The sequence below is a fragment of the Larkinella sp. C7 genome, from assembly GCF_006149005.1.
Lineage (GTDB): Bacteria > Bacteroidota > Bacteroidia > Cytophagales > Spirosomataceae > Larkinella.
In genome coordinates this window covers 1-82,689 of sequence record NZ_VBSL01000022.1, presented here as the reverse complement: position 1 = coordinate 82,689, position 82,689 = coordinate 1, and the positions used below count along the sequence as shown (strand labels likewise).

General features: G+C 52.0%; 69 protein-coding genes and 1 tRNA gene. 33 read left to right on the top strand and 37 right to left on the bottom strand.

All coding sequences use genetic code 11. The annotated features are described in order from the left end of the window. Together FH871_RS29630 and FH871_RS29625 are read left to right on the top strand one after the other, a co-directional pair. Nucleotides 1-204 (top strand): hypothetical protein (locus tag FH871_RS29630; RefSeq protein ID WP_138994968.1); only part of this gene is annotated, 204 nt, incomplete at its 5' end. 111 nt (nt 205-315) lie between these two features. Beyond that, nucleotides 316-389: transfer RNA gene (locus FH871_RS29625), tRNA-Pro, on the top strand. Between the two features lie 46 nt (nt 390-435). Here FH871_RS29625 and FH871_RS29620 read toward each other — a convergent pair. From FH871_RS29620 to FH871_RS29580, 9 genes are all read right to left on the bottom strand, one after another. Next, nucleotides 436-969, bottom strand: coding sequence for a DUF4199 domain-containing protein (locus tag FH871_RS29620; RefSeq protein WP_138994967.1), 534 nt, complete (start codon nt 967-969; stop codon nt 436-438). Between the two features lie 116 nt (nt 970-1,085). Beyond that, nucleotides 1,086-1,517 carry a response regulator transcription factor gene (locus FH871_RS34085; protein WP_305036591.1) on the bottom strand — a complete coding sequence of 144 codons (432 nt, stop codon included), beginning with the start codon at nt 1,515-1,517 and terminating at the stop codon, nt 1,086-1,088. 77 nt (nt 1,518-1,594) lie between these two features. Then, nucleotides 1,595-2,983, bottom strand: coding sequence for an enolase C-terminal domain-like protein (locus FH871_RS29610; RefSeq protein ID WP_138994965.1), 1,389 nt, complete (start codon nt 2,981-2,983; stop codon nt 1,595-1,597). 103 nt (nt 2,984-3,086) lie between these two features. After that, on the bottom strand, nt 3,087-3,959 hold the full coding sequence (locus FH871_RS29605) for a sugar phosphate isomerase/epimerase (protein WP_138994964.1): 873 nt from the start codon (nt 3,957-3,959) through the stop codon (nt 3,087-3,089). A 45-nt stretch (nt 3,960-4,004) separates the two neighbouring features. Further along, nucleotides 4,005-4,787 (bottom strand): SDR family NAD(P)-dependent oxidoreductase, encoded by a 783-nt coding sequence (locus tag FH871_RS29600; RefSeq protein ID WP_138994963.1) that lies wholly within the window; start codon nt 4,785-4,787, stop codon nt 4,005-4,007. Between the two features lie 24 nt (nt 4,788-4,811). Next, nucleotides 4,812-6,905 carry an alpha-glucuronidase family glycosyl hydrolase gene (locus FH871_RS29595; RefSeq protein ID WP_138994962.1) on the bottom strand — a complete coding sequence of 698 codons (2,094 nt, stop codon included), beginning with the start codon at nt 6,903-6,905 and terminating at the stop codon, nt 4,812-4,814. 98 nt (nt 6,906-7,003) lie between these two features. Continuing rightward, the gene (gene uxuA, locus FH871_RS29590; protein ID WP_138994961.1) at nt 7,004-8,215 is read right to left on the bottom strand and encodes a mannonate dehydratase; all 1,212 of its coding nucleotides are present in this window, start codon (nt 8,213-8,215) and stop codon (nt 7,004-7,006) included. Nucleotides 8,216-8,315: 100 nt separating this feature from the next. After that, complete coding sequence (locus FH871_RS29585) at nt 8,316-9,584, bottom strand: mandelate racemase/muconate lactonizing enzyme family protein (RefSeq protein ID WP_138994960.1); 1,269 nt, start codon at nt 9,582-9,584, stop codon at nt 8,316-8,318. A 103-nt stretch (nt 9,585-9,687) separates the two neighbouring features. After that, entirely contained in the window at nt 9,688-10,638 is a 951-nt protein-coding gene (locus FH871_RS29580) for an RraA family protein (RefSeq protein ID WP_138994971.1), read from the bottom strand. A 306-nt stretch (nt 10,639-10,944) separates the two neighbouring features. Between FH871_RS29580 and FH871_RS29575 the strand changes: the two genes are divergently transcribed. The 23 genes from FH871_RS29575 to FH871_RS29460 all read left to right on the top strand — a co-directional run bounded on the left by FH871_RS29575 (nt 10,945) and on the right by FH871_RS29460 (nt 35,603). Continuing rightward, nucleotides 10,945-11,322: a hypothetical protein gene (locus tag FH871_RS29575; protein ID WP_138994959.1), complete on the top strand. Its 378-nt coding sequence runs from the start codon at nt 10,945-10,947 to the stop codon at nt 11,320-11,322. Between the two features lie 110 nt (nt 11,323-11,432). Continuing rightward, nucleotides 11,433-12,608 (top strand): MFS transporter, encoded by a 1,176-nt coding sequence (locus FH871_RS29570; RefSeq protein WP_138994958.1) that lies wholly within the window; start codon nt 11,433-11,435, stop codon nt 12,606-12,608. A 547-nt stretch (nt 12,609-13,155) separates the two neighbouring features. Next, entirely contained in the window at nt 13,156-13,989 is an 834-nt protein-coding gene (locus FH871_RS29565) for a MotA/TolQ/ExbB proton channel family protein (RefSeq protein ID WP_138994957.1), read from the top strand. 43 nt (nt 13,990-14,032) lie between these two features. Next, nucleotides 14,033-14,659 (top strand): biopolymer transporter ExbD, encoded by a 627-nt coding sequence (locus tag FH871_RS29560; RefSeq protein ID WP_138994956.1) that lies wholly within the window; start codon nt 14,033-14,035, stop codon nt 14,657-14,659. Nucleotides 14,660-14,707: 48 nt separating this feature from the next. Then, the gene (locus tag FH871_RS29555) at nt 14,708-15,238 is read left to right on the top strand and encodes a biopolymer transporter ExbD (protein WP_114404320.1); all 531 of its coding nucleotides are present in this window, start codon (nt 14,708-14,710) and stop codon (nt 15,236-15,238) included. A 41-nt stretch (nt 15,239-15,279) separates the two neighbouring features. Further along, on the top strand, nt 15,280-16,107 hold the full coding sequence (locus FH871_RS29550; RefSeq protein WP_138994955.1) for an energy transducer TonB: 828 nt from the start codon (nt 15,280-15,282) through the stop codon (nt 16,105-16,107). 217 nt (nt 16,108-16,324) lie between these two features. After that, nucleotides 16,325-17,257 carry a PstS family phosphate ABC transporter substrate-binding protein gene (locus tag FH871_RS29540; RefSeq protein WP_138994953.1) on the top strand — a complete coding sequence of 311 codons (933 nt, stop codon included), beginning with the start codon at nt 16,325-16,327 and terminating at the stop codon, nt 17,255-17,257. Between the two features lie 95 nt (nt 17,258-17,352). Further along, nucleotides 17,353-19,116 (top strand): tetratricopeptide repeat protein, encoded by a 1,764-nt coding sequence (locus tag FH871_RS29535; RefSeq protein ID WP_138994952.1) that lies wholly within the window; start codon nt 17,353-17,355, stop codon nt 19,114-19,116. Nucleotides 19,117-19,275: 159 nt separating this feature from the next. After that, entirely contained in the window at nt 19,276-19,866 is a 591-nt protein-coding gene (locus tag FH871_RS29530; RefSeq protein ID WP_114404316.1) for an adenylate kinase, read from the top strand. A gap of 29 nt (nt 19,867-19,895) precedes the next feature. After that, nucleotides 19,896-20,897 carry a GTPase ObgE gene (obgE, locus tag FH871_RS29525; RefSeq protein WP_138994951.1) on the top strand — a complete coding sequence of 334 codons (1,002 nt, stop codon included), beginning with the start codon at nt 19,896-19,898 and terminating at the stop codon, nt 20,895-20,897. Between the two features lie 102 nt (nt 20,898-20,999). After that, nucleotides 21,000-23,678, top strand: a complete 2,679-nt coding sequence (locus tag FH871_RS29520) for a sialate O-acetylesterase (protein WP_171062991.1) — start codon at nt 21,000-21,002, stop codon at nt 23,676-23,678. A 195-nt stretch (nt 23,679-23,873) separates the two neighbouring features. Next, the gene (locus tag FH871_RS29515) at nt 23,874-26,012 is read left to right on the top strand and encodes a sialate O-acetylesterase (RefSeq protein ID WP_138994949.1); all 2,139 of its coding nucleotides are present in this window, start codon (nt 23,874-23,876) and stop codon (nt 26,010-26,012) included. Between the two features lie 142 nt (nt 26,013-26,154). Beyond that, on the top strand, nt 26,155-26,526 hold the full coding sequence (locus FH871_RS29510) for an NADH-quinone oxidoreductase subunit A (RefSeq protein ID WP_114404312.1): 372 nt from the start codon (nt 26,155-26,157) through the stop codon (nt 26,524-26,526). Between the two features lie 56 nt (nt 26,527-26,582). Beyond that, nucleotides 26,583-27,128: an NADH-quinone oxidoreductase subunit B gene (locus tag FH871_RS29505; protein WP_114404311.1), complete on the top strand. Its 546-nt coding sequence runs from the start codon at nt 26,583-26,585 to the stop codon at nt 27,126-27,128. A 111-nt stretch (nt 27,129-27,239) separates the two neighbouring features. Continuing rightward, nucleotides 27,240-27,743, top strand: coding sequence for an NADH-quinone oxidoreductase subunit C (locus FH871_RS29500; RefSeq protein WP_138994948.1), 504 nt, complete (start codon nt 27,240-27,242; stop codon nt 27,741-27,743). An 86-nt stretch (nt 27,744-27,829) separates the two neighbouring features. Further along, nucleotides 27,830-29,077, top strand: coding sequence for an NADH dehydrogenase (quinone) subunit D (gene nuoD, locus FH871_RS29495; protein ID WP_229317704.1), 1,248 nt, complete (start codon nt 27,830-27,832; stop codon nt 29,075-29,077). A 67-nt stretch (nt 29,078-29,144) separates the two neighbouring features. After that, nucleotides 29,145-29,642 (top strand): NAD(P)H-dependent oxidoreductase subunit E, encoded by a 498-nt coding sequence (nuoE, locus tag FH871_RS29490; RefSeq protein ID WP_138994947.1) that lies wholly within the window; start codon nt 29,145-29,147, stop codon nt 29,640-29,642. A gap of 48 nt (nt 29,643-29,690) precedes the next feature. Beyond that, entirely contained in the window at nt 29,691-30,722 is a 1,032-nt protein-coding gene (locus FH871_RS29485) for a phytanoyl-CoA dioxygenase family protein (RefSeq protein WP_138994946.1), read from the top strand. A 49-nt stretch (nt 30,723-30,771) separates the two neighbouring features. Further along, nucleotides 30,772-32,112, top strand: coding sequence for an NADH-quinone oxidoreductase subunit NuoF (gene nuoF / locus FH871_RS29480; protein ID WP_138994945.1), 1,341 nt, complete (start codon nt 30,772-30,774; stop codon nt 32,110-32,112). Between the two features lie 69 nt (nt 32,113-32,181). After that, nucleotides 32,182-33,267: a 2Fe-2S iron-sulfur cluster-binding protein gene (locus FH871_RS29475; protein WP_138994944.1), complete on the top strand. Its 1,086-nt coding sequence runs from the start codon at nt 32,182-32,184 to the stop codon at nt 33,265-33,267. A 75-nt stretch (nt 33,268-33,342) separates the two neighbouring features. Beyond that, a complete protein-coding gene (gene nuoH, locus FH871_RS29470) occupies nt 33,343-34,494 on the top strand; it encodes an NADH-quinone oxidoreductase subunit NuoH (protein WP_114404302.1) in 1,152 nt (383 codons plus the stop codon). 16 nt (nt 34,495-34,510) lie between these two features. Further along, nucleotides 34,511-35,074 carry an NADH-quinone oxidoreductase subunit I gene (locus tag FH871_RS29465; RefSeq protein WP_114404301.1) on the top strand — a complete coding sequence of 188 codons (564 nt, stop codon included), beginning with the start codon at nt 34,511-34,513 and terminating at the stop codon, nt 35,072-35,074. Nucleotides 35,075-35,084: 10 nt separating this feature from the next. Further along, complete coding sequence (locus tag FH871_RS29460) at nt 35,085-35,603, top strand: NADH-quinone oxidoreductase subunit J (protein WP_138994943.1); 519 nt, start codon at nt 35,085-35,087, stop codon at nt 35,601-35,603. A gap of 77 nt (nt 35,604-35,680) precedes the next feature. Here the strand turns inward: FH871_RS29460 and FH871_RS29455 are convergent, their stop codons facing one another. The 14 genes from FH871_RS29455 to FH871_RS29390 form a co-directional block, all read right to left on the bottom strand. After that, the gene (locus FH871_RS29455) at nt 35,681-37,168 is read right to left on the bottom strand and encodes a capsule assembly Wzi family protein (RefSeq protein ID WP_138994942.1); all 1,488 of its coding nucleotides are present in this window, start codon (nt 37,166-37,168) and stop codon (nt 35,681-35,683) included. A 26-nt stretch (nt 37,169-37,194) separates the two neighbouring features. Then, nucleotides 37,195-38,532, bottom strand: a complete 1,338-nt coding sequence (locus FH871_RS29450; protein ID WP_229317702.1) for an exopolysaccharide biosynthesis polyprenyl glycosylphosphotransferase — start codon at nt 38,530-38,532, stop codon at nt 37,195-37,197. A 304-nt stretch (nt 38,533-38,836) separates the two neighbouring features. Continuing rightward, the gene (locus FH871_RS29445) at nt 38,837-39,967 is read right to left on the bottom strand and encodes a glycosyltransferase family 4 protein (protein ID WP_138994940.1); all 1,131 of its coding nucleotides are present in this window, start codon (nt 39,965-39,967) and stop codon (nt 38,837-38,839) included. A gap of 72 nt (nt 39,968-40,039) precedes the next feature. Then, nucleotides 40,040-41,119 carry a glycosyltransferase family 1 protein gene (locus tag FH871_RS29440; protein WP_138994939.1) on the bottom strand — a complete coding sequence of 360 codons (1,080 nt, stop codon included), beginning with the start codon at nt 41,117-41,119 and terminating at the stop codon, nt 40,040-40,042. Between the two features lie 27 nt (nt 41,120-41,146). Then, nucleotides 41,147-42,442: an O-antigen ligase gene (locus FH871_RS29435; RefSeq protein ID WP_138994938.1), complete on the bottom strand. Its 1,296-nt coding sequence runs from the start codon at nt 42,440-42,442 to the stop codon at nt 41,147-41,149. After that, on the bottom strand, nt 42,439-43,179 hold the full coding sequence (locus FH871_RS29430; RefSeq protein WP_138994937.1) for a glycosyltransferase family 2 protein: 741 nt from the start codon (nt 43,177-43,179) through the stop codon (nt 42,439-42,441). Before FH871_RS29430 ends, FH871_RS29435 begins: the two co-directional genes overlap by 4 nt. 51 nt (nt 43,180-43,230) lie before the next feature. Beyond that, complete coding sequence (locus FH871_RS29425; RefSeq protein ID WP_212768284.1) at nt 43,231-44,088, bottom strand: hypothetical protein; 858 nt, start codon at nt 44,086-44,088, stop codon at nt 43,231-43,233. 206 nt (nt 44,089-44,294) lie between these two features. Next, a complete protein-coding gene (locus FH871_RS29420; protein WP_138994935.1) occupies nt 44,295-45,398 on the bottom strand; it encodes a glycosyltransferase family 1 protein in 1,104 nt (367 codons plus the stop codon). A gap of 12 nt (nt 45,399-45,410) precedes the next feature. After that, nucleotides 45,411-46,397: a hypothetical protein gene (locus FH871_RS29415; RefSeq protein ID WP_138994934.1), complete on the bottom strand. Its 987-nt coding sequence runs from the start codon at nt 46,395-46,397 to the stop codon at nt 45,411-45,413. Nucleotides 46,398-46,565: 168 nt separating this feature from the next. Next, complete coding sequence (locus FH871_RS29410) at nt 46,566-47,483, bottom strand: hypothetical protein (RefSeq protein WP_138994933.1); 918 nt, start codon at nt 47,481-47,483, stop codon at nt 46,566-46,568. Nucleotides 47,484-47,712: 229 nt separating this feature from the next. Further along, nucleotides 47,713-49,056 (bottom strand): flippase, encoded by a 1,344-nt coding sequence (locus FH871_RS29405; protein ID WP_138994932.1) that lies wholly within the window; start codon nt 49,054-49,056, stop codon nt 47,713-47,715. Nucleotides 49,057-49,069: 13 nt separating this feature from the next. After that, nucleotides 49,070-50,047, bottom strand: coding sequence for a GDP-mannose 4,6-dehydratase (locus tag FH871_RS29400; protein ID WP_138994931.1), 978 nt, complete (start codon nt 50,045-50,047; stop codon nt 49,070-49,072). A 100-nt stretch (nt 50,048-50,147) separates the two neighbouring features. Further along, on the bottom strand, nt 50,148-51,260 hold the full coding sequence (locus tag FH871_RS29395) for a lipopolysaccharide biosynthesis protein (protein ID WP_138994930.1): 1,113 nt from the start codon (nt 51,258-51,260) through the stop codon (nt 50,148-50,150). Nucleotides 51,261-51,293: 33 nt separating this feature from the next. Then, a complete protein-coding gene (locus FH871_RS29390) occupies nt 51,294-53,714 on the bottom strand; it encodes an SLBB domain-containing protein (protein WP_138994929.1) in 2,421 nt (806 codons plus the stop codon). 156 nt (nt 53,715-53,870) lie between these two features. Here FH871_RS29390 and FH871_RS29385 point away from each other — a divergent pair, with 156 nt between their 5' ends. Together FH871_RS29385 and FH871_RS29380 are read left to right on the top strand one after the other, a co-directional pair. After that, nucleotides 53,871-54,380, top strand: coding sequence for a gamma carbonic anhydrase family protein (locus FH871_RS29385; RefSeq protein ID WP_138994928.1), 510 nt, complete (start codon nt 53,871-53,873; stop codon nt 54,378-54,380). 171 nt (nt 54,381-54,551) lie between these two features. Beyond that, nucleotides 54,552-55,052 carry a Fur family transcriptional regulator gene (locus tag FH871_RS29380; RefSeq protein ID WP_138994927.1) on the top strand — a complete coding sequence of 167 codons (501 nt, stop codon included), beginning with the start codon at nt 54,552-54,554 and terminating at the stop codon, nt 55,050-55,052. A gap of 18 nt (nt 55,053-55,070) precedes the next feature. On the opposite strand, the gene FH871_RS29375 is transcribed toward FH871_RS29380, so the two are convergent. Then, nucleotides 55,071-55,724 (bottom strand): DedA family protein, encoded by a 654-nt coding sequence (locus tag FH871_RS29375; protein WP_138994926.1) that lies wholly within the window; start codon nt 55,722-55,724, stop codon nt 55,071-55,073. Between the two features lie 104 nt (nt 55,725-55,828). Next, on the bottom strand, nt 55,829-57,712 hold the full coding sequence (locus tag FH871_RS29370) for an ABC-F family ATP-binding cassette domain-containing protein (protein WP_138994925.1): 1,884 nt from the start codon (nt 57,710-57,712) through the stop codon (nt 55,829-55,831). A gap of 235 nt (nt 57,713-57,947) precedes the next feature. Here FH871_RS29370 and FH871_RS29365 point away from each other — a divergent pair, with 235 nt between their 5' ends. From FH871_RS29365 to FH871_RS29355, 3 genes are all read left to right on the top strand, one after another. After that, entirely contained in the window at nt 57,948-58,943 is a 996-nt protein-coding gene (locus FH871_RS29365) for a formylglycine-generating enzyme family protein (RefSeq protein WP_138994924.1), read from the top strand. Between the two features lie 66 nt (nt 58,944-59,009). After that, nucleotides 59,010-60,350 carry a Gfo/Idh/MocA family protein gene (locus FH871_RS29360; protein ID WP_138994923.1) on the top strand — a complete coding sequence of 447 codons (1,341 nt, stop codon included), beginning with the start codon at nt 59,010-59,012 and terminating at the stop codon, nt 60,348-60,350. A gap of 99 nt (nt 60,351-60,449) precedes the next feature. Next, complete coding sequence (locus FH871_RS29355; RefSeq protein ID WP_138994922.1) at nt 60,450-61,436, top strand: FAD:protein FMN transferase; 987 nt, start codon at nt 60,450-60,452, stop codon at nt 61,434-61,436. Between the two features lie 184 nt (nt 61,437-61,620). Here FH871_RS29355 and FH871_RS29350 read toward each other — a convergent pair whose 3' ends face one another. From FH871_RS29350 to FH871_RS29295, 12 genes are all read right to left on the bottom strand, one after another. Next, complete coding sequence (locus FH871_RS29350; RefSeq protein ID WP_138994921.1) at nt 61,621-63,819, bottom strand: PepSY domain-containing protein; 2,199 nt, start codon at nt 63,817-63,819, stop codon at nt 61,621-61,623. 14 nt (nt 63,820-63,833) lie between these two features. Then, nucleotides 63,834-64,334, bottom strand: coding sequence for a DUF2271 domain-containing protein (locus tag FH871_RS29345; protein WP_138994920.1), 501 nt, complete (start codon nt 64,332-64,334; stop codon nt 63,834-63,836). Nucleotides 64,335-64,338: 4 nt separating this feature from the next. Next, nucleotides 64,339-65,811, bottom strand: coding sequence for an ankyrin repeat domain-containing protein (locus FH871_RS29340; protein ID WP_138994919.1), 1,473 nt, complete (start codon nt 65,809-65,811; stop codon nt 64,339-64,341). Nucleotides 65,812-65,982: 171 nt separating this feature from the next. Continuing rightward, entirely contained in the window at nt 65,983-66,303 is a 321-nt protein-coding gene (locus FH871_RS29335; RefSeq protein ID WP_255516989.1) for a SusD/RagB family nutrient-binding outer membrane lipoprotein, read from the bottom strand. Nucleotides 66,304-66,384: 81 nt separating this feature from the next. Continuing rightward, nucleotides 66,385-67,494, bottom strand: a complete 1,110-nt coding sequence (locus FH871_RS29330; protein ID WP_138994917.1) for a mechanosensitive ion channel family protein — start codon at nt 67,492-67,494, stop codon at nt 66,385-66,387. An 88-nt stretch (nt 67,495-67,582) separates the two neighbouring features. Next, nucleotides 67,583-68,176 (bottom strand): GNAT family N-acetyltransferase, encoded by a 594-nt coding sequence (locus FH871_RS29325; protein WP_138994916.1) that lies wholly within the window; start codon nt 68,174-68,176, stop codon nt 67,583-67,585. A gap of 12 nt (nt 68,177-68,188) precedes the next feature. Continuing rightward, nucleotides 68,189-68,590, bottom strand: coding sequence for a nuclear transport factor 2 family protein (locus tag FH871_RS29320; protein WP_138994915.1), 402 nt, complete (start codon nt 68,588-68,590; stop codon nt 68,189-68,191). A 39-nt stretch (nt 68,591-68,629) separates the two neighbouring features. Then, nucleotides 68,630-70,078 carry a DUF1501 domain-containing protein gene (locus tag FH871_RS29315; protein WP_138994914.1) on the bottom strand — a complete coding sequence of 483 codons (1,449 nt, stop codon included), beginning with the start codon at nt 70,076-70,078 and terminating at the stop codon, nt 68,630-68,632. Nucleotides 70,079-70,169: 91 nt separating this feature from the next. Then, nucleotides 70,170-73,631, bottom strand: a complete 3,462-nt coding sequence (locus tag FH871_RS29310) for a DUF1553 domain-containing protein (RefSeq protein ID WP_138994913.1) — start codon at nt 73,629-73,631, stop codon at nt 70,170-70,172. Nucleotides 73,632-73,765: 134 nt separating this feature from the next. Further along, nucleotides 73,766-75,292 (bottom strand): c-type cytochrome domain-containing protein, encoded by a 1,527-nt coding sequence (locus tag FH871_RS29305; RefSeq protein ID WP_138994912.1) that lies wholly within the window; start codon nt 75,290-75,292, stop codon nt 73,766-73,768. Between the two features lie 175 nt (nt 75,293-75,467). Continuing rightward, nucleotides 75,468-76,535 (bottom strand): 6-bladed beta-propeller, encoded by a 1,068-nt coding sequence (locus FH871_RS29300; protein ID WP_114404264.1) that lies wholly within the window; start codon nt 76,533-76,535, stop codon nt 75,468-75,470. Between the two features lie 40 nt (nt 76,536-76,575). After that, nucleotides 76,576-76,983 (bottom strand): contact-dependent growth inhibition system immunity protein, encoded by a 408-nt coding sequence (locus FH871_RS29295; protein ID WP_138994911.1) that lies wholly within the window; start codon nt 76,981-76,983, stop codon nt 76,576-76,578. A 199-nt stretch (nt 76,984-77,182) separates the two neighbouring features. Here FH871_RS29295 and FH871_RS29290 point away from each other — a divergent pair, with 199 nt between their 5' ends. From FH871_RS29290 to FH871_RS29280, 3 genes are read left to right on the top strand one after another with little or no spacing between them, the layout of a single operon-like run. Beyond that, complete coding sequence (locus FH871_RS29290) at nt 77,183-77,854, top strand: sigma-70 family RNA polymerase sigma factor (protein WP_138994910.1); 672 nt, start codon at nt 77,183-77,185, stop codon at nt 77,852-77,854. 57 nt (nt 77,855-77,911) lie between these two features. Continuing rightward, a complete protein-coding gene (locus FH871_RS29285; RefSeq protein WP_138994909.1) occupies nt 77,912-78,913 on the top strand; it encodes a FecR family protein in 1,002 nt (333 codons plus the stop codon). A 27-nt stretch (nt 78,914-78,940) separates the two neighbouring features. Beyond that, the gene (locus tag FH871_RS29280) at nt 78,941-82,480 is read left to right on the top strand and encodes a TonB-dependent receptor (RefSeq protein ID WP_229317691.1); all 3,540 of its coding nucleotides are present in this window, start codon (nt 78,941-78,943) and stop codon (nt 82,478-82,480) included. Nucleotides 82,481-82,689 lie beyond the last annotated feature (209 nt).

Below are 82,689 nucleotides of genomic sequence, written 5' to 3'. Positions count from 1 at the left end.
ACGCAGTGGACGCTCGATCCATTCCAGGAAATCGCCGACATCGATGCCGAAAATAATTCGTTCCCCCGGGTTTCGAAGCCGACGCGTTTTCAGCTTTACAAGCAGCAACGCAGTCCATTCGCGCCACAGGGTCCGAATCCGATGCAGCAACAGCAGCAGACGACGCAGCCACCCGCCCGGCAGGGAGGAGCGAATAAGAATTAACGCGGAATACTGAACAATGAGACGGCTCCGGGAGAATTTAGGGGTAAATCAAGATTCTTTCGGGGCGATTCATTGTTCATTATTCATTATTCATTAAGTTTGCACCCGATTCGGGATGTAGCACAGCCAGGTAGTGTACTTGCATGGGGTGCAAGGGGTCGTGGGTTCGAATCCCGCCATCCCGACTGGTGGGCCAAAAGGCAGTTAGAGCAATCTAACTGCCTTTTTTTGTTATGCGGCTTGCATGGGTTGATTCTTTCTTTTTAACAACAAAGCACAGATCAGTGAAATGATTAAACCAACTGGTAAAACTTCGAGATAAGTGAGTAAGATAACGCCAACCGGAGTCTTGTACATCTCTTTATAATCGCTGAATTCCGCTGCCTTTTTATCCAGTTCAAGCTGACTGGCCCCCTCAATTTTAGCTTGATTGACCGCATGGGCAATATATTTCTCCATGAAATCCGGAATGAAGAAATAATATTCGACCAACCAGCTAAGTACGTACATAGTTGAAGCAATCAAGGTAATATACAGCCCGATTTTAAACGCTTTTCCGAACGAAATAACCCGGTTGTTATAGTTGTCCCGGAAATTTTTTACGCCGACAAAAATGAGCGAGAAAGCAAGGATCATGGAGGCATAGCCCAGAACCATGTTGCCTTCATACTGATTGGTGGTGTAACACACTGCCGTGGAGACGGCCATCACGGAGGTGAGAATAATACCGGCAATCAGCCCGCTGACCAGTACGATCTTTTTCATGAAATGGAGTGTAGCGTTGGTTTGCACAAAATTGAGCAGACCGGAGAATTCCCCAGTCATTCTTTCGGGTGATTTTTCGGAGAATCCCGAAAAATCATGCTTTGGCAGGAGATGGATCAGGGAATCAGGCTGAGTCGCTTTGCTTTTTCAATGGCCTGAGTCCGGCGTTTAACCTCCAGTTTTTCAAGCACTTTCGATGAGTGGGTTTTAACGGTATTCAGGGAAACAAACAGGCGCGATGCAATTTCCTGATTACTCAGTCCCTCGGCGATCAATTGCAGTACTTCCAGTTCACGTTTACTCAAACCCACTTTGGTCCGTTCAGTTTCATTTACACTAAAATCGGGGGTATTTACATAAACGGATTTTTCGATAACGACGGTTTCTATTTTAGGATTAATTAATTTCAATGCCAGCCAGATTCCCAGGCCTGTAAATAAAATAGCAATCGCACCAATATAAATTTCAAACGTATGGTTAATAATTAACAATCGCATTTCGAGCCATTTTAAGAAAAACAGCAGCAACGCCAGCGAAACGCCATACAACAGGATGAGCTTATTTTGCTTTATAAAATTCACCATGAATCAAAGGAAAGTAGATCATCTCTGTCATTTACAGGCCTTTATTTATCGGCAAAAACCGCTTCATAATGTGCCGAAGGGTCGAAAATGCCCGCGCTTTGTTCGTAAAACGAAGCATCGGTGAGGTAAACGCCTTTTTGGGTCTGGGTCCAGGACGCTGCGGCTTTGGGGTGATAGCCCATCATGGTGTTCCAGTTTTTGTAATACTGGTGGCCGTTGGTTTCCTGCAAACCGACCGTCATGCCGGGGAAAGGCGGTAGCCGGGCCGCCACGGATTTGTTCCAGTCGACCAGAATCGGATTAACAGTCAGGTCAGCACAAAAGCAGGGAATCTTCTTTTCATACGCCAACTGCGTGATTTTCATCGTCATGCTGAGCGTTTTGGCAATGGCTTTCACGGCAATGGCCGAATAACCCTGCTCAATCCGGCGGGCGGCATCTTCCACCGTATGCGCACTTTCGTCGGCGGCAACCCGCACGCCCAGATCCCCGACAAACACGTCATTATTCTCCTCAAAGGGTTCTTCAATCACCGCAATCTGATCGAAAGCACCGATTTTTTTGGCGTGATCCAGAAACCGGAGCAGCGTTTCCTTCTTTTCGTAACGTCCGTTGGCATCGAAGTAATACGGTATTTTGCCGGTTTTGGTATAGGGCGTTTCGTAATGCCCGATGGCTTTGTGAACCGCCGTCAAAAAAGCAATGTCCTTCTCGATCATTTCCGACTGCGTTCCGGCCGACCCGGTTTTCAGCTTCATGATAAAATAACCTTCGTCGGCGGCTGTCTTGATCCGTTCGGCGGTGGTGCCCACGCTGAACGACGGAATGCTGGCGACCTTCGTATGCCGGTGTGACAAACCCGGTTTGTAGGCCGCCGGAATCATGTCGTCGAAGCGGGCCATCTTATTTTCCTGCGCGTACAAGAGCCAGGCCGCATTGTCGACACTAACCAAGGCATTCAGGGCGAAGGTTTTGCGCAAATCGGGGTTGCGGGTAATCTGTTTCCCATAGGACAGAACTTCGGGCAGAATGGTGTCCAGCAAATCGACGGGCGTGGTGAACGAAGTGCCTTTGATGAGTTGCAAAGCCCGCTCGGTCATCGCATACATCAGGGCGTTGCCGGCGCTTTCGGAGTGAGCGGCAAACACGCTGGAATCCGACCAAAGCACGCCCTGCGTTCCGAGGCCGATTTTGCGAATACCGGAATCCGATTCCAGCAGCGAGATCGCCTGCCAGCTATCCGTAATGGCACTTCCCTTGAACCGGTACGGATTCAGCGGCTCCCGCTCAAAATTAGAATTGACGTTCCGAATGCGAATCTTCGCCAGTGGTTTTTGGCCAGCCATCATGTCAGTAAGTTTCCTCGAAAAACCGGTCGTACCCACCGCCAGAAGCGATCCCGTATGACCCACAAATTCACGGCGATTCATATTTTCTGTCTACGGTTTTGATGGGAACGCGGATTGAACGGATCAAAACTGATTTTATCTGTGAAAATCCGTTGTATCCGTTCAATCCGCGTTCCCATCAAGATTAGGCTGTCATTTTCTCAAAAAGCTGCCGCTGCTCAATCAGGGAAGCGACTTTATCCGCCGGATTGGTGTGGCATTCGAGCAGAATCCAGCCTTTGTAATTCATTTTAGCGAACCAATCCAGTAATTGCTGATACGGATACGTCGGATCGTTGAACTCGCGGACGTGGACCGTGTCGCCGAACCGGTCTTTTACCAGATTGAAATTGTATTCCAGGCCTTTCCCGTTGAAATCCTGCTTGTTACTGTTCCAGCAAACCGTGGCGTTGCGGTTGGGCGCGTGGTCCATGATGGTTTTGATATTTGGTAATTCCTGGGTTTCGTTGCCGTGGACTTCCAGCCGGAGTTGTTGCCCCAAATCAGCCGCATACTTCGCCAGTTCGTTGAGCGACTCACCAATCTGAGCCAGTGTTTTTTCGGTCGGAACGTCTTTGTGCAGCGCGTTGGGTTTTACTTTGACCCCCGAACCGCCCACATCGGCACTGAGTCGAATAAACTCTTTGGTTCGCTCGATGGATTGGCGCAACTGGTTCTGGTCCGGATAGTCGTATTGCTGGTTTGTCCCCAAACCCACAATCTGAACCGGGCTGTCGGCGAATTTCTTTTTCACGTCCAGCCGTTCGGCGGCCGAGAGGTTCGGCATCACACCGTGAGCGTGTTCCACCCGCAATTCGGCCCCGGTAATGCCCGCCGTTGTGCAATTTTTGATCAGGGTCGGAACATCCCAGTCTTTCCCCCATAAATAAGTGACCATTCCGAGTTTCATCTTCGATTTTTTCCGGTCGGGCGAAGCGAAAGCGGTTCCCGGCAGCAAGGCGACGCCAGCAAACAGCGAAAGATCCTCGATAAAAGTTTTTCGGGTTATTTTTTTCATGGGAAAAGGAAGGGCGAAAGAGTGAATGAGCGAAAATGTCTTATGCTAGAACCCAATCGAATTGCCGCCATCGACGGGCAACGAGACACCCGTAATATAGCGGGCCGCATCGGACGACAGAAAAACGGCGGCATGTCCGATGTCTTCCGGTTTGCCAAAATGCCCCATTGGGGTCCGGCGCATGGCGCGGTCGCGCCGGTCGGGGTCACCACCCATCGCTTTTTTGCTCATTTCCGTTTCAATAAAGCCCGGCGCAATGGCATTGACCCGAACGTTGTGCGGTGAAAATTCCGACGCCAGCACTTTCACCATGCCCTCGACCCCTGATTTGGAAGCCGCATAGGCCGCCACACGGTCGATGCCGTAATAGGCCGCCATCGACGAAATCATCAGAATGGAACCGCTGCGCCGGGGCACCATGCGCCGGGCGCAGGCCCGGGTGAGCGCAAAAACCGCGCTCAGGTTGGTTTGAATAATGCGGTTGAACTCCTCATCCGTTACTTCCAACGCTGGTTTTTTCAGGTTGATGCCCGCATTGTTGACCAGAATATCGATGGGAGCGAGCGTGGTTTCAATCTGTTCGACCAACGCATCCAAAGCGGTTAGTTCGGATACGTCGTTGATGAAATAATGAGCGGTTTTGCCCAGTTTCTCAACGGCTTCCCGCAACGGTTCTTCCCGGCGTCCGGTGATAACGACTGTGGCGCCAGCCTGCACCATGCAGCGGGCCATGTCAAAACCGATACCGGTTCCTCCGCCCGTAATCAGGGCCAGTTTTCCTGCTAACGAAAATACACTTTGATTGGGTTGATTCTCTGTTGGCTGCACGTGATTATTCGTAGTTAAATGGCGTTACCGCAATTGATAAATATTCACTAATTCTTTGACGTCCTTCAGCGTCCGCTCCGGTTTTTTAAACGGCGCCGGAATGGGTTGTTTCGCAAATTCCTGGAGATACAACACCCAGGCATCGCGCCACCAGAGCGCTTCTTTCTGCTGGGTCGCCAGCCGCCCCGAAACACTGGCAAACGTCTCGGGATCGATGTCTTTTTTGACCGATGCCCACTGCTTTTGCATCCAGCCGACGGAATCTGCGCCGGTATAAAACCGGGTGCAAAGTTCATCCCAGAGCGACCGGCCGGTGCTTAATTTTTTTGTCCACGCAATGTGGTGAAACCAGAGCAGATAGGGGAGTGGGCAGGTTTCCGGATTATTCCACTGGCGTTGCACTTCAGGGCGGTATTGGGCCAAAGCGTTGCTGCCGGTTGCTGTCCGGTCGAAGCCCAGACCAACCGAATCGGCGCGGTGGTAATAAATTGCGGTCCAGTCGGGGCGCGAACTGCGGTTTTGCCAGGGTTCCGGCGCAAAGTGAACGCCCGTCCAGGGACGCGAGAGGCCCAGTGGCGTGTTGTAATTGACGTAAATCTCCCGCGACTTAAGCAGCAGATCCGTGACGGTTTTTACGGAAGTCGGTTCGGTTGTCAATGTCATCGTAACCCATTCATTCGCAAGAGCTTCTGCGGAAAGCGCGTGGTCCCAGGCCAGCCGTCCGAAGGCATACCAGTTGGCCTGCGCCAGCGGATGCCCCGTCCAGTTCCGGTCGGAGCCGGTATTGGCCACCCCGGCAATGGCGGTCATCTTATACTCATGGAGACTGCCGTCAATAACCTTCGCGACGGTTGAGCCTTTTCCGCTCACGTACGTATCCGAATCCAGACATTCCTTGAAAATCGGGGCTTCGTACACCAGATGGGTCGCAAAGCCGAGGTATTCCTGCGTAAGCTGAAATTCCATGCCCAGTGGTGTTTTGGGCATCATGCCAAAAATGGGAGAAAACGGCTCGCGGGGCTGGAAATCAATCGGCCCGTTTTTGACCTGAACAATCACGTTTTTCTCAAACTGGCCGTCCAGCGGCTTGAATTCGTCATAAGCCGCTTTGAAACGGTCGGCTTTCCCGTCGGCTTTGTAGACAAACGCCCGCCAGATCACAATGCCCTTGTGAGGAGCCAAAGCCTTGGCGAGCATGTTGGCCCCATCGGCGTGGTTTCGGCCATAATCCTGCGGGCCGGGTTGCCCTTCTGAGTTGGCCTTCACCAGAAAACCGCCAAAATCCGGGATGGATTTATAAATTTCATTCGCTTTATCGGCCCACCATTGGTTCACTTCGGGGTCAAGCGGGTCGGCGGTTCTTAAGCCCCCGATGGTTTTTGGGGCCGGAAAATAAACGGAGAGGTAAATCTTGATACCGTAGGGGCGAAAGACATTCGCCAGCGCGGCCACTTTCTGCAAATATTCGGCGGTCAGAAACCGGGAACTGGCATTCACGTTATTGACGACGGTTCCGTTGATGCCGATCGACGCGTTGGCACGGGCATACTCCTTGTAGCGCGGGTCGATGCGTTCGGGCAGTTCATACCATTTCCAGAGCGACTCCCCGGCGTAGCCCCGTTCGATGGAAGCATCCGTATTGTCCCAATGGTTGAGCATCCGATGCTGTATTTTCGGACTGCTGGTCAGCGACAGTTGGGCGATGGGCTGCCGGGTTTGCAGGTGACGCAGCAAGGCAAAAACGCCGTACAGAACCCCGGAGTCGGTTTTTCCGGTAATGGTGATGATATTCTGGCGGTTTAGAATTTGATACCCTTCTTCGTTAAGTTGCGGCTGGTTTGGGTTGACTGTCAGGATAATACCACCGGTTTTGCCTCCGGCACTGGAAACGATTGGTACGGTTTGTTCCAGTAATCCCTGCAAACCGTTTTGCAATTCTTCGGCGGCTGTTTTCAAAACCGGGCTGGTGCTGTTCAGAACGATAAACTGCGTGGAACGGGCGTAGGCAGCCCGTTTTCCGGCGTCTTTGATCGGGTCGTATTTCAGCCACAAGCGATAGCCGTCGTCGGCTCTGCAAAGCGTGGAGAATAGAAATAGGAATACTATTTTGTAATTCATGGTTTAAGAATTGTTTCACAGAGTTTATCAGAGAAAATTAGAGGTACGCAGAGGCTCCGATTACCTCTGATTTTCTCTGATAAACTCTGTGAAATAATTTAATTTTTATCCTTCAACGACCTCACAATCCCTAACTCCAATCCCCTCAATTCAGCAAGCCCCCGCAGTCGGCCAATCGCCGAATAACCGGGATAGGTTTTTTTGTGCAAATCGTCGAGCATCTGGTGGCCGTGGTCCGGGCGCATCGGAATCCCGGTTACGCCCACTTCGGTTTTTGCCCGCCGTTGTTGCTCCAGCACAATTTCTTTCACCACGGCATACATATCCACGTCGCCCGCCAGGTGGTCGGCTTCGTGAAAATTGCGTGGATTGTCTTCGCGTTTGGTCGTTCGGAGGTGAATAAAATGAATCCGGCTGCCAAACCGCCGGATCATGCCCGGCAGGTCGTTGTCCGGGCGAATTCCCAGCGAACCGGTGCAGAAGGTAATGCCGTTGGCCGTCACGTCGGAAGCCGCCATCAATTCCGCCAGATCGGCTTCGGTGCTCACGACGCGAGGCAGTCCCAGCAATGGTCTCGGCGGATCGTCGGGGTGAATGCACAGATTGATGCCGACCGATTCGGCGACCGGAGCCACTTCCCGGATAAAATAATAAAGATTTTCCCGCAATTCACGATCACCAATCGCAGCGTATTCGTCCAGCAAACCCTGAAACGTCGCCAGCGTAAATGCTTCTTCGGAGCCGGGCAAACCGAGCAGAACGATGTTACTCAATTCGGTGATTTGTTCCGGTGTCATTTGGGTAAATTTCGCCCGGGCGCTCTGAATCACGTCCACTTCGTAATCCGCTTCGGCACCCGATCGTTTCAGAATGCACAGGTCAAAAACCGCAAAATCTTCCCACACGAACCGCAACGCCCGCGAACCGTCGGGCATTTCGTAGTTCAAATTGGTGCGTGACCAATCCAGAACCGGCATGAAATTGTAGCAAACGGTATGGATACCGCAAGCAGCCAGGTTGTGCAGCGACTGTTTATAGGCATCGATATACCGTGCACGGGTGGGCCGGCCCTTTTTGATGTCTTCGTGAACCGGCAAACTTTCGACCACCGCCCAATGCAGGGACGAATACCGCCCGTTGTCGGCTTCGATAAGCTGTTTCCGTTTTTCAATTTCTTCCACCGGCCAGACATCGCCGACCGGAATCTGGTGCAAAGCCGTCACAATACCGCTGCAACCGGCCTGACGAATATCCATCAGCGAAACCGGGTCGTGCGGCCCGAACCACCGCATGGTTTGTAGCATTCCCATTCCTACACTATTGTTTGTTTTACGTTTAACACCGTAAAGGAGGCTAAAAATGACGAAATTTCAGCCTCTTTTACGGTGTTAAGGATGCGTTTTTCATGGATTACACAAAGAAAGGCACGTCTTTCGGAGCGTATTTTTTCATGCCCGCTTCGTTGATTTCCACGCCAATACCCGGTTTTTCGGATAGCGGAATAAAACCGTCTTTGACCATCGGCCCGTCGATGGTGACAATTTCCTTGAACATCGGATCTTCGTGGAAATAAATCTGCCATTCCAGAATCATGAAGTTCGGTACCGACGCGCAAACGTGGCTGGAAGCCATCGCGCCCAGATACGACGCCACCATGTGGGGCGCAAACGGCACGTAATACAGGTTGGCCAGGTTGGCAATGCGCTGACCTTCGCCCAGACCACCGGCTTTCTGCAAATCGGGCATAATGATGTCTACCGCGCCAATTTCCAGCATCCGCCGGAAACCGTGGGCCAGGTAATGGTTTTCACCCGCGCAAATGGGCGTGCTGGTCGATTCGGAAATGATCTTGTAGGCGTCGACGTTTTCGGCCGGAATCGGTTCTTCCAGAAACATCAGGTTCAGCGGTTCCATCATCTTGGCCACCCGTTTGCCCGTCGTCATGTCATACCGCCCATGCATATCGACGCAAATATCGATCTTGGGGCCAACGGCTTTTCGAACGGCGGCAATCTGGTTATACATCCGCTCCAGTTCGCCGGGGCTGGCCGTCCAGTTGTAGCGGTCGTATTTGTTGGGATCACCGGCTTCATCGATGTCGTATTTCACGGCGTTAAAGCCCATTTTAACGGCTTCGACGGCACTTTGGGCGAAGTTGTTTGTGCTTTTGTCCGTATCCCGGTAGGTTCCCGTATCGCAATAAACCCGGATTCGGTCCCGGTATTTACCGCCTAATAATTGGTAAACGGGCAGTCCGAGGGCTTTCCCGGCCAGATCCCACAGGGCGGTTTCGACGGCGGACAAAACCGCAATGAACATCCCGGCCTGAGCACCTTCAAAAAAACCGGACCGGCGGATGTCTTCAAACAGGCGGTTGACATTCAGCGGGCTTTTGCCCTTGATGCGCTCGGCCATCAGTTTCACCAGATGGTAGGTTCCGGGCGTGGCATCGACGCCTTCTCCGCAACCCCAGATGCCCTGGTTGGTGTGAATTTTGACAAACAGACTGTGTCCACCGCGAATAAAACCGCATTTGATGTCGGTGATTTTTAGATCCGAGGGTGCTGAGGACATCGGGGTTCGCTCGATGGCGGTTTCCAGGCCGTTGCCATAGCTGGCGGTGGCGGCAAACACACTGGCAATGGCACTTTTCGTCAGGAAAGATCTTCGTGAGGTCATGAGTTGAGGTGTGTAAGGAAAAGAGCTGTTTCGCGGAGTTGAGCGGAGGAAGGGAGCGTCAAGCGAAGTGTTTTTTCTCCGCTCAACTCCGCGAAACAACGCTTCACCACGTACGGGTTTTTAGATATTCCTGAATTTGTTCTTTCGGAACCGGCAATTCGCTCAGGTGGGCGTTGAGCCACTGGGAGAAATCCTTTTCGATCACATCCGACCAGCGGGTGTCGATCTGGCCGGGCGTGTATTTCTGTTCGCGCAGCCGCTGGTGGCCAAACATATCCCGCAAACGGACGATTTCAGACGTTTTTACGACTTTCTCGGCCAGGTGAGGAGGAATGAAACTCACGCCCCCGTCGCGGCCCAGCACGATGTCGCCGGGCATCACCATCACTTTGCCGATGCGCGTCGGGCGGTTAATGCCCACCAAAGTCGTGTTCAGCTCGCCGTCGGCGTTGTTGAGGTGATGGGAGGGGTGATAGCTGCGGAAGTAGGATGTAAAACCGCCGATTTCCTTCAGGCCGGCGATGTCGCGTACGGCCCCTTCGTAAACGATACCGTTACCGGTTTTGGCATAGATGGAATTGCCAAGGTTGTCGCCGATGGTCGGGCCGTCTTCATGCATGTCGAACTGATCGACCACGTACACGTCGCCTTTGACGAGCATATCGATGGGCCAGGAATTCTGGGATTTAACGCGGCCGTCTTTTTCGTGTCCTTTTTTATCGGTAACCCGCTGCACATCGGGTCGCCCGGGCATGAACGTGGCCGTGAGTGCGCGACCCACCAGCACGCTGTCGGGGTTGATGGTTTGCCAGCCACCGGCATATTGATACTTGTAGTTTTCGCCTTTCATGGTGGCCCAGGCTTCTTCGTGGGTCACCAGTTTCATGCGCTTCAGAATGGCGTCCGGCACTTTGGGCCGCCCATCGGGGAAGCGTTCCCCTTTCCATTCCGGGGTGAGAAAGATCAGTTCTTCGCGGGAGATTTGTTGCCCGAACGACACCGTCGCCAGTCCGAACAGAACGAGCGATGCGATTAATAGAGATACCCGTTTCATCATGAAATTCAAGAACAGCTAATTGGTTTGGGAATTAAAGGAAAGAAGGCGAATGGCAAAAACATCTACCCTTTAGCCCGGATTGAATTTGCCTGACACGGTATTCGGACACGGTTGTGCCAAAACCGTGTCCACGATGTCCGCAACCGAACAAATAGTGTCCGGCTTCGTACACCTTTCAACAGTACTGAAAATTTGTATGCTGATTATCAGGATGTTAATTTGTTGGCATGGCAATTGGCATACAATAATCAGAACAGTAACAACAACATAAATAGAAACAACAACAACAAATACGAACAAACCATGAAAGCATTATTTGGTACTTTGATCTGCACTGCGCTGTTGAGCGCCAACCTCGCAACGGCCACTCCGAACACGCCCAAAAATCGTTCGTTTGAAACGAGCACGTTTGTGACGAATCAAAACAAAATCTGGGTGGCCGTTGAAAAGTCCTCATCGACACCGGTAACGGTTGTCTTGCGTAACAAGGACAATGACGTTTTCTTCAAACGGTTTATTGGCAAAAACGAAAGCAAGTTTGCTGCAAAACTGGACGTCAGCGGTTTGGCGGACGGGCAGTATGAACTGGAGTTTATCTCTTCGGAGGGAAGTGTTAAAAAGACGGTCAACATTGGAAAACCCGCGGTGGTTGAGCCGACCCGGATGATTTCCATGAAATAAATGATTCTGTAGGATTAGTTTAGGTTAAGAAAGCGCAGGAAAGCTACTTCTGATTCGGAAGTAGCTTTTTTTTGGTTTATTGAAAACCGTAAATCTGATTAATTTTGCGGATGCAACAGCCGCGTACCATTTACACTCCTGCTTTTTTTCTTCTCTGCCTGAGTTCTTTCCTCTTCTTTGCCAGCTTCAATATGCTGATTCCCGAATTACCGGGTTATCTAACAGACCTGGGCGGGGCCGAATACAAAGGCTATATCATCAGTTTGTTTACCATAACCGCCGGATTATCAAGACCGTTCAGCGGGCGGTTGACCGACACCATCGGCCGGGTGCCGGTGATGGCTTTCGGGTCGCTGGTCTGTTTCGTGTGCGGTTTTTTGTACCCGTTGGTTCCGCTGGTCTGGTTCAACGGCGTGGCGGCTTTGCTGCTGCTGCGGCTGGTACACGGTTTTTCGACCGGATTCAAACCGACCGGCACCTCGGCTTACGTGGCCGACATTGTTCCTGATGCACGGCGGGGCGAAGCGATGGGCGTTTTAGGCTTAAGTGGCAGCATCGGCATGGCGTTCGGCCCGGCTTTGGGGAGTTGGCTGACGTCGCTTTTTGGCCTGAATGCCCTGTTTTATACGTCTTCGGCGCTGGCGCTACTTTCCATCATCATTTTAGTGAACATGAAGGAGACGCTGGCCAATCGTGTGCCGTTTCGCTGGCGTTTGTTACGAATTTCCCGTCGGGATGTGTTCGAGCCTGCGGTTTTTGCGCCATCGTTGGTCACTTTTCTCAACTCCTTCAGTTTTGGTGCGGTCATTACGCTGGCTCCCGACTTCAGCCAGGCATTGAATGTGGGCAATAAGGGATTATTTTTCACGGTTTTCACCATTTCTTCCCTGGCGATTCGCTTTCTGGCGGGTAAGATATCCGACGAGTACGGGCGTCGTCCGGTATTGTGCCTGGCTTCCCTGATCATCACGGCGGCTATGGTTTTACTGGCCCTTAGCACTTCTACCACGTCGTTTTTGCTCGCAGGCGTGGTGTTTGGCATTTCGATGGGCATGTATTCGCCAACAGCGCAGGCCTGGACCGTTGATCTTAGCCATGCGGAGAATCGGGGGCGGGCACTGGCAACCATGTACATTGCACTGGAGGCCGGTATCGGGCTGGGCGCTTATCTTTCGGCTTTTCTTTATGATAATAAAAACGATCGGTTCCCGCTGGCATTCTTCAGCATTGCCGTCTTTTCATCTGTTTCCTTTCTGTTTCTTTTGGGGAAACCGAAAAAAAAATAAACAATTTTTAAGGGCTCGCTACTGTGATTTTTGCAAAAAAAGCAGAATCAGAGACGAAAAAACGGATTTTATGCGGCTGGTCACCCGAACATAATTTTTCTGAACGATATTTTTAGTTGTATATTTGTAACCAGTTTAGGGCAATAACGTCCTGATTAATAGGTAGAAATCCCAAAAGGAGAGAGATCTTCACCAGTCAGGCAGATTTACCCGCATAAATCTTTCATTCACAAGGGTACAAACTGGCTTTTATATGCAAACAAATAATATTTCGTATAATGGCGTGAAAAAGAAATAGTTACTAATTTTTTTACAAATTTAATACTATGTTAAAAACTTGGAAAAATCTAAAAATCGTTGAATAAATTCCCGAATTAACAAAAAAATGACCTACCCATTTGTATAAATTCAGATAGAAAATTGATACTTTTGTAGTAGGCTTCGCGGAAAGTCTTCCGAAATTTTATTCTACCAAAACGTTTCAATTTGAAATTTTCGTTTTCTTTACACAAAAAACCAGTTTCAATTTAACCCTACAGTTAGTCTAATGAAAACACAATCTCCAACTCCAGCACCAGCTAAAGCAGCAGCTCCCAAGAAAAAGTCGAGCGGTCTGAACCCGGTGTTTGTCATTCCCATTTTGTTTGCCATCGCTTTGAGCACGTACATGTTTGTATTTGGCGATGCCAGTCACTTTCAAGGTGGAAATAACGAAAACCTACCGATCGACGGCGATTATTTTGGGATCATCTACAAAGGCGGTTCAATTGTACCAATTCTGTTTACCTGTTTCTTAATTGTGCTGGTTTTCTCAATTGAGCGTTTTATTACGATCGGTCGTGCCAATGGTTCCGGTTCAATCGACGAATTTGTTCGGAAAGTGAAGGGTCAGCTCGACCGCAATGAAGTTGAAGCCGCTATCAAAGAATGTGACCGTCAGAAAGGTTCAGTTGGAAACGTCGTTAAAACGGCGCTGGTAAAATACCAGCAACTCAGAACGGACACGGAACTGACCAAAGAGCAAAAACTGGTTGCACTTCAGAAAGAAGTTGAAGAAGCAACAACGCTTGAATTGCCGATGCTGGAGAAAAACCTGACCATCATTGCTACGCTGGCTTCTGTATCGACACTGGTTGCCCTGTTGGGTACGGTATTGGGTATGATCCGCGCCTTTAGCGAATTGGGATCAACGGGTCAGCCGGATACGGCCGCTTTGTCAACGGGTATTTCTGAAGCCCTTGTCAACACGGCGTTGGGTATCGGTACGGCCGCCATAGCGACGATCATGTACAGCTACTTTACGAGCCGCATTGATGAATTGACTTACAATATCGATGAAATCGGTTTGAGCATTCAGCAAAACTTTGCCGCACACAATTAATTGGGGTTCGGTACCGTTTTTACATCACAAAAAACAATAAACTATGCCTATCGTTAAGCCTAAACGGTCGAGACCTCACATGGACATGACGGCGATGTGTGATGTAGCATTCCTTCTTCTGACCTTCTTTATTTTGACGGCTCAGATTCGCGTACAGGAGGCTGCTGAAATCAATCCGCCGACCTCGATTTCCGGTATAAAAGTTCCCGATACGGATATCATGACGATTAGTCTGGACAAAGAGGGGAAAGTGTTCTTTGGTATCGATGGGCAACCCAATCGGATTGCCATGCTCGAAAACATTGGAGAAACCTACGGGATTTCGTTCTCCGATCGGGAAAAGAAAGCGTTCTCTCTGCTGCCAAACTTCGGGATTCCGGTCAACCAATTGAAGTCGTTTTTATCGCTGAAATCAGATCAGCAGGCGCAGGTAAAACAGCCGGGCGTTCCGGTCGATTCAACGGCCAGCCTGCAAACGAACCAGTTGTCGCAATGGGTATTCAATGCCCGGAAAGCGAATAACAAACTGCGTATCGCTGTAAAAGGGGATAACCTGGCAAAATTTCCGAACTTCAAGAACGTGTTAAGTTCCCTGCAATCGCAGAACATTAACAAGTTTAACCTGATTACCGGGACTGAAGCTCCGCCGGCCGGCTGGACAAATGATTAATTATTAACCACAAACTCACGCGATTCATCGCCTTAGATTCGTAACACAATGGCAGATATCGACGCTGGTGGGGGTGGTGGTGGTAAACATAAAGGTGGGAAAGTCCGCAGTAAAAAAGGGTCTACCCGGGTCGATATGACGCCGATGGTTGACTTGGGCTTTCTTCTCATTACGTTTTTCATTCTTGCCTCCACCTTAAGTAAACCGTCTTCGATGACACTAAACGTGCCAGACAAGACCGAGAAAGTTGAAACGGAGCCCATCAAGGCCTCCAAGGTAATGACGATTTTCCTGGGGAAAGAAAACCAGATCCATTACATTTTCGGAAAAGCGGCTAACGAAGACCCGGAATTGAAAACGGTTCAGTTTGGTCCCGAAATTCGGAATGCACTTCAGGAAAACAAGCAAAAAATCGGAGAGAAAGACTTCGTTGTGGTGATTAAGCCAACCGCAGAATCTACCTACAAAAACCTGGTGGACATGCTGGACGAGATGGCCATTACGAAGACAAAACGCTACGCATTGGTAGACCAGTTGACTCCCGATGAGAATAAGCTTATTGCCGACAAAATGAAGTAATGAACGGCTGATGAAGCCAACCCAATAATTATTTAATCGCCATGGCAGAAGTAACGACTAATCCTGCAACACTCGATGACATCGTGTTCGCAGATCGTAACAAGGCGTATGGTGCGTATGCATTACGGAAAGGCTATTCCACAACGGTGTATCGGGCCCTGATTATCGGGTCGGTACTGTTTCTGCTGGCAATGGCTACTCCTTCAATTATTTCTGTTTTGACTCCGAAAGAGGATGAGCAGGCGATGGTTGAAGTGGACCTGATGAAGCTACCACCTCCGCCGATTGACCCCAATGAGCCACCACCACCACCGCCACCACCGGTTGAATTGCCGAAGGTGAACACGGTGAAGTTTCTCCCTCCGGAAGTAAAGCCGGATGAAGAAGTTCCTGAAGAAACTCCTCCGCCAACCGTGGAAGAGTTGAAAGAAGCCGTTGCGGCTGAAAAAACGCAGGAAGGTGACCCCAACGCCGAAGAGGTGATTGTGGCTCCGGAAGAAACCGCCGGTCCAACCAAAGTGGAAGCTGCCGTTGAAGCGGCTCCCAAAGAAGACCAAATCTTTACCGTTGTTGAACAAAACCCGGAATTTCCGGGGGGGATGGCTGCGCTTGGCCAGTTTCTGGGCAAGAACATTCGCTACCCACCCGCAGCCTCCCGGGCTAACATCTCAGGCCGGGTGTTCGTGAGCTTTGTCGTTAACACCGACGGAAGTATTCAGGATGTCACGGTTCTGAAAGGACTCGGTTTTGGTACGGATGAAGAAGCCATGCGCGTTGTGAAGGCCATGCCAAAATGGAGACCCGGTAAACAGTCTGGTCGTCCGGTACGGGTGAAATACAACTTGCCGATCAACTTCCAGTTGGAGTAAGATTGCGAATGAAAGAAAAACCATCTGCCGATCTTTTCAGCCTGACTGTTACGGTGCTGATGGGATTGTTATACCTGGGAGGGGGCATCTACCTGATTGCCTCCTCCCAGTCTTTTGGACTGTTGCCCACCGGGATTTTTCGATATTTGTTGGCAGGCTTGCTAATCATTTATGGGCTGTTTAGAGCATACCGGGGCATACAACGTTGGCTTTAGTCATGAAGAATCTGATTACAATTGGAATAGGGCTTGCATTGACCGGACTGATTTCCTGCTCAAAACCTCCGCCGGATAACCCGAGCCACGGAACGATCAATGTCACGGCTGATGAATCGCTGGAGCCGATGGTAGAGTCCATCTATAAGGCCTATGAAGGCGTTTATCCGGGCGCAAAATTCAACGTCTCATTCAAACCCGAGCAGGAAGCTATAACGACGATGTTGCGGGACAGTGCCCGGCTGGTGTTTTCGACGCGGGAACTGAATGACAACGAGAAGTCCGTTTTTACGAAGGAGAAAATCAAATACAAATCGGAATTTATTGCCACAGACGGTATTGCGTTGATTGTTGGCCGGGAAAATCAGGATAGCCTGATTACGATGCCCGAGTTGAACGCTATTTTTCAGGGAAAGATTACCCGCTGGGAACAACTGAAGACAGGAAGCCAGAAAGGACCCATTGTACTGGTATTCGACAATAACAACTCCAGCAATCTGAACTTTGCCCTAAAGCAGTTTAACGTTTCTGATCTAAGCCGTATCAAAATTTTTACGGTAAAATCAAACAAACAGGTGATTGATTACGTTCGTAAGAATCCAACGGCATTGGGATTTATCGGCGTCAACTGGATTAGCGACGGCGATTCTCCTTTAGCAGCCGAGTTGTCAAAAAATCTGCGGGTAATGGGCGTATCGGAGAAGGCAAATCCGGGCTCAATCGACGATTTTTTCCAACCATTTCAAAAGAATTTAGGTTTAAAGTTATATCCCCTGCGTCGAAACGTATACGTGATCAGCCGCGAAGCACATGCGGGTTTAGGAGGTGGACTGGTCAATTATATTGTTCGGGATGTGGGCAGCTTACTGATCGAAAAAAGTGGTCTTTGGCCTGCCAAACCGTATATTCGGGAGGTATATTTGGAAAAGAAATGAAAAATTTTCTGTTTCTGACGCAATTGTATAATTTTGCATTTTGTTTTTTACTGTAGTAAACTATTTTTTCACCTATTTCTCAACCTGAAATTGGCATGAATTTCCAAAAGAAAGCTCTGTTGACAGTGGTAGCCGCCGGTTTGTTTGGCTCATTGCAAGCGGTTGCCCAAGACGCACAATCGGGAGTGAAGGATCTGGAAGCAGGCCGTTATACCAAGGCTCTCCAAACGTTTCAAAGTTTGGCAACCAGTGCTCCTTCTGCCGAAAACTTTTTCTATCTGGGATATGCTCAGTTGAAATCCGGTAATCCGGACGCGGCCAAACAAGCCTTCGAAAAAGGCGCGGCTGCCGATCCTAAAAACCAACTCAACAATGTGGGATTGGGTGCTGTGGCCCTGGCCAAGAAGGATCGCGCTACGGCGAAAAACCTGATTGATAATGCTCTGAAAGAAACCAAAAATAAGAATATCGATGTATTGCTGCGCGCTGGTGAAGCCTACACGATGTTCAAAGATGCCGGTATGAACGATCCGGCCGAGGCACTCCGGATTCTGGCAATTGCAGACGAGCGGGACAAGAAGAACGAAAACGCTGATATCGAAATGGCGTTAGGCGATGCGTACTCACTCAAGAATGACGGTGGTAATGCGGTTACGAAGTACGAAAACGCCTTGTCGATCCGGCCAAATGATGCGGAAGCCAAATATAAAATCGGGAATACCTTCCTGCGTGGGAAAAATTATGCGGAAGCGCAAAAATTCTACGCCCAGGCGATTGAAGCGGACCCTGAGTTTGCGCCTACGTACGAAGATCTAGCGGAAGCTTTTTTTGGCTCAAGAGCTTACAAAAATGCGTCCAAAAACATGGATCTGTACATTCAGAAGAGCCAAACTACGGATGTGGATAAACTGTTGCGCTCAGCTCAGTTCGACTTCCTGGCGGGTGATAACCTGAAAGCCATTCAAAAACTGGATCAGTTGAAAGGAAAAGTAAACAACCCGGTTATTCAACGGATTTACGGCTGGGCCTATTCAGGCTCAGGCAAGTATAATGAAGCAATCGAGTCGTTGAACACGTTTATCAAAACCGCCCCGGAAAAAGTCATTTATGATGATTACAAGTACCTGGGTCGGGCTTATGGGCAACTGGGAACACCGGAAGGCGATTCACTCTCTCTGGTGAACCTGGAAAAAGCAGCACCGCTGGATACAACGGAAAACCTGTATCGGGAAATCGGAAAAACATTGCAAGGGGCTAAAAAGTATGATGCTGCAGCGCTTGCCTGGCAGAAAGCCATTGCCCTGGATACAGGAAAAGCAACGACCAATGATTACTTCCAATTGGGGATGTCTAACTACCTGCTCGGAAGCCGGGTTGGGAGAGACAGTACCATGATGATGAACGGCGACACCGCTGCCATTCGGGAAGCGAAAGAAAAATATTACGCGGCTGCTGATTCGGCGTTCCTGAAAGTAAATCAGATTACACCTGATTGGTCACCCGGTTATTATTTCCGTGCTTCCGCGAATTATTTCAGTGATACCAAGGGCGCAATGGCCACCGGTGAGCCTGTACCGCTGTATGAAAAATACCTGGAGGTTTCCGATAAGGAAATCGCTGCCGATGCGGCAAAGAAAGAAGCAAACAAACGGTATATGATGACCGCCTATAAGTTTCTGTCATCGTACTACGCTAACAAAAACGATGCCGTTAAATCGAAGGAATATTTGACGAAAGCTGCTGAGCTTGATCCGAACGATAAGGATGTGCAAAATGCACTGAATCCGCCGGCACCGCAACCGGCTGCAAAACCAGCCGCCAAGCCCGCTGCCAAAAAGCCGGTGAAAGCTACGAAATAACCGGTACTGACGGATTATTGACAAAAAGAGGAACCCCTGAAACGGTTCCTCTTTTTGTTCGTAGACACCTATTGATAAATACTTCGGCCGGAAAATGCTGTTTTCCTGCCAACAATTGTAATTTTGTGCATAAACCTGCGTGTATCTTGCTATCACTCTATGCTTAACCTTGTACTATTTGGCCCGCCGGGTGCCGGAAAAGGCACACAAAGTGAAAAATTAATTGCCCAATATCAATTGGTGCATTTGTCAACCGGCGACCTGCTGCGCTCCGAAATACGGGGGGGCACGGAACTGGGCTTGCGAGCCAAGATGCTCATGGACCAGGGAATTCTGGTGCCCGATGAGGTCGTGATCGGTATGATTGAGAATAAGCTAAAAGAAAATCAGTCAGCGGCTGGCTTCATTTTTGATGGATTTCCACGAACAGTTCCCCAGGCGGAAGCGCTCGATGAACTGTTGGCCCAGCACAACACCCAGATCAAGGTCATGGTGGCCCTGGTGGTGGATGAAGACGAACTGACCAAACGGCTGCTGATTCGGGGGCAATCGTCGGGCCGTCCTGACGATCAGAACGAAGCATTGATCCATCGCAGGATTAAAGAGTACAATGATAAAACGGCACCTGTCGCCAGTTACTACGAGTCGCAAGGAAAGTTCAAAGCCATTGGTGGCATTGGGAATATTGAAGAAATATTTCAGGCCATCTGTGCCGAAATTGAAACGGTCACTGCGAATGTTCGCCAGTAAAATACAAGCGATAGGCCTAAAACAGTAGCATGGCTTCATCAAATTTTATAGATTACGTAAAAATAAACATTCGATCCGGTGCAGGTGGTGCGGGTTCCATGCACTTTCGGCGGGAAAAACACGTCGATAAAGGCGGACCTGATGGGGGCGATGGCGGTCGGGGTGGTCACATTATCCTGAAAGGAAGTTCGCAGCTTTGGACCCTGCTGCACCTGAAATATCAGAAACACATCAAGGCAAAACCCGGAAAAGGGGGCGAAGGAGGTCGGCGAACCGGAGCCGAAGGCGAAGACGTCATTATTGAGGTTCCGCTGGGAACCATAGCCCGTCACGCTGAAACCGGCGATCGAATGGCCGAAATTACGGAGGATGGCCAGCAAGTCATTCTCTTACCCGGTGGCCGGGGAGGTATGGGAAACACCCACTTTAAATCTGCAACCAAGCAGGCTCCCGACTATGCACAACCGGGCGAGCCGGGGCTTGAAGAATGGGTTATTCTAGAATTGAAACTGCTCGCTGATGTTGGGCTGGTTGGGTTTCCAAATGCGGGTAAATCAACGTTGCTGTCCGTCCTGTCGGCGGCTAAACCCGAAATTGCGGATTATCCCTTTACAACCCTTGTCCCCCAGTTAGGGGTCGTTGCTTACCGGGATTATAAATCGTTTGTCATGGCCGATGTGCCGGGAATTATTGAAGGTGCATCACAGGGAAAAGGCCTGGGGCTGCGTTTTCTGCGGCACATTGAACGGAACTCAATTCTGCTATTTCTGGTACCAGCAACCAGTGAGGACTGCGGAGCTGAATACGAGACTTTATTGAACGAATTGCGGCAGTATAATCCCGAATTGCTTGATAAACAGCGCCTGTTGGCAATCTCAAAAATAGATTTAATCGAGGAGATAGATTATAAGGCGATTTTGGATCGTTTACCGGCTGATATCCCGGCGGTTTTTGTTTCTTCCGTCCGTCAGCAGGGATTGACTGAACTAAAGGATCTGATTTGGAAAGCGTTGACGCAAACTGAAAACTAAGTGTAACCAACCCGACAAGCGACCATCGCGATTGACACAATCGGACGCTCAGCTATGAATAAAATCCGGATTTTTACAACGTTATTGAACTTCCTTTTCCTCTTGCTTCCTGCGTTGGCTTTGGCGCAGATTCAGATTACGTTTCCGAAATCCAGAATGGTTTTTCAGCGGAATGGCGGTAACGAAGCGAGTCTCTGGATTGGCGGTTATTATTCCCTGCCCTTTACCCGCATTCAGGTTCGGGTCGAACCGATGGATGGCGGCACCCTGGTCGACTGGACCACGATTCAGGAAAACCCGAAAGGGGGCGCTTTCTCCGGTTCAGTAACGGTAAAAGGCGGTTGGTATCGCCTGAAAGTCCGGGGTTTGCAGGGTGAGCAGTACATTGAAGGTGGTGGCGTTGAACGCATTGGCGTCGGGGAGGTATTTGTCGTTGCCGGTCAATCCAACGCGCAGGGCATTGATAATTACGGAGGTCCGGGAGCGAGCAACGACCGGGTGAGTTGTGTCAATTTTGGCTCCAGTATCGATCAGGTTCCGTTTGATCCCAATTTTCCCGATTTTTCGCATCTGGATGCGGGCAACCGCATTTTTCCGCGCGGATATTCCGCCTGGTGCTGGGGACGCCTGGGCGACCGCCTGGTGGCGCGTTTAGGCGTTCCGGTTTTATTCTTCAATGCGGGCTGGGGAGGGTCTTCTTCTAAAAACTGGCGTGAGAGCGCAGACGGTATTCAGACCACAGAAGAATATACCAACACCGAAAAATACCCCGTAGGACAACCGTACGGAAACCTTCGAACAGCCCTGAATTATTACGTTCAGACGCTGGGCGTCCGGGCCATCCTGTGGCACCAGGGTGAAGCAGATAATCAATTCAATCGCTCGTCGGACGACTATGCCGCGAACCTGACGAAAGTTATTCAGCGCAGTCGGGAGCATAGTGGGAAGGATATTTCCTGGCTGGTTTGCCGGGCTTCCTATTCCGATGCCAATGGCAGCGACGGAAGCATTTTGGCCGGACAGGATAAAACGATTCAGAGTGCCGGGAATGTGTTTGCAGGTCCCAATACCGATAATATTCAGATACCGCGCGGGGCGGGTGCGCGTCGTGACGGGGAGGGCGTCCACTTCTTCGACAACGGGTTAATCCAATTTGCTGAAGCCTGGGACGCCAGCATGAATGATAATTTTTTCCAAAATTCCAAACCTCAGTCACCAGCCGCCGGAGTGAGCATTTCGGTAGCGTGTGGAGCGGCTAATACCCTGGCACTGCGGGTGGAAGGGGGATTTAGCTCGATTAACTGGAGTTCAGGCGGAAGTTCCCAAAGTATAACCGTTGGCAGCGGCCAATATATGGCAACCGTCAAAGATGGACTGGGAAATACGCTTTTTTCGGCTCCCTACCAGGTCCCGAACCGCCCCACCATTACAACCAGCGGCCCAACGACGTTCTGCGAAGGGGGCAATCTCACCCTAACGTCCAGTTACGACAACACGGCCTGGAGTAACAACACCACCGGGAAAAATATTACGGTTTCGACTGCGGGGAACTACCGGGCCGTTTACCGGGATGTTGGCAATTGCGAATTTACTTCGGATGAAGTAGCCGTTAAAGTAAATCCGCTACCCGCTGCGCCAACGGCTACAAACCTGGGACAGGCCCGTTTTTGCGACCGGTTGTCCACTACCCTCCAATCGACGGATGCACTGGTGTACAACTGGAGTACCGGTGAGAAAACGAAACAGATCGAAATCCGGAGAGGAGGCAACTATTCCCTGACCGTTACCGACCAAAACGGCTGCACCTCCCGGGAATCGAACCAGATTGCCATTATTGTCGATCCCCTTCCCAGCCGCCCCACGGTATCGGCCGGTGGCCCGACAACATTTTGCGCGGATCAGAACGTAACCCTGACATCGACTGCCGAAGCAGGGTATGTCTGGGAAGGCGTGGCGAACCAGACCGCACGGAGTGTTACCATCAATCTCGCGGGTAATTACCTGGTCAGAACCCGCAATATTTATGGATGTCTCTCGGATCCGTCCAACACGGTTTCGATTCGGGTCAACCCATTGCCTGCACCGCCCACGCTGACCGCCGGCGGCTCCACCACCTTCTGTGATGGCGAGCGCGTGACCCTGACGGCCAGCGGAACGCTTAAAGCCTTCTGGAACGTCGGCGATTCGACCCAGAGCATCGTGGCTACCCAATCCAATACCTACACGGCCCGCGTCCGCGACGCGAATGGTTGCTTCTCTCCACCGTCGGCGGGGCTGATTGTCGATGTAAAACCCGTACCGACAGTCCCGATTCTGAAGCAAATCGGAACCTATACCCTGGAAGCCGCCGGAACCCGGCAGGGTGATTATTACCGGTGGGAGCGAGACAACGCGGTGGTTGAACCCCGGACCGCCATCATCAAGGCCAACCAGACCGGTTCCTACCGCGCCCGGGCTTTTCTGGCCTACGACAATGGGCTGGTGTGTGCATCCGATTTCTCCGCGCCCATTGCCTTTACGCTCATTATCGACAATGATGGATTGAGCATTTACCCGAACCCCAGCCCCACCAAGGAAATTACCATTGAAACACTGGAAGATATTACCAACGCGACGGTTACCTTAGCGACCCTCAGTGGACAGGTAGTATGGCAGGGAACCGTAGCCAGCTTTAACGAACGCAAGACCTGGAATTTGTCAACCGTTCCTTCGGGGCAGTATGTTCTGATGGTCCGTTCTTCCACTTTCAACGTGTCGAAACGCCTGTTGATTGGTTTATAGGAAGTTAATGCAAGAAACCGCCCCGTGAAATGCGTTTCACGGGGCGGTTTTGTTTTCCCGGAAAAAAGCCGAATCTTTGTTAGCAGACAACGGAAAAATAACGCCGTTCTCTTTCGTTTTGCCAGGTTGACTACACAAGAATCCGATAACTGACGATTAAGCGCGACTGCATTGAGAACGATTACTTGTTGACGAATGAAATCCACCGTATTTACCCGAGTGCTCGGCATGGCGGGATTTTTGCTTTTTTGGTACCCTGCCGTTGCCCAACTGAAAATAACCTATCCTTCGAGCCGCGCGGTTTTTCAGCGCGATCAGAGTGATAACAGTACGATTTACGTGGCCGGAACCTACGCCCAGCCGATTACGAAAGTGGAAGCCCGGCTGGTAAAAATGAACGACGGGCAAGGCATCGATACCGAATGGCAAACCCTTCAGACCAATCCGAAGGGCGGTATTTTTCAGGGGCCACTCAAAGGAAGGGGCGGCTGGTACCGACTGGAGGCCCGCGCCTGGCAAGGAAATACGCTGGTGGGGCAGGACAATGTCGTTCGGATCGGGATTGGCGAAGTGTTTATCATCACGGGGCAATCGAATGCCCAGGGCTTTCAGCAGCGGGGAGCCGAAGGCGCCACCGACGACCGGGTCAACTGCATCACCTACGATAATTCGGTCGCCAGTTCCCTCGAAAATCCGCCTTCTCCCAGCTTCCGGCAATTGGGTGCCGACGCCCTCGTGGGTCCACGGGGCCAGAGTGCATGGTGCTGGGGCCAGCTAGGTGATTTGATTTCCCGAAAATACAACGTCCCGGTTTTGTTTATCAATACCGCCTGGGCCGGCACCGCTATCCAGAACTGGATTGAGAGCTTCGACGGCGGGACGACGAAAAACGTGTATGTCGACCAGAATTTTCCCGCCGGAATGCCCTACGGAAATTTATTGATTTCGTTGCGGTATTTCAGTTCGCTCCAGGGCCTTCGGGCGGTTTTGTGGCAGCAGGGCGAGACGGATAATCACCTGCGGCTTCAGCAGGAGCAATACCGGCTTTGGATGCAGTTGCTGATCAATAAAACCAGAGCCGATACCCGGCGCTATCCCTCCTGGATGCTGGCCCGGTCGTCCTACAACCTGGGGCGTGTTGACCCCGGAATCATTGCCGCGCAGAATCAGGTGATTGGTACGTTCAACAACAACGTTTTTGCCGGTCCGGAAACCGACCGCATTCAGATCCCTCGTTTTGATGCCGTCAACAACGACGGTGGGACACACTTCGGTGGCGACGGCCTTCGTCAGTATGCCGAAGCCTGGTTTGCCAGCATGGACGAGCGGTTTTTTACCGGAGCCATCCCCTTGCTGCCGTTGCCGACTCCGGAACTGACCGTGGCCTGTGCCTCAACCAATCAGGGCATTAACCTGAGTTTACAGGCGGAAGTCCGGGACAAGGACAATACGCCATTCAAACTCACCAATGTAACCTGGAGCAACGGGCAGAAAGGAAGTACCCTGGCGGTTACGGCCCCCGGAACGTATTATGCTATTGCGAAGGACGATGGCGGGACCACCTTTATTTCTCCCTCGGTGACCATAGCCGCTCCGCTGGTGCCGGTCGCTCCGACCATCACCCAGTCGGGAACACAGCAGGCCTGCGCCGATTCGACGTTCACGTTTTCAACCGACAGTCCCGTTGCCAACAGCATTGTCTGGAGCACCAATGCCACGACCCGTCAACTGACCGTCGGAACGGCGGGTTCCTACACGGCCCGGGCTGTCAACCTCTATGGCTGTACCTCAGCGGTTTCCGCGCCCGCCAGCCTGATTATTCAGCCGAAGCAGGCCCCGCCCACCGTTGCGCAGCGGGGACCGTTCTCGTTGCAGGCTTTTCCGCCCCCCGGGGTTGCGGTAGCCCAGCGGCAGTATGACTGGAGAACCGGCGGGAACCTGGTTGGCGGGAATTCAGATATTATAAAAGTTACGCAGAACGGAGAATATTCGGCCCGTTCCAAAACTACCTTTACGGTTGGCAACAGTTCGCTGGTGTGTTATTCCCTCTATTCGAACAACGTCAGCTACATCGGTAACGATAATGCCAGTACCGGGATCATCGCTTTTCCCAACCCGTCGACCGACGGGATTGTCCGGCTGGAAATCAAAGAAAATATCACCAATGCGAACGTAACGGTCTCAACCCTAAGCGGTCAGGTGATTTATACCACCCTGGTGCCGGTTTTTGACAACCAACTGACCATCAATCTGTCAACGTATTCGCCAGGGAATTACATCATCCGGGTGAAAGCCGACGGCTACAAGGCCACCCGGCGGGTTTGGATCAAATAACCACCGGAGCCGAAACAAAGCGGGTCTTTCATTCCGGTGGAAGACCCGCTTTGTGTTGATAAATCCGCGCTTATGTGGTAAATTTGAAAGATAATTTCGTGTTTGAAATATCGTTAACTTGCGGTGCTTTCTGCAACCTCGTATGGACACAACCTATTTGCCTTCAGATTACCTGCCGATTTTTATCCAATTGGGATTGGCGCTGGGATTTATTGTTACCACGATGTTTGTCACGCACAACATCGGACCCAAGCGGAACAGCCAAAAAAAAGACGCTGCATTTGAGTGCGGTATCCCCTCCGAAGGCGACGCCCGGACCCCAATCTCTATCAAGTACTTCCTGATTGCCATTCTTTTTGTACTTTTTGATGTGGAAGTCATCTTTATGTATCCCTGGGCCGTCAATTTCAAAAGCCTGGGTATGGCGGGATTCCTGGAAATGATTCTCTTTATGGGATTACTGCTGTCGGGCTTCTATTACATCCTGAAAAAAGGTGTTTTGAAGTGGGAGTAAACTGAAATGCAGTATAAAATGTTAATTTGTTGTTATCAACAAACACTCAACACAGCATGGCAAGTGACATCAAGATAGCCGAAGCCCCCGCCAGTTACGAAGGCCCCGGTTTTCAGGCAACTTCATTTGATAAAATAATTGGTCTGGCCCGCGCGAATTCGCTGTGGCCTTTGCCGTTTGCAACCTCCTGTTGTGGCATCGAGTTTATGTCGACCATGGCATCCCGGTATGATATTGCCCGGTTCGGAGCCGAGCGCCCGAGTTTTTCGCCCCGTCAGGCCGACGTCTTGCTGGTGGCTGGAACGATTGCCAAGAAAATGGCCCCGGTTCTGAAGCAGGTGTATCTGCAAATGGCCGAGCCCCGCTGGGTCATCGCCATTGGTGCTTGTGCGTCGAGTGGCGGTATTTTTGACACCTACAGCGTTTTGCAGGGCATCGACCGCATCATTCCGGTTGATGTGTACGTGCCGGGCTGTCCACCGCGCCCGGAACAAATTCTGGACGGGTTGATGCAAGTACAGCAGTTATCGATCAACGAATCCCTGCGCCGGCGAAATTCACCGGAGTATCAACACCTGCTGGAATCGTATAATATTCAATGATCGAATGGTTAATAATGGCTGGATGGTTGAATGGTTACTCATTATTCAGATAACCATTCAACAATCCAACCATTGTCCACCATTGAACCAACGACAACTTGATCTTTTTTCATGACTAACGAAGAAGTTGCTAAAGACCTGATCCGCCAGTTTGGAGAAGACGTTTACGATTTTGATGATCCGTACGGCATGCTCACGTTGTCGACCACGCGGGAACAGATCATTCCCATGCTCCAGTATCTGAACACCCATCCGATTTATCAGATCAGTTTTCTGACAACTTTGTGCGGTATTCATTACCCGGACGATCCGAACCCGGAGCGCGAGTTTTGTGTCGTCTATCAACTTCACAGCCTGGTCAATAACTTCCGGATTCGCATCAAGGTCTTTCTGGCCGAAGCCGATCTGCACATTCCGACGGCCACGACGGTTTATCTGACTGCCAACTGGATGGAACGTGAAACCTACGATTTCTTCGGCGTCATTTTCGATGGTCATCCGAAACTGACCCGGATTCTGAACATGGAAGATATGGATTACTTTCCGATGCGGAAACAGTATCCGCTCGAAGATCCGACGCGGGAAGACAAGATTGATGCACTTTTTGGAAGATAAGGGTTGAATGACTCAATAAGGTTGAATGGTTAAAAATGATTCAAATAGCCATCTAACCATCTAGCATTCAATTAATTCAAAGTTTCATGAGCACTGTACTTGATATATCGAATAAAAACGCACCGGGCAACAATTTGCCGGCTAAACCCGAAGAATCGGTTCAGTACGTTAACGAGTTAACGACTCTGAACCTCGGTCCGACGCACCCGGCCACACACGGTATTTTCCAGAACATCCTGCAAATGGATGGCGAAAAAATCGTGTCGGGCGAGCAGACCATTGGCTACATTCACCGGGCGTTCGAAAAAATTGCCGAACGGCGGCCTTTCTACCAGATTACCACACTGACCGACCGGATGAACTACTGTTCGTCACCGATCAACAATTTTGGCTGGCACATGACGGTCGAAAAGTTGCTGGGCGTCACGGTGCCGAAGCGGGCGGAATACATTCGCGTGATTATGATGGAACTGGCCCGGATTGCCGATCACCTGATCTGTAACGGGATTCTGGGCGTGGATACGGGCGCCTTTACCGGTTTTCTGTACCTGTTCGAGGAACGCGAAAATATCTACGAAATCTACGAAGAAGTCTGCGGAGCGCGTCTGACCACCAATATGGGACGGATTGGCGGGATGGAACGCGATCTGTCATCGGAAGCCATTCGTAAAATCCGGGCGTTTATCAAGCGGTTTCCGCCGATCATGCGCGAGTTCGAGAAGCTGTTCAACCGCAACCGGATTTTCATGGACCGCATCATCGACGTGGGTGGGATTACGGCCGAACGTGCGCTGAACTACGGTTTTACCGGCCCCAACCTGCGGGCTGCCGGTGTCGACTACGACGTTCGGGTCATGAATCCGTATTCGTCATACCAGGATTTTGAATTTGATATTCCGGTTGGCAAGAGTGGCGACACCTACGACCGGTTTATGGTGCGAAACGAAGAAATCTGGCAGAGTCTGCGGATTGTGGAGCAGGCGCTTGAAAACCTGCCCGAAGGGCCGTATTTCGCCGATGCGCCGGAGTATTACCTGCCGCCGAAGAAGGAAGTATACCGGAACATGGAAGCCCTCATCTATCACTTTAAAATTGTGATGGGTGAAATCGATGCGCCGGTGGGCGAAGTCTACCATTCGGTTGAGGGCGGCAACGGTGAACTCGGTTTTTACCTGATCAGCGACGGCGGTCGGGCACCCTATCGCTTGCATTTCCGCCGGCCGTCGTTCATTTATTACCAGGCCTATCCGGAGATGTGTGTGGGAACGACCCTGTCGGATGCGATTGTCATTATGAGTAGCCTGAACGTGATTGCGGGCGAATTGGATTCGTGATAAATTTGAACCTGCTCCATTAACGTGGCAGGAAGTTTTTGAAGATGAATACCTGCTGTAAACCGATATGACGGAAACGCAAAACACCGTAGAATTTACCCCTGAGCGGCTGAAAATAGCGCAGGAAATGATTGACCGTTACCCGGCTGAACGCCAGAAATCGGCCTTGCTACCGCTCTTGCACCTGGCGCAGGAACAGTGGGGCTGGCTGAGTCCGGAAGTGATGGATTACGTCGGCCGGATGTTGTCCATTCAGGCGATCGAAGTGTATGAAGTCGCTACGTTCTACACCATGTTCCACCTGGATCCGGTGGGGAAACACGTCATCGAATACTGCCGGACGGGGCCTTGCTGCCTGATGGGCGGGGAAGAAATCTACGATTATCTGAAACAGAAGCTCGGTATTCAGGCGGGCGAGACCACCGCCGATCAGAAATTTACCCTGAAAGAAGTCGAATGTCTGGCAGCCTGTGGGATGGGACCGGTTTTTCAGATCCGGGAGCAATACTACATGAACCTGACGCGGGATAAAGTCGATGAAATCATTGCCGAATTGAGCCGGTAAAATACCAGTACACACATCAACCTCAAATTCAACGAAGAACGATTACGCATGGAAAGCAAATTGAAAGACAAGCTTCGTCGGTTGTACCGGATGGTTAAGTTCCGGATGAAAAATTCACCGCTTGATTTTGAGGAAGATACCCTGCCCTGGATTGACCGCTCCAATGCCGACATCGATGCTTTTGTCAAGAAATTTAAAACTCCGAAAGACTTTCCCTACGATTTAGCCAAACTGCTGCGCGACTGGCGAGATAACGGCTACGTCATTCTGGAAAAGGCCATACCGCCCCAGTGGCTCGACAATCTGTGGCAGGAAGTAGAAGAAGTGGTTGAAAACAACGAAAAGTATTCCGTCAAATCGTTGGTGTACCAGTTCAATGACGGCAAGGAAACGCCTGTTAAAGAGGTTCCCAAAGAAAAACTGAGAGGCATCGGATCCCGCTTGCTGGAATATCACAACAGCTCGATTGGGGCCAAAAAAGTGATGACGCATCCGCACCTGGCTACGTTTCTGGATGCGGTTTTCAATGAAAAGACGACGGTTTTTCAGAGCCTGATCTTTAAATACGGCAGTCAGCAGGGCACGCACCAGGATTATCCCTGGGTGCGCTCGAAGATTGCCAGCCACCTGGCGGCCGCCTGGATTCCACTCGAAGACGTCAGTCCCGACTCGGGTCCGCTGGTGTATTATCCCGGATCGCACCGCCTGCCGAAATTCGATTTTGGCACCGGAATCCTGTTTAGTGAACAGGACTCCTTTTATACGCCCGACGAATTTACGAATTACCTCAATAAGACGTGTGCGAAAAATGGCATTAAAGGCACCATCTTGCTCTTGAAAAAAGGGGATGTGCTGCTCTGGCACGGTGCGCTGGCACATGGCGGGAGCCGAATCAATAATCCCGCATTGACGCGGAAATCGTTCGTTTGTCATTATTCGACCCTGCGTTCGTATCCGAAACACCGCTTTGAAGCAGGGGAGAAATCCATCGCCCAACTTCACAACGGCATTACGATTTATGCAAACCCAACCAATCTGGCCGAAGAAGATGTGATGACGGCCGGAAAAGAATGGAACTAAATATCTGGAGAGTCACGGTTCGATTTTAATCTGTTTTTGAGATAAAGCTATGGGCAAAAAGATTCTGCTCGAACATATTAACGTTCCCGGCATCGAAACCTACGATGTATACCGGAAACAGGGCGGCTACACGGCGGTTGAGAAAGCCATCAAAACCATGAGCCCGGAGGGTGTTGTGGAAGAAGTGAAGAAAGCCGGCGTTCGCGGTCGGGGTGGTGCGGGTTTCCCGATGGGAATGAAGTGGAGCTTTCTGGCCAAGCCGGAAGGCGTACCCCGCTACCTGGTGTGCAACGCCGATGAATCGGAGCCGGGTACGTTCAAGGACCATTACCTGATGAAGAATATTCCTCACCTGCTCATCGAGGGCATGATCGTTTCCAGCTATGCTCTGGGCGCGAACAAGTCGTTCATTTATGTGCGGGGTGAGTTGATGTACGTGATTCGCATTCTCGAAAAAGCCATCGCCGAAGCAAAAGCGGCCGGTTTTCTGGGCAAAAATATTCTGGGTTCGGGTTATGATCTGGAACTGGTCGTTCATCCGGGCGGAGGAGCCTATATTTGTGGGGAAGAAACCGCCCTGCTGGAGTCGCTGGAAGGCAAACGGGGTAACCCGCGCAACAAACCGCCCTTTCCGGCCGTCAAAGGACTGTATCAGTGTCCGACGGTGGTCAACAACGTCGAATCCATTGCGACGGCATCCTGGATTATCAACAATGGCGGGGATGCTTACGCTGCCATCGGCATTGGCCGCAGCTCCGGAACCAAACTGATCTCGGCTTCCGGCCACATCAAAAAACCGGGGGTTTACGAAATCGAACTGGGCGTTCCGGTCGAAGAGTTTCTCTATTCCGACGAATGGTGTGGCGGCATTCGCGACGGCCATCATTTGAAAGCACTCGTGGCCGGTGGTTCGTCGGTACCGATTCTGCCCGCCAACCTGATTACCAAACTGGCCAATGGCGAACCGCGTCTGATGACCTACGAATCGCTGTCGGACGGCGGTTTTCAGACGGGTACGATGTTGGGCTCGGGCGGTTTTATCGTGTTTGACGAAACGGCCTGTATCGTTCGCAATACGTGGAATTTCTCCCGGTTCTACCACCACGAGTCCTGTGGGCAGTGTAGCCCGTGCCGCGAAGGAACCGGCTGGATGGAAAAAGTATTGCACCGGATCGAACACGGCCACGGCAGCATGCACGACATCGATCTGCTGGTTGATGTAGCCAAAAAAATTGAAGGAAATACCATTTGTCCCCTGGGCGATGCAGCCGCCTGGCCGGTAGCGAGTGCCATCCGCCATTTCCGCGACGAGTTCGAGTGGCACATCACGCATCCTGCCGAAGCCACGCAACCGGGCGCAGTGTTCAAGGGCGAAATGGCGCTGGTATAGTGAATAAACAGGTTTAATGATAAGGCTTTAAGGCTTTAGAGCTGATCGTAACTTACGAGCTATAGCTAAATGGAAGATATAAAACCGCAGTTAGTCAAAGTTACCATCGACGGAATCGAAGTCGAGGTAGAACCGGGAACGACGATTTTGCAGGCGGCCCGGAAAATCGGGGGCAATGTGGCTCCACCGGCCATGTGTTACTACCAGCCCCTGAAAGGCAGTGGCGGCAAGTGCCGGGCGTGTCTGGTGCGGGTAGCGGCTGGTTCGGCGAAAGATCCGCGCCCGATGCCCAAACTCGTCGCGTCGTGCATCACACCCGTGCAGGACGGCATGATCGTTGAAAACTCGACCAACGAGCAGGTGCTGACCACCCGGAAAGCCATCGTTGAGTTTCTGCTCATTAACCACCCGCTCGATTGCCCGGTTTGTGACCAGGCCGGCGAGTGTGATTTGCAGAACTTCGCTTTCAACCACGGCATGGCAACCACCCGCTACGAGGAAGAACGCCGGACGTTTGAAAAGCAGGACATTGGTCCTTACATCCAGTTGCACATGACGCGCTGCATTTTGTGCTACCGCTGTGTATATACCGCCGATCAGATCACGCAGAAACGCGTTCACGGCGTGTTGGGCCGGGGCGATGCGTCCGAAATCAGTACGTACATCGAGAAAGCCATTGATAATGATTTCTCCGGGAATGTCATCGACGTTTGCCCGGTGGGCGCGCTGACGGATAAAACCTACCGCTTCAAAAACCGGGTCTGGTTTACCAAACCGGTCGATGCCCACCGCGATTGTCCGACCTGTTCCGGCAAAACCACGGTTTGGTACCGGGGCGACGAAGTGATCCGGGTAACGGCCCGCAAAAATGAGTGGAACGAGGTCACCGAGTTCATTTGCAACACCTGCCGTTTCGAAAAAAAGAAAACCAGCGACTGGGTCATTGAAGGGCCGACGAAAATATCGCGCAGTTCGGTGATCTCGGCCAACAAATACCGGGGCGACCTGATCAAACCGGATTTCCAGCGGAAACTGGCCGCAGCGACATACACCCACGTCGACGACGAACGGGATACCTCGCAGTTGGGCATTCAGCAATTGACGCCGGAGCGGTTTGCCCCGGTTTTGCCCCACGCCAACGACCCTGAACCTTGAAATAGAGAAAAGACACCAGAGAGGATAGACTTTTAGGTCTCTTGTCTCACGTCTCACTTCTCATGTCTTAAACATATGGAACTGACTGAACTCATTATCAAAGGCATTCTCATCGTGGTTCTCTTCGGAGTGACCTTGCTGATTGCCATGTATTCGACCTGGGCGGAGCGCAAAGTAGCCGGTTTTATTCAGGATCGTTTTGGACCCAACCGGGCGGGACCGGGCGGTATTTTTCAACCGCTGGCCGATGCCGGCAAGATGTTTTTTAAGGAAGATTTTATTCCGTCACAGGCTAACAAATGGCTTTTCATTCTGGGTCCCTGTCTGGCTATTCTGACGGCTTTGATGTCGAGCGCGGTTATTCCATTTGGCGAAAGCATCCGCTATGAAGACTTGCTGATTCCGGTTCAGGGCGTCGAAATCAACATCGGAATCCTGTATGTGTTCGGCGTCGTATCGCTGGGCGTCTATGGGTTGATGGTGGGCGGCTGGGCCTCTAACAACAAGTTTTCGTTATTGGGTGCCATTCGGGCGGCTTCGCAGAACATCAGCTACGAAATCGGTTTTGGCCTGTCCATCATTGCCATTCTGATGATGACGGGATCGCTGTCGATTCGGGCCATTGTGGAACAACAGCACGGTTTTGCCTGGAACCTCTTCAACCAGCCACTGGGATTTATTATTTTCCTGACCTGTGCGTTTGCCGAGTGTAACCGGACGCCCTTCGATTTGCCGGAATGCGAAACGGAACTGGTGGGCGGTTATCACACCGAGTACAGTTCCATGAAACTGGGTTTCTACCTGTTTGCCGAATACATCAACATGTTCGTGTCGTCGGCCATCATTGCATCGCTCTATTTTGGCGGTTACAACTATCCCGGTATGGACTGGGTCCGCGAAACCCTGACCGGTTCGCTGGGTGCCGCAACCGGCCACAACCTGGCAACGCTCGTCGGAACCATCGTGCTGTTCGGCAAGATTTTCTTCTTCATTTTCTTCTTCATGTGGGTGCGCTGGACGTTGCCGCGTTTCCGCTACGATCAGTTGATGAACCTGGGCTGGAAAACCTTCATCCCGCTTTCCATTCTGAATGTCGTCGTAACCGGTTTCGGCTTGTTATATGATGTTAAATATGCCAGTTGGGCCATTGTCATCGTGATGGTGATCATGGCGATGGTATCGTCGGCCCGCGCCCCGAAACCCGCCGTTCAACCGCAGCGAACCTGATAACGCACTGATAGTTATGCAACTAACCAATCGATCTAAAGAGGTCAGCAACAAGGAAATGACGATGGCGGAGAAGATGTATCTTCCGGCAATCGTTCAGGGACTGGCCATTACGATAAAACACTTCTTTGCCAAGAAAGTGACCATTCCGTATCCGGAAGTGAAACGGTACTTAGGGCCGGTTTTTCGCGGACACCACATTCTGAAGCGCGACGAAGAGGGGCGGGAGCGTTGTACGGCCTGTGGGTTGTGCGCCGTGGCCTGTCCGGCCGAAGCCATCTCGATGGTGGCTGCCGAGCGTAAAAAAGGCGAAGAAAACCTGTACCGGGAAGAAAAGTACGCAGCGGTTTACGAAATCAACATGCTGCGCTGCATCTTCTGCGGGTTGTGTGAAGAAGCCTGCCCGAAACAGGCGGTTTATCTGCGCCACGACAAACTGGTGCCGATTTTCACCGAACGCGACCAGGTCGTTTATGGCAAGGAGGAACTGGTCGAGAAGATGAGCGACCGGTATATTCGCACCAACCCGGATGCGCAGGCAACTCCCACCGAACCGTCGTTCTCGCGATCTGTCTCGTAAAATTGAAAAAATGAAACCTACTGAAATTTTATTTTACGCCTTAACTGCCATCACCCTCCTGAGCGCATCGTTCGTGGTGACGGCCCGAAACCCTATTCACAGCGTTCTGGCGCTGATTCTGACGTTCTTCTGTCTGTCAGGGCATTACATCCTGCTGAACGCCCAGTTTCTGGCGGCCGTCAACATCATCGTCTATGCCGGTGCCATCATGGTTTTGTTTCTGTTCGTGATCATGTTCCTGAACATGAAAACAGAGGACGAAGAAGCCAAAACCACCATCACCAAACTGGCGGCCGTGGTCGTCGGTGGCGTGTTACTCGTCGTGATGGTGGCGGTATTTCGGGCCGCTTCGATGGCTACTTACAACCCATCGACCTACAGTGCAAAAGTGGGGCTGGTGGAAAACCTCGGCCTTGTGTTATACCGCGACTATCTGCTGCCGTTCGAACTGGCGTCGGTGCTGCTGCTGGTTGCCATGGTGGGGGCCGTAATGCTGGGAAAACGCGAACCGGGCGACCGGCACTTTTAGACCGGGATTCGCTAAAAAGGTTGAACAGGTTGTACTGGAAGCAGTGCAACCTGTTTTTATTTGGATGTATTCCGGAATTACCGCGATGAGATGATTTTCCGAATCCCGAGATAACCGCCCGCCGAGTCGTAGAGCAGTCCGCCGTAATCGTTCGCAAAAGACGCGTTAATCTGGAAGTCGCCCAAACCGCCCAGACTAACCGGAGCCATCAGGCTGAACAGCGTTGACCACTGCCGGGGATTGTTGTAATAGGGTTCGTTGTAAGTCCCGATGTTGCTGCTGTACGACAATTTGCCCAGCCATTCGACCCGGCCGATGGTGCCGGAGAGGCCAAAGTGCAGCAAGCTCACCCGGTTATTGCCAATGGCTCCGTTCGGCAGACCCGCCTGAACATCGCGTCCTGGTGTCATAAACGGGCTGCCAATGGTGCGGTTTCCATAAAGCCAGCCATCGACATACTGCGAGTGATTGAAGTAATTGTCGCGTCCCCGTTTGGCGGGGTTGTTGATCAGAAACGTGGCCCCCCCCTGATGCTTGGTATACAAAAACTCGAACAAGGCTTCGTGGATCGAAACAAACGCTTTTTCGGGTCGGGTATTCCTCAGCCGGATTCCGTTCAAACCGTCGCGGATGTTGGTCAGATAAAACAAAGAGCCGTCATCGTAGATGCTCTGGCGGTACATGAAAAGATTCAACGAGCCTAGATCTGCTTCCAGCGCCAGATCAACCGTGCCCAGGTGATTGCCGACCCGGTTTTCTTCGAAACTGGGCAGGGTCGTATCGATTTTGTTCGGATTGCGGTGGGAGGTAACCACGAACCAGTAGTTTTTCAAACTGCGGGGCAGATACCCGTTGTTCGTAAAATCCGGTGAGATCTGATCCGAATAGCCCGCCCACTGCACCTGGTGGTTGATCCCGGCGTATAGTTTCAGTTTGGAACCCGGTTTTCCCATGCGTCCGTATAGCACCTTCTGATGCAGATACGTGTTGCGGACAATCCGGTTGTTGTCGAACCAGCCGTGGTTGTAGAAGGCATAAATGGCGAGAAAATTTCTGGTCAGCGGAACGGGGACGAACCCCTGGGTTCCGATCTGAATCACCGGAATGGGCAGCGCATTGCCCGACCAGGCAAACGAGCCGGAGGTCAGCGTCGTATCCATCAGACCAACGACGTTCCGACGGCGACCGGCATAGAACTCGATGCGCCCGTAACGCGCTTTAACGTAGGCTTCCGGGAGCAGAATCTTCGTGTTACCGGCTACATTCGCCACCAGATCGACGCCGTAGCCCCAGTCGAATTTTTTCTGGCGAATAGTGCCGCTGTCGATAACCGGTTTTCCGTAATCGGACGAAATGCCGAGCCGGAAGGTAGCCGCGGGCGTGGTCGTGGGAACGATACCGAATTGGTTGGCCCGCAACCAGAACGGTGTGCGGTCACCCGAAGAGAGATAAGCGCCTGCCTGCAGATCATACCGCGTGGTCTTTGGGAAATAAGCCCGCTGACCCAAAACCGGATACAAGCAGCAGCAGGACAGGAGAAACACCAGCCCGGCTTTTACGTTCATAGATATAATAAGTGACCTCTACACGTTTACTTTCCTCTGCCCTGCACCATGACGCGGACAGTTTGGACAATGAGCCACACGTCGGTCGAGAGAGAAACATTTTGCAGATATTCAAGGTCGTACCACAGTCGCTGCACCATCTGCTCAACATTTTCGGCATAGCCGAATTTGATTTGTCCGATGGAGGTAATACCGGGTTTGACCATCAGCAAATACTTGTATTCCGGCGATTTCTCGACGATTTGATTAATAAAATACTGCCGCTCCGGGCGAGGCCCAACCACCGACATATCCCCTTTCAATACATTGTAAAACTGGGGGAATTCGTCGAGACGCGTTTTTCGCATAAACTGTCCCCAGGGGGTTATGCGGTTGTCGTTGTCGCCCGATGAAAGGGCGGGTCCGCCCCGTTCAGCATCGGGATACATGCTGCGAAATTTGTAAATCCGGAACGGTTTGCCCCACTTCCCAATCCGCTCCTGCGAATAAAAAGCGGGACCTTTCGAACTGAATTTGGTAATGAGTGCAATAATAAGGAAAAATGGCGCGCCAGCCGCGAGCACACTCGCCGAGAAGGCGATGTCGAAAGCCCGTTTGAATACGTTCACCTGTAAATCGTCCAGATAATGGGTCGACAGACTAATCACCGGCTGCACGTCGTGGTATTCGACCGTTACGCCTTTCGTGAGGAACCCTTTGAAGTCGACAATCAGCTTCACCTGGTAGCTGGCTTCCTCCGAAAAGTTCATAATATCACGTAACTGATCGGTTTCGATGTAGGGTAAACAGCAATAAACGCAGTCGATTTCGTTGCGGGTAATGAATTCTTTCAGATAACTATAATCCCCCCGGAGGGCGGTGGCATTATCGGCGTTCATTTTATCGAAATACCCGTAAAATTTGAACCCAATTTCCGGATACATCTGGTAGAACGTCTGAATGCTCCGGGAAAGCGGCCCGTAGCCAACCACCACAAACCGCCGGGTGTTGTAGCCCATCGCGCGGTAGACTTTCAGCAGAATAAGCACCACCGAGCGCCAGAGCGAACCGGCACACAGGAACAGGACATACGTCAGGGCCAGTTGCTCGCGGGAGTAATCGAAACCGCCCTTCGTAAATACCCAGAAAACCGATACCATGGCAATGTGAAGCCCGATCAGTTTGGCAAGACCTACCAGCAGATTCTGGATCGTAAACGTCAACCGGGAAAAGTTATAGGGCTTATTGAGCAATAAAATCAGAAACCAGGCTGCGTTGATAAACCAGAACAGGCTAACGTAGGGGGCATCGAAGAGAGACGCTGTGGAACCAAATTTAAGCCGGTAGGCAAGGGCAAAACAGATATCCAGAGAGATGATATCCATCGTTGCACTAAAGGGTCGCAGTAAAAAAGAAAACCGGTGTTTCATAAGCAATTCGTTTGGAACAGCCGCTGCACATGCAGATTATCATACTGCCAGACCGCTCCCTCGCCTGAATTCGTGACAAATGAAAGACACTTAGTATAAACAGAGAGTTTAAACACTAACTCTTTATTAACTCCAAGTTCATGTTATTTGTACGATTTTCGGCAAAAATTTATTGAAAAATGCGCTATTATTTATCCTAAGGACCCGTTGTTTTATTTATTCTTGCGATTATTCTATTTAATAATCAGATCGTTAAAGGCTACTGATCCGCCGAAAACCATTCGGTCGTTTTGCGGGTCACATAACGATCAAATTCCTGACGAAAGGTTTCCCGGCTAAACCGTTGCGCGTGCTGGTGAATGGCAACCGGATCGAACTGGTCGGCGCTTCGTTCAAACCGCTGCACACATTCGGTGAGTGAATCGACCTGTTGCCGGTCGAAAAACAGACCGGTTTTCTGATCCACCACCGACTCCAGTACGCCCCCTTTTCCGTAGGCCAGCACCGGCGTTCCACAAGCCTGGGCTTCCACGGGCGTAATCCCGAAATCTTCTTCGGCAGCAAACAGGAATGCTTTCGCTTTCTGCATATACGAAATCAGCACGGCGTCGGATTGATAGCCGACCAACTCAATGTTGGGCGTTGCCAGCCGTTTAATTTTTTCAAAGTCCGGGCCGTCGCCCACCACCACCAGGCGTTTGTCGGGCATGGTTGAAAATGCTTCTACAATCAAATTTATTTTTTTGTAGGGAACCATCCGCGAAGCCGTCAGGTAATAGTTTTCTTTCCGCGCACAGAGCGAAAATTTCCCGGTATCGACGGGCGGATAGATCACATCGGCATCGCGACCGTACACTTTCCGGATTCGGCGGGCAATATAGCGGGAGTTGGCGACAAAATAATCAACCCGTTGGGCCGATTGATAATCCCAGAGCCGAATGTAGTGCAAAATTAGTTTGGCCAGGGCCCCACTCACCCCGGTTTTGAGGCCGCTTTCGTTCAGGTATTGGTGGTACAAGTCCCAGGCATACCGCATGGGCGAGTGGCAATAGCAGATGTGAAGCTGGTTGGGGCCGGTCAACACGCCCTTCGCCACGGCATGGCTGCTCGACACCACCACGTCGTAGGCACTCAGATCGAACTGCTCGACGGCCAGCGGCATGAAGGGCAGGTAGGTCCGGTATTTTTTTTTCGCCCACGGCAGTTTCTGAATAAAACTCGTCGTAGCGGTTTTATTCAGAATCAGGGGCCGTTGCGAGTCGGGCAGAAAGTCGACCAGGGTAAACAGATCACTTTGCGGATAAAGCTGCAGGATTTGTTCGACCACGCTTTCGGAACCGGCAAACGTAACCAGCCATTCGTGAACCAGGGCGACTTTTTTATCAAGCATGATTTTGTTTTGTGATAAAAGAAATGAGACAAGAGATGAAAGGCTCCCGGAAACGAATCTCTTGTCTTTTCTCTAGCGTCTCTTGTCTACTTCCATAATGATTCCGGCCAGTTTTTCCGCGGATTGTTGCCAACTGAACCGTTCGACCCGCCCGCGCCCTTTCTCCACCAGCGTTTTGCGGAGCGATTCATCGCGGTACAGCTTCGTCAGCCCGTCGCGGATGCTGCCAATGTCGTAGGGATCGACGTATACGCTGGCGTCGCCACAGACTTCGGGCAGGCTCGTGGTGTCGGACACCAGCGTGGGGCAGCCACACGACATGGCTTCGAGTGGTGGAATGCCAAAGCCTTCAAAAAAAGACGGGTAGGCAAAAAACAAGGCGTGCTGATACAGATTGACCAGTTGCGCATCGCTGAGGTAACCCGTAAAAATAATGGACGGATCGTTCTGAATCATTTCTTTCAGCCCGTTATCGGCGAATACTTTGTGGGCCGCTCCGACAATCACCAGCTTCGTATCCGAAAATTTAGCTTCCTGAAACGCCCGAATCAGCCCTTTGAAGTTCTTGCGCGGGTCGAGCGACGAAACCGCCAGAATGTATTTTCCGTACGGATTTTCGCCTTTCACCGCAGGCGGATGCAGGAAAATATCCGAAATGCTGGGGTAAATAATGTCCAGTGACGAACGGGGAACCTGATAAAATTGATTCAGATCATTCAGAGAGTATTCGCTGATCGTCAGAACCTTGTGGGCTGACTTGACAATGCGGGGAACGGTAAAATTATAGAGTAGCGAGAATTTTTTCGAAAACCATTCCGGGTGACGATGAAAGGACAAATCCAGAACCGTGACAATCTTGTTGTCGTAAACGATGGGGGCAGTATTGCAGAGGTTCAGCAACAGCGGACTGCCCTGACTCTTGAGGTAGAGCGGCATTTCGATCTGCTCCCACAGATACCCTTTGCTGCGGCCGTAAACCGTAGCGCCTAAATCCTTCGCAATGTCTTCCTGGAGTATGTTATAAGGCGTTAAAAACGTAATGTCCGGCAGCAGATTCTTCAATCGCATTCCGAGTTCAATGCCAACCCGTTGCGTTCCTGTAACGGGCTGTGTGAGAAACCGGGCGTTGACAACAACTGATTTATGGTTCATAGAAGGCGTAAATGATCGGTCGTAAAATTAGATTGGGCTTTCCATACTACTAGTACTAACCACAGAGTTTCTCTTTTTAGTATCGAAATTTCGTTTCAGCATGTATAAACACAACGCAATCACCAGCGGCAGCGCGTTGGAGGGCGAGGTAATGCGGTGTTCGGTAAAGCTCATGACCGACAGGTTGAAATACGAAACCAGCAGAAACTTTTGCACGATGCTGTCTGCGCCTTTTTTCAGATACCGGTAAAGCGCGTGCCAGAACAGCAGGAAGATCGCCAGCCCGACCAGGCCCTGTTCCCCCAGAATGTGCAGATACGAGTGGTGAGCGTGCGCATCGTTGAAGGCCTTTTTAGGTTGGTCGTTAAGACTGACTACATACGGAAGACCCTTGTACCGCAACGGGACGTCGTTGACGGAACCAAAACCGGTTCCGATCAGGGGCGAATGCAGAAAGCAGTCGACGGCGCGGGGCCAGGTTTCGACGGCGCGGATGGCGATGTTGGCCGATTTGGTGCTGACTTCGCCGAACAGGGGCGAAATGTAGGTGCTGGCACCCGCTTCGCTCAGGTCGGCGTCGCGGACATACATCGTATAAAGCGGATAGGTATACGTCAAAACCGCACACTGGACGGCGACAATGGCGAAAAGCGCCAGCCGGATCAGGTAAGCCCGGTTGGTGCGGTCAAAAAAGTAAAAGGCAAAACCGGCAATCAAGCCCAGCAGCGAACCGCGTGACGTCGTGGCGATCAGAAAGACGAAGTTGATGAAGATCATCAGCAGCCATTTTCGCTTGCGTTCCTGCAAAAACAGCACGATGTTGAGCGACAGCACGATGCTGATGAAACCGCCCGCGCCGTTGGTGCTTTTGAAAAAACCGTGGAAGTAGGTTTCCGGATTGCCCCAGTCGGTGATGGCGGCAAAATTGGTGAGCACCAGATTCAGCCCGAACGCCACGCCGTTGACCAGGGTCGCAAAGATCAGAAACCGCTTGAAAAGGGAATCGACGGCGACATTGTACGAAAAAAAGGCGATCAGCAGCAGCGGCAGATACGATATGATGAAGTTCCCATCGTACCGGTAGAAACCGAAAGCGAGCAGCGACGGCGGATGGTAGATCAAAATGCCCGCCAGCGAAAACAAAAAATAGATGTACAGGTAATAAATGAACCGGGGAATGACGAAAACCGAATGCCTGAAAAACAGATAGGGCAAAACCGCCAGCGCCAGAATCGACGGCAACGGACTGATGAAAATCAGGTTAGTGACGGTTCCAAACAGGCCGATCAGCAGGGCGATATAGAACAGCGTCCTGATCCTCATGGGGTTCGGCTGGTGAGCCGTTTGGTGAATACTTTCAGTTTGTCTTTATAGAGCCAGGTCAGGTATTGACGGCGGCTCAGCAGGCCTTTTTCGTACCAGAGGTGCAGGTTTTCCCAAACCGCTTCGGCCCGGTGCGACGCTCCGCCCTGCCGGAAGTTACTAAGAACAGCGTTGAGGGGAATAAACGGGCGCTGGTTCGCGGCCAAACGCAGCATCAGTTCATAATCGCTCACATAGCGGTATTGCTCGCTAAACAACCCGTCGGTTTGGTAAAATGCAGCCGGCACAAAGCAGGTGGGATGTTCGATGTTGCCTTTGGGAAGCTGGCTGGCGTGCGTTTGGATCAGAAAGGCTTCCTGCTCGCCCAGGAACGTCCGCTGAATGCCGTGGTAAACGGCGGGGCCAAACTGTTGGTAAGCCTGCACGACCCGTTCAACGGCGTCGGTTTCATACCAGTCATCGCTGTTGATGATGCCGATCAGTTCGCCGGTGGCCCACCGGATGCCTTTGTTCATGGCGTTATAAATACCGCTGTCGGGTTCGGACACATACTTGATTCGGTCCGGAAACTGCCGGGCATACGGCTCGATGATCGCTACCGTCCGGTCGGTCGATTTTCCGTCGATCAAAATGTATTCAATGGGTGCATAGGTTTGATTGACAACCGATTGAATGGTTTGTTCGATGTGTTTTTGGCTATTGTAACAAACCGTAATAACGGAAACCAATGGCGGCATAGACAACTCCGGTGAAGGACGTGAAGGAAAGAAACACGCCCGTAAAGTTATTTAAAACGGTTCTACCGACTGGGTTCGGGTGTTGAAAACCGGCAACCCGCGAATCACGGCGATGCGCTCGTCACCCGTCGCATAGGTCAGATTACCGTCCGGGTCACGCCCTTCGCGAAACTTGGAATACACGTAACCCTCAGCGGCTGTGAGCGGTTTTAAAGACCCCAGTTGCGTACTTTTTACAAAATAGGCATTCACCCCGGTGCTGTTGCACCCCACAAACGCATAGCCCTTCTCGGTGGCCAGATCGCAAAGGGCAGCCAACGATGCTCCGAAATACAGGTAGCTAAAATGAGCCTTACTGCGTACAAAATCCGGTTGGTAAGGAACCGTAATGGCCCTTTCGGGACCAAAAAGGCTATTGTATTCCACCACAACAATGTCCGCATCCACCGCGTCGATGGCTTTCCAGACCCAGTAGTCATTGCCGTCGATGTCGATACTGAGCAGGCCCAAAGGTCCTTTAAAACCCGCGTCGGTTAGCAAAGAATTGATATTTTCGGCGGTGATAAAAGCCTGGTTGGCAATGAGATGGTGTTGCCAGAAAAAGGGATCAGACCGAATGTAGGCTATATTTTGGTCGCTACCGTCTAAAACCAGCCCGCTCCAGTTGTTATTGATCAACAAAAAGCGGGTATTCGATTCCACGTAGGTTTCCACGCCAAATTCTACAAAGCTGTGGGAACGGATGGAAGCCGCTTTGATCAGGTACTGGATGATGCCATCGTCTCCGTATTGGGAGAATACTTTAAATTCAGCATCCTGAATGGAATTGATTTCCCGGCTCTGCATCGAAAGGAGTTTTCCCATCAGGACGCGGTTTTCGTATACTTCGTGTCGCGTTTCCCGAAGCATCGCCGAAAAAAACTGAAATTTCTTTAGTATTTTCCCAAGGATCATAGCAGAGCGTAAGGTAGAAGCCGCTTCAAAAGAGAAGACTCCACGACCGGGGTCCTTCTTTTTACCGGTGTATAGTTCATTCAATCGAAGCCGCAAAGATAGGGAATTGCGGTTTGACTACCGGGCGGATCGGTCCGGACTCCTCTCGAAAGGGAAAAATATTATTGTAGAGACTGGTATAAATCAAGCGTTTCCCGAACGGTTCGGTCCCACGAGAACTGTTGCAACTGGAGATTTCCCTGCCGGGCGAGTTCAAGCCTTAAAGCCGGATTATTCAGGAAAAGTCCGATGGCGTGGTGGATGGAATCCCGGTTCTCGGGGTCGAAATAGAGCGCGGCTTCACCCGCCACTTCGGGGAGTGAGCTTCGGTTGCTGAGCAGGCAGGGGCATCCACAGGCAAACGCTTCCAGCACCGGAATGCCGAATCCTTCGTAGAGTGAAGGAAACACAAAACCCAGGGCCTGGCGGTATAACCGGCGCAGCGAAGCATCATCAATGGGTTGCTGTTCAACCAGGTCATGAAGGTTCAATTGCCGGATGACGGCTTCTTCTTCGGGAGAAAAAGGGCCGCCACCGGCACACATGACCCGGATTTGATGGGCGAGAAGCAAGGGCGCAACGGCCTGAATAAAGGGCAGGAAGTTCTTATACATACCCCGGTTTCCAACAAAGAGCAGATACGGCACTTCTGACACGGGTTCAGACTGGGTTTCATCCACAGAAACCGACGAACCGTGGTGAATGACCCGAACGCGTTCGGGTGGAATGTCATAATACGCCAGCAAGTCGCGTTTGGTATTTTCTGAAATGGCAATAATTGCCGTCGCATGATAAATAATTTCCTTCTTCCAAGTCATAACCTGATGATCGGCGGCCAATTCAGGAAAAACTGTGTGATATTTTTCGTGAATCAGGTCATGGACAGTAATGACAACCGGCCGCTTGCGGATGAATTTTAAGAAGTAAGGTTCGTAATAGGTGGCATGAAAAATGTCGTACGACCGGGTTCTCATTTCTACCTGATTGAATGCTTTGTTAATTTGGTAGAGGTAAGGCTGGGTTCTGGCAAAAGGCTGGCTAGGGAAAAAAGGCAGGGTGGGGAGACCTTTTTCTTTCAAATAAACATTGTTGGAAACCAATAATGACAAATGAGCCTGATGTTTGTTTCGGAATTGGTTGATGCCGGCAATCAATTCGCAGAAATACCGGGAAATGCCGCCGTAATTTTGCTGGGAAAAGGTTTGATGATCAAAGAAAATCTTCATGCAGGGATACTTTCAGGGAAGCAGGTGCTTCTTGAAAGTGGTTTTCATGTTTGTTAACCCGGTTCGCTTTTTAATATCCTCCACCCGCTGTTTGATGCGGGTTAGTTTCCGAAAATAGTGATGCAGCGAGTAGTCGGTGGCCTGACGGTTCTCAATGATAAACCGGGGATGAATGATTTCGTTTAGCGGGTAGACCGGTTTATTCGCAAACGTCTCATTGTTGACTTTGGTATGCGTAGCCTCTCCGCCAAAACCGATATTGGAAATAAGATTCTGATTGGGGTTGATACACATTCCATTATGAGTCCAGATGGCGTAACACCACTGGAAATCCCAGGTGTTGATCAGGCCATTGTAGGTGCCATCGAAGGAATCGTTCCAAAATTCCTGAACCTGGGGATCGGTGAAAATATCAGAGATGAGCTTTTGGCTTCTAAACTCCGGATAAGTCGACATCGTAACATCGTACTTTTCCCAGGCCCGACGCCAGCTTGCCCACCCCCAGACATGGCAAATTTTGGAATAAAAATAGGAGCCATCCCCATGCCATTGGCCATTCTGGAGGTTGGTTCCCCCAATGTGCATAATAGCGGTATTATTCAGGTGGTACCAGAGATTTTCGCGGCAAAAGGTAAAAAAGGTTGGATCGGGCAGACAATCATCCTCCAAAATAATGCCCATTTCTACCTGCCGGAAAAACCAGGTGATGGCCGTACTCACGGCGTGTTTGCAGCCTAGATTCTGTTCCTGCACCAATTGTTGAACCTGACAGGGCCAGTCGATTTCGTCCAGCAGGGCCTGGCATTGGGCCACTTGTTCTGCATCGGTGGGGTGGTCGGGGCGTGGTCCATCGATCGATACAAACAGTTCGCGGGGTTGAATTTCGCGAATACGTTCAAAAACCCGTCGGGCGTGATAAGGCCGGTTAAACAAAATAAAGAGAACTGGAATATCAAATTGAAGGGGCGCGTCGAACAGAGAGGCCTGAAGCGTTGTCACTGTATTTTGTTTATTTTGACGATATAAGGTACAAAATAAACGATAAACTGATCAAAAAGGTTATCGAGCGGCAATTTCTGAACAAGCCGTAAATTTCCCCAACCGTGATCAGCATTGACCCGGGCAAAAAGTGTAGAATTTCGCGCAATACAGCAACGGTATTTGGGTCTACTGTTTCAGACCAAGCCGTCTTTTCAGGCCTTCGGCTTTCAGGGTTACCCAGGTTGGTTTCTTAAAATATTGGTTATTTGAATATTCCGTTGCCGGAAGATTTTCAATCAGGAAACTGGGATGACGGATCTCGTTCAACGGTTCCAGAGGCACGTTTGCCAGTGAGCCACCGTCGTCCAGTGTATGGGTGGCGGCAGTACCAAACCCGATGTTGGAAACCAGATTCTGGTTGGGTGAAATGCAGAGGCCATTGTTGATCCAGATGGAATAACACCAGGGATAGGCCCAGCTGTTGATCTGACCCGCATGGACTCCGTCGAACGCTTCCGTCCAGTACGCCTGAACCTTGGGATCGGAAAAAAGGTCGGCGATGCGGTTTTGCTTGCGAAATCCCGGATAGGTCGACATGCTTCCGTCGTATTTTTCCCAGGCCCGTCGCCAACTCGCCCACCCCCAGACATGGCAAATTTTGGAATAAAAATAGGAACCATCCCCATGCCATTGGCCATTCTGGAGGTTGGTTCCCCCGATGTGCAGAATCGTGGCATTGTTGCGGTGGTAATGCAGGTTTTCGCGGCAAAAGGTAAAAAAACTGGGGTCGGGCAGGCAGTCATCTTCCAGAATGATCCCCATTTCCACCTGCTGAAAAAACCAGCTAATCGCGGTGCTAACGGCTTTTTTACAACCTAAATTCTGATCCTGGATGAGCCGGTGTACCGAGCAGGGCCAGTCAATGTTGTCTACCAAAGCCAGGCATTCGGCAACCCGCTCCGCATCCGTGGGGTGGTTGGGGCGGGGGCCGTCGATGGAAATAAACAATTCCCGGGGTTGAACCTGACGAATGCGTTCGAGTACCTGACGGGCCAGGTCGGGGCGATTAAACAGGAGGAACAGGATGGGAACGTCTAACGGCATCTTTTCGCTACATTTAAGGTGGTTATTGGAGGGGAGCGATGCTTTTCCCCCTAAAAACAACGCCAAGGGTAAAGGATTCGGTATGGAATTGGGGTATTTTTGGCAAAATGAATTCAGGGTCATCCGTAGAATCCATACTTCTGAAGACAGCATCTGGCGAAAAAACGTTGTCAGGGCTGACTTGAAAACCGCTTTTTGCGTACTGCATGGGCCGGAAGAACGGGCAGGCTTACCGGGAGCGCTGTAAAAAATCCTTCAGGAAAGTTAGCTTTACCACATCGACGAGTGCCGCAGACTGAGCGAAAAAAACCGGGCGGGCTTCCTTGATGAAATAGTTCATGAAGTAGGCCGACATCATCTGGGCGAGTAGGGTGGCAATGGAGGTGCCGATGGCACCATAGTGAGGAATCAGAATCAGATTTAACAGAATATTCACCGTCGCTCCGGCGATGGTCTTCAACAGCAGTAGGCGCTGTCGATCGTGCAGAATGAACCAATAGCTGCTGCCAACGCCAATAAAGACAAATACGGCCGACCAGATGTGAATAACCAGGATGTTGTCTACACCGGTATACTGCTGCCCATAGAGCAGGTCAACGAGAAAAGAGGACGAAAAGGTAATAAAGACAGCGATCAGGATGCTGATGGAAGCCAACAGGCTCAGAAGTTTTCGAAAAGCGCGCTGAAAGGCTTCCTCATTTTGGGTTTTCAGGGCAACAATGGTTGGGTAAAACGAGGAGGTGATGGCCGTAGCGATAAAATACCATACTTCCGACAAACGCAGGGCGGCACTAAACTTGCCTAATTCCAGGTCTGTAGCCAGTTCTTTCAGCATGAACTGGTCGGAACGCATGTAAACAAAAATGAAGAACTCCGAGATCATGAGCGGCCAGGATAACCGGAGCAACCGGATCGCCAGCACCCGGTTGAACCGCCATTGCAAAATATGCTGCCCTTCTTCCCGGTTATAAATGAAAATCAGAATCAGGGCCGAGAGGGTGGCTTCCACGAAGACGACCGAAGAAAACGCCAGTAAACTGAAGTCATTGGCCAGAAAATAAACCCGCAGCAGCGTCGACAAGGCAAAGGCAACGGATTTGGCAACAACCGACAGCCGGGATTTGACGCGCGACTGGAAATGCAGATCGATGACGTCTACGCTCTGGCAAACCAGCACCGAACTGGTGAACAGAACCATGGCCTGCAAAACCGGCTGATCGCTGTAGAGAAGGCGAATGGTAACCGCAATCACAAACAGGGAAACCGACCCGGCGATGAGCCGGAGAATGAAAGCCGTGCCGAGCAGTTGATTTTCGGCATATTCGCCTTTTCGTACAATTTCCGTAATCAGGATGTTCGCCAAACCCAGCCCCGCCAGCGACATCAGCACCGTTGGAAAAACATTGGCAAAGTTGAGCAGACCAAACTGGGAAGGCCCCAGATACCGCGCCGACCAAACGCCGACCAGCAAAGCGGTAGCCATCCGAAAAATGCGGTCGAAGAAAACCCAGCCGGCATTGGCAAACGCTTTGCGGGCAGTTGCACTCAGCTTTTGGGGGCTTAGTTCGATCATACCGGTTTGACAATCAGGAGACGGTCGGATGAAGGACACCGGTGAGTTGGGCTTCAACCATCAACCGGGCCACGTCCTCCATCTTGTGTTGGGCCTTCCAGCCGAAGTGCCAGAACGCTTTGGCGGGGTTCGCATTGCCTTCGGCCAGGTCGGTGGGGCGGAAAAACGAGGAGTCGATCTGAACGTGCTCTTCCCAATCCAGATTCACCTGTTCGAAAACGATTCGGATGAAATCTTTCAGTTTCCGGGTGTGTCCGGTCGCAATCACGTAGTCGTCGGGCTGGGGTTGTTGCAGCATCATCCACATGGCTTCCACATAATCGGGTGCCCAGCCCCAGTCGCGGGCAATGTCGATGTTTCCCAGCGTCAGTTTTTCGTTGCTGCCCTGCGCAATCCGGCAGGCGGCTGCCACGATTTTCCGGGTGACAAACCGTTCGGGGCGCAGGGGCGACTCGTGATTGAACAGAATCCCGGTGCTGGCATAGAGTTGGTAGGCTTCGCGGTAATTGGCGACCTGCCAGAAAGCCGCGGCTTTGGCCACGCCGTAGGGGCTGCGCGGGCGGAAAGGCGTCTCTTCGTCGGCTGCCAGGCGGCCCGTATCGCCGAACGACTCGCTCGATCCGGCATTGTATAACCGAATCGGGAGTTCACTAAACCGGATGGCTTCCAGCAAATTCAGCGTGCCGATGCTGATGCTTTCGAGGGTTTCGACGGGTTGTTCGAAGGATAGACCCACCGAACTTTGCCCGGCCAGGTTATAAACTTCGTCGGGCCGGACTTTCAGCAACGTCTGCAAAACGCTGCGGAAGTCATTGATATTGATTGACACCACCGACACCTGCGACCGGATGTTGAGCCGGATCAGGTTGTTGAACGACGACATCTGGGCATCACGTGAACCGCCGTAAACCTCATATCCTTTGGTCAGCAGCAAATGCGCCAGATAGGCTCCATCCTGCCCTGAAACCCCACAAATCAATGCTTTTTTCATACGAATATTCAGTTTGCGGGTTACGGTTTTCCGTTTACGGTTGCCGATGCATACGACTACAGGACGCGTTTACAACCGTAAACGGAAAACCGTAACCCGTTTATCCCAGGCGATTCATTGTATCCAAAACGGTCTTTCCCAGCATCCAGCCCAGGCCGATAACCGCGCCGGCCACTAAACCGGCCAACACAATCAACGTGCGCCGTGGGCCGTTGGGCCGTAGCGGTATGCGTGGAGGCTCCAGCATTTTGAAAACCGGTGTTTCTTCCTGCACCCGAATTTTGGCCTGTTCCAACTGCCGGGACAAATCGTTGTACACGGTTTGCGCCAGCAGAAATTCGGCTTGCAGCCGTTGCTCGCTGATCCGGGCCAAACCGCTGTAAAGGCTCCGGTTCCGGTCGCGGTAACTTTCCAGGTCATACTCCGCTGTCTGGTACCGGCGCCGGGATTGCTCGACCTGCTGGGTCAGAAATCGCTCCTGATTTTTGACTTTCTGCGTCCGGTAGCTGGTGATGTAGTGGGTCAGGTATTCAAGTGAAAACCGGGCGACAGTGGCCGCTACCACCGGGTCGGGCATGATTACTTCAATGGTTACGACGCCCGTCCGTCGTTCGTAGGTGGTTGTAATCCGGTTTGTTAGGAGGGCCGCCAGACCTTCCTGTTCGGGCGTAACCTGCAAGGCTTTGCTGTAGTTTTTAGGATCAGGCAACACCACCGGAGCCGGTTTTGAGTCGTCGGCGGTGGTTTGTTCCGTGTTTCCGGTTAGCCGTTGAAAAGCCGTTTCCTGCCTCTGCCGTTTCAGGTAAGTCTGCAGCGGCAGCACGGTTTTATAGGTTTTGGAATAAACCGGCTGTTTTAGAATCTGCAGGGCAAACGGAATGCTTTGAAGAACCTCCGGGTAGAGATCGGGCCGGATGCCATCACCGGCGGCATTGTCCATGCTGATGCCTGCCAGCCCGGCCAGCGATCCGAGATTGCCCATGCTGCCGGGGCTGCCTACCGACACTTCCGGCATGACGGTAACTTCGGCTTTGTAGTCGTCCGGTTTGGAAAAACCGTAGTATAGCCCTGCCAGCGCGCCCAGCACGGCAAAAGCCAACACAGCCAGGCGGCTGCGCTGTAAAAATTTCCAGAGGTCACCGGGGCGGATCCGGATGAGGTCATCATCGTCCATTTCTGACCCTGCTGATGGTTTGTGCGTTGTTACTGACATGAAGCGACGTACTAAACGTGGCGCTAAAGATGCTTAAAATAACCGAACCAGATTTACAATAACGGTGGTAAGGGTCACGGTCATTGTGCCAATGACCGAAATAAGTCCAATTCGTTCCCCCGCCGTTAGCCGTCGATCGTCGGTCAATGGCCCAAATGGCACGATAACGCGTGAGCCGGGTTCGATTTTGGGATATTTCCTGAAAAACAAAAACCGTTTGGTTCGGTCTTTCAGTCCGTTGGCGTAGATCACATACGCTCTTTTCTGCCGGGCATTGTCGGTATAGCCCCCGGCCTGCGTCACGTAATCCTTAAAATGAAAACCTTCCGTAAAACTAACCGTCGAAGGATTCAGAACGGCGCCCTGAATGCTGACGGTTTCGGGGCGTTTCGGAATAATCAGCGAATCACCGACTTCCAGGAGCAAGTTTCCCGATACGCCCGGATCTTCCAGAATGGCGCCCAGATCGGTCGCAATGGGAATGCCGCGCCGGGAAAACCGGGCTCCTGGCAGAAAAGCCCCCGCTTTCAGGCCACCCACGCGCCGGAGCACATCCGAAATCCGTTCGGAACGCGACTCGATGGCGTAATTCCCGGGGTGCATCACTTCGCCCAATACCGCTACATTCCGCTGAAGTTCGTAGCGGGGCGACGTTCGGACGTACACCACATCGAACGGCTTGAGCGGAAACCGCGCATCGGCGGGTTGAAGATTCAAGGAGCGATCGATCGAAAACTGAAAAACCTGAACGGTTTCGCCACCGGTCATTTTGGTGGTATCTTCCCGAATCCGCCGGGCAACTTCAATCCGGGTGGGTGTGGCACCTTCCTGAAAACCGCCCGATAACGCAATCAAATCGGTGACGGTCAGGTTGGTTACATACGGAATGGTGTCCGGCCGGTTCACGGCGCCCTCGATGCTGACGTAGTACGGCTCGCGCAAATCGCGGACCGAATAAATATGCACACTGTCCTGCCGGGCCAGCGGAATGTCTTCCGTTTCGTTCCGCATCAGCCGCCCGACATCGAACGGAATGGCTTCCAGGTCGGTGTTTTCGCGTTCACGGTACAAAACCGCCCGGTTCAGGAAAGCATCTTTCCGCAATCCTTCAGCCCGGCTGATGAGCGAGCGAACGGACGTGATTTCGTCGCCCAGCGCATAATCGCCCGGTCGCATCACGGCACCGGATATCTGAATCCGGTTTTCATACCGGTTCAGAATTTCACCAGTCGTGTATTTGTCGCCGGACTGCGGAATGAAGGTCGCAATCTGCTCCTGCGTGATGGTTGAGATTCGCAGTTCCCGGGGCGTGTTCCGGCGCAGGGTGATCGAAAAAGTATAAGCCCGGTCCGTAAAACCGCCCGCAAAACTCAGGACATTTTTGAGCGTTTCGCCGGGTTTTACTTCATAAATGGCCGGCCGTTTGACCTGCCCGACCATTTCAACGCGAACCCCGTAATCGTTGACCCGAATCACATCCTGATCCAGAAGCCGGATGTCATCTTTTTTATCGGCCCGCAAAAGGTAGTCGTACAGGTCGATGGTGCGAATGACGCGGTTGTTGCGAATCACCTGAATATCGCGGAAAGAGCCGGTTTCGGGGTTCGGGCCGCCCGCCAGATACAAGGCGTTGAAAGCCGTCGACAATGATGAAAGCGTGTAGGTTCCCGGCATGACGACTTCGCCTACCATCGTGACGCGGATGCTGCGGATGTTGCCCAGGGTTACGGAGGCATAGGTGCCGCTGTTGGGGCGGTTCAGACCCTGAAAAGCCTGCCGCAGCCGCCCCACAATCCGCTGTTCGGCCTGTTCGATGGTTAGGCCGCTGACAAAAATAGGCGCCAGGTTCAGCATCCGAACCGATCCTTCGGGGCTGACGCGCAGCCGGAAACTTTCGGTGGAATTTCCGTAAATTTCCACCACGAGTTCATCGTCGGGTCCTACCACGTAATTCCGGGGCGTGGCAATGCGGAGGTTCGGCTCAAAGGTGAGGGATGTTCCCTGAAACAAAGCTGCGCCAAAAATAGACGGTCGCCGGATGGTATCCCGTCGCAGCAGATTCAGGCTGTCGCCCAGCGCATACGGCCGTTGCGACAGTGTCCCCTGTTGGCTTCGGTTGGTGAGGGTATCGCCGGAAATCTGCCCGCTGCGATTTGATTGCTGGCGGATTTTGGCCATACGTTGCCGCATTTTGGCAATATCAGTCAGCGTATAACCCTGTGACATAGCCGCTTGCTCGATTTGCATTTCGGTGAGTCCGCTGCTTTGCGCCCGTTGATAAAATTCAATAATCTGCTCGTCGTTCAACTGATCGGCCCGCGAAGGTTGCTGGGCAAAACCGGCGGTGACAGCTACCAACAGGAAGAAGAAAGACAGCGCGGGCAGTTGTCGAAACAACAAAAACGGGGAGTCACGAAGTGTAAACCAGTATGATTGTGTTCTGCTACGGTTCATGCAGTGAGAAAAATCTGACCCACAAAGTTACGAATTGATTGATTCTCTGCCGCTTTTTATAGTCAATGGTCCAAAAGTGGCTTTTTATTAGAAAAAACCGCTATTTAGCCGAACTGTTTTCCGAAATAATAACCGAACAAATAGAATATATCCAAGATGGCTTTGATAAAATCTGTTCGCGGCATTCACCCAAAAGTGGGCGAAGAATGTTGGTTTGCCGATAACGCAACGATCGTTGGGGAAGTCGTGATGGGTCGAAATTGCACCGTCTGGTTCAACGCCGTGGTGCGGGGCGATGTGAACTCGATCACGATGGGGGATTATTGCAACGTTCAGGACGGGGCCGTTATTCACTGCACCTACCAGAAATTCAGGACCATCATTGGCAGTTACGTCTCCATTGCCCATAACGCCATTGTCCACGGTTGCACCATTGAAGATCAGGTTCTGATCGGCATGGGTGCTATTGTGATGGACGGGGCTGTGATCGGAACCGGTTCCATCGTTGCCGCCGGGGCCATTGTGACCCAAAACATGGTCGTGCCGCCGGGAACCGTTTACGCCGGTAATCCCGCCCGGTTTTTGAAAGCCGTTACGCCCGAATTGGGCGAGGTTTTTATGCGAACGGCCAACAATTACGTCATGTATGCCAAGTGGTATGAATAACTTGTAAAAGTCCTTTCTAAAAAGTATTGCATCGCATTGGTTGAGGCCGTATATTTGTTTGAAATTAGTCTAAATAAATCGCTTTTAGGATTATTTTAGATCCGAATTCAGCAGCCGTCTTCCCAACGTGCCTTGCTTTTTGATTTTGAAAGCCGTCATGGCCTTATTCTTATGGCGAACCTAACTCCATTGATTACGACAGCCCGAACAAAACTGGAAGAATATTTACTCATGAAAGGGCTGCGCCGGTCGTCAGAACGGTTTGCCATTCTGGAAGAGGTATATTCGCGCAATGACCACTTCGACGCCGAAGAGTTGTATCAGGCGATGAAGGAGCGGTCGTTTGCCGTTAGCCGGGCCACGGTATACAACACGCTGGATGTGCTGGTCGATTGCGGGCTGGTGAGCCGACACCAGTTTGGCGATGAGGACAATACGAAAAGCCGGTTTGAAAAATCACTCGGACGGCAGCAACATGCGCATCTGATTTGTGTCAACTGCCACCGTGTCATGGAATTTTGTGATCCGCGTTTGCAACTGATCAAAACCACGGTCGGCAATACGCTGCAATTTCAGGTCGAATCGCATTCACTGGTTTTTTACGGCGAATGTGCGGACGAAGTTTGCGTAGCCCGTACAAAAGCCGCAGCGGCCAATGCCAACGTAAACTAGCGGAAACGCCTGATTGGATTATTCGCTGACGGTTTCTTTTTCCTGCTTCATTTCTTTCCGGGCGTTGATGTAGCCTCGAATGACAGTGAAAGTGGTAACAGCCAGGAAGAAGATGATGATGTAGTGGACGTAATCGACGATCCAGGGGAATTTTTCGCCAAAATAATACCCGCCCCCCACCAGCGAGACCACCCAGATGGCCCCCCCGATAACATTGTAGAGCATGAAATACCGCATGTCCATTCGGATTAACCCCGAAAGAATGGGCGCAAACGTGCGGACAATGGGCAGAAACCGGGCCACAATCAGCGTCCGGCTGCCGTATTTCAGGAAATATTCGCGGGTGGTTTCAATGTATTTTTTCTTGAAAAACAGCGAATCCGGGCGGTTTTGCAGCCGATCACCGAAGTACCGCCCCGTGAGATACCCCACCAGCGACCCCACCACCGCGGCCCCGAAAATACAGAGCAGCAACAGCCACAGGGGGACAGCCAGAATTTTGGTGCCGGCAAAAACGCCCGACAGAAACAGCAGGTAATCGCCCGGCAGGAAAAAGCCGAAAAATACACCGTTTTCGATGAAGATAATGAGGGTAATCAATACCAGCCCGCCCGTCCGAATGATTTCCTCGGAATTGAGTAAGTATTGGAAAAATTCGGCGATCTGGTTCATGTTTTCAATGAGTGAATGGGTGAATGATAGAATGAGTGAATAGCTTCGCCAGTTGTTGCTTCCAGCGAAGCTATTCACTCATTCTATCATTCACCCATTCAAAATTATAGATAGTCCGCCAGCTCAAGCCAGCGGTCGGATTTTAGGGAAATTTCCTGTTCGATTTGCTCAATTTGCCGGGCCCAGGATGTCAGCTCTTCGTGACTTCCGGAACCGGTATTCAGTTGATCCAATAAACCGCTTTTTCGTTGTTCCAGTTCCTCAATTTCTTTTTCTAACGTTTCATATTCCCGCTGTTCTTTGAAAGACAGTTTTCGCTTGGTTTCCGTCACCGGCGCAACGGATTTACTTTCTGGAACTGAGACGGTTGGTGCAGTCTTTGGCTTGTCGGCGGTTTTCCGATCGGCGGGCTGACTGGCTTTCCGTTCGCGGTAATCGGTGTAATTTCCCGGAAAGTCGCTGATTTTACCGTTGCCTTCAAAAATAAAGGCGTGATCGATCAGCCGATCCATGAAATAACGGTCGTGGGATACGAGCAGTATGCAGCCGGGAAAATTCAGCAGAAATTCTTCCAGTACATTGAGCGTCGTGATGTCCAGGTCGTTGGTTGGCTCATCCAGAATCAGGAAGTTGGGGTTCTGCACCAGCACCAGCAACAACTGCAGCCGCCGTTTTTCACCGCCCGACAGTTTGTGGACGTAATCGTACTGTTTGTTGCGGTCGAACAGGAAATGCTGCAAAAACTGTGAAGCCGTCACGGTTTCGCCCGTTCCCAGTTTCATGACTTCGGCAACGTCCTGCACCACATCAATTACCCGCTGGTTGTCGGGCAAAACCAGATCCGATTGCGTGTAATAGCCAATTTTGACGGTTCCGCCGGTGCTGATGATGCCTGAATCGGGGCGGAGTTCGCCCGTAATCATGTTCAGCAGGGTGGTTTTACCCATTCCGTTCTTCCCGATGATGCCGATGCGGTCGTTCCGCCGGAAGGTATACGTAAAATGGTCGAGCAACACTTTTTCGCCAAAGCGTTTGCTGACGTTTTCCATTTCGATGATTTTGCTGCCCAGCCGCGCCGTACGAATGTTCAGCTCCAGTTGGTCGTTGCCCAGTTTGGTGTGCGCTTTGGCGTTCACCTCATCGAACGCATCGACCCGGTATTGCGCTTTGGTGCCGCGGGCTTTGGGTTGCCGGCGCATCCAGTCGAGTTCGCGCCGGAAAAGGTTTTTCGCCTTGTCGACCTCAGCCGCCAGAATCGCCTGCCGCTCGGCCTTTTTTTCCAGGTAATAGGCGTAATTGCCTTTGTAACTGAACAGCGTTTGCTGGTCGAGTTCGACAATCTGGTTGCAAACCCGGTCCAGAAAATACCGGTCGTGCGACACCAGCAGGAGCGTGGAGTTGTTGGTCGATAAAAAGTTTTCCAGCCACTCGATGGTTTCCAGATCGAGGTGGTTGGTCGGTTCATCCATGATCAGCAGATCCGGGGCTTCGATCAGCACCTGCGCCATCGCCACCCGTTTGCGTTGACCACCCGAGAGCGTTGAAACCCGCTGCGTCACATCGTGAATGCCCAATTGCCCCAGAATCTGCTTCAACTGCGTTTCATAATCCCAGGCCTGGAGTGTGTCCATTTGCTGCATGGCCCGGTCGAGTGCGTCGTGATTCTCGGACAGCAGGGCTTTTTCATACTGTTCAATCGCCAGCAAAGCCGGATTGTTGCCGGTTAAAACGACTTCCATCACGGTCAAATTATCATCCAGTTGGGGCTGCTGTTCCAGAAAACCGACGGTGATGTCTTTTCGGATGCTGACCAGTCCTTCGTCGGAAGGCATCAACCCGGCCAGAATGGATAATAAGGTAGATTTGCCCGTACCGTTGGCACCAACGATGGCGACTTTATCCCCCCGGCTCATTCCGAACGTTACATTGCGGAATAACCATTTGTCGCCGAAGGATTTGGAGAGATTTTCTGCTGATAGATAATTCATTGTCCGCAAAGATACGCATCCTGAACCGGATCGCCGAAGTAAACTACGCGATGGGAACGCGGATTAAACGGATTTTATCGGTACCAATCTGTTCAATCCGTTGCATCCGTGTTCCTGTCTCGTTTGATGATTGCATGAGACAAGCCGCTGTATGGTAGAATTTCCAATCTAAAAGTGGTAAATTTCCGCTCTGGTTTTCTTTATACATTTTAGAGCTTAATTCATTACCCCATTCATGCAAAAAATCATTGCTCTGTTCGGTGTCGCGTGTGTAATCTCAGCGAGCAGTCTGGCCCAGGTAACCGACGATGTAACCAAATCCTATACCCAACCCATTCCGGGCAGCACCCAGGTCTATGATCTGGTGGCGATTCCGGGCGGGGAATTTATGATGGGAAGTCCGGCGGCTGAAAAAGGCCGCAAACCCGATGAAGGGCCGCAGCACAAAGTGACGATCGAGCCGTTCTGGATGGGAAAGATGGAAGTGACCTGGGATCTGTTCGATCTGTTTGCTTTCAAAAACATGGAAAAAGAAATGGCAAACCGGACGCCCGGTTTCGACTTAGCTAAAACCGATGCCGCTACGCGACCAAGTCCACCGTACGTGGATATGTCGTTCGGAATGGGTCGGGAGGGGTATCCGGCCATCAACATGACGCAATATTCGGCCATTCATTTCTGTGCGTGGCTGTACGCCAAAACCGGCGTTTTCTATCGTCTGCCCACCGAAGCCGAGTGGGAATATGCCTGCCGCGCGGGCACCAAAACACCGTATTCGTTCGGTGCCGATGCCAAACAATTGGGCGAATACGCCTGGTTTACCGGCAACAGTGACGGTTCGTATAAGCAAGTTGGGAAGAAGAAACCGAATCCGTGGGGATTGCACGACATGCACGGCAACGTGATGGAGTGGACGCTCGACCAGTATTACCCGGATTATTACGCCAAAAAAGCGAAAGGCGAAGTGAAGGAGCCGTATGCCAAAGTGACGGAGCTTTATCCGAATGCCGTGCGGGGTGGCTCGTGGGACGATGATGCGCCCGTGTTGCGCTCAGCCGCCCGGACGCCGTCCAATGCCTCGTGGAAAATGCTCGACCCGCAGGCTCCCAAAAGCGAGTGGTGGCTGACGAGTGCGTCGTTTGTTGGTTTCCGGGTGGTTCGCCCGGCTAAAAAACCGTCAGAAGAAGAAATTAAGGCGTATTACAACCCGCCGTTGATTGAGGAGTATTGATTGCCAGTTGCTTGTAGAATACCTGTTAGTAGACGCTATTCATCTTATTTCTAAACCTTGTTCCTTATGTCAAACGAATCAAACCGCCGGGACGCCGGCCGCCGGGATTTTCTGAAACAATCCGGCCTGCTCACAGGCGGTGCCCTGTTGACTACATTGCCTTCTTTTGCATCTTCCTATGGCTTCCATAGCTCGGCCGATGATACCATCAAAGTGGCACTCATTGGCTGCGGTGGACGGGGAACCGGTGCTGCGCTTCAGGCCCTGAAGTCCAAGCAGAATGTAAAGATCGTGGCGATGGCCGACGCGTTCCGCGATCGGTTGGACGGCGCGTATAAAAGCCTGACTCAAAATCCAGAGCTGACCAAGCGGGTCGATGTTCCGGAAGAACGCAAGTTTGTCGGATTCGACGCGTATCAAAAAGCCATCCCCCTGGCGGATGTCGTGATTCTGGCAACTCCTCCGGGTTTCCGGCCGATGATGTTTGAGGAAGCTGTGAAGCAAAACAAACACATCTTCATGGAAAAACCGGTGGCCACCGATGCGCCGGGCGTTCGCCGGGTGCTGGCGGCTGCGGAAGAAGCCAAGAAGAAAAAACTGAACGTGGTGGTGGGTTTGCAACGCCATTACCAGCCGAATTATCGCGAGATGGTTAAACGCATCCACGACGGCGCACTGGGCGACATCATCGGTGGTTCGGTGTATTGGGTGAGCGGGGGCGTTTGGGTAAAACCGCGTCAGCCGAACCAGACCGAAATGGAGCACCAGATGCGGAACTGGTACTACTTCAACTGGCTCTGTGGGGATCACATCAACGAACAGCACATTCACAACATCGACGTCGCCAACTGGGTGAAAAGGGGCTATCCCGTATCTGCGCAGGGAACCGGTGGACGTCAGGTGCGTACCGGAAAAGAATACGGTGAAATTTTTGACCACCACATTGTCGATTACGTTTACGAAGATGGCACGCTGATCAACAGCCAGTGCCGCCACTACGAAGGTACGTTCAGCAAAGTGGACGAAGCGTTCCTGGGCACCAAAGGCCGGGTCGACTCCTTCGGGCGGCAAAGCATTTTGAAAGACCACAAAGGCGGTTCGATTTATACCCACAACGGCAAAGGCGACGGCGATCCGTACCAGATCGAACACGACGAATTGTTTGCGGCCATTGCCAAAAACGAATACAAATTCTGGGATGCCGAAAACGGCGCAAAAAGCACACTGACGGCCATCATGGGCCGGATGGCAACCTATTCGGGCAAAGTGGTGAAATGGGATGAGGCTTTGAATTCGAACATCAACCTGTTTCCCGAAAAACTGGCCTGGGATGCGAATCCGAAACTGTTACCCAACGCGGACGGTTTTTATCCGGTTGCCGTTCCGGGAAAAACGGTGGCCGTTTAGTTGCGCCAAGAAGTCTATCTGAATGCAAAAAGGGAGCCGACGGTTCCCTTTTTGCATTGAGAATAGTCAGGTCTGCGCGGGATTTCTGATTTTTGCGGTATGAAACAAGTCCTATTCCTCGTCTTCATTTTATCAGGATTCTGCGCTACAGCGCAGGTGCTGCGAAAACGGACCGTCAAATTAATGGGCAGCCGGTTTGACATCACGATTGTTGCCCAGGACTCCCTGTCGGCGGAACACAACATCGATGTGGTAATTGCCGAGGTGACGCGGATCGAGAACCTGATTTCGGACTGGAAAGCCGATTCTCAAATTTCGCAGGTCAATAAAAACGCTGGCATCGCGCCGGTTCGCGTGGACCCCGAAGTGTTTGCCCTGACCGAGCGCGCGCTTCGGTTTTCGAGAATAACGAAAGGCGCTTTCGACATTAGTTTTGCTGCGATGGACCGAATCTGGAAGTTTGACGGTTCGATGACGGCAATGCCCAGTCCGGAAGCGGTTAAGAAATCGGTGGAGAAGGTCGGCTATGAAAACATCGTGCTGGATCGGGCGCGGTCTACTATTTTTTTAAAACGGAAAGGCATGAAAATTGGCTTCGGTGCGCTGGGCGAGGGCTATGCCGCCGACCGCTGCCGCGACCTGATGCTGGCCAAAGGGATCAAAGCCGGCATTGTCAACGGTTCCGGGGACATGAGCACCTGGGGAAATCAGCCGGACGGCAGCGACTGGACCATCGGCATCACCAACCCGATCCGGAAAGATACGGTTTTCGCCATCGTGCCGCTGCGGCAGAGTGCCGTGGTGACCTCCGGAAGTTACGAAAAGTTCGTGGTGTTCAACGGCAAGCGGTATGCGCACATTATCAACCCCGTTACGGGCTATCCCGCTACGGGTGTGTGCAGCGTGACGGTTTTTGGCCCCAGTGCCGAAACCGCCAACGGATTCAGCACGTCGCTGATGGTGCTGGGAAAAGACGCGGGCCTGAAACTGATCAATCAGTATCCCGACTACCGCTGCATCCTGATCACCGATGACGGCCGGATTTTTTCTTCCCGAAATCTGGATGTGAAGGCATATCGGTTGTAGAGAGGTCGTCTATTGAGCAGATGAATCGTAAAACTGGCTGCTTAAATAGTTGTAGGACAAAGCACAGTGTTCGACAATCCGGCTTTCGTTATCGACCACGACCAAAACCGTCTCGCCTTTCCAACCGCCCTGGCTTAGTTAATTATATATACAATAAGACGTCCTATTTAGCGTTTCACTCCCTTCAATAACAGTCCATCAGAATCTGGCTGTGCGACTGGTAGAAGCTGACGCTTTTGCCCGTTTTCGTCTGGCAGATGGTTTCCAGCAAATTAATGACGTCTTTTTGCATCGAAAGGGAGCCGCAAATCATAATCACACCATTGGTAGCCAGAATATTACCAATAAAATCAGCATCGCGGGCGATCAGGTTGCTGACATACTGCTTTTCTCCTTCGCGCGAATATGCCAGATGAAGCTTCGTGAGTTTTTGCACCGACCGGTTTTTTTCCAGAAAATCCCGGTAAAGGTCGAACGAGGCACTTTGCCGAAAACCGGCGTACAAATGACAAGGCGTTCTCTGCTTATTCTGACTGATCATCCCCAGAAACGGCGCAATACCGGTGCCGTTGGCAATCATGACCACGACCGGGGCTTTTTCGGGAAAATGGAAATGATCGTTGCTGACAATCCGGGCGCGAACGGTCTCACCGGGCGTTAAGGCGTGTAAAAAGCCGGAACCCAGTCCGCCCGGTTGCAGCCGGACACTCAATTGAATCTCGTCGTCCAGAACCCCAATCGAATACAGCCGTTCGCGGTGGTCGTTGGCGGGATAAAGGGCCAGCAGATCACCCGACGCAACCCGCTGACTACGCTTGCTCCGTAAACGAATCAAAAACGTGCCGTCGGGCTGGGCGGTTTGGGTGTTGCTGGTGACGGTCAGCGTTTCAAGTTGGCGTGCCGGAGCCTGCAACAATTCTGCCGAAACCGGCATCGGCAGATTGGTTTGCTGCGACCAGGCTTCGGCCCACAAGCCAAACTCGGCCGGCGACTTGTCATTGACGGTATGAATATCGACCAGCGGAACGGCCCACGATTGCCGGGCCAGCAACTGATTCACTTCAAAGGCAAACTGGCAGAAATCGGGATAGGCGTGTGATCCAAAACCGAGAACCGAATAGCGAACGGGGTGCGGTTGCGGGTATTTTTCAACCCGTTTCATAAACCGGGTGGCATTGGTCGGCGCATCGCCCAGCCCGTAGGTGGCCGTCAACGCGATCAGGTAGTCGGCTTTCGGAAAAACCGTGTAGTTATTGAACTCGGTCAGAAACGATTTCTCCCCCTGCCTGAGTAACTGCTGGTGAATGGCCTGCGCAAACCGGAAGGTGCTGCCGTTCTCCGATCCGACCAGAATAATAAACCGGCTCTCGTCGGCTGAATAGTTGTTTTTTTTAACGCGGTTGGCCCGTCTTTTCCAGGTAATGGCAAAACCGGAATAGATGAAAAATAGGATATTTCCCGAAGCCACGGCCAGAATGACGGCCCAGATGGCGCTCGTCCGGCCGGTGTGCCAATCCAGGCTGAGGTTGGTGAGCAGGACGGCGGTCGGATACCGGTTTTCGCTCAGGAGGTCGCCGGTAATCTGGTTGACCGTTAGCTCCCGGTCTTTGAGTTTTAGCGTGTAGTAATCTTCGACGTCTTCCGAAAACGGGAATTCGAGGCTTTGCACGTCCGCCAGTCGGGTGTTCTGAAAAACCGCAAAGTCGGCTAGTTTTCGTTTGGGTGTTGCCTGGATAGCGTCGAAATCAATTTGGGGAGAAACTTTCTCTTCTCCGACCAGACCGAACCTGGCCAGGGAGAGGTAGGTTCCCGAAAGCGCAACGAGGAAGATCGGAATCAGCGACAGCCGCCCCAGCACGACGTGGTAATACTGGGCAAAATTGTCCCGGACAATCCGGGTAAAAAACCGCCTGACACCCCGTTGACGCTGAATAATCAGCATGGTGCCGGAAACCGTAATCAGCAGCAGCAAAAAGGCGGTCAACCCGATGAAAAACCGCCCGGCTTCGTGCAGGAACAACGACCGATGGAGGGCCGTAACCCACTGGAAAAACTCACTTTGCGGGCTGGGAATCCCCAGGATTTTACCCGTCTGCGGATCAACGAAAGCGGTCAGGCTTTTGCCGTCGGCATCGCTGCCTTTGATCTGGACAAACTGGTTGGCGTCGACGCTCAGCTCACTGATTTCAGCATAACTTTTTTTGAGCACCGGCAGCGTCTGTGCCAGCGTAAGTTCGCCAACGGCATCGACACGGTACGGCTGCATTTTCTGCGATACAGGTTCGAACGCCAGAATAATTCCCGTTACGGACGCCAGAGCCAGCAAAAGAAAAGAAGACACAGCCAACGCTAAGTGGCTGTATCTCCACACAGAAATGGTCATAAATCCGGCCGCTGTTAATTGGGGCTGTTGGGGCTAAAGCGAACGTAGCGAATGTAGCCCGTCCCCTCGCTTTTGGCGGAAAGGCCTTCCGTCGTGAGCGGAATTTCGAGATCTTTCGCGATATCCTGCTTGTCCTCCACGGAGCTGGCAAACCGCAGTTTGTAATCTTTGTTGAGCTTCGAATTTTCGATTTCCAGCACGATAACGCTGCGATCACCACCGGCCACCGACGCCCCGGTGATGGCACTGAGGTTCGGCGTTTTTTTGCCCAGCGCCCGGTACCATTCCTTGACATCCGGATACCATTTTTTATCGGAACCGAGCACATACAGGGTTTTTTCGTAAGCCCCTTTCCCGTTCATAAGCGAAACGGCGATGTATGCCTTTTCTCCCATGTAATTGGTCATCTGGATCATACACTTGTACTGGGTAGTCCCGGACTGAGCCACCGAAGCCGATGGCCGGGCGACTACCAGAACCAGCGCGAGCAAACCGATTTTAAGCAAATTGGGCATAACCTTATTTCAGAAAAGTAACGGAAACATTGCTTTTAGAGAGCGATTCATTTTCGCTGGCCAGATCAAAAGCGGTTTCTTTAAAATTGGTCGCAATGTCTTTTTTGGCACCGATGGACAGCAGGTATTTCAGCATGGCGTCATCTTTGGACACCATAGCGGCTTTGTGCAGGGCGGTGATGCCTTCCTTGTTTTTGCTGTTCACGTCGATTTGCAGCGCTTCCAGCCGTTTTACCAGCGGAAGGTCGTTTTTGGTAACCGCCAGGTGGTACAGCGTATTACCGTTCTGCTGCGGAGCTTTAACATCGAGCCCTTTGTCCTGAAGCAGTTTCAACTTTGCATCAAATTCTTCGGTTCGGGTTGCGTTGTAGGACTGCACCAGGTAAGCCAGCAGGTTATCACCGGTTTTGTCCGTTGCCTTGACATCGGCTCCTTTGCCCAACAGATAGTTCACCACTTCGGGCGAATTACCGCGTACGGCCATCGCCAGGGCTGTTACGCCTTTCTGGTTGCTCTGGTTGATGTTTTTTACCTTCGGCTGGAGCATTTCCAGTACGGCCAGATCCCGGTTGGCGGCAGCGGCATTCATGAATACCGTATTGCCTTCGTCGTCGGCCTGGTTGACATCGACACCTTTGGCCAGAAAATACTGAATGATTTCATTCTGTTTGGGCCGACGAACCAGCGCGTGCAGAACATTTTCACCGGCCTTGTTGGTCACGGTCGGTTTCAGGTTCAGGCTTTCCAGATACTGGAACACCTCAATGGGCGTAGCACCCCGGCGTCCGCCCTGGCTGGCCATGATCAAGGCGTTGTCGGTGGCCGGAACCCCGCGTTGCAGCAAGGCTTTCAGGATGTCGATATTGCCACCCCGGGCCGCATAACTAAAGGCGTTGTTGCCAGCCGCGTCCGTACTTTTCAGATCCAGGCCTTTCGAAACAAAATAGTCGGTGAGTTTGAGGTCCTTGTCGTTGGCAACCGCAATCAGCAAGGCGTTGGCACCGTCGTGGTTCAGGTCTTTCTTTAAATCGGCACCGTTCTGGAGGCACAGGTCATACACCCGTGTATTCGTCTGCCCGTTACCGGCCGCAAAATTCAACACCGTCATGCCGTGGCTGTCTTCCACGTTGGTTTTAGAGCCTTTCGCCAGCAGGTATTCCATCAGTTCCACATTGCCCCGACTGGCCGCCCAGTGCAGATAAATCCGGCTATCGTGGGTGATTTTGCTGACTTCGTTGCCGGGTTGCGACAACAGGTATTTGATGGTCTCGTTGGGAGCCTGGGCATTGATCGCCATCACAACGGGATCAAAACTGTTTGAATTGAACTGCGACGGGCTGTTTCCTTTTTCAATTTCTGCTTTCACCTGACTCACATCCGGTTTTCCCTGCCAGAACGACGGTTCCAATAGCACGTTTTTCTGGGCCTGCGCGGAGAGAACCGTGCCGAATAGAAGAGCGATCAGTAATTTTTTCATACGGATATACTGAAATAGAAATGCTGATACAATGCGCTCCGTTTTCCTGTAAAAAACCGAACGGAGTGCAAATTAATAAGATTCAGTCTAGATAAGAGCCGTTTACAGGTATTAAATTTGAAAGAGACTAAATAACCCAAGAGAAATTACGGTTAAAAGTCACGAAGCATTCTACGGATTCCACCACACTTTGTCTTTAATCATGGCGTCGCTGCCCTGTTGGGAAGCTTCGGCGTTGTGGGTTTGCCGTTCCGATTCGGGATACATCAGCCGCAGCGGGCGGGCCGTCGGCACGGGGGCATCCAGCGAATTCGGAATGGCGGGAATGCCCAACCGGCGGTAGTCGCTCCAGGCTTCGATGCTGCTGATGCTGTTCAGGGAGAGCCATTTTTGCGTGACAATAGCCTCGATTTTGTGGGTTGCCTGATCGAGGTTGACAGTCGGTTGAACATTGTAAGCGGCAAATTCACTGGCACCTACTTCATCCACCAGATAGTGAAGGCTTTCTTTCTGATTGACTTTTTTGAATATGATCCCACCCTGTTGTTTGAATGTTTCTAGAATGACCGGCCATCAGATGGATGGGGCCGTTTCGGTAAACTGAAACCGGGTTTGGGGCAGGCTTTCGGGGTACGCATCCCGCAGAAAAGCAATGATATTTTCCCGCAGAAAACACCGCAGATCGAAGCTTTCCGGGGCGTTGCGCGAGGAGGTCAGGATGCGGATGACGACGCAGGTCGGTTGGGTGTCGGTCACCTGAACCACACAAACTTCCCGGTCCCATAACGGATTGTTTTCAACCAGTTCTTTCGCCTTCTCCCGAATGCGATCGACCGGGACATTATAATCCAGATACAGCAGAACCGTTCCCAATACCGACGCGTTCGACCGGGTCCAGTTCTGGAACGGTTTTTCGATGAAATAGGTAATGGGCAGAATGAGCCGACGGCGGTCCCAAACCCGCACCACCACGTTTGTCAGGTTGATTTCTTCAATCCGGCCCCATTCATTTTCCACCACCACGGCGTCTTCGACCCGAATCTGTTGCGTGAAGGCAATCTGAATACCGGCCAGCAGGTTGGCGATGGTGCGTTGGGCGGCAAAACCAATGACGACCGACGCGATCCCGGCAGAAGTCAGGAAACTTAACCCGATTTTTCGCCCGCCATTGAACGACAGCAGTAACACGGAAAAACCAACGGCAATGATCAGAATGGAGACAAGTTGCCGGACAAAAACAATCTGGGTCACGAACTTCCGCTGGTGCAGATTCACATCGCTGGCCGTGTCATACCGGCGGATAATGAGCCGCTCCAGGACTTTCAAAAGCTGCACCACCAGCCAGGTGGTGGTGATGACAAAGGCAACTTCGGCGGCTTTGGAGGCATACGGAAACCGCTGAAACGAACGCTCCTGAATGTTGGTGATGATCAGGAAAAACAGGGAAGGCACGAAAAAATAAAAGGCATTCCGGACGTACTGACGCAGAAAACCCAACGCTTCGACATGGCGACGGCGGAGAATCATCCGGATCGTTTGCGCCACAATCATATTGACCAGCAACCCGGCCCCAACGGCCACGGCCAACAAAAGCCAGCCGGAAATTTTCCGGTTGTGCCGCAGCCAGCGATCGATCTCCGTGCCGATCTGACTAAAATTATCCCAAAAATCCGTCCAGTTCATGGTATACTAATCGAGGAGTTACCTATAAAAGAAGCCAGAGATAGAAATTGTTGCCCGGTTTTGGGAAAGATTTTTCAGCAGCGTGCCCTTACAACGCCCGCATCCAGTACACCATCCGTTTGGGTGTCGAAATCACTTCGCCAAGGTCGGGCCAGGCGAGGCTGCTCCGCAAAGACGGTTCTTTGTGATACCCTCTTTTGAGCCAGAACGCATCATTAGGCCGGTAATCGAGCGGTTTGGCGGGATGGTTTTCTTCGCGTTCAACGGAACAGAAGCAGGTTGTTTTGAACGTGCCAAAACGGCGGGCGTGGGCTTCCCGTTCGTCGAAAAACCGGTGGCCCAACCCCTGCCCCCGATAGGCCGGGAGCAAAATGCTTTCACCGAAATAAAAGATCGCATCCAGTTCAAAACCAGCCTGTTCGAAAGGAAACCGGATGTCGGCGGTCTCGTCCCGCAACGGGATGCAGGTAGTGGCTCCGACCATTTTTGATCCGTCGTATACGGCAAACAGAAAGGACCGCTCCGCTTGTGCGTAGATTTTCAGGTAGTCTTTTTCGTACGCGATCGTGCCTTCGTAGAGATACGGGTAGTCACGAAAAACCGCAATCCGCAAAGCCGCCAGATCATCAAAAACCGATTCGATTTCCGGTCCTTTTTGCGTCAGAAAAGAAAGCGATTGCATGCGATGCGGTTTTTAGTGTGAAACCGCTTGAATCCACTGAGGCAGGTTGTAATAGGTCGTTACACGGGTTATTTTTTCGTCAGACACTTCCAGAAAAGCCGCTGCCGGAACGACGTAGGTCTGGTTGGTGGCCGGGGGCAAACCGTCTTCGGCCTTTTTATAAATGCCGTTCACTACAAATTCAACGGCAACGCGGTTATTGGTCGGTTCGGTGAAGAAAACCAGATCGGTCAATTTTTCATCGTACGATTCGTCCATGTGATGAACAAAGTCGGTGAATTTTTCCAGACCAATGCGCGCTCCGCCCTGATTGGGTTCGTGCCGGATGTCGGGGTGGACCAGCGCCAGCATGCCGTTCCAGTCTTTTTGATTGAAGCAATCGTAATAAGTTTTGACAACGTCGAGAGCGGTCATTGATTCGAATGGGTTTGTTTGGCGCAAAGATAGGAAGGATTACGCCAAAACCGGCTTTACTACTTTTCCGTGCACATCCGTCAGTCGATACCGCCGTCCCTGGTGTTTGAAAATCAGCTTCTCGTGATCGACGCCCATCAGGTGCAGAATCGTGGCCTGAAAGTCGTGGACGTGGACGGGATCTTTGACTACGTTATACCCAAACTCGTCGGTTTCGCCATACACCATACCTTTTTGCACGCCCGCACCGGCCATCCAGACCGTGAAGCAACGCGGGTGGTGATCGCGACCGTAATTTTCTTTCGACAGCTTGCCCTGCGAGTAATTGGTGCGGCCAAACTCACCGCCCCAGATCACGAGCGTGTCGTCGAGCAGTCCGCGCTGTTTCAGATCCATGATCAAAGCCGCCGACGGTTGATCGACGCTTTTCGTCTGAATCTTGATGTCGTTCGGTAAATTCCCGTGCTGATCCCAGCCCTGGTGATACAACTGCACGAACTTGACGTCTTTCTCGATCAGCTTCCGGGCCAGCAGGCAATTGGCGGCAAACGTTCCCGGTTTGCGGGAATCGGGGCCATACAGGTCAAAGATATAATCCGGTTCTTTCGAAATGTCGAGGGTTTCGGGCACCGACGTCTGCATCCGGTACGCCATTTCGTACTGCGCCATCCGGTTGTTGATTTCCGGGTCCAGCACCTGTTTGTATTGTTCCTGATGCAGTTTTCCCAAATAATCCAGCATCCGCCGACGACTGGTTTTGTCGATGCCCGGCGGGTTGTTGAGGTAATACACCGGGTCGGGGCCGGAGCGGAAAACCACGCCCTGGTGCACCGAAGGCAGAAAACCGTTGCTCCACAGCTTGGCATACAAGGGCTGATCGCCATCGCGCCCTTTTGAGAGCAGTACGACAAAGGCCGGTAAATTCTGGTTGTCGGAACCCAGCCCGTAACTGGCCCAGGAACCAAATGAAGGCCGTCCGGCCTGCTGCGAACCGGTTTGGAAAAACGTCACCGCCGGATCGTGGTTGATGGCTTCGGTATTCATCGAACGAATAAAGCACAAATCATCCGTAATCCGGGAGGTATAGGGCAGCAACTCACTGACCCACATCTGGCTGTGGCCATGTTTAGCAAACTTGAACTTGGAAGCTGCCAGCGGAAACCGGCTTTGTCCGGAAGTCATTCCCGTCAGGCGTTGGCCTTTCCGGATGGATTCGGGCAAATCCTGGCCCCACATGGTTTCCAGTTTGGGTTTGTAATCGAACAAATCCAACTGCGAGGGCGCTCCGCTCTGAAACAGATAAATCACCCGCTTCACTTTGGGCGAAAAGTGCGGTTTTCCCGGCGCGCGGTTTTCTTCGCTGCCAGCCAACCCTTTCGTCGGATTGAGCAGGGATGCCAGGGCAATGGCTCCCAAACCGGCGCTGGTTTTGCCCAGAAAGGTCCGGCGGCTCAATTGATCGTGCAGTTCGTCTTCCAGGTTGTTCATAGCCTTCTCATTTTTCTCTGATCACCTCTGATGCTCCCTGATAAACTCTGTGTCACAAAAGTTATTTCTCAAAGCTAATCAGAGTTGAGTTTTATCGTTTGATAATCGCTTCGTCAACGTTCATAATGGTGCTGGTCACCACCGTCCAGGCGGCCAGCTCGGCAGTCGGCAGGGTTTTATCGACCGGATATTCCCCCACACTTAACAATTCGGCTGCCCGTCTGGGGTTTTTCCTGAAATCAGCGAGTTCTTCGGTATACAACTGCTTCATCAGGGCCACTTCAGCGGGCCGAACCGGGCGGCTGGTTACGGCTTTAAATACATAACTGATCAACGGCTCATCCCGCAGTCCCTTCTCCAATGCTTTTTGCCCCAACACCCGCGCAGCTTCCACAAACTGCGGATCGTTCAGCGTCACCAGGGCCTGCAAGGGCGTCGAGGTTTTCTGCCGTTTCACGATGCAGGTGTGTCGCTCGGCCGCATCGAAATTGAGCATCATCGGGGGCGGTGACGACCGCTTCCAGATCGTATACAAGCTTCGGCGGTAGAGGCTGTCGCCGTGACTTTGTTCATACTTGATGGCATTTCGGGTGGCCAGGGCTTCCCAGATACCCGAAGGTTGATACGGGAGTACGCTGGTGCCGCCAATTTTCCGGGATAGCAAACCGCTGGCAGCCAAGGCATTGTCGCGAACCTGCTCCGCCGACATCCGGTAGCTCGGGCCACGCGAAAGCAGCGAATTGTCCAGATCGGCTTCCAGCTTTTTGGCATCCGCCACCGACGACTGGCGATAGGTGGCCGACATCACAATCATTTTCTGCAAGGCTTTGGCATTCCAGATGCCCGCCCGTCCGGCGCCATCCCGGAAGCGAACGGCCAGGAAATCCAACAATTCGAGGTGGGAGGGAAGGTTGCCCTGATTCCCGAAATCATCGCTGCTCTTGACCAGGCCCTGACCAAAATACTGCTGCCAGAACCGGTTGACCATCACCCGGCTGAACAGCGAATGATCCGGATTCAGTAACCACATGGCCAATCCCAGGCGGTTTTTTGGATAGTCCGCCGGGAAGGGCATAAACTGTTCAGGTGTTGCGGGCGTCACTTCTTCGCCGGGCGCATCGTAGGCACCGCGTTTGAGCAGAAAGGTTTTTCGGGGAAATTTCCGCTCTTTCATCACCATCACCTGATCGGAATTGTTGTACAGCATCACTTCTTCCGCCCGGTTTTTCTGAAATTCCGCAAAGGCTTTTCGATACGTCGAGTCGTGGGTGGTAACGTAATAGGTATACAAACCGGCGCGTTGTGCCGCCGTCCGTTTGGCGGCTGGCGTAAACAAAGCCGTCATTAGCGCGTCTGGCTGACCCGCCAGTTTCGGAATTTCCAGCGGGGTCAGGGTGCGGTTATAAATCCTTAGTTCGTCAATTGCGTAATCTTTGATGTAATGATCGTGGATGCGGCCAATCAGGAACGGCGAACCGGACCAGTTTTTGCCATTTTTTCCGCGGTCGATGCTGTGAACCAGATGGTCGGTAATGACTTGAAGTTGAGTCGGTTGTCCGTTTAGATAGAGTTTAATGCCGCCCGCCCGGCCCGAGCCGTCGTAGGTCATGGTCAGGTGAAACCATTGTTTGTAGCGGATTTTGGCGACGGTTTCCACATCGAGGCTGTTGTCGGGCCAGACGTGGTTGATCGTAAGTTTGAACCGGCCATCTTCCAGCAAACCAATTTCGTAGCCCCGGTTTCCGTCGAAAGGCCCGTTTGACTTGCCCATCAGCATCCCTTCCAGACCCGGCTTGGCCACGTTGAACCACGCACTCACCGAAAACGGCTCATTTTGCTCAAAAAAGCCGACTTTCCGGGGCAACTCAATGTTGCTGTCGCCCTTCAGATACCGCGCCATCCCAACTTTTCCCTTGATTTGATACGGGAAACTTTCCGGGTCGCCGGCCAAACGCGCGGGTAGCGTGTCGTTCACCTGATTCCAGAAAGCATTGCGGGGGTCTTTTTCCAGTTCTTCGCGGGTTTTCGGAACGGCGGGCTTCTTCACTTCCGGCAGTCCCAGTTTTTTACGTCGTTCTTCCTCTTTCTTTTTGAGCTCGTCTTCCTTTTTCCGTTCGGCGTCTTTCAGTTTCTTTTCCTCCGAACTTTCGTAGGCTTTAAAATCCCGCCGATCGGCTTCGTCAAAGGTGTAATGCGCCACCAGACCAACGTTGACGGACGAGCTTGGCTTTTGTTCCGCCTGGCTCAGCCACTGCCCGAAAGCCTGCTGGTATTCGGGGCGATTGGGATTTAGTCGCTGCTGTAACGGTTTGATTTTCTGATGAATGAACTTCAATTTGGCGTCGACCTCCGACGAGGTGAGCGTGATCGTCGGGGCGGGTTCGCCGTTGTACGGAATCTGGCCGCGCTCGTTGTTGTTGTTGAAAAACGCAAACAGCGAATAGTAATCTTTCTGACTGATCGGGTCGTATTTGTGGTCGTGGCAGCGCGCACACTCGACGGTCATGCCCAGCATCGCTTTCCCGAACGTATTGACGCGGTCGGCGACGTATTCCACCCGGTATTCCTCATCCACAATCCCGCCTTCCTGGCTCTGCTGGTGGTTGCGGTTGAAAGCCGTGGCCAGGAGCATGTCTTTCGTCGGGTTCGGCAGCATATCGCCCGCCAGTTGCCAGGTGATGAACTTGTCGAACCGCAGGTTTTTGTTATACGCCCGAATCACCCAGTCGCGGTAGGGCCACATCGTGCGCAAACCGTCGTCCTGGTAGCCGTGCGTGTCGGCATACCGGGCCGCATCCAGCCACTCAACGGCTTGACGTTCACCATAATGCGGACTGCTAAACAAGCGGTTGACCACCTTTTCGTACGCATCCGGTGATTGATCGGCCAGAAACGCATCCACTTCGGCCACCGTCGGCGGCAAACCGGTCAGATCCAGCGAAACCCGGCGCAGCAGGGTCGCTTTGTCCGCTTCGGCATTGGGCGATAAACCTTTCTCTTCGAGTTTTTTGAGGACAAAATAATCAATCTCGTTTTTGGCCCATTTCTCATTTTTGACTTTCGGCACCTCCGCCAGTTGGGGCGCAATCAGCGACCAGTGCGGTTTGTATTCGGCCCCCTGCTCAATCCAGCGCACGAGCAAGGCTTTTTCTTCCGTTGTCAGAATGAGGTTGGACTCCGGCGTTGGCATCCGGTATTCGGGGTCGTCGGAAATGATGCGGTGATAGGCTTCACTTTTGGCCAGATTACCGGGGACAATCGCTTTTTTACCGCTTTCTGCCAAGGCTTCGTAGGCACTTTCGGCGATGTCCAAGCGCAAACCGGCTTTTTGCTTGGCCTTATCCGGTCCGTGGCAGGCAAAGCAACGGTCGGATAAAATGGGTTTGATATGGAGGTTGTAATCGACTTTTTCGGGCAATTTGCTTTCAATCGCCAGCAGTTCGGCCGGTTTTTCGACGCTCGTTTCACACGAGCTCCCAACGGCTATCGAAAACAGGCCGATGGCTGCGCTAAGCAGGAAGGATTGAACTCGTATGTCGGTTAAATGACGCATACGAACAAAGGGGTTTAAGGGAAAAACACAATGAATTTACGAAAATCAACCGGGTTTGTAAAGAAATAAACCAATTTGGCTTTAAAAAAGTGCTATATCCTTGCCAAAAACAGTGTTTCGTCCGAAAGGAGTCCTCACTTCGCTTTTTCTTTTTCGGCTTTGGCCGAATCCGCTTTGGTAAAGGCCGCAATGGAATTCTCGCCCAACCCCATGTTGATTTCCAGCCCCGGCAATGCTTTTTTCAATTCCGCCACGCCCGCGTCCGTCACTTTGGTTTGCCAGAGGTAAACGGTTTTAAGATTTTTGATACCGGCCAGTTCGGCCAGTCCGGCGTCGGTCACGGCGGTTCCGTACAGATTCAGGTATTCGAGATACGGCAGATTTTTCAGGCTTTTCAAACCGGCGTCGGTCACTTTCGTTTGTTCCAGGTGCAGTTTTTGCAGGTTTTTCAACTGGGCCACCTGCGCCAGCGTCGCGTCCGAAATTTCCGTATCCCCCAGTTTCAGCCAGACAATTTGCTGGCTCAGTTTCGGCAGCGAAACCGCCTGTGCATCGCTGAACGCCCGGGCGTTGACCGCGCTGACTTCCAGTTGATTCTGTTCTTTCGACAACGGTAAAACCAGCAAACCGGCTTTTTTCAACTCCTCGATGGCCTTCGGATCAGCGGCTGGCAGTTTCATCGTCAACACCGGCGACTCGGGAGCCGGACCGGTTGCAACCTGCTCACCGCCCACGTTTCCGCCACCCGTTCCCAGCGCGGCCAGGGCCGGTTTGATGTTGTCGGATACTTTCAATTCGGCTACTTTTTTGTCGAATGGTGCGCCCTCGTTGATCCACCAGGTCAGCAGCGCGATTTGATTTTCGGTGAGCTGGGTTTTGCCTTTGGGCGGCATGTGGTGGTCGTCCTCTTCCGGCAACAGACACACTTTAACCAGTTTGCTTTGGTCGGCTTTACCGGCAACCAGAACCGCGCCGTCTTCGCTTCCTTTTTTGATCATTTCGGGCGAATCCAGCCGCAGATCGGCCTTCGATTTTTCGGGATTGTGGCACTGAATGCAGCGGCTTTTCAGAATCGGATGGACAATCTGCTGATACACCATCGCCTGATTGACGTCTTCAATGGGCTTCGTATCTTCCACACTTTCCTCGCGGGGCGGAATGCCTGCCAGCGACCGGAAGGGTTCCGGGGTGTGTTGGGTCAGGAAGTCGGAACCGTGGGTGAGCGAACCGCCTTCGTGACCAGCCGCCAGCAACAGCAAAACCGCTACGCCCAGCGCGGGGTAATACAACAAGGGGCCAAAGCGGATTTTGGGGCCAATTCGTTCGTGTTTGATGGCCCAGGCCACCCAGGCAAAAACCGCCACCCCGATGCCTTCCCACATGTGGTTGTTCAGCGTTTCTTCTTCGTAGCCACCGCCCAGCGAGAGCAGATAACCGAAAATACAGGCCATCGTGGCACTGACGGCCGACCAGAACAAAATCAACGTAATCGTATGGGAACTAACGGTTTGGCGACGCGTCAGCCGGTCCAGTTCGAGCAGGCCCGCAATCAGCAGAAAACCGATCGGCAAATGGACGATGAGCGGGTGGAAATGCCCGAAGAACAAAGCCCACTCGGAGGGTTGCGGTGCCGTAGCCTGTAAGAGAATAGAAGGAGTCATTGAATCAATCAGATGTTCAATTTTGGGAGGAACGTCGGCCTGAGCAGAGCCTGACGAGTACGCGTATGATTTCAAGCCGGACCGAAATGAGTTCCGGCCCGGCAAACGGTAAGGTTGAGTTCAGGAAGCACGCCGTCATTGTGAACGTTTGTGCTTGCAACAACGGCCGATTTTATCAGCTAACGCGCTGTAGTTTCACCGGATAGGTTTTTTGAGAAGCCCATTGCGGTACATACACGTTTTCGTCGCCATCGACCAGAACGTCGTGCGGGTGCATGAAGCCCGTAAAGCTCGTGTCTTTCCGCTGTTCTTCCAGTTTACCGTCTTTATAAACCGGTGCCGAACCGCCCGGCGTGGAAACCACCTTGTCGTTCTTATCCAGAATCTGGATGTACCCCGAGTTCGGGTAGGCATCGGACGTACTGCGGAACACCGCGCCGTAAATCATGTCACCGTGCAAAACCGGGCGGCAGATATACGAACCGGGTAAGGCAATGGTCGAGAGGTATTTGCCATCGAGCGTAAACCGCTTCAGGCAGTTGTGACGGCGGTCGGTAATGAGCAGGGTCGGATTGGCTTTGTTGCGGGTGTCGACCAGAATGCCGTGGCAGCAATCGAACTGACCGTTTTCGGAGCCTTTACCGCCCCAGTGCCGGATGTATTTGCCCTTGGCGTCATACTGCGTGATGTAATTCAGGCCGTAGCCGTCGGCGATGTAAATATCGCCGTTGGCGGGGTTGATGGCGGTTTCGGTCGGGGTAAACTGCGTCGGGTAATCGTATTTTCCGGTTTCCTTCGGGTAATCGATTTTCAGCAGTTCTTTGCCTTTCAGGTCGGTTTTGATGACCTGATGCCGGTTATTATCACAAATAAACAGGAATTGTTCTCCGCCTTCGTTGGCCAGCGTCAGGCCGTGGGCACCGGGGTATGTTGTCCCCCAGGTTTCGAGCAGTTTACCCGATTTATCGTAAATGATGACGTTGTTTTTCGTCTCATTGGTCAGCAGAATCAGGCGGCCTTTGGCATCTTCCACCATTTCGTGGCAGTCGTTGACCGGGTTTTTGCCCGCATCCAGAACGCCCCAGTTTGGCACGACCCGGTAGCGGTGCGAACCATGTCCAACGGTTTTTTCATCGGCTTTGGGTTGGGCACCGAAATTAATATGGGGAATCGTTAATCCGACGGCAGTTGCGGCTGTGGCCTTCGTAAGAAACGTGCGCCGGTTTACAGGTTGTGAATTCATAAGGTCAATTACAAAAGGTTTAGGGAATTGGGGGTTTAGTTCACGACAATTCGAGAAACCGCTCCGGATTGATGCCCCGGTCTTCCAGTTCGAACGAATTGTTTATAATAAGTTGGTGAATATACTGCCAAAACGGGCGATTTGTCAACCAAAAATTCAAATCGACGTTCAGAACACTCTGAAAAAGATCGCCGGGGTAAAATTCTCCTTCGGCAAACGGGTTTTTGGTGAGCCTTTCAAGCGCCAGTGGAATCAGGTACGGCAGCGAAATTCCTTCGGCAATCAGCAGCCGGATGTCTTCCGTGCTAAACTGGTTCAGGGGCGTCTGCCGCAGGGCGTAAATTTTCTGACTCCGGTTGTCGCCAAAATCCGGTTCTTCTCCACTTGTTTTCTCCAGATTATCAAGGGTTTGCTGTTGCCAGTTTTCCTCCATTTCCGTACGGTTCATGTCAGACAGGAGACGTTTCCAACCGCAAATTTATCGCGCCCGCAACCGCTTCTGTACGTGTAAAGGTATCTTTTTTATTGGCGGAAAATCGCGGGGAATGGTGAAAAAAACACTAAAAATTTATTTTTCATCCACCATGTGAGGTAATAAAGTGCAAACTTGTCTATGTTAAATACCACCTGGTTTAGCAACACGCTGCATGCAACAAGTACCCTTAGACGATACCGAAAATAGCGGAGATTCTTTGCCGCGTTTTTTGGGAAGCCACCAGCCGCTTCAGCCCGGCAAAGTGACGGACGACGAATTGATCTTTCGACAACTCTTCGCTCAGGATCCGAAGCGTGGTTGCGAACTGCTGTTCCGGCGGTATTACACCAATCTGGTCAACCACGCGGTTCGGTTCGTTTACTCCAAAGAAGTGGCCGAGGATCTGGTGGCCGAAGTCTACACGGCTTTCTGGCAGGACCGCGTCTTTGAACGGATAACGACGTCTTACCGGGCGTATCTCTACCAGACGGTTCGACACCGGTCCTACAACTACCTGCGGTGGGAACTGCATCCTTCCGATTCGCTGGATACGCTGCACACCCAGGGCATATCACCGGCATTGCAACCCGACGAGGTGCTGCATTACAGCGAACTGCACCAGAAAATTGAAGACGCCATCCAGAGCCTGACTCCGCAGTGCAAGCGGGCGTTTCTGCTGAGCCGGATTGAAGGGAAAAAGTACCTGGAAATTGCGCAGGAAATGCAGATCAGCAACAGTGCCGTCGAGAAACTGATGATCAGGGCACTCAACCAGTTACGTCAGGAATTGAAAGGAGAATGGTTCATCAGTCTGCTGCTGGGGCTGGTTACCTGCGCTTACTGATGGGCCGATGACACCCTTCTTTCTCCAGTTGACTAACCGGCAAAATTTGAATCTGCTATGGAACCTTTACTGATAAAACGCATTGTATTCGACTTTTTCGATGGAAAAGCGACGGCGATCCAGCGAAAATACCTCGAAGAATGGCTGACGGACGAAACCAACCACGAAGCCTATTACCACTACCTGGATGAATGGGAAAGCCAGCGACCCCAGTTTTCGGTAGACGCCGAAAAAGCACTGACCGCGTATCAGCGGGTACTGGAAGACGAACAGCCGACCGTAACCCCATCGAAAGTGCTGCCGGTTTCCCGGTCCGGCCTGTTTCAAAAATGGCTTCCCTGGGGCATAGCAGCTTCCGTTACCTTGCTGGGCCTGCTGGGTGCCTACGTTTTCCGGGCCCAAATCCTGTATGAAACCCACCGGACGGCCTTCGGACAAACCAGCGAATATAAACTGGCGGATGGAACGGAAGTCACGCTGAATGCCAATTCCAGCCTGCGCGTTCCCCGGTTTGGCTTTGGGAACAAAACACGGGAGGTATATCTGGAAGGCGAAGGTGAATTCAAAGTGACGCATACCGTCAACAACCAGCGGTTTATCGTCCGGACGGCGGATCGTTTTCAGGTCGAGGTGCTGGGAACCGAGTTCGTGGTGTATGCCCGGGCCAAAGGCAAACGCGTGTTTCTCAGCAAAGGCAAGGTGAAACTGGATCTGCCGCAGGGTCAGCAGCTTTATATGCGGCCGGGTAATGTGGTGACGGTGGCCAATTCCGGCCGGTACCGGCTCACCCAGACCAAAACTGCCCGCCCCTATGTTGCCTGGAAAGACCACTGGTTTTACTTCGACAACACTTCCCTTACCGAGGTCGCAAACCAGATTCAGGAGCAGTTTGGAATTAAGGTCGTGGTGCCCGAACCCAAACTGGCGCAACGGCGGATTGCCGGTAATTTCCGGGCCGAGCAAGCCGATGACCTGTTCCAGATTTTAGCCGAATTACTGACGATCGACGTGGTGAAAAAACGCCATTATATTGAATTGACTACTCCTAAACACCCTTAAACCTACCATTCCTAAAACCTACGCAATATGGTAATCTCATTTTTACAAAAAACGGCCGTGGTTTCGCTGGTCGTGCTCAGTCACCAGCTGACGCAGGCGCAACCGATTGCCCTGGCCCGGCAGCAGAGCCGATCGACGGAGGTGATTCAGACCGTTCCGGCGGCAGGCCAGAAAATGAAAGAAGTGTTGACGGAATTAAGCCGTCAGCATCAGGTCAGTATTCTGTTTGAAGAAACGACGGTGAACGGTATTGTCGTTCCGGCCAACGTTCGGCTCCGTTCCGGGAAGCTGGAAAAGCAGTTGGAAACCCTGCTGAAACCGTATGACCTGATGTTCAAAAAAGTGGGAAATCAGGCGTACTACATCATTAAAAATCCGGCCAAAGCCAGTGCTCCGGCCACACCGGCACTGGAATCGGTCAATACACCGGTTTCGTTGAAGGAACCCACTGCGGCAGGGAGTCCGGTTTTCTCGCCGAATACGCCATCAGTCAACATGGCCGACTTCACGGTGAGCGGGAAAGTTTCCAGTGAAAACGGCGAAGGGCTGCCCGGCGTTAGCGTGGTGATCAAAGGAACCCAGCGCGGGACCGTGACCAATGCGGAAGGCAATTACTCGCTTTCCGTTCCGGAAGCCGCCAATGGTGCCACGCTGGTTTTTAGCTTCGTGGGGTATTTGTCTCAGGAACTGAACGTCAAGGCGTCAACGACCATAAATGTTTCGCTGAAACCAGATGACAAAGTACTGGAAGAAATTGTCGTCATTGGGTACGGTACGGCCCGGAAAAGCGACTTGACGGGGGCCGTTGGTTCCGTGAAAGAAGCCGAATTGAAAGAACGCCCGGCGGCTTCGCTGACGCAGGCGCTGGCGGGTCGGATGCCGGGTGTGCAGGTCAACAACAACTCGGGTCGGCCCGGTGGTCGGACCACCATCCGCGTTCGCGGGTTTAGCTCCATCAACTCGTCGAACAACCCGCTGTATGTGGTCGACGGGGTGATGCTGCCGCAGGGGAACCAGAACCAGTTCAGCTCGGCCATCGACTACATCAACCCGAACGACATCGTTTCGGTGGAAGTGTTGAAAGATGCCTCCTCGACCGCCATTTACGGCGCGCGGGGTGCCAACGGCGTGGTGCTGGTGACGACCAAAAAAGGCAAATCGGGAGAAGGTCAGGTGACCTATAACGTCGATTTCAGTGTGAACACCATCGGACCCAACCGACCCCGGGTGCTGAATTCCCGGCAGTATATGGCCGTGGAAGATCTGGCCTGGGCCAATATGGAAAAATACGATCCGGCGGGGTGGGCGGCTGGCAAATGGGCGTATCTGAACCCCAAATTGCGCCGGATCGACCCCCGCGTCTGGAATTCCGACGGCAGTCCGAAATACGATACCGACTGGTTCAAGGAAACCACCCAGAATAAACTCTCGCAAAACCACCAGTTAGGATTTAGCGGGGGCAACGACCGCACGCAGTATTCGATCTCACTGGGCTTCCGCGATGACCAGGGCTTGCTCAAAACCTCGTACATGAAACGCTATTCGGGCCGGTTTACGATCGACGATCAGGTAAAATCGTGGTTGAAAGTGGGCGGTACGCTGAGCTACAACAACCAGACGGAGAACCTGGTGGATGTCAACGACGCTGTGGCCCGCCAGATTGTGGAAGATTTTCCGTTCCTGCCGGTTCAGTACGAAGACGGTTCCTTTGCCAACAACCGGGATTTTCCGTTTGCGGAAGGAACGATGAGTTCGTACCACCGCCTGATGGGTCGCCGGTATATTCTGAATACCCAAACCACCACCGGAAGCCTGTACTCCAACATCAGCCTGGCCAAAGGGCTGGAAATGCGGACGGTTTTGGGAGCCAACGTACAGACGCAGGAAGTGAACCAGTCGAGCACCCGGACGCTGGAAATCGGCGCAAACGGGACGGCATCGGCCAACAATTTCAGAGACTCGTTCTGGTCGCTGGAAAACTACCTGACCTATAACAAACAGATCAACGACAAACACGCCATCAATGCGCTGTTGGGGGTGTCGTGGCAGGAATCGAATTACTTCACGATTGGTGCCAGCGTCCGCAATTTTGCGACGGACTACTTCGGTTTCAACAACCTGGGCGCGGGAGCCACCAACCCGGCGGTGAGTTCGGGAGCCTCCCGGTTTTCGTTCAATTCCTATTTCGGTCGGATCAACTACAGCCTGATGGAGAAATACCTGGTGACCTTCACGGGTCGGGCCGATGGGTCGTCAAAATTCGGGAACAACCATAAATTTGCGTTCTTCCCCTCGGCGGCTCTGGCCTGGCGGGCATCGGAAGAGGAGTTCCTGAAAGGCAATGCCCTCATCTCGAACCTGAAAGTGCGGACGAGCTTCGGTCTGACGGGGAACTCCGAAATACCACCTTACTCGTCGTTGTCGCTGCTCAGTTCGAACTACGCGACCATCTACGGCGATGCCCGGGTGTCGGGTACGGGGATCAGCCGTCTGGCGAACCCGGATCTGCGCTGGGAAAAAACCGCCCAAACGGATATTGGTGTGGAACTGGGCTTGCTGAAAGGCCGGATCAATCTGGAAGCGGACTACTACTACCGCAAAACCACCGATATGCTGCTGGATGCGCCGGTTCCGCGCACGAGCGGCTACGGCACGATTCGCCGGAACGTGGGTTCGATGCAGAACAAAGGCTTTGAGCTTGGTCTGAATACGGTCAACATCGACGCGGGCGGTTTTCAGTGGAACTCGACCTTCAACATCTCTTTCAACCGCAACAAAGTCTTGTCGCTGGCGACGCCTTCGGACATCTTCAACGTGGGGGGCCCGAACTTTACGAATCCAACCAACGTGATCCGGGTGGGCGAGCCCGTCGGATCGTTCTGGGGGCTGACCCGGGTGGGTGTTTGGAGTGAAGCGGAACGCGAAGAAGCGGCCCGGTTTGTGAGCTACCGAAATGGGTTGACGATGTTGCCGGGTGATATTAAGTACCTGGATGTCAACGGTGACCGCGCCATCACGGATGCCGACCGGAGCATCATCGGAAACGGCAGCCCGAAAGCGTGGGGTGCTTTTTCCAACACCTTTCGCTACAAAAACTTTGACCTGACGCTGGAACTGCAGTTTTCCTACGGCAATGACGTCATGGATCTGAACATCTCGACCAGTGAAGACCGGCAGGCGCTGGCCAACAGCTACACCTCGGTGTTGAATGCCTGGACGCCGACGAATCAAAACAGCCAGATTGCCGAAATCCGCGATACGCGGGCCGGTTATGTCTTGAACGTAGACAGTTACTGGATCAAGGACGGTTCGTTTCTGCGGGGCCGGAACCTGCTGTTTGGGTACACGTTTCCGGGTGTTGTAACCAACAAACTCAAACTGAACCGCCTGCGGGCGTATGCTACCGTGCAGAACTTCTTCCTGCTGGTGAAAGACAAAATCATCGGCGATCCGGAAGTAACGCCGACCAACCAGGGCGACAGCAACAGTGCGTTCTCGCAAGGGATGATCTGGCACAATTATCCCAAACCGACCACGTTCATGTTCGGGTTGCAGATTGGGCTGTAGGTTTACGGTTTTCAGTTTACGGTATTCGGTTTACGCCGGGCCGTCGCTACGGTGCGGTTCCCCGCCGGGAGTGACGCGAGCTTCGAAATGAGCACGCGTCAGCTACCGTAAACGGAAAACCGTGTACCGAATACCAGATTTCAACCATTAAAAGCACTTTCAAAATGAAACATATAGTTAGTAAAGTGAGCAAAATCGCCCTGCTGGGG

What these genes read in the sequence shown, in the direction of transcription:
- FH871_RS29620 (WP_138994967.1), bottom strand. Translation starts at nt 969, where the DNA reads ATGAAAAAGATCGTACTGGTCAGCGGGCTGATTGCCGGTATTATTCTC.
- FH871_RS29610 (WP_138994965.1), bottom strand. Translation starts at nt 2,983, where the DNA reads ATGAATCGCCGTGAATTTGTGGGTCATACGGGATCGCTTCTGGCGGTG.
- FH871_RS29605 (WP_138994964.1), bottom strand. Translation starts at nt 3,959, where the DNA reads ATGAAAAAAATAACCCGAAAAACTTTTATCGAGGATCTTTCGCTGTTT.
- FH871_RS29595 (WP_138994962.1), bottom strand. Translation starts at nt 6,905, where the DNA reads ATGAATTACAAAATAGTATTCCTATTTCTATTCTCCACGCTTTGCAGA.
- uxuA (WP_138994961.1), bottom strand. Translation starts at nt 8,215, where the DNA reads ATGGGAATGCTACAAACCATGCGGTGGTTCGGGCCGCACGACCCGGTT.
- FH871_RS29585 (WP_138994960.1), bottom strand. Translation starts at nt 9,584, where the DNA reads ATGACCTCACGAAGATCTTTCCTGACGAAAAGTGCCATTGCCAGTGTG.
- FH871_RS29580 (WP_138994971.1), bottom strand. Translation starts at nt 10,638, where the DNA reads ATGAAACGGGTATCTCTATTAATCGCATCGCTCGTTCTGTTCGGACTG.
- FH871_RS29575 (WP_138994959.1), top strand. Translation starts at nt 10,945, where the DNA reads ATGAAAGCATTATTTGGTACTTTGATCTGCACTGCGCTGTTGAGCGCC.
- FH871_RS29570 (WP_138994958.1), top strand. Translation starts at nt 11,433, where the DNA reads ATGCAACAGCCGCGTACCATTTACACTCCTGCTTTTTTTCTTCTCTGC.
- FH871_RS29565 (WP_138994957.1), top strand. Translation starts at nt 13,156, where the DNA reads ATGAAAACACAATCTCCAACTCCAGCACCAGCTAAAGCAGCAGCTCCC.
- FH871_RS29560 (WP_138994956.1), top strand. Translation starts at nt 14,033, where the DNA reads ATGCCTATCGTTAAGCCTAAACGGTCGAGACCTCACATGGACATGACG.
- FH871_RS29555 (WP_114404320.1), top strand. Translation starts at nt 14,708, where the DNA reads ATGGCAGATATCGACGCTGGTGGGGGTGGTGGTGGTAAACATAAAGGT.
- FH871_RS29550 (WP_138994955.1), top strand. Translation starts at nt 15,280, where the DNA reads ATGGCAGAAGTAACGACTAATCCTGCAACACTCGATGACATCGTGTTC.
- FH871_RS29540 (WP_138994953.1), top strand. Translation starts at nt 16,325, where the DNA reads ATGAAGAATCTGATTACAATTGGAATAGGGCTTGCATTGACCGGACTG.
- FH871_RS29535 (WP_138994952.1), top strand. Translation starts at nt 17,353, where the DNA reads ATGAATTTCCAAAAGAAAGCTCTGTTGACAGTGGTAGCCGCCGGTTTG.
- FH871_RS29530 (WP_114404316.1), top strand. Translation starts at nt 19,276, where the DNA reads ATGCTTAACCTTGTACTATTTGGCCCGCCGGGTGCCGGAAAAGGCACA.
- obgE (WP_138994951.1), top strand. Translation starts at nt 19,896, where the DNA reads ATGGCTTCATCAAATTTTATAGATTACGTAAAAATAAACATTCGATCC.
- FH871_RS29515 (WP_138994949.1), top strand. Translation starts at nt 23,874, where the DNA reads ATGAAATCCACCGTATTTACCCGAGTGCTCGGCATGGCGGGATTTTTG.
- FH871_RS29510 (WP_114404312.1), top strand. Translation starts at nt 26,155, where the DNA reads ATGGACACAACCTATTTGCCTTCAGATTACCTGCCGATTTTTATCCAA.
- FH871_RS29505 (WP_114404311.1), top strand. Translation starts at nt 26,583, where the DNA reads ATGGCAAGTGACATCAAGATAGCCGAAGCCCCCGCCAGTTACGAAGGC.
- FH871_RS29500 (WP_138994948.1), top strand. Translation starts at nt 27,240, where the DNA reads ATGACTAACGAAGAAGTTGCTAAAGACCTGATCCGCCAGTTTGGAGAA.
- nuoD (WP_229317704.1), top strand. Translation starts at nt 27,830, where the DNA reads ATGAGCACTGTACTTGATATATCGAATAAAAACGCACCGGGCAACAAT.
- nuoE (WP_138994947.1), top strand. Translation starts at nt 29,145, where the DNA reads ATGACGGAAACGCAAAACACCGTAGAATTTACCCCTGAGCGGCTGAAA.
- FH871_RS29485 (WP_138994946.1), top strand. Translation starts at nt 29,691, where the DNA reads ATGGAAAGCAAATTGAAAGACAAGCTTCGTCGGTTGTACCGGATGGTT.
- nuoF (WP_138994945.1), top strand. Translation starts at nt 30,772, where the DNA reads ATGGGCAAAAAGATTCTGCTCGAACATATTAACGTTCCCGGCATCGAA.
- FH871_RS29475 (WP_138994944.1), top strand. Translation starts at nt 32,182, where the DNA reads ATGGAAGATATAAAACCGCAGTTAGTCAAAGTTACCATCGACGGAATC.
- nuoH (WP_114404302.1), top strand. Translation starts at nt 33,343, where the DNA reads ATGGAACTGACTGAACTCATTATCAAAGGCATTCTCATCGTGGTTCTC.
- FH871_RS29465 (WP_114404301.1), top strand. Translation starts at nt 34,511, where the DNA reads ATGCAACTAACCAATCGATCTAAAGAGGTCAGCAACAAGGAAATGACG.
- FH871_RS29460 (WP_138994943.1), top strand. Translation starts at nt 35,085, where the DNA reads ATGAAACCTACTGAAATTTTATTTTACGCCTTAACTGCCATCACCCTC.
- FH871_RS29455 (WP_138994942.1), bottom strand. Translation starts at nt 37,168, where the DNA reads ATGAACGTAAAAGCCGGGCTGGTGTTTCTCCTGTCCTGCTGCTGCTTG.
- FH871_RS29450 (WP_229317702.1), bottom strand. Translation starts at nt 38,532, where the DNA reads ATGGATATCATCTCTCTGGATATCTGTTTTGCCCTTGCCTACCGGCTT.
- FH871_RS29445 (WP_138994940.1), bottom strand. Translation starts at nt 39,967, where the DNA reads ATGCTTGATAAAAAAGTCGCCCTGGTTCACGAATGGCTGGTTACGTTT.
- FH871_RS29440 (WP_138994939.1), bottom strand. Translation starts at nt 41,119, where the DNA reads ATGAACCATAAATCAGTTGTTGTCAACGCCCGGTTTCTCACACAGCCC.
- FH871_RS29435 (WP_138994938.1), bottom strand. Translation starts at nt 42,442, where the DNA reads ATGAGGATCAGGACGCTGTTCTATATCGCCCTGCTGATCGGCCTGTTT.
- FH871_RS29430 (WP_138994937.1), bottom strand. Translation starts at nt 43,179, where the DNA reads ATGCCGCCATTGGTTTCCGTTATTACGGTTTGTTACAATAGCCAAAAA.
- FH871_RS29425 (WP_212768284.1), bottom strand. Translation starts at nt 44,088, where the DNA reads ATGCTTCGGGAAACGCGACACGAAGTATACGAAAACCGCGTCCTGATG.
- FH871_RS29420 (WP_138994935.1), bottom strand. Translation starts at nt 45,398, where the DNA reads ATGAAGATTTTCTTTGATCATCAAACCTTTTCCCAGCAAAATTACGGC.
- FH871_RS29410 (WP_138994933.1), bottom strand. Translation starts at nt 47,483, where the DNA reads ATGCCGTTAGACGTTCCCATCCTGTTCCTCCTGTTTAATCGCCCCGAC.
- FH871_RS29405 (WP_138994932.1), bottom strand. Translation starts at nt 49,056, where the DNA reads ATGATCGAACTAAGCCCCCAAAAGCTGAGTGCAACTGCCCGCAAAGCG.
- FH871_RS29400 (WP_138994931.1), bottom strand. Translation starts at nt 50,047, where the DNA reads ATGAAAAAAGCATTGATTTGTGGGGTTTCAGGGCAGGATGGAGCCTAT.
- FH871_RS29395 (WP_138994930.1), bottom strand. Translation starts at nt 51,260, where the DNA reads ATGTCAGTAACAACGCACAAACCATCAGCAGGGTCAGAAATGGACGAT.
- FH871_RS29390 (WP_138994929.1), bottom strand. Translation starts at nt 53,714, where the DNA reads ATGAACCGTAGCAGAACACAATCATACTGGTTTACACTTCGTGACTCC.
- FH871_RS29385 (WP_138994928.1), top strand. Translation starts at nt 53,871, where the DNA reads ATGGCTTTGATAAAATCTGTTCGCGGCATTCACCCAAAAGTGGGCGAA.
- FH871_RS29380 (WP_138994927.1), top strand. Translation starts at nt 54,552, where the DNA reads ATGGCGAACCTAACTCCATTGATTACGACAGCCCGAACAAAACTGGAA.
- FH871_RS29375 (WP_138994926.1), bottom strand. Translation starts at nt 55,724, where the DNA reads ATGAACCAGATCGCCGAATTTTTCCAATACTTACTCAATTCCGAGGAA.
- FH871_RS29370 (WP_138994925.1), bottom strand. Translation starts at nt 57,712, where the DNA reads ATGAATTATCTATCAGCAGAAAATCTCTCCAAATCCTTCGGCGACAAA.
- FH871_RS29365 (WP_138994924.1), top strand. Translation starts at nt 57,948, where the DNA reads ATGCAAAAAATCATTGCTCTGTTCGGTGTCGCGTGTGTAATCTCAGCG.
- FH871_RS29360 (WP_138994923.1), top strand. Translation starts at nt 59,010, where the DNA reads ATGTCAAACGAATCAAACCGCCGGGACGCCGGCCGCCGGGATTTTCTG.
- FH871_RS29355 (WP_138994922.1), top strand. Translation starts at nt 60,450, where the DNA reads ATGAAACAAGTCCTATTCCTCGTCTTCATTTTATCAGGATTCTGCGCT.
- FH871_RS29350 (WP_138994921.1), bottom strand. Translation starts at nt 63,819, where the DNA reads ATGACCATTTCTGTGTGGAGATACAGCCACTTAGCGTTGGCTGTGTCT.
- FH871_RS29345 (WP_138994920.1), bottom strand. Translation starts at nt 64,334, where the DNA reads ATGCCCAATTTGCTTAAAATCGGTTTGCTCGCGCTGGTTCTGGTAGTC.
- FH871_RS29340 (WP_138994919.1), bottom strand. Translation starts at nt 65,811, where the DNA reads ATGAAAAAATTACTGATCGCTCTTCTATTCGGCACGGTTCTCTCCGCG.
- FH871_RS29330 (WP_138994917.1), bottom strand. Translation starts at nt 67,494, where the DNA reads ATGAACTGGACGGATTTTTGGGATAATTTTAGTCAGATCGGCACGGAG.
- FH871_RS29325 (WP_138994916.1), bottom strand. Translation starts at nt 68,176, where the DNA reads ATGCAATCGCTTTCTTTTCTGACGCAAAAAGGACCGGAAATCGAATCG.
- FH871_RS29320 (WP_138994915.1), bottom strand. Translation starts at nt 68,590, where the DNA reads ATGACCGCTCTCGACGTTGTCAAAACTTATTACGATTGCTTCAATCAA.
- FH871_RS29315 (WP_138994914.1), bottom strand. Translation starts at nt 70,078, where the DNA reads ATGAACAACCTGGAAGACGAACTGCACGATCAATTGAGCCGCCGGACC.
- FH871_RS29310 (WP_138994913.1), bottom strand. Translation starts at nt 73,631, where the DNA reads ATGCGTCATTTAACCGACATACGAGTTCAATCCTTCCTGCTTAGCGCA.
- FH871_RS29305 (WP_138994912.1), bottom strand. Translation starts at nt 75,292, where the DNA reads ATGACTCCTTCTATTCTCTTACAGGCTACGGCACCGCAACCCTCCGAG.
- FH871_RS29300 (WP_114404264.1), bottom strand. Translation starts at nt 76,535, where the DNA reads ATGAATTCACAACCTGTAAACCGGCGCACGTTTCTTACGAAGGCCACA.
- FH871_RS29295 (WP_138994911.1), bottom strand. Translation starts at nt 76,983, where the DNA reads ATGAACCGTACGGAAATGGAGGAAAACTGGCAACAGCAAACCCTTGAT.
- FH871_RS29290 (WP_138994910.1), top strand. Translation starts at nt 77,183, where the DNA reads ATGCAACAAGTACCCTTAGACGATACCGAAAATAGCGGAGATTCTTTG.
- FH871_RS29285 (WP_138994909.1), top strand. Translation starts at nt 77,912, where the DNA reads ATGGAACCTTTACTGATAAAACGCATTGTATTCGACTTTTTCGATGGA.
- FH871_RS29280 (WP_229317691.1), top strand. Translation starts at nt 78,941, where the DNA reads ATGGTAATCTCATTTTTACAAAAAACGGCCGTGGTTTCGCTGGTCGTG.